At 60.9% G+C, this 113550-nt stretch carries 108 protein-coding genes, 1 tRNA gene and 5 pseudogenes (1 of these 114 only partly in view); 35 read left to right on the top strand and 79 right to left on the bottom strand.

The genetic code is table 11. From position 1 onward, the window contains the following. The 4 genes from uvrC to G7020_RS09340 form a co-directional block, all read left to right on the top strand. On the top strand, positions 1-366 hold the 3' end of the coding sequence (uvrC, locus tag G7020_RS09355) for an excinuclease ABC subunit UvrC (protein WP_181083942.1). 1458 nt of this gene lie to the left of the window's left edge; only the last 366 of its 1824 coding nucleotides appear in the window; its start codon lies off the left edge, out of view; the stop codon is at positions 364-366. 33 nt (positions 367-399) lie between these two features. Continuing rightward, positions 400-957, top strand: coding sequence for a CDP-diacylglycerol--glycerol-3-phosphate 3-phosphatidyltransferase (gene pgsA / locus G7020_RS09350; RefSeq protein ID WP_181083908.1), 558 nt, complete (start codon positions 400-402; stop codon positions 955-957). Between the two features lie 69 nt (positions 958-1026). Then, positions 1027-1102 (top strand) — tRNA-Gly (locus G7020_RS09345). A 225-nt stretch (positions 1103-1327) separates the two neighbouring features. Then, the gene (locus tag G7020_RS09340) at positions 1328-3259 is read left to right on the top strand and encodes a tyrosine-type recombinase/integrase (RefSeq protein ID WP_181083906.1); all 1932 of its coding nucleotides are present in this window, start codon (positions 1328-1330) and stop codon (positions 3257-3259) included. A 57-nt stretch (positions 3260-3316) separates the two neighbouring features. On the opposite strand, the gene G7020_RS09335 is transcribed toward G7020_RS09340, so the two are convergent. Beyond that, positions 3317-3958 (bottom strand): substrate-binding domain-containing protein, encoded by a 642-nt coding sequence (locus tag G7020_RS09335; RefSeq protein ID WP_181083905.1) that lies wholly within the window; start codon positions 3956-3958, stop codon positions 3317-3319. A 106-nt stretch (positions 3959-4064) separates the two neighbouring features. On the opposite strand from G7020_RS09335, the gene G7020_RS09330 reads away from it, so the two are divergent. Continuing rightward, on the top strand, positions 4065-4358 hold the full coding sequence (locus G7020_RS09330; RefSeq protein WP_181083903.1) for a helix-turn-helix domain-containing protein: 294 nt from the start codon (positions 4065-4067) through the stop codon (positions 4356-4358). Between the two features lie 25 nt (positions 4359-4383). On the opposite strand, the gene G7020_RS09325 is transcribed toward G7020_RS09330, so the two are convergent. The 9 genes from G7020_RS09325 to G7020_RS09285 form a co-directional block, all read right to left on the bottom strand. After that, positions 4384-5274 carry a LysR family transcriptional regulator gene (locus G7020_RS09325; RefSeq protein WP_181083901.1) on the bottom strand — a complete coding sequence of 297 codons (891 nt, stop codon included), beginning with the start codon at positions 5272-5274 and terminating at the stop codon, positions 4384-4386. 15 nt (positions 5275-5289) lie between these two features. Continuing rightward, entirely contained in the window at positions 5290-6561 is a 1272-nt protein-coding gene (gene glyA, locus G7020_RS09320) for a serine hydroxymethyltransferase (protein WP_033947507.1), read from the bottom strand. Further along, entirely contained in the window at positions 6527-7429 is a 903-nt protein-coding gene (gene trpA, locus G7020_RS09315) for a tryptophan synthase subunit alpha (RefSeq protein WP_079384570.1), read from the bottom strand. The genes glyA and trpA overlap by 35 nt, the downstream gene beginning before the upstream one ends. Further along, positions 7426-8655, bottom strand: coding sequence for a tryptophan synthase subunit beta (gene trpB / locus G7020_RS09310; protein WP_181083899.1), 1230 nt, complete (start codon positions 8653-8655; stop codon positions 7426-7428). Before trpB ends, trpA begins: the two co-directional genes overlap by 4 nt. Then, complete coding sequence (locus G7020_RS09305; protein ID WP_181083897.1) at positions 8652-9884, bottom strand: aspartate aminotransferase family protein; 1233 nt, start codon at positions 9882-9884, stop codon at positions 8652-8654. The genes trpB and G7020_RS09305 overlap by 4 nt, the downstream gene beginning before the upstream one ends. Further along, positions 9860-10639: a PfkB family carbohydrate kinase gene (locus G7020_RS09300; protein WP_219852635.1), complete on the bottom strand. Its 780-nt coding sequence runs from the start codon at positions 10637-10639 to the stop codon at positions 9860-9862. The genes G7020_RS09305 and G7020_RS09300 overlap by 25 nt, the downstream gene beginning before the upstream one ends. A gap of 148 nt (positions 10640-10787) precedes the next feature. After that, positions 10788-11537 (bottom strand): GNAT family N-acetyltransferase, encoded by a 750-nt coding sequence (locus G7020_RS09295; RefSeq protein ID WP_181083895.1) that lies wholly within the window; start codon positions 11535-11537, stop codon positions 10788-10790. Then, on the bottom strand, positions 11534-12349 hold the full coding sequence (locus G7020_RS09290; RefSeq protein ID WP_181083893.1) for a YggS family pyridoxal phosphate-dependent enzyme: 816 nt from the start codon (positions 12347-12349) through the stop codon (positions 11534-11536). Before G7020_RS09290 ends, G7020_RS09295 begins: the two co-directional genes overlap by 4 nt. Then, entirely contained in the window at positions 12349-13581 is a 1233-nt protein-coding gene (locus G7020_RS09285; RefSeq protein ID WP_181083891.1) for a benzoate/H(+) symporter BenE family transporter, read from the bottom strand. Before G7020_RS09285 ends, G7020_RS09290 begins: the two co-directional genes overlap by 1 nt. Positions 13582-13691: 110 nt before the next feature. Here G7020_RS09285 and G7020_RS09280 point away from each other — a divergent pair, with 110 nt between their 5' ends. Together G7020_RS09280 and G7020_RS09275 are read left to right on the top strand one after the other, a co-directional pair. After that, complete coding sequence (locus tag G7020_RS09280) at positions 13692-15188, top strand: PLP-dependent aminotransferase family protein (protein ID WP_181083890.1); 1497 nt, start codon at positions 13692-13694, stop codon at positions 15186-15188. A gap of 31 nt (positions 15189-15219) precedes the next feature. Continuing rightward, positions 15220-15357 (top strand): hypothetical protein, encoded by a 138-nt coding sequence (locus tag G7020_RS09275; protein ID WP_181083888.1) that lies wholly within the window; start codon positions 15220-15222, stop codon positions 15355-15357. A 50-nt stretch (positions 15358-15407) separates the two neighbouring features. On the opposite strand, the gene G7020_RS09270 is transcribed toward G7020_RS09275, so the two are convergent. Next, positions 15408-15899 (bottom strand): hypothetical protein, encoded by a 492-nt coding sequence (locus G7020_RS09270; protein WP_181083886.1) that lies wholly within the window; start codon positions 15897-15899, stop codon positions 15408-15410. 702 nt (positions 15900-16601) lie between these two features. On the opposite strand from G7020_RS09270, the gene G7020_RS09265 reads away from it, so the two are divergent. Both G7020_RS09265 and G7020_RS09260 read left to right on the top strand, forming a co-directional pair. Continuing rightward, entirely contained in the window at positions 16602-17426 is an 825-nt protein-coding gene (locus G7020_RS09265; RefSeq protein WP_023112229.1) for a DUF932 domain-containing protein, read from the top strand. Between the two features lie 80 nt (positions 17427-17506). After that, positions 17507-19536, top strand: a pseudogene (locus G7020_RS09260) (ParB N-terminal domain-containing protein). 39 nt (positions 19537-19575) lie between these two features. Here the strand turns inward: G7020_RS09260 and G7020_RS09255 are convergent. Continuing rightward, positions 19576-20085 (bottom strand): annotated as a pseudogene (locus G7020_RS09255) (GNAT family N-acetyltransferase); the annotation flags it as partial. An 808-nt stretch (positions 20086-20893) separates the two neighbouring features. Here G7020_RS09255 and G7020_RS09250 point away from each other — a divergent pair. The 3 genes from G7020_RS09250 to G7020_RS09240 all read left to right on the top strand — a co-directional run bounded on the left by G7020_RS09250 (position 20894) and on the right by G7020_RS09240 (position 23668). Then, a complete protein-coding gene (locus tag G7020_RS09250; RefSeq protein ID WP_181083884.1) occupies positions 20894-21208 on the top strand; it encodes a DUF736 domain-containing protein in 315 nt (104 codons plus the stop codon). 526 nt (positions 21209-21734) lie between these two features. After that, on the top strand, positions 21735-22457 hold the full coding sequence (locus G7020_RS09245; protein ID WP_376779329.1) for an ABC transporter ATP-binding protein: 723 nt from the start codon (positions 21735-21737) through the stop codon (positions 22455-22457). Continuing rightward, a complete protein-coding gene (locus tag G7020_RS09240) occupies positions 22457-23668 on the top strand; it encodes an ABC transporter permease (RefSeq protein WP_181083882.1) in 1212 nt (403 codons plus the stop codon). Before G7020_RS09245 ends, G7020_RS09240 begins: the two co-directional genes overlap by 1 nt. Positions 23669-23703: 35 nt before the next feature. On the opposite strand, the gene G7020_RS09235 is transcribed toward G7020_RS09240, so the two are convergent. Together G7020_RS09235 and G7020_RS24340 are read right to left on the bottom strand one after the other, a co-directional pair. Then, on the bottom strand, positions 23704-24654 hold the full coding sequence (locus G7020_RS09235; protein WP_181083880.1) for a hypothetical protein: 951 nt from the start codon (positions 24652-24654) through the stop codon (positions 23704-23706). 117 nt (positions 24655-24771) lie between these two features. Next, positions 24772-25074 carry a flagellar protein FlhE gene (locus G7020_RS24340; protein ID WP_423835641.1) on the bottom strand — a complete coding sequence of 101 codons (303 nt, stop codon included), beginning with the start codon at positions 25072-25074 and terminating at the stop codon, positions 24772-24774. Between the two features lie 406 nt (positions 25075-25480). On the opposite strand from G7020_RS24340, the gene G7020_RS24335 reads away from it, so the two are divergent. Genes G7020_RS24335 through G7020_RS09210 form a run of 4 tightly spaced genes read left to right on the top strand, consistent with a single transcriptional unit; the run spans position 25481 to position 29800 of the window. Further along, entirely contained in the window at positions 25481-25867 is a 387-nt protein-coding gene (locus tag G7020_RS24335) for a hypothetical protein (protein WP_181083876.1), read from the top strand. After that, positions 25860-27071: an ABC transporter permease gene (locus G7020_RS09220; protein WP_181083938.1), complete on the top strand. Its 1212-nt coding sequence runs from the start codon at positions 25860-25862 to the stop codon at positions 27069-27071. Before G7020_RS24335 ends, G7020_RS09220 begins: the two co-directional genes overlap by 8 nt. Beyond that, entirely contained in the window at positions 27064-28536 is a 1473-nt protein-coding gene (locus G7020_RS09215) for a TolC family protein (protein WP_181083874.1), read from the top strand. Before G7020_RS09220 ends, G7020_RS09215 begins: the two co-directional genes overlap by 8 nt. Beyond that, on the top strand, positions 28520-29800 hold the full coding sequence (locus G7020_RS09210; protein ID WP_181083872.1) for an HlyD family secretion protein: 1281 nt from the start codon (positions 28520-28522) through the stop codon (positions 29798-29800). Before G7020_RS09215 ends, G7020_RS09210 begins: the two co-directional genes overlap by 17 nt. 518 nt (positions 29801-30318) lie before the next feature. Here G7020_RS09210 and G7020_RS09205 read toward each other — a convergent pair. The 3 genes and pseudogenes from G7020_RS09205 to G7020_RS09195 form a co-directional block, all read right to left on the bottom strand. Further along, positions 30319-30789, bottom strand: a pseudogene (locus tag G7020_RS09205) (IS5 family transposase); the annotation flags it as partial. A 59-nt stretch (positions 30790-30848) separates the two neighbouring features. Further along, the gene (ltrA, locus tag G7020_RS09200; protein ID WP_020308494.1) at positions 30849-32117 is read right to left on the bottom strand and encodes a group II intron reverse transcriptase/maturase; all 1269 of its coding nucleotides are present in this window, start codon (positions 32115-32117) and stop codon (positions 30849-30851) included. A 519-nt stretch (positions 32118-32636) separates the two neighbouring features. Beyond that, positions 32637-33149 (bottom strand): annotated as a pseudogene (locus G7020_RS09195) (IS5 family transposase); the annotation flags it as partial. Between the two features lie 411 nt (positions 33150-33560). On the opposite strand from G7020_RS09195, the gene G7020_RS09190 reads away from it, so the two are divergent. From G7020_RS09190 to G7020_RS24015, 6 genes are all read left to right on the top strand, one after another. Then, positions 33561-33986, top strand: a complete 426-nt coding sequence (locus G7020_RS09190; RefSeq protein WP_181083870.1) for a flagellar protein FlhE — start codon at positions 33561-33563, stop codon at positions 33984-33986. A 76-nt stretch (positions 33987-34062) separates the two neighbouring features. Next, positions 34063-34614, top strand: a complete 552-nt coding sequence (locus G7020_RS09185; RefSeq protein WP_181083868.1) for a hypothetical protein — start codon at positions 34063-34065, stop codon at positions 34612-34614. A 19-nt stretch (positions 34615-34633) separates the two neighbouring features. Next, on the top strand, positions 34634-35185 hold the full coding sequence (locus tag G7020_RS09180; RefSeq protein WP_181083866.1) for a hypothetical protein: 552 nt from the start codon (positions 34634-34636) through the stop codon (positions 35183-35185). Positions 35186-35634: 449 nt separating this feature from the next. Next, the gene (locus G7020_RS09175; RefSeq protein ID WP_042919384.1) at positions 35635-36093 is read left to right on the top strand and encodes a hypothetical protein; all 459 of its coding nucleotides are present in this window, start codon (positions 35635-35637) and stop codon (positions 36091-36093) included. A 377-nt stretch (positions 36094-36470) separates the two neighbouring features. Continuing rightward, the gene (locus G7020_RS09170; protein WP_033947703.1) at positions 36471-37262 is read left to right on the top strand and encodes a hypothetical protein; all 792 of its coding nucleotides are present in this window, start codon (positions 36471-36473) and stop codon (positions 37260-37262) included. A 15-nt stretch (positions 37263-37277) separates the two neighbouring features. Then, positions 37278-39695, top strand: a complete 2418-nt coding sequence (locus tag G7020_RS24015) for a hypothetical protein (RefSeq protein WP_237756061.1) — start codon at positions 37278-37280, stop codon at positions 39693-39695. Between the two features lie 144 nt (positions 39696-39839). On the opposite strand, the gene mobH is transcribed toward G7020_RS24015, so the two are convergent. Next, positions 39840-41729 carry a MobH family relaxase gene (mobH, locus tag G7020_RS09160; RefSeq protein WP_033947706.1) on the bottom strand — a complete coding sequence of 630 codons (1890 nt, stop codon included), beginning with the start codon at positions 41727-41729 and terminating at the stop codon, positions 39840-39842. Positions 41730-42035: 306 nt separating this feature from the next. On the opposite strand from mobH, the gene G7020_RS09155 reads away from it, so the two are divergent. Genes G7020_RS09155 through G7020_RS09145 form a run of 3 tightly spaced genes read left to right on the top strand, consistent with a single transcriptional unit; the run spans position 42036 to position 43210 of the window. Further along, complete coding sequence (locus tag G7020_RS09155) at positions 42036-42353, top strand: type II toxin-antitoxin system PrlF family antitoxin (protein ID WP_033947861.1); 318 nt, start codon at positions 42036-42038, stop codon at positions 42351-42353. Continuing rightward, entirely contained in the window at positions 42353-42811 is a 459-nt protein-coding gene (locus G7020_RS09150; protein WP_033947708.1) for a type II toxin-antitoxin system YhaV family toxin, read from the top strand. The genes G7020_RS09155 and G7020_RS09150 overlap by 1 nt, the downstream gene beginning before the upstream one ends. Before the next feature lie 27 nt (positions 42812-42838). Next, the gene (locus G7020_RS09145; protein ID WP_024161569.1) at positions 42839-43210 is read left to right on the top strand and encodes a DUF3742 family protein; all 372 of its coding nucleotides are present in this window, start codon (positions 42839-42841) and stop codon (positions 43208-43210) included. A 26-nt stretch (positions 43211-43236) separates the two neighbouring features. Here G7020_RS09145 and G7020_RS09140 read toward each other — a convergent pair whose 3' ends face one another. The 16 genes from G7020_RS09140 to G7020_RS09065 all read right to left on the bottom strand — a co-directional run bounded on the left by G7020_RS09140 (position 43237) and on the right by G7020_RS09065 (position 57164). Beyond that, positions 43237-44745, bottom strand: a complete 1509-nt coding sequence (locus tag G7020_RS09140; protein WP_181083864.1) for a conjugal transfer protein TraG N-terminal domain-containing protein — start codon at positions 44743-44745, stop codon at positions 43237-43239. A gap of 13 nt (positions 44746-44758) precedes the next feature. Next, a complete protein-coding gene (locus G7020_RS09135) occupies positions 44759-45109 on the bottom strand; it encodes a hypothetical protein (protein ID WP_181083862.1) in 351 nt (116 codons plus the stop codon). Continuing rightward, positions 45106-46503: an integrating conjugative element protein gene (locus G7020_RS09130; RefSeq protein WP_024161568.1), complete on the bottom strand. Its 1398-nt coding sequence runs from the start codon at positions 46501-46503 to the stop codon at positions 45106-45108. Before G7020_RS09130 ends, G7020_RS09135 begins: the two co-directional genes overlap by 4 nt. Before the next feature lie 10 nt (positions 46504-46513). Beyond that, a complete protein-coding gene (locus G7020_RS09125) occupies positions 46514-47446 on the bottom strand; it encodes a TIGR03756 family integrating conjugative element protein (RefSeq protein WP_181083860.1) in 933 nt (310 codons plus the stop codon). After that, a complete protein-coding gene (locus G7020_RS09120; protein WP_033947725.1) occupies positions 47443-47868 on the bottom strand; it encodes a TIGR03757 family integrating conjugative element protein in 426 nt (141 codons plus the stop codon). Before G7020_RS09120 ends, G7020_RS09125 begins: the two co-directional genes overlap by 4 nt. A gap of 182 nt (positions 47869-48050) precedes the next feature. Beyond that, entirely contained in the window at positions 48051-48557 is a 507-nt protein-coding gene (gene radC, locus G7020_RS09115; protein WP_181083858.1) for a RadC family protein, read from the bottom strand. A gap of 171 nt (positions 48558-48728) precedes the next feature. Further along, positions 48729-49487, bottom strand: a complete 759-nt coding sequence (locus tag G7020_RS09110; RefSeq protein ID WP_015879496.1) for a DsbA family protein — start codon at positions 49485-49487, stop codon at positions 48729-48731. Between the two features lie 15 nt (positions 49488-49502). Further along, entirely contained in the window at positions 49503-52379 is a 2877-nt protein-coding gene (locus tag G7020_RS09105) for a conjugative transfer ATPase (RefSeq protein ID WP_181083856.1), read from the bottom strand. Next, complete coding sequence (locus G7020_RS09100; protein WP_015879494.1) at positions 52379-52813, bottom strand: TIGR03751 family conjugal transfer lipoprotein; 435 nt, start codon at positions 52811-52813, stop codon at positions 52379-52381. The genes G7020_RS09105 and G7020_RS09100 overlap by 1 nt, the downstream gene beginning before the upstream one ends. Then, positions 52794-54203 (bottom strand): TIGR03752 family integrating conjugative element protein, encoded by a 1410-nt coding sequence (locus tag G7020_RS09095; RefSeq protein WP_015879493.1) that lies wholly within the window; start codon positions 54201-54203, stop codon positions 52794-52796. Before G7020_RS09095 ends, G7020_RS09100 begins: the two co-directional genes overlap by 20 nt. After that, positions 54193-55095 carry a TIGR03749 family integrating conjugative element protein gene (locus tag G7020_RS09090; protein WP_003296493.1) on the bottom strand — a complete coding sequence of 301 codons (903 nt, stop codon included), beginning with the start codon at positions 55093-55095 and terminating at the stop codon, positions 54193-54195. Before G7020_RS09090 ends, G7020_RS09095 begins: the two co-directional genes overlap by 11 nt. After that, positions 55092-55772 carry a PFL_4703 family integrating conjugative element protein gene (locus tag G7020_RS09085; protein WP_015879492.1) on the bottom strand — a complete coding sequence of 227 codons (681 nt, stop codon included), beginning with the start codon at positions 55770-55772 and terminating at the stop codon, positions 55092-55094. Before G7020_RS09085 ends, G7020_RS09090 begins: the two co-directional genes overlap by 4 nt. After that, a complete protein-coding gene (locus G7020_RS09080) occupies positions 55769-56167 on the bottom strand; it encodes a TIGR03750 family conjugal transfer protein (protein WP_015879491.1) in 399 nt (132 codons plus the stop codon). Before G7020_RS09080 ends, G7020_RS09085 begins: the two co-directional genes overlap by 4 nt. Before the next feature lie 10 nt (positions 56168-56177). Beyond that, positions 56178-56540: a TIGR03745 family integrating conjugative element membrane protein gene (locus tag G7020_RS09075; RefSeq protein ID WP_015879490.1), complete on the bottom strand. Its 363-nt coding sequence runs from the start codon at positions 56538-56540 to the stop codon at positions 56178-56180. Between the two features lie 16 nt (positions 56541-56556). Beyond that, positions 56557-56790, bottom strand: coding sequence for a TIGR03758 family integrating conjugative element protein (locus tag G7020_RS09070; RefSeq protein WP_003296490.1), 234 nt, complete (start codon positions 56788-56790; stop codon positions 56557-56559). Then, positions 56787-57164, bottom strand: coding sequence for an RAQPRD family integrative conjugative element protein (locus tag G7020_RS09065; RefSeq protein ID WP_015879489.1), 378 nt, complete (start codon positions 57162-57164; stop codon positions 56787-56789). The genes G7020_RS09070 and G7020_RS09065 overlap by 4 nt, the downstream gene beginning before the upstream one ends. Positions 57165-57327: 163 nt before the next feature. On the opposite strand from G7020_RS09065, the gene G7020_RS09060 reads away from it, so the two are divergent. Then, positions 57328-58698 carry a HEPN domain-containing protein gene (locus G7020_RS09060; protein WP_015879488.1) on the top strand — a complete coding sequence of 457 codons (1371 nt, stop codon included), beginning with the start codon at positions 57328-57330 and terminating at the stop codon, positions 58696-58698. Here the strand turns inward: G7020_RS09060 and G7020_RS09055 are convergent, their stop codons facing one another. From G7020_RS09055 to G7020_RS09025, 7 genes are read right to left on the bottom strand one after another with little or no spacing between them, the layout of a single operon-like run. Beyond that, a complete protein-coding gene (locus G7020_RS09055) occupies positions 58699-59448 on the bottom strand; it encodes a TIGR03747 family integrating conjugative element membrane protein (protein WP_015879487.1) in 750 nt (249 codons plus the stop codon). It lies immediately after the preceding gene. Next, complete coding sequence (gene traD, locus G7020_RS09050) at positions 59445-61634, bottom strand: type IV conjugative transfer system coupling protein TraD (RefSeq protein WP_181083854.1); 2190 nt, start codon at positions 61632-61634, stop codon at positions 59445-59447. Before traD ends, G7020_RS09055 begins: the two co-directional genes overlap by 4 nt. A 4-nt stretch (positions 61635-61638) precedes the next feature. Continuing rightward, positions 61639-62184, bottom strand: a complete 546-nt coding sequence (locus G7020_RS09045; RefSeq protein ID WP_015879485.1) for an integrating conjugative element protein — start codon at positions 62182-62184, stop codon at positions 61639-61641. Then, positions 62181-62771, bottom strand: coding sequence for a transglycosylase SLT domain-containing protein (locus G7020_RS09040; protein ID WP_015879484.1), 591 nt, complete (start codon positions 62769-62771; stop codon positions 62181-62183). The genes G7020_RS09045 and G7020_RS09040 overlap by 4 nt, the downstream gene beginning before the upstream one ends. Beyond that, on the bottom strand, positions 62753-63481 hold the full coding sequence (locus tag G7020_RS09035) for a TIGR03759 family integrating conjugative element protein (protein ID WP_015879483.1): 729 nt from the start codon (positions 63479-63481) through the stop codon (positions 62753-62755). Before G7020_RS09035 ends, G7020_RS09040 begins: the two co-directional genes overlap by 19 nt. A gap of 12 nt (positions 63482-63493) precedes the next feature. Next, positions 63494-64153, bottom strand: a complete 660-nt coding sequence (locus G7020_RS09030; protein ID WP_015879482.1) for a hypothetical protein — start codon at positions 64151-64153, stop codon at positions 63494-63496. Beyond that, positions 64150-64713 carry a PilL N-terminal domain-containing protein gene (locus G7020_RS09025; protein ID WP_015879481.1) on the bottom strand — a complete coding sequence of 188 codons (564 nt, stop codon included), beginning with the start codon at positions 64711-64713 and terminating at the stop codon, positions 64150-64152. Before G7020_RS09025 ends, G7020_RS09030 begins: the two co-directional genes overlap by 4 nt. Positions 64714-64938: 225 nt before the next feature. Between G7020_RS09025 and G7020_RS09020 the strand changes: the two genes are divergently transcribed. Together G7020_RS09020 and G7020_RS09015 are read left to right on the top strand one after the other, a co-directional pair. Next, on the top strand, positions 64939-66726 hold the full coding sequence (locus G7020_RS09020; protein WP_015879480.1) for an ATP-dependent nuclease: 1788 nt from the start codon (positions 64939-64941) through the stop codon (positions 66724-66726). Further along, positions 66713-68527: an ATP-dependent helicase gene (locus G7020_RS09015; RefSeq protein ID WP_015879479.1), complete on the top strand. Its 1815-nt coding sequence runs from the start codon at positions 66713-66715 to the stop codon at positions 68525-68527. Before G7020_RS09020 ends, G7020_RS09015 begins: the two co-directional genes overlap by 14 nt. 69 nt (positions 68528-68596) lie before the next feature. Here the strand turns inward: G7020_RS09015 and G7020_RS09010 are convergent, their stop codons facing one another. The 30 genes from G7020_RS09010 to G7020_RS08865 form a co-directional block, all read right to left on the bottom strand. Then, positions 68597-69376, bottom strand: coding sequence for a competence protein CoiA (locus G7020_RS09010; RefSeq protein ID WP_232068225.1), 780 nt, complete (start codon positions 69374-69376; stop codon positions 68597-68599). 130 nt (positions 69377-69506) lie between these two features. Next, a complete protein-coding gene (locus G7020_RS09005; protein ID WP_181083852.1) occupies positions 69507-71792 on the bottom strand; it encodes a helicase-related protein in 2286 nt (761 codons plus the stop codon). A gap of 96 nt (positions 71793-71888) precedes the next feature. Continuing rightward, complete coding sequence (locus G7020_RS09000; RefSeq protein ID WP_106763505.1) at positions 71889-72197, bottom strand: hypothetical protein; 309 nt, start codon at positions 72195-72197, stop codon at positions 71889-71891. An 86-nt stretch (positions 72198-72283) separates the two neighbouring features. After that, positions 72284-72604, bottom strand: coding sequence for a hypothetical protein (locus tag G7020_RS08995; protein ID WP_015879475.1), 321 nt, complete (start codon positions 72602-72604; stop codon positions 72284-72286). A gap of 55 nt (positions 72605-72659) precedes the next feature. Further along, positions 72660-73769: a DUF6094 domain-containing protein gene (locus G7020_RS08990; protein WP_181083850.1), complete on the bottom strand. Its 1110-nt coding sequence runs from the start codon at positions 73767-73769 to the stop codon at positions 72660-72662. Between the two features lie 66 nt (positions 73770-73835). Further along, positions 73836-74492 (bottom strand): hypothetical protein, encoded by a 657-nt coding sequence (locus G7020_RS08985; protein WP_181083848.1) that lies wholly within the window; start codon positions 74490-74492, stop codon positions 73836-73838. Between the two features lie 83 nt (positions 74493-74575). Beyond that, positions 74576-74917 carry a hypothetical protein gene (locus G7020_RS08980; protein WP_003296476.1) on the bottom strand — a complete coding sequence of 114 codons (342 nt, stop codon included), beginning with the start codon at positions 74915-74917 and terminating at the stop codon, positions 74576-74578. 89 nt (positions 74918-75006) lie between these two features. Next, positions 75007-75699: a DUF3275 family protein gene (locus G7020_RS08975; protein WP_003296475.1), complete on the bottom strand. Its 693-nt coding sequence runs from the start codon at positions 75697-75699 to the stop codon at positions 75007-75009. Between the two features lie 98 nt (positions 75700-75797). Then, a complete protein-coding gene (locus G7020_RS08970; protein ID WP_003296474.1) occupies positions 75798-76625 on the bottom strand; it encodes a DUF932 domain-containing protein in 828 nt (275 codons plus the stop codon). Positions 76626-76778: 153 nt separating this feature from the next. After that, positions 76779-77693 (bottom strand): DUF3577 domain-containing protein, encoded by a 915-nt coding sequence (locus tag G7020_RS08965; RefSeq protein ID WP_181083846.1) that lies wholly within the window; start codon positions 77691-77693, stop codon positions 76779-76781. Between the two features lie 592 nt (positions 77694-78285). Beyond that, entirely contained in the window at positions 78286-79098 is an 813-nt protein-coding gene (locus G7020_RS08960) for a GTPase (RefSeq protein WP_181083844.1), read from the bottom strand. Positions 79099-79389: 291 nt separating this feature from the next. Then, on the bottom strand, positions 79390-80133 hold the full coding sequence (locus G7020_RS08955; RefSeq protein ID WP_181083842.1) for an ABC transporter substrate-binding protein: 744 nt from the start codon (positions 80131-80133) through the stop codon (positions 79390-79392). A gap of 121 nt (positions 80134-80254) precedes the next feature. Continuing rightward, on the bottom strand, positions 80255-80917 hold the full coding sequence (locus G7020_RS08950) for a hypothetical protein (RefSeq protein WP_181083840.1): 663 nt from the start codon (positions 80915-80917) through the stop codon (positions 80255-80257). A gap of 101 nt (positions 80918-81018) precedes the next feature. After that, positions 81019-81480: a hypothetical protein gene (locus tag G7020_RS08945; RefSeq protein ID WP_058167139.1), complete on the bottom strand. Its 462-nt coding sequence runs from the start codon at positions 81478-81480 to the stop codon at positions 81019-81021. Between the two features lie 97 nt (positions 81481-81577). After that, on the bottom strand, positions 81578-81970 hold the full coding sequence (locus tag G7020_RS08940) for a hypothetical protein (protein ID WP_003296459.1): 393 nt from the start codon (positions 81968-81970) through the stop codon (positions 81578-81580). Between the two features lie 23 nt (positions 81971-81993). After that, positions 81994-82206 carry a hypothetical protein gene (locus G7020_RS08935; protein WP_106763498.1) on the bottom strand — a complete coding sequence of 71 codons (213 nt, stop codon included), beginning with the start codon at positions 82204-82206 and terminating at the stop codon, positions 81994-81996. A gap of 332 nt (positions 82207-82538) precedes the next feature. Next, positions 82539-83102: a hypothetical protein gene (locus tag G7020_RS08930; protein WP_106763496.1), complete on the bottom strand. Its 564-nt coding sequence runs from the start codon at positions 83100-83102 to the stop codon at positions 82539-82541. A 361-nt stretch (positions 83103-83463) separates the two neighbouring features. After that, complete coding sequence (locus G7020_RS08925; RefSeq protein WP_181083838.1) at positions 83464-85056, bottom strand: ATP-binding protein; 1593 nt, start codon at positions 85054-85056, stop codon at positions 83464-83466. Positions 85057-85346: 290 nt separating this feature from the next. Beyond that, on the bottom strand, positions 85347-85658 hold the full coding sequence (locus tag G7020_RS23885) for a hypothetical protein (RefSeq protein ID WP_218916159.1): 312 nt from the start codon (positions 85656-85658) through the stop codon (positions 85347-85349). A 351-nt stretch (positions 85659-86009) separates the two neighbouring features. Continuing rightward, positions 86010-88016 (bottom strand): DNA topoisomerase III, encoded by a 2007-nt coding sequence (locus tag G7020_RS08915; RefSeq protein ID WP_181083836.1) that lies wholly within the window; start codon positions 88014-88016, stop codon positions 86010-86012. A gap of 274 nt (positions 88017-88290) precedes the next feature. Then, positions 88291-88692: a single-stranded DNA-binding protein gene (locus G7020_RS08910; protein WP_015879465.1), complete on the bottom strand. Its 402-nt coding sequence runs from the start codon at positions 88690-88692 to the stop codon at positions 88291-88293. A gap of 73 nt (positions 88693-88765) precedes the next feature. Next, on the bottom strand, positions 88766-89290 hold the full coding sequence (locus G7020_RS08905; RefSeq protein WP_181083936.1) for a DUF3158 family protein: 525 nt from the start codon (positions 89288-89290) through the stop codon (positions 88766-88768). 2 nt (positions 89291-89292) lie between these two features. Then, entirely contained in the window at positions 89293-90081 is a 789-nt protein-coding gene (locus tag G7020_RS08900) for a PFL_4669 family integrating conjugative element protein (RefSeq protein ID WP_181083834.1), read from the bottom strand. A 358-nt stretch (positions 90082-90439) separates the two neighbouring features. Then, entirely contained in the window at positions 90440-91645 is a 1206-nt protein-coding gene (locus G7020_RS08895) for an STY4528 family pathogenicity island replication protein (protein ID WP_106763487.1), read from the bottom strand. Further along, positions 91645-92205: a DUF2857 domain-containing protein gene (locus tag G7020_RS08890; protein WP_003296448.1), complete on the bottom strand. Its 561-nt coding sequence runs from the start codon at positions 92203-92205 to the stop codon at positions 91645-91647. Before G7020_RS08890 ends, G7020_RS08895 begins: the two co-directional genes overlap by 1 nt. 11 nt (positions 92206-92216) lie before the next feature. After that, positions 92217-93911, bottom strand: a complete 1695-nt coding sequence (locus G7020_RS08885) for a ParB family protein (RefSeq protein ID WP_106763754.1) — start codon at positions 93909-93911, stop codon at positions 92217-92219. Then, positions 93904-94164: a type II toxin-antitoxin system HicA family toxin gene (locus G7020_RS08880; protein WP_172515618.1), complete on the bottom strand. Its 261-nt coding sequence runs from the start codon at positions 94162-94164 to the stop codon at positions 93904-93906. Before G7020_RS08880 ends, G7020_RS08885 begins: the two co-directional genes overlap by 8 nt. Next, positions 94148-95011, bottom strand: coding sequence for a ParA family protein (locus G7020_RS08875; protein ID WP_003296445.1), 864 nt, complete (start codon positions 95009-95011; stop codon positions 94148-94150). Before G7020_RS08875 ends, G7020_RS08880 begins: the two co-directional genes overlap by 17 nt. A gap of 10 nt (positions 95012-95021) precedes the next feature. Beyond that, entirely contained in the window at positions 95022-95261 is a 240-nt protein-coding gene (locus tag G7020_RS08870; RefSeq protein ID WP_003296444.1) for an AlpA family transcriptional regulator, read from the bottom strand. 118 nt (positions 95262-95379) lie between these two features. Next, positions 95380-96132, bottom strand: a complete 753-nt coding sequence (locus G7020_RS08865) for a hypothetical protein (protein WP_003296443.1) — start codon at positions 96130-96132, stop codon at positions 95380-95382. Positions 96133-97039: 907 nt separating this feature from the next. Here G7020_RS08865 and G7020_RS08860 point away from each other — a divergent pair. Then, positions 97040-98315: pseudogene (locus G7020_RS08860) on the top strand (tyrosine-type recombinase/integrase); the annotation flags it as partial. Between the two features lie 283 nt (positions 98316-98598). Here the strand turns inward: G7020_RS08860 and G7020_RS08855 are convergent. The 4 genes from G7020_RS08855 to G7020_RS08840 all read right to left on the bottom strand — a co-directional run bounded on the left by G7020_RS08855 (position 98599) and on the right by G7020_RS08840 (position 103602). Beyond that, on the bottom strand, positions 98599-100365 hold the full coding sequence (locus G7020_RS08855; protein ID WP_181083832.1) for a protein-disulfide reductase DsbD: 1767 nt from the start codon (positions 100363-100365) through the stop codon (positions 98599-98601). A 150-nt stretch (positions 100366-100515) separates the two neighbouring features. Then, positions 100516-100974 carry a DUF411 domain-containing protein gene (locus G7020_RS08850; protein WP_003280447.1) on the bottom strand — a complete coding sequence of 153 codons (459 nt, stop codon included), beginning with the start codon at positions 100972-100974 and terminating at the stop codon, positions 100516-100518. 25 nt (positions 100975-100999) lie between these two features. Beyond that, on the bottom strand, positions 101000-101272 hold the full coding sequence (locus G7020_RS08845) for a heavy-metal-associated domain-containing protein (RefSeq protein ID WP_003280450.1): 273 nt from the start codon (positions 101270-101272) through the stop codon (positions 101000-101002). 74 nt (positions 101273-101346) lie between these two features. Beyond that, positions 101347-103602 carry a heavy metal translocating P-type ATPase gene (locus tag G7020_RS08840; RefSeq protein ID WP_376749776.1) on the bottom strand — a complete coding sequence of 752 codons (2256 nt, stop codon included), beginning with the start codon at positions 103600-103602 and terminating at the stop codon, positions 101347-101349. 324 nt (positions 103603-103926) lie between these two features. Between G7020_RS08840 and G7020_RS08835 the strand changes: the two genes are divergently transcribed. Then, positions 103927-104229 (top strand): hypothetical protein, encoded by a 303-nt coding sequence (locus G7020_RS08835; RefSeq protein ID WP_181083828.1) that lies wholly within the window; start codon positions 103927-103929, stop codon positions 104227-104229. A gap of 67 nt (positions 104230-104296) precedes the next feature. On the opposite strand, the gene G7020_RS08830 is transcribed toward G7020_RS08835, so the two are convergent. From G7020_RS08830 to G7020_RS08820, 3 genes are all read right to left on the bottom strand, one after another. After that, the gene (locus tag G7020_RS08830; RefSeq protein WP_181083826.1) at positions 104297-104626 is read right to left on the bottom strand and encodes a four-helix bundle copper-binding protein; all 330 of its coding nucleotides are present in this window, start codon (positions 104624-104626) and stop codon (positions 104297-104299) included. A gap of 154 nt (positions 104627-104780) precedes the next feature. Next, a complete protein-coding gene (locus G7020_RS08825) occupies positions 104781-106187 on the bottom strand; it encodes a heavy metal sensor histidine kinase (RefSeq protein WP_219852633.1) in 1407 nt (468 codons plus the stop codon). Next, the gene (locus G7020_RS08820; RefSeq protein WP_003287667.1) at positions 106184-106861 is read right to left on the bottom strand and encodes a heavy metal response regulator transcription factor; all 678 of its coding nucleotides are present in this window, start codon (positions 106859-106861) and stop codon (positions 106184-106186) included. Before G7020_RS08820 ends, G7020_RS08825 begins: the two co-directional genes overlap by 4 nt. Positions 106862-107225: 364 nt before the next feature. Between G7020_RS08820 and G7020_RS08815 the strand changes: the two genes are divergently transcribed. The 5 genes from G7020_RS08815 to G7020_RS08795 all read left to right on the top strand — a co-directional run bounded on the left by G7020_RS08815 (position 107226) and on the right by G7020_RS08795 (position 112704). Next, positions 107226-107750: a cupredoxin domain-containing protein gene (locus G7020_RS08815; RefSeq protein ID WP_003287669.1), complete on the top strand. Its 525-nt coding sequence runs from the start codon at positions 107226-107228 to the stop codon at positions 107748-107750. Positions 107751-107934: 184 nt separating this feature from the next. Then, the gene (locus G7020_RS08810) at positions 107935-109752 is read left to right on the top strand and encodes a copper resistance system multicopper oxidase (protein ID WP_181083824.1); all 1818 of its coding nucleotides are present in this window, start codon (positions 107935-107937) and stop codon (positions 109750-109752) included. A gap of 12 nt (positions 109753-109764) precedes the next feature. Then, a complete protein-coding gene (locus tag G7020_RS08805) occupies positions 109765-110073 on the top strand; it encodes a hypothetical protein (RefSeq protein ID WP_181083822.1) in 309 nt (102 codons plus the stop codon). Continuing rightward, on the top strand, positions 110063-111118 hold the full coding sequence (locus tag G7020_RS08800) for a copper resistance protein B (RefSeq protein WP_181083820.1): 1056 nt from the start codon (positions 110063-110065) through the stop codon (positions 111116-111118). Before G7020_RS08805 ends, G7020_RS08800 begins: the two co-directional genes overlap by 11 nt. 335 nt (positions 111119-111453) lie before the next feature. Continuing rightward, positions 111454-112704 carry an ISL3 family transposase gene (locus G7020_RS08795; RefSeq protein WP_312904835.1) on the top strand — a complete coding sequence of 417 codons (1251 nt, stop codon included), beginning with the start codon at positions 111454-111456 and terminating at the stop codon, positions 112702-112704. A 95-nt stretch (positions 112705-112799) separates the two neighbouring features. On the opposite strand, the gene G7020_RS08790 is transcribed toward G7020_RS08795, so the two are convergent. Further along, positions 112800-113550: IS3 family transposase (locus tag G7020_RS08790; protein ID WP_258189286.1), on the bottom strand; the 751-nt coding region annotated here is incomplete at its 5' end.

The raw sequence follows: 113550 nt of genomic DNA, 5'->3' as shown, positions 1-113550 counted from the left end.
CTGATCCTGCTGGGCGTGGCCAAGGGCGTCACCCGCAAGCCGGGGCTGGAAACGCTCTACCTCAATGATGCCGAACACGAATTCACTCTGCCGGGAGATTCGCCGGCGCTGCATCTGATCCAGCAGGTGCGCGATGAGGCGCATCGCTTCGCCATTACCGGCCACCGTGCGCGACGCGGCAAGGCACGCACCACGTCAACGCTGGAAGAGGTTCCGGGTATCGGGCCGAAACGGCGTCGCGAGCTGCTCAAGCATTTCGGCGGTCTGCAGGAATTGAACCGCGCCAGCCTTCCGGAAATCGCCAAGGCGCCCGGTATCAGTAAAAAGCTTGCCGAGTTGATTTATGCCACCCTGCACAGTGAGTAGAATCCCCTTCAAATTCGCGGATCGCTGGTATCAATGAACATTCCAAACATTCTCACCGTGTTGCGTGTGCTGCTGATACCAATCATCGTCCTGCTGTTCTATCTCCCCTTCAAATGGAGCTATCTGGCAGCCAGCGCAGTGTTTGCAATTGCCGCCGTGACGGACTGGCTGGATGGCTATCTGGCGCGACGGCTGAAGCAGAGCACCCCCTTTGGCGCCTTTCTCGATCCGGTTGCCGACAAGCTGATGGTGGCGGTGGCTCTGGTGTTGCTGGTCGAGGAGCATGCGAACCTCTGGCTGACCTTGCCGGCGGCGATCATCATCGGTCGCGAGATCGTCGTCTCGGCCCTGCGCGAGTGGATGGCCGAACTGGGCGCGCGAGCGCAGGTGGCGGTGTCCAGCCTGGGTAAATGGAAAACCGCCGCACAGATGGTGGCGCTCATCATCCTGCTGGCAAATCCGCCGCTGATGACGATCTGGGTGGGTGCCGGCTATGCCTTGCTGATCATTGCGGCGGGGCTGACGCTGTGGTCGATGGTCAACTACCTGATGGCGGCATGGCCTCATCTGAGCCCGACAGAAAAGAAATAAAGACTTTTTTAATCAAGGGCTTGACGGCTGGCGCCGAAGATATAAAATGGCGCCCGTCACCAAGACGATGCGGGAATAGCTCAGTTGGTAGAGCACGACCTTGCCAAGGTCGGGGTCGCGAGTTCGAGTCTCGTTTCCCGCTCCAATTTATGATCTACAGACTTCCACTGACGTCTGTAAGTCTTTGAAAAGAGGGCCGAAAGGCCCTTTTTTCGTTCCAGCAAAAGCCACTGAAATCCACCTACAGCCAGCGTTTTTAAGGCCAAAATTGAGGCCAAAGAATGCGGGGGGTGCCGGTTCCGGGTTGTTGCTGGGGTTGGATGGGAACAGTGACGAGCATTGAGCCTAAGTCGCGACTTAGGAGCTCAAAATGGCACTCTCTGATCTGACTGTGCGGCAAGCCAAGGCCGCTGAAAAAGCTTACAGCCTACCCGACACCGATGGCCTCGGCCTGGTGGTGGCCCCCACTGGCGGCAAGTCGTGGCACCTTCGCTACTATTGGCTCGGTAAGCAGAAACGCATCTCCCTGGGCAACTATCCCGAGGTCGGCTTGCGTGAGGCACGTTCTCTGCGCGACGAGGCCCGGGCACTGCTGGCCAAGGGCATCAACCCCCACACCGATCGCAAGCAGAAACGGCATGCGGTCAAGCTGGCTTCCGATTACACCTTCAAGGCGGTTTTCGATACCTGGGTCGAGCATCGCCGCAAGGAACTCAAGGAAGGCCGTCAGAGCACGCTCTCGCAGATCCTCCGTATCTTCGACAAGGATGTGTTGCCCAGCCTTGGGAAGATGTCGATCTACGACATTCGCCGGCCCCAGCTTCTGGGCGTCCTGGCGAGGATCGAACAGCGCAGGGCCTTTACTACCGCGGAAAAGGTTCGTACCTGGCTGGGACAGTTATTCCGCTATGCCCTGGTCATTGTCGAAGGCATGGAAACCAATCCAGCCACGGACTTGGATGTGGTGGCTGAGCCCAAACCTCCGGTGAACCACAATCCTTACCTGCATCTGCCTGAGCTTCCCGCATTTCTCCAGAAGCTTAGGCTATACAACCCTCGCGGCTGGCAAACTCAGCTCGGCATCCGGCTATTGCTTCTGACCGGTGTGCGCACCGGCGAACTGCGCCTGGCGACCCCGGATCAGTTCGATCTCAATCGCAGGCTATGGATCATCCCACCACAGATCGTCAAGCAGCTTCAGGACGAGATGCGCAAAGCCGGCAAGCGCCCGCAGGATGTGCCGCCCTACATCGTCCCGCTGTCCCTGCAGGCCACCGAGATCGTTCGCTACCTCCTGGGCGTGATGCGGCCGGCCCAGCAATACTTGCTGGCGCATCGCAGCGAACTCAAGAAGCGCATCAGCGAGAACACCCTCAACGCCGCCTTGAAACGGATGGGCTACGAGGATCAACTGACCGGCCACGGCATCCGCGGAACCATCTCTACGGCGCTCAACGAGATCGGCTACCCCAAGATTTGGGTGGACGCGCAGCTTTCGCACTCCGATCCGAACAAGGTGAGTTCGGCCTACAACCACGCCAAATACGTGGAGCCGCGCCGCCGGATGATGCAGGACTGGGCCGACCGCCTAGATCTGCTCGAACAGGGCCAGGTGGAAGCGGCAAGCGCGCATCTCACCATCCGTATCGATGGGGTGCCGGCGATGGCAGAAGCGGAAGGTGCTGCCACCATTGTGGAGGATTCCTCTGCCGTTCCCGTTCCGCCCGTAGCGGCTATGCCCATCGTGGTGACGCCGAACACTGCCGGGGCCACGTTCCAGAGGCTCTCGCAAGTGCCTCCGCCCCCTAGTCGGGCGCCGGAGCCGGAAGTGTCTGCAATCCAGCGTGAGCGCGAAGAAATGCTCGCCATCTACGAATCGCCGAACAATCTGCCGGTTCCACTGTTCGGCAAGCTGGCCGGGAAGTCCAAGGATCAGATCAACCGCGAACTGAAGGCTGGCAAACTGCTGTCCATTAGCCTGGGCAACCGGGGGCAGCGCGTTCCCGATTGGCAACTGGTGCCGCTCAAGCACAAGCTGGCCCTGGCGCTCATGAAACAGTGTCCGGAAGCAGACTCGTGGGAGCTTTACCGTATGCTGACCCGGCCGCACCCGGAGTTGGGTGATCGTGCAGCCATCGACGTGGTGACGCCGGCCAATCTGACCGTAGTTGTCCATACCATTGCGAACGATGAGCAACCTGCCGATATTCCCGAGGCTGTCTTGCCAGGGTCTATCCCCGAGCAGGTACGGCAGAGCGTTCGCCGACTGGTAGATAGCACGTTGGTGCTTGAAGACGCTTGAAGGCCAATGGAGTGACCGGCGATCGGGGCGAGCCTGCTTCGGTCGCCAGGTTCTCGGTCAGGCGGTGCCTGCCTTGGCAATCTGCAGCGCTCTGCGCTCGAATCGATCTGAAACGGAGTTGAGTACCCCTTGGGGACGGTGCAAATGCGTCACGATCTCGTACGGGCCATCCGAGAGTGGCCGCATCGTGATTCCCCAACCATCGGCGCGCTCGATGCGCGATTGAGCGGAGACACCAACACCATGGCCCGCTGCAACCCACAGTGCCAACAACTCGAACGAAGTCACGTGCTGAATGTGCTGCTGGTCCGCCGGCGCTAAAGAAGATAGATGCCGATCCAGCAAGGGGCAGGCCTCTGCTTGCCAGCGAAACAGGGGGTAGTTACGCAACTCGGCGATCGACAGCTTCGCTTGGTTCGGCAAGTGGAATTGCGATGGCACGGCAACAGCCATATTTTCGCTCCACAGTGGCTGGCTGCTCAGGGACGGGTCGCTCACATCCTGAAACGACATCCCCGCATCGTAGCGGCCTTCACGCAGCCCTGCGGCCAAATTGTCATCCGTGACCTCGAAAAACGCCATGGTGACTTCCGGCTCCTCCGCTCGCTGCATGGCAAACAGCATAGAAAGACATGACGACGGCACGCCTGGTGCTATCGCGAGCTTGAAATGGGAAGCCGTGTCAGTGGCGTCGTACATGAAAGCCTCCCATGTAATCCATCGGATCAAAAAAGCAACCCGATATCATAACAATGAGTTAAATTTAACGTGGTTAAATTCTCTCGTCTGATCGACGCTTCTGTCAATGCAGAAGCGTACAGTTCAACGAGGCCGTCCCCCAGGCACCACCACATTTGAAGCCGAGCCAGCGCTGGCCTTCGGGAACGCTGTGCGCGCCGCGCGCATGGAAAAAGGAATCGCTCAGGAAGAGCTGGCAAGCCTGGCTGGAGTCGAGCGCTCTCACATGGGCAAGATTGAGCGTGGAGGACATATGCCTACACTGGCGCTGATATTGAAAATCGCCGCCGCGCTCGGGCTAAGTGCCGCCGAACTGATGGCGGTAACGGAGCGCAATCTTGGCTCCGGCACCAATTCTTGAGGCTGACTGTCTGCGGAGGGCTCCGTTAGTCGCTCAAACGGTCGCGTAGGCGAGCGATGAACCGCTCCAACGAAACCGACAAACGGCTGTTTTCGGACCAAAGCAAGTAGGTAGTGATGACTGCAGATTCCACCGCCAAGGGACGGATCACGACATCCGGCCGCTGGTAGCCTGCGATCCTGGTCGTCGTTGTGAAGCCCACGCCGTAGCCTGCACCAACCAGGGTAAGCATCATGTCCAGCGAGGACGCGTGCTCGACAACATTCGGCTTGTGCTTCAGAGGCTGCAGGAGCTTCGACAGTTGAAGGCAGTAACCTTCGCATACCTGTGGGTCGCACAAGACGAGCGGATGGCTCCCAAGCTCATGAAGCGGAACCTCCTTGTGGGCGAGCAGTTCGTGCCGGGCTGGCACGGCGACCACCAGCGGGTCTCGCCAGATCGGTTCCGCAACAAGGCCGTCACCGACGTCGGCAGTATGTGCGAAGCCAATCGTGAAGTCGCCTGATCGCAAGCCGCGCAATTGTTCCGCTAGAGGCACTTCGGCCAGACGTATCTCGACTTCCGGCTCCTCTACGCGGCAACGGGCCAGAAACGCCGAGAGCCGAGGATCGGTCGCACCATCGGAAACGGCAATGCGCAGGCTCCCTCGCAGGCCTGCCGCGACCGCCCGGACGTTCTCCCGTGCATGCTCCAGGACAGTGAACAGCCTGCGGACATCCTGCAAGAACGCGGCGCCAGCGGGGGTCAGTGCAGTGCCTCGACGGTTTCGGTCAAAAAGTATTACCCCTAACTCATCCTCAAGCTCTTTGATCGTTCGAGACAGGGGGGATTGTTCGATATGCAAGCGCTCCGCAGCACGTGTGAAATGCAACTCCTCAGCCAAGACGACAAAACAACGAAGGTGCCGCAATTCCATGTAATAGCCATCCGTCTATCGGTATACGGGGTGGCGGCGACAAAGATCTACCACCTGTTCGCGTACCCGGTCACGTACTGTCGTCGGGGCATCACCACCAGCCTCCTGTGTATCCAGCACGTCGCACAGCCAGCCCGCGAGCTGTTCGCACTCGGCCACGCCGAAGCCGCGCGTGGTCACGGCGGGCGTGCCAATGCGAAGGCCTGACGTGACGAACGGCGAGCGCGGGTCGTTGGGTACCGAATTCTTGTTCGCAGTGATGTAGGCATCAGCCAGCGCTGCGTCCGCGTCCTTGCCGGTGTAGGGCTTGGCGGACAGGTCGATCAGCATCAAATGGTTGTCGGTGCCACCGGAAACAATCTTGTAGCCACGCTCCTGGAGCACAGCGGCCATCGCGCGGGCATTGGTCACCACCTGGCGCTGGTAGGACTTGAATTCCGGGCGCAGCGCCTCCTTGAAGGCCACCGCCTTGGCCGCGATGACGTGCATCAGCGGGCCGCCCTGGATACCTGGGAATACGGCGGAATTAAGCTTCTTGTAGAGGTCTTCGTCCTGCCCCTTGGCGAGGATGATGCCGCCGCGCGGGCCGCGCAGGGTCTTGTGGGTGGTGCTGGTGACGACATGGGCGTGGGGCAACGGATTCGGGTACTCGCCTGCCGCCACCAGGCCGGCGACGTGCGCCATGTCTACCCAAAAGATCGCGCCCACCTTGTCGGCGATGGCGCGCATACGCGCCCAATCCTTGTGACGCGAATATGCGGAGAAGCCGCCGATCAGCATCTTCGGCCGCGTTTCCAGCGCGATGCGCTCCATCTCGTCGTAGTCGATCAACCCTGTCTCGGGGTCGAGACCATAGGGCACGATCTTGTAGTGCCGGCCGGAGAAATTGGACGGGTTGCCGTGGGTCAGGTGGCCGCCCTGGGCGAGATTCATGCCCATCACGGTGTCGCCGGGGTTGGCCAGTGCCAGGAACACCGCCGCGTTGGCCTGCGCGCCGGCATGGGGTTGGACATTGGCATAGTCGCAATCGAACAGCTCCTTGATGCGCTCGATGGCGAGGCGTTCAGCCACGTCCACGTACTCGCAGCCGCTGTAGTAGCGTTTGCCGGGGTAGCCCTCGGCATACTTGTTGGTGAATACCGAGTTCTGGATGCGCATCACCAGCGGGCTGGCATAGTTCTCGGAGGCAATCAGCTCGACGTGATCCTCCTGCCGGCGTTCTTCGTGCCGCACGGCCTGAGCCAATTCAGGGTCAAAGTCGATGAGAGTAAGGGCATTGTCGTACATGGAGGTTCGTCCTATTTTCGGGAGTTTTGGATTTCAGGGTTTGATTCTGTTCGGGCGCATCACTGTCCAGCTCCCGGCGCACTTCGCGAATCAGGTCGCTGGCCGCGGCCAGGGCATCGGCCGCCGACTTGCCGTCCAGGCTTTCGATAAGCCACGAGCCGATCACGACGGCATCGGCCACCCGGGCGATCTCGCGCGCCGTATCGGCATCCCGGATGCCGAACCCGACGCCGACTGGAATGCGCACATGAAGGCGGATGCGCGCCAACATCTCTCGCACCTGCTCCACATTCAACGTCTTGGCACCGGTGACACCCTTGACTGAGATACAGTAGATGTAGCCATCGGCGCGTTCGGCAACTTGCTGAATGCGTCGCTCTGTAGAAGTTGGCGCCAGTAGGAAAATGAGGTCGATGCTGTGGCGGCGAAGCTGCGCAGCAAGGTCGCCGGAAACTTCCGGCGGGTAATCGACTACGAGCACGCCATCTACACCCGCGGCCGCTGCGTCCGTAGCGAAGGCGCCTGGCTGGCGTAGATAGTCATGGCGTTCAATTGGATTGGCATAACCCATCAGCACCACCGGCGTGTCGGCGTCGGATTCGCGGAAGCGTCGCACATGGTCAAGCACCTGCGGCAGGCCGATACCTTGTCGCAGGGCGCGTTCGGTGGATGCCTGGATCGTTGGGCCGTCTGCCGAGGGGTCGGAGAACGGTACGCCCAGTTCGATGATGTCGGCACCGGCCTCGACCAGAACGTGCATCAGCGCGGGGGTAATGTCTGCGTAGGGATAACCGGCAGTGACATAGGGAATCAATGCTTTTCGCCCCTGCTGTCGTAAACGATCGAAGGTGCTATGAAGCCGGCTCATGGCTGGCCTCCGGTGGATTGGGCCATCACCGTCTCCATGTCCTTGTCGCCCCGCCCGGACAGATTTACGAGAATGGCCTGCTCCTGGTTCAGCGTTGCAGCTAACTTGATGGCGTGGGCGACGGCATGGCTGGCTTCCAGCGCGGGAATGATGCCCTCCACACGGCTCAACAAATGAAAGGCGTGCAATGCCTCGTCGTCGATGGCACCGACGTACTCGGCACGGCCGATCTCGTGCAGCCAGGCATGTTCCGGCCCGACACCGGGATAGTCCAGCCCGGCGCTGATACTGTGGGTATCCAGCACCTGGCCTTGGTCGTCCTGTAGAACGAGTGAGCGGCTGCCGTGCAGAACGCCCGGGCTGCCTCGCTGTATCGAGGCAGCGTGCCTGCCGGTGTCCAACCCGAAGCCTGCTGCCTCGACGCCGACCAACCGGACTTCTTCGTGCTTGATGTACGGATGGAAGATGCCGATAGCGTTACTGCCGCCGCCGACGCAGGCGATCACCACGTCGGGGTGCTGCTTCGCCATACCGAGGCGCCGGAACAGCACTGGCATCTGCGTCAGGCATTCCTTACCAATCACGGTCTGGAAGTCCCGCACCATTGCCGGGTACGGGTGCATGCCGGCTACCGAGCCGATCAGGTAGAACGTGTCATCGACGTTGGTGACCCAATCACGGATCGCATCGTTCATGGCGTCCTTCAGGGTACGGCTACCGGTCTCCACTGGCACCACCGTCGCCCCGAGCAGCTTCATGCGCTGGACATTGGGGCTCTGCCGCCGGATGTCCTCGCTGCCCATGTAGATCACACATTCCAGTCCGTAGCGCGCACAAATCGTCGCAGTGGCGACCCCATGCTGGCCAGCACCGGTTTCGGCGATGATGCGCCGTTTGTCCATGCGCCGGGCCAGCATGGCTTGGCCGATCACGTTGTTGATCTTGTGAGCGCCAGTGTGGTTGAGATCTTCGCGCTTGAGGAAGATGCGCGCACCGCCTGTTTCCTCGCTGAGGCGTCGGGCGTAGTACATCGGTGAAGGACGGCCGACGTAATCTGCCAATTCCTCTTGAAACTCAGTGATGAAGGCGGGATCATCGCGGCAACGTAGCCACGACTGCTGCAGTTCCTCGACGGCTTGCGCCAGCGTCTCACTGATGAAGCTCCCACCAAAGCGGCCGAAGAATCCAGCGGCATCTGGCTGATCGTAAATAGATGCAGGGCTCATGCCGTCGGCTCCGTCTGTCCGGCCGCGGTGGTTGTTTCCCGACGATCAGTCGTATCCGAAGACAGCAGACTGGCAACCCGTGCCACGATGTCGTTGATCTGCGCCTCGCTGCAGATCAGGGGAGGGAGCAGTCGGATAGTGGAGCCACGGGTCACGGTGATGAGCAGGCGCTGTTCTGTCAGTGCTCGGCCGACCAGTTCCTGACAGTTCCGGTTCAGCTCGATTCCCGCCATCATGCCCAGGCCCCGAATGGCGACGACGTTCGGGTGTCCGTCGAGCGCCTCGCGCAGCCCCGCGAGTAGTTGCTCACCCAGCGTAGCTGCCCGTTTCGGTAGGTCGTCGCGCGCCATGATGTCGAGCACGGTGCAGGCCACTCGGCAGGCGAGTGGATTGCCGCCGAAGGTCGTGCCGTGCTGGCCGGGCGACAACAAGTCAGCCACATCCCCACGCGCCAGGCAGCCGCCGATGGGAAAGCCGTTGCCCAGCGACTTGGCCACTGTCATGACATCGGGAACGATCCCCGCGTGCTGGTGCGCAAACCAGGCGCCGGTGCGGCCCATGCCGCACTGGATTTCGTCGAGCATCAGCAACCAGCCGTGCCGGTCGCACAACGTGCGCAGCTCCCGCAGATAATCGGCGCTCGCCGCACGGATGCCGCCTTCGCCCTGTACCAGCTCGATCAACACCGCTACGATGTCCGGCGACCGCTCGGCGACCCGGCGCACCGCCTCGATGTCGTCGTAAGGCACACGCAGGAATCCGGGCAACAGTGGCTCAAAGCCCTGCTGCTTGGCGGGGTTGTCGGTTGCGGTGAGCGTTGCGATGGTGCGGCCATGGAAGGCGTTCTCCATCACCAGGATCTGCGGTTGTGCTACTTGCCTGTGATGGCCGTACAGCCGGGCCAGTTTCAGCGCGGCCTCGTTGGCCTCTGCGCCGGAGTTGCAGAAGAAGGCCCTCTCCATGTCCGCCAGAGCGCACAGGCGCTCGCCCAGCCGCTCCTGCCAGTCGATACGGAACACATTGGAGGTGTGCAGCAGCAGACCGGCCTGCTCGGCGATGACGCTGGCAATCTCCGGGTGGGCATGCCCCAGGCTGGTGACGGCGATGCCGGCGATGGCATCCAGGTACTCGATGCCGTGTTCATCCCAGAGGCGCGCACCGTTGCCGCGCACGAAGGAAACGGGTTGGCGGGCATAGGCCCGCATCAGATGGGAAGCGGCTGCTTGCATGGGAAAATCCTGTAAGTAAATTTGCTGACGCACTCGCGTGCCGTTGCTTTGTTGTCGTTGTGGCTATTTGCCATCGGTAGCAGCAGTTCGGCGCATTGCATCTCTCGGGTATGACGCAGTGCGTGAACGACGTGACGGCACGCCTGGATGGCGGCTTCCGACAGATCAGCGCCATTGAGCCAATGTCCGGTCAGGGTGGCGCAGAATAGGTCGCCTGTGCCCTTGGGGGTCGCGTCGATGCGTGGATGGACAATGACTTCGGCTTGCGTGCGAGTGACGAGCACCACCTGCATCTCGTCCCGTGTCCAGGTGCTGGGCGCGGCACTGGTCACTGCGACCCATTGGGTGCGTCCAGTCAGCAAGGTACGGGCGGCGGCGACCACGCTTTCGACATCGCTCACGGGCAGGCCTGTCAGGTGCGCCAGTTCAAAATCGTTCGGTGTCAGCCCATCGGCCAATGGCAATAAGTCCCGGTGATAGACATCGACCAGAGAGGGATCAACATAGATGCCATGGTCGTGATCGCCCATTACCGGGTCAATCACGATACTCAGGTCTGCCCGCTCTTTCAGCAGCGCCTGAGCCCAACGCACCAAGATGTCAGCCTGTCGCGGGTTTCCCAGGTAGCCGACCAGAATGGTGCGCAAGGCATGCAGCGCTCCTCGTGCGGCCAAATCCTGCAGATAGCCATCGAACCATTCGATCGGAAGTGCCCCGCCGTGCATCGTTGGGTAGTGCGGGGTGTTGCTGAACACCACGGTAGGACGGCAGCTGTCGAAAGCCCCAGCGCCTCCAAGGTCGGTACTGCGACGTTATTGCCCACCCGGCCATAGACCACCTGTGACTGCACCGAAACGACATCGGCCTTCAGCGCCTGCCTTTGATCGGAAAGTGATGCTGCACTCATGGCCGACCCCGCTGCATATTGACACCTGCGTTTGAAGCAGCGAGATGAGAGCGGATCAATTGCAAGCGCTTGATCTGATGCCCACGTTCATCGAAGTTCTCCGGGGCCAGCCACTGCTGGAAGGCAGCTTTCACCATCGGCCACTCTTTGTCGATGATGGAGAACCAGGCGGTATCGCGATTTCGTCCCTTGTAGATCAAGGCTTGACGGAAAGTACCTTCGTACTGGAAACCCAGACGCTCGGCCGCGTTGCGGGATCGCTGATTGAGGCTGTCGCATTTCCATTCGTACCGGCGGTAACCCAGCTCGTCAAAGACATAAGACATCAACAGGAACTGGGCCTCGGTCGCGATACGTGAGCGCTGCAGGATTGGGGAAAACGTCACGACCCCGACTTCCACGACCCCGTGTTGGGGTTGTTGGCGCATCAATGCCAAAGTGCCTACGGGTAAGCCAGTGCGCAGATCAACGACCGCGAAGTGCAAAGGGTCGGTTTCCCGGGCCATCTGCTCCGTGTAGGCTCGATAGGCTTGTGCATCGGGGAACGGGCCGGCCGACAAATACAGCCAGTCCCGGCCGTTACTCGCCTGGCTGTATGCCTCGAACAGCGCATCGGCATGGCACGCCGGATCTACGGGCTCCAGGCGACACTCATTCCCTGTCAGGACGACGCCGGCAGGTTGAGGGCGACCGTGCCAATCAGGCACGGGCTCGCCCACGGGGAACGACAAGGTCTGGGCTTTCATTCTGAATGCTCCTTGGGATTGCCTGCGTCCGGCCAGTAATAGGCATCCGGCAAAGGACGAGCGCCAAAAATGGCTTGCCCGACACGCACGACGGTGGCGCCTTCTTCGATGGCAATCTCGAAGTCACCGGACATGCCCATGGAGAGTTCGTCCAGGCCAATGCCAGCGGGTGCGCTGTCGCGCAGTCGGTCGCGCAGGGTTCTCAGCAAAATAAAACACTGGCGCACCCGTTCAGCCTCGCTGGAGAACAGCGCCAGCGTCATCAGCCCACGCACGCGCAGCGCGGAGAACGTCGGCAGCGCTTGGATGAACGCCGGCACGTCTCCTGGGGCCAGGCCGTACTTGCTGGCTTCGCCAGAGGTGTTGACCTGTACGAACACATCCAGCGAGCGCCCCTCGGCTTGCAGGCGCCGTTCCAGCGCATCGGCCACGCGCAGGCTGTCCAGCGCCTGGAACTCGGTGGCGAAGCGTGCCACCAGCTTGGCCTTGTTGGTCTGCAAGTGACCGATGACCGACCATTGCAGGTCGGTCAAGTCCTGCATGGCCTCCCATTTGCGGTAGGCCTCCTGCGGTTTGTTCTCACCCAGCATCCGGCAGCCGGCCGCATGGGCAAGGCGCAGGCTCGCCTCGGGCTTGGTCTTGCTAACGGGCAGCAGGCGCACACCGGCCGGGTCGCGGACGGCGCGGCGGCAGGCCGCGGCGATGCGCTCCTGCACGCTCGCCAGATTGCGCCGGAAGTCCTCGACGGTGACGGCTTCAGGGTAGAGGCCGTGACGGTCATGGCTGGTTTGTGTGCTGACAAGGGTTTGCATCAGTTCGTCATTCCTTTGTTTGCCACTGTGGGTTGCGGTGCGGGACGGAACCACCGGCCGTTGAGCGCTGCATAGGCCATTAAACCAATCAGCAAGCCCCAGAACGCGCCGCCGATACCGAGCATGCTGATGTTGGCCGCAGCGGCAAGGAAGGTGATCAGCGAAGCTTCGCGGGCCTTGGCATCGGCCATTGCACTGGCGAGGCTGCCGCCGATGGTGCCCAGCAGCGCCAGGCCAGCCAGCGTGGTGATGAAGGTGGCCGGAAAGGCCATGAAAACGGCGGCAAGTGTCACCCCGAACACACCGACCAGGATGTAAAACACGCCCGCGGCAATACCAGCGATCCAACGCTTGTCCGGGTTTTCGTGCGCCTCCCGGCCAGTACAGATAGCCGCCGTGATCGCGGCGATGTTGAAGGCATGCGAACCAAACGGCGCCATCAACAAGGAACCGAGCCCGGTAATGGTCACGATGGGGTTGGCACTGGTTTTGAAGCCGTCATTGCGCAGCACCAGCATGCCGGGCATGTACTGTCCGGTCAGGGTAATCAGGAACAGCGGCAGCGCTACGCTCAACAGCGCATTGAGCGAGAACGCCGGCATGGTGAAGACTGGCGCGGCGAGTTTTAGTGTCAGCCCGGATAGATCGACTCGATCCTGAATCAGTAGGAAAGCCAGCCCCAGCACCAGAATGCCCACCACGGCATAGCGTGCGGTGAATCGCTTGAGCACGATGTAGGCGACGATCAACAGCCCCGCCAACAGGGGGTCAACGCTCATGCCACCAAACGCACCGATGCCGAACTGCAGCAGAATGCCAGCCAGCAGCCCGGCGGCCACGCCCGGCGGGATCAAACGGATGACCCGCTCGAAGTAGCCTGACAAGCCGAGCAGCACGAAGGCCGCGGCAGAGATCAGATATGCGCCGACAGCTTCCGCGTAGGGCGTGGTCGCCAGCGCCGTGACGAGGAACGCGGCTGCTGGTGTAGACCAAGCCGTGATGATCGGCTCGCGGGAAATCCAGCTCAGGATGATCCCCGTTACCCCAACGCCGATGGAAATCGACCACACCCACGAGGCTGTCAGCTCCGGGCTGAGACCCGCCACCTTGGCAGCCTGGAACACGAGAATGAACGTGCCACCGTAGTTGACGATGACCGAAATCAGGCCAGCCACGACGGGATGGGTAAGATCACTCCAACGGATGGGTGAAGATGAGGGGACGGATGACATGGCTTGACAGTGACTCCTGAAACAATCTGAAGGGCAGAGTTGATAAACAAAGTTATAGCCGTAAAATGGATGGATATTCCCCACCATTTTTCTAAAGTGATACCGGCCAATTGTTCAAGCACGCCCAACTAGAATCCGTCAAAGCCTGGATTGGTGACCCCGCGCATAGCGCTTTGCCGCTGTATGCGCGCATCCAGCGCGGCATCCGGCAACTCATCCTCGACGGCGCGCTGGACGTCGGCAAGCCGCTGCCCGCCTCGCGTGCGCTTGCAAAGTCGCTGGACGTTTCGCGCGATACCGTTGAGTCGGCGTACAGCCAATTGCATGCGGAAGGCTTCATCGAGCGGCGTGTTGGCCGTGGCAGCTTTGTATCGGAGCGGGCAAAGCGTCTCCCCGGGCGTGGCACAGCGCGACGCAATGAAGCTTGCCATGAAGCGTTGCGCCTCAGTCAACGCGGCCACACTATGTTCCAGAGTGGCGGTCTACGCGATTTTCTGGCTCCACGTCCATTCGCCCCAGGGGTGCCAGAGACGCGTAATTTCCCCCTCCAGACTTGGGAACGGCTGGAGCGGCAGGTGTTCAAGGAATATGGCACTCGGGCTTTGACGCACAGCGATCCACAAGGGCTGGAGCCATTGCGACGCGCCATTGCGGATTACGTCAATCTCGAACGTGGGGCGCATGCCACGCCCGAGCGCGTACTGGTGCTGACCAGTTCGCAGCAGGCCATGACACTGTGCGCCAACGTACTGCTCGATTCCGGCGATCAAATTTTTATCGAAGACCCGGTCTATCAAGGGGCGCGCAAAGCGTTCGACGCTGCGGGTCTGGAGTGCGTACCCGTGCCACTCGATGCCAATGGCATGCTGGTGGAATATCTGAATCAGGCTGCGAAGACCTCCAGAGATTCGGCCAAGGCGGTGTTTCTGACGCCATCGCACCAGTTTCCGACCGGAGCAACACTCGCGCTGGATCGGCGGCTGGCCGTCATTGAATGGGCCAGACAACACCGGAGCTGGATCATCGAAGACGATTACGACAGCGAGTTCCATTACGCAGGTAAACCCACCGCCTGTGTCCAAGGTCTCGACCCGCATGAGCGGACGATCTACATCGGCACCTTCACCAAATCACTTTTCCCCGGCTTGCGTATCGGCTATATGGTGCTGCCGCCATCGTTGGTGGCCCCGATGACCGTGGCCCGCACCTTGCTGGATGGACATAGCGCACCGATTCCGCAGCTCACACTGGCGCGCTTCATCGAAGGTGGCCATTTCGGTGCCCACGTGCGCACCATGCGTGCTACCTATGCGGAACGGCGGGACGCTCTGGCGCGGCTGGTACGTAAGCATCTGGCCGACTTCGTGGAACCCAGGGTGCCCGCAGGAGGAATGCAGATGCCTTGCTTGTTCATCCGCGACATCCCCGAAAACGAGGCTGTGGATTCTGCGCGTCGGGCTGGAGTCGACCTGTTGGGACTGACGGCGCTCCATGCGTCGAGTCGGCACAAGTCTGGCTTCCTCATGGGATTCGCCGCCCACGCTCCCCATGAAATGGGAACCTCCGTCAAGAAACTGGCGAACGTTCTGCGTGCACTGTGTCGCTGATCGCCATGAATCGGACTAACTGAGGTCACGCGTGAGGTCGTCGTCCAACGGGTTGCTGGCCCAAGTATCCATTGCCCATATGGCCAGCCACCTGCACATCGCGACAGCTACCCACGACGCTGAGGTACCCAATACGGGCGACCTTGAGCTGCTGGCCCGCGCTTTCTGAGCTCCCTTATTCAGTTGCGTGCCACGCATCGTACCCCATCCTGGCATCTATCATCGATCCCCTGCGAGCCGTTCCAGTATCTCATCGACAACCCTGGAAGTGATGCCACCTTCCCCTTGGCTTCTTTCAGCCAAACCGACCATATTCAGTTCAGGATTGCCTACCAAGTAGTCTCTGGTGATCGGCCCCTGCAGGCTGCCATCTTTGCGATCTAGGGCAATGTAAATGGCAGCCCAGTTTGGCTGGGCATCTGGCCATCCGGTCAGGCGCTTATCTTCATCAGTGAGTAGATTTTCCAGATCAATCTTCTCAAGCGCGATAGCCGAGTTTCCGCTGGTCGCTGTAACAGCGCCTGTTGCATTAACGGCTTTGGTGGCGATGTTATCTGTCCCCATCTGGGCAGCCATCAGTGCGGCGAAAGACGAAGTCTGTGAGTCAAGATTCGGCGATGTGCCCTGTGCCGCAGCGCTTGAGTTATCAGTCGTCTGAGTATTCTTGTTCAAGGCGGAGTAAAGCCCAGAATAGGAGTTGTCGATTTGCATGTGTCATGTCCTCGTAGACGGCATGTTCCCGGCAGTGTCCGTCAAGTCGGTGAAATTCCCTGTATTTAATGCAAGTTTCACTCCAAGTTGTTCTGATGAAAGAAACTGGACTTAACTCGTTGGGTTTTAACGGTTTTTTAATCGATGCTGCGATGCGGGAGGCAAAAATCGAGTTACCAGGCGGCAAAGAATTGCCGGAAGATAGGTAGGCAGTTCCAACGCAAATTATAGGGCGTTCCCCGGGCAGGCCGGGGCGCGCTGTCGTGCATGGCATCGAGCCGCTACGCGTCTCGCCCCTTCGGGCTTCCATCGCTAACGCCTACGGCCCGGCTTCCAGCTTCGGGCCTGCGCGCTTCGCTTGCGTGCGGTCGGCACATGCCTGGTGGTTGTTGCCTGTCCAGCCATCTTTCCTGACCTCATCACCTTGTCCGCGACTGTAGCCCGTGGCCGCGTGCCGTCAAGGCGCGCCAGGCCGTGTCCTCGGCTGCGCCTGCGGGCCGCACCAACCTGGCGCTTCCTCCTTGACGGCCCACGTCCGTGGGCTCCTGACCGTCGCGGGCGATGAACTCAGGAAAGACGGTGGCAACAAGACCAACCGGGTTCTTCGTGCCAACCGCACCGAACAGCCGAAAGGCTGGGCTCCGAATCTAGGAATCCGGTGTGCGGTTTGAACAGCAAACCTTTTTTGTCAGGAGAAAGACCATGCTTGCATCCCGTTTCGCTTCCCGTTCCCCGGTGCTTCGCAGCGACTTCCCGCTGTCCGATGACCAGATCAGAGCCGTGGTGCCGTCCATCTATGCCGACACACCACACCAGAGCCGTTCAGAACGCTACAGCTATATCCCCACAGCTGCCGTGCTGACGGAACTGCGGAAAGAGGGATTTCAGCCCTTCATGGTGACGCAAACCCGCGTCCGTAACGAGGACCGCCGCGACTTCACCAAGCACATGATCCGCCTGCGCCATGCCAATCAAGTCAATGACAGCATCGCCAACGAAATTATTTTGCTGAACTCGCACGATGGCACCAGCAGCTATCAGATGCTGGCGGGAGCGTTCAGGTTTGTCTGCGCTAATGGTCTGGTATGCGGCGACACCGTGGCCGATGTGCGCATTCCGCATAAAGGTGATGTTACCGGGCAGGTCATTGAAGGCGCTTACGAGGTGTTGAGCGGCTTTGAACGGGCGCAGGAGTCCCGCGAAGCCATGCAGGCCATCACCTTGGATGCAGGCGAAGCAGAAATATTCGCACGCGCCGCGTTGGCCTTGAAGTACGACGACCCGGACAAGCCCGCGCCCATCACGGAAAGTCAGATTCTGATGCCGCGCCGGTATGACGATCGCCGCCCCGATCTGTGGATGGCCTTCAACCGCATACAGGAAAACCTGATCAAAGGCGGTTTGCGTGGCCGCAGCGCCAACGGTCGCCGCCAAAGCACCCGAGCGGTACAAGGCATTGACTCCGACATTCGCCTGAATCGCGCCCTGTGGCTGCTGGCTGAGGGTATGCGCCAGTTGAAAGCCTGACCCCTGCGCGGCAAGGGGCAGGCAGCACCCCTTGCCGCTTCTTTCGCTGCTGCATTCCAGAACCGAAAGGAGTTTTCATCATGCACGCCATTACTCAAACCGAATCCAAAACCATCACCACACACGAAACTACAGCCCCAGCACAAAGCCTGATTCTGGTGCCGTTGTCACAGCTGCGCCGCTCGCGCCGTAACGTGCGCAAAACCGCAGGCCAGTCCATTGAGGCGCTGGCGTCGAGCATTGAGCGTGTTGGCTTGCTGCAAAATCTGACCGTGATTCTTGCTGTCGATGGCAAGCATTACGAAGTAGTAGCCGGTGGCCGCAGGCTCGCCGCATTGAAGCTGCTGGCAAAAAAACGTCGTTTGCCCAAGGATTGGGAGGTGCCTTGCCTAATCGTGGCCGATGGCAGCGCCCGCACAGCCAGCCTCACCGAGAACGTGCAGCGCGAAGCCATGCATCCGGCAGACCAGTTTGAAGCCTTCGCGGCGCTGGTGGTCGAAGGCCGCCCCGTTGAGGATATTGCGGCTGACTTCTCCGTTACGCCGCTTGTGGTGCAGCGCCGCTTGAAGCTGGCGAACGTCTCGCCGCGCCTGATGGCCGACTATCGGGCCGATGCCGTCACGCTCGATCAGTTGATGGCGCTTGCCATCACCGACGATCACACGGCACAGGAAGCCGCGTTCTACGATGCGCCAACGTGGCAGCGCAGTCCGCACAGCCTGCGCGAACGCCTGACCGAGCGCGAAATCGACGCTTATCGCCATCCGCTGGTGCGCTTCGTCGGGCTGGACAACTACGAAGCCGCAGGCGGCGGCATCCGCCGCGACTTGTTCGCGGAAGGCGATGCGGGCGTGTATCTGACCGATGCTGCGCTGCTGGAAAGGCTGGCGCAAGACAAACTGACAGATATTGCCGCCGCTGTCCGCGCCGAGGGTTGGGCGTGGGTGGATGCCACGCCGGGTGTGACCCATGCCGACCTGCACGCTTTCCAACGCGCCCCGAGGGAGCGCCGCGAACCGAACAAGCGCGAAGTCGCACGCATCGAGAAGTTGCAAGCCAAGATGCACGAACTGGCCGAGGCCGTGGATGGCGCGCTGGACGCTGACGACGAGGAAAAGGCCGATGCCTTGCAAGAGGAAGGCAAAGCCGTGGGCGAGCAGTTGCAGGCGCTGCAAGATGGCTTGCAGGGCTACAGCCCGAATGTGAAGGCCGCAGCCGGTGCCATCGTCACTATCGACCGCAACGGCGAGGCCGTTATTCATCGCGGCCTGATGCGCGAAGCTGAGGCCAAGGCGCTGCGCACGCCGGAACGGCTGCGACAGGGGCTCAGCGGTGAGGATGCCGAGAACGACGAAGGCGAGAGCGCAGACGAGACGCAAGCCCCCGCCATGTCTGACCGACTGGCGCAACGCTTGAGCGTGCATCGTACCGCCGCGCTGCAAATCGAAGTAGCCCGGCATCCGCAAGCTGCGCTGGCCGCCGTGGTGCATGGCATGGCGCAAACCATTTTGCAGCAACGTCAATACAGTCACGATCTGCCGCTGGGCGTACGCTGACCGTGCAAGACCGGCTGGAGGGCATGGCCCCTGACTGGCCCGAGTCGCCCGCCGCCGTGGCCCTGCGCAAGTTGCAGCAGGTCGCGGGCGAAGTGCTGCCGCAGGACAGCGCCGAACTGTTCGCCGCGCTGCTGGCGATGGAGCAAGGCGAGCTGGTACGGCTACTGGCAGTTTGCGTGGCGGCTACTGTGGACGTGGTGACACCACGCGCTACGGCGCAGCAGCCGGGCGCGGAGCTGGCGCAGGCAGTGAGTCTCGACATGGCCGTATGGTGGCAGCCGACCGCAGAAGGTTACTTCATGCACGTTCCGAAGGCCGCGATCCTGCAAGCTGTGGGCGAGTATGCGCCGGAGTACGTCAACCGGCTGGCGAAATTGAAGAAGGCCGACATCGCGCGCGAGGCCGAGCGGCTGGCCGATGGCACCGGCTGGATGCCTGCCGTCTTCAAGGCCGAAGGTCCGCAGGAGGACATACAGGAAGAAGGCCCGGAGCAGGGTGCCCCGGACGGTACCGAATGCGTGGCGGATGAACCCGGCGAGGCGCTGGTCGCCTGAACCGCACCAAAGGTAAGCGCCCCGGCTACCGGGGCGCTTCGCTTGGAAGGAGAAGTTCCATGCCCCGCCCCCTATTCGGAACGGCCCATGCAGGGCCAGCGCCATGAAGTAGTCGGGCGGTACGCCCGGCAGTTGCAGGCCCGCATGGGCCTGAAAGCCAAAGCGCCCGTAGTACGCGGGATCTCCCAACAGCACGCAACCTGCGGCCCGCATGGTCCGCAGTTCGGACAGCGCCTGTTCCATCAGGCGTGAACCGATGCCTTGCCCCTGCCGTTGCGGCAGGACGGAGATCGGCCCCAGTCCATACCAGCCCTCGGCCTGCTGGTGGTGGCCATCGGTGATTGTGACGGGGGACAGCGCAACGTGGCCGACGATCTGTCCGTGTTCTTCGGCCACGATGGAAAGCGTCAGTTCGTTGGCTGCGCGCAAGGCACGCACGATGAATTGCTCGGTATGGCTGGTGTGCGGTGCATCGGCGAAAGCCGCAACCGTGACGGCTTCGATGGCGGCAATGTCGTCCGGGGTTTCGTGTCGGAGCTGGAGGGTCATGGGCTTGTCTTCAATGGCTTCCTGAAAATATAGAACGGCCTGGGAGTGTCGGCGCATAGCGCCGCCGGGCTTTCGGGCTGCGCCCCGTGCCGACTTCGCTGTCACGGCCATTCGGCTTCAATCCCTCACGCCTTCGCGCCTGCGGCGCTGCGCGCTGCGTTTGCCTCCAGGGGAAAGCCCTGCGGCTATCCCCGCCGCGCACAGCTTGGCGCCCCTGAATGCTGCCGAACCGGCTACGCCGGATCGGCCCGAGCGACGCCCCGTCGCGATGGGCGGGGCGCGGGGCTACGCCCCGGCTTGCTGCGGCAGGTTGCACGCTCGCGTGCCGTCCTCGACGCTGGCGGTTCTTGCCCATCACGTCACGAAGGACGGTTCATGGACAACCCGCCCGGCATCGCTATGGCATTTCCACGCCTCAAGACCGGCACCGCGAGGTGCGGCTGGGGCGTTTCCGCCTGTCGTCGGGTGGTTGACCTAGCCCGCGTCAGCGGGCGAGCCGGAGCAGCCTTCGTGCGGGGATGCCGAGTCGACCCTGTCTCCTTTCGGAGCGGTTCGGCCCAAGGCGTCCTTGGTTCGTTGTGAATCCTGGCGGTGGCACGGCTGCGCCTCGGGCTTCATGGCTGCAACCGTCCGGCGAAAACAATTTCCCCGCCGCTGCGCGGCTTCCTCGCGCAGCAAATTCTTTTCGCCTCCCGGTTCTCCACTGCGTTGCAACCGCAGGCGGTGCAGCCAGCCCGTCCCCCGCTGGCCGGATCACAACAAGGACGCGATGGGCGCGAACCTTGTTCAACCGACAGGAGTAAACATCATGGCCAACATCGGCACCTTCACCGCAGACAAAGACGGCTTCACCGGCTCGCTTCGCACCCTGACGCTCAACGTCAAGGTCAAGCTGGTTCCCAACGACAAGGGCAGCAGCGAGAACGCCCCCGACTTCCGCCTCCAGGCGGCCGGCCACGACATCGGCGCGGCATGGAAGAAGACCAGCGAGGCCGGGCGGGAATACCTGTCCGTGACCCTCGACGATCCTTCGTTCCCGGCGACGGTCTATGCCCGCCTCATCGAAGGCGAAGACGGCACGCGCGACCTGATCTGGTCGCGCAGCAAACCCCAAGCGGTCTGATGACCGCTTCCGCGCCCCGCCTATGGTGGCGGGGTGCGGTACCCGCAGGAAAATCAATACCATCGCCAAGGCGTTTTGCTGATGGGTATCCGCCACCAGCAACGAGACTACAGCTTATCTAAAGGACGACCTTTGAAATGCTTGAATCGGCTATTAACTTAATGCAGCAACATCAAAGTAATAGTTACATTGATGTTCGCGTTTGAGAAAAAGAAGGCTAGTTGCTCGGCAACGAATATAAATAAAAGCTTCTGCAGCTTTCCCATGAATGCCAGCTTGGATAGCGATGGCATGTCGTCACAGCGAAAGCTGCGGGTCTGAGCAAAAGAAAATGGAGGGGCCTCCATCTGGGATGCACCATGTGAGCCGGTCTGGCGCGGTCAAACTGCCAACCACGAACCACTAAATATCCTGGCCTTCGCTACGTCGATCATGATAGATACATATATTCGATAGCCCCCTCGGTTCGACTCGACCGCAATCCGGCTGGACATCGATCTGTATGTCGGCGCTCATGAGAGAAAATATGCCAGGCTCGGGAATACAACCGGGACAGAGCCTGATCGCCATGGAAGACATCTGCCAGTCTTACCGTATGGGCGAACAGCGTCTGTCCGTACTTGAAAACATCACGCTAACGATCAAACGTGGAGAAAGCTGCGCCATCGTTGGCACGTCCGGCTCGGGCAAGAGTACGCTGCTTAACATTCTCGGTTTGCTCGACCAGCCCGCATCTGGACGCTTCGTGCTTGACGGTTACGATATGGCCAGCGCAACGCAGGATGAGCGCGCAGGCCTGCGCAATCGACTGATTGGCTTCGTGTTCCAGAGCTTCAATTTATTGCCACGGCTCAGTGCACTGGACAACGTAGCGCTACCGTTGTTGTACCGCGGTTACTCTCGCCATCAGGCTCGGCAACACGCTCAGAGCCAAATCGAGCGGGTCGGTTTGGCCGACCGTATTACCCACCGCCCCGCAGACCTGTCTGGCGGTCAGCGTCAGCGTGTCGCCATCGCGAGGGCCTTGGTCGGCGAGCCGGCACTGATCCTTGCGGACGAACCCACCGGCAATCTCGACAGCGAAACCGCGCAGGACATTATGGATCTGCTGCTGGAACTCAACCGCGCACAGTCCGTAACCCTGATCATGGTGACCCATGATTCTGACCTCGCAAAGCGACTAGACCGCCGCCTGCACGTCCAGGGAGGGCGGATTACGGAGATGTGCCCGCGGTGGAACGGCCTTTGATGATTGACCGGCAAACAGATCGACGCATTCCGTTTCTCGTCCAGACCTTGATTGAATCACTGGACAGCCTGCGCCTGCTGGGGCGCCGCTCACTATTAGCGCTGCTCGGCATTGCGGTCGGCTGCGCCGCCGTCATCGCGCTGCTCAATATCGGCCACAACGCCGCCAACGAATCCATCAGTACATTCAAGGGGCTAGGCACCAATACCATGATCGCCTCCTTTCCAACCCAGCCTGGAAGCAACCATCCAGCCCCCGCGACTTTAGACATACAAGCGCTGAGCGTCGCCCTGCCGATGATCGAACACATTGCTCCACTTACTCTGCAGTCAACCCGTATAACCTACAAAGGTCGAACCACGGACGCCACCATTGCCGGTACCAGTGTCGGTCTAGCTGCAGCGTTGGGATTGCGATTGGAACAGGGTCGCTTCCTATCCGATTTCGATCGCCATACCACATATGCCGTAGTGGGTGCACGCGTGGCCCGCGACCTAGGACGGAGCGACGCTCCTCTACGGCTCGGCGATCATCTGCCGATCGAGGGCTATCTATTCGAAGTGATAGGTATCGCGGCAAGCCTGGCGCCCACCCCCTTCATTCCCGTTGCAGCGGACGAGTCGATATTCGTACCTATCGAGGGCATGCGTCGATTACAACCCGCGCCGGAGATCGGAAGCATCATCGTACGAACCTGGGACACGCCCGACCTGAACGCCGCCGCCGATGCACTGAAGCTCTATCTGGATAGCCGCTCCCATCGGCGCAAGGCTGAGGTACAGGTGCCCCAGCACCTGCTCGACGGTCTGGCACGTCAAGCCAATACCTTCGCCTACCTGATCGCCGGTCTTGGCGGCATCTCCCTGCTGGTCGGTGGCGTGGGTGTCATGAACGTCATGCTCATGAATGTCGCCGAGCGCCGCCGTGAAATCGGCATACGCATGGCGCTCGGCGCCAAGGCCAGCGATATCCGCAACCTGTTCTTGCTGGAGGCGGCCACGCTTTCCATTGCCGGTGCCTTGGTTGGGGCCATTGTCGGCCTGGCGGCTGCTTACGCTTTTGTCCGCATCTCCGGTTGGTCTTTCAGTCTGGCACCGCTCTCGCTGCCGCTGGGCGTTTGCAGCTCCTTGATGGTGGGCCTGTTTTTCGGCCTGCATCCCGCCCTGGCAGCCGCACGGCTGCAACCGGTACAGGCCTTGCGTGATGATTAGACTGCAGCCAACCTGTCGTCTATCCCTTGCCGTGCTTATGAAACTTGATCAATCCTTCGATAGCTTCCAAGCATAAGCGCCATATTATCGAACTTCGAAAGGTCTTCATTTCTGCTCTGCGCGATAGCATAAAGTCTACTGAGCATGTCCTTGTCATTGTCACTTAATAAGTCTAGGAGCTTGGTTATATTTTCATTAGGGGATAAAGTTCCCAAGGCGCCAACACTACCCGCCAGTTCTTTTCCCGATAGTCTGGAACGCATCGTTTTGCTGCCTAACTCTACGGCCTGATCATCCAACTTTAGCGGTGGGAAGTCCTCGGCTTTGTATCGAACAACCGGTTTGGCGTTGGGATCTGTAGCGCCATCAGAGCCAGTTGCCGAGAAGGCGTAGACGACGTCTTCCAGAAACGAGAAATCTGACGCATGCACAGACCTCTTGGTTGGAGTGAATATGGCCTCCAGAAAGCCGTGATCAATCAAGGTATCGCCCATTGCCTTGCTGGTCAGTACCCTCTGCGCAACTGCCTCATCCTCTGCATTAAATTCAGGAATACGGGGGTTTCCCTGAAGATCATACATCTTCCCCGCAGTGTCCGGCGGCCCTCCGGGACCAGACATTCGGTAGCCTCCCAGATCAAAAGCCAGGCCATCAACCTTGAGCGGATCTATTCCGTTAGCACTTGCATATTCATAAACGGTTGCCAGCATTTCCCTATCGCTTTTCGTGAGAAAGTTGTAAACGCTGCCAGATGTATTGCTTGTAGTCGTCGAGGTTTCAATTTTTGGCTCGACAGAGCCATCCGAATTAAATAAACGAGAAAGCATGATGGCTCTCCCGCTGATGCTAATTGTGACTGACTCCTGTTTTTTTACCGTAGCCGCTTCTTGGGAAGAAGCGCCAGCAGCCGAAGACTTATTTGGCTTGAATTCAACCGAGCCGGATGGGCTGGTGGCTGAACCAGAAACAGAGTTTATCGATACCATGACACCGCTCCTTGCTAGCTATGTGGTGTGACCAACACTTCGATCCGTCCAGAAATTCCGTGGCCATCAGCTTGCGAGAATGGCCACGAAAATAGCCTACTGAAAAATACTCCAGATTCAGAACGAATAGTTAACTGTTATAAGGTCGGACGAGGTGGATATGGCCGGATAGCTCCCTCCCGAGATAGTATGGCGAATCCAGAATTGGCCTCTGGCGTTATACCCTGCATGAGCAGTACTGGTGCCACTTTGTGCAGCAGATATATCGACACAGTTACTAATGCTGCTCGAATACTGAGGGCTGTAACAAAGCTCCACAATCTCCGAAGTATTCCCGTTATTGTAAGAGCTCCATGTGTAGTTGACTGAAGTGACGGAGGCTCCATTTCTGGGTACTGTTGTGGGTACGGTAAATGGCATAGTGGCGTAACTGCCAGAGCCATATATCGTATAGTGCATCCTGGAGGCAGTGTAACTGTCTGTGGCCGCATGAGCGACGAAGGGCAATCCAATTGCAGCAGCCAATACCAGAGCTGATAGGTTTCTCATTTCTTCCTCTCCTTGATCCTATGTGCTTCAATGCACGGCATTGAGTCTATACCCCCCACCAAAGTTTGCAAAACCTCGCTGGTCAGTCTCGGAATACTTCCAACAGATTCCATTTCCGGTTACCAGCGCCACTTTCACTCAAAGCCGCCACTGGCTTGGGCATGCAGACCACTTGCATAAACATTTGCCTTTGGAATAATGCATAGTCGGATTGACAGTTGAGTGTATTTCTTACATGTTCAGCTGTTTACACATCTAGCGTCAGCAGGGAGTGAACATGCCAGGCTCGGGAATGCAACCGGGACAGAGCCTGATCGCCATGGAAGACATTTGCCAGTCTTACCGCATGGGCGAACAGCACCTGCCCATGCTCGACAACACCACCCTGACGATCAGGCATGGAGAAAGCTGTGCATTCTCCCCCAGCGGGCAGCGCCAGCGTGTCGCTATCACCCATGCCCTAGTCGGCGAGTCAGTACCGATTCTAGCCGGCGAGTCCACTAGCAACCTCGACGGCGACACCGCGCAGGACATCATGGACCCGCTGTTGGAACTCAACCGCACACAGGCCGTGACTCTGGTCATGGTGACCCATGACATCGATCTCGCCCTACGGCTGGATCGCCGCCAGCACCATCAACAGCGGAGCGGCTTCGATGGTTGAGCAGCAGGCGGGCAGGCACGGCCCGTTTCTGCTCCAGACCCTGATTGAGTCGCTGGACAATCTGCGCCTCCTGGGCCGGCGCTCACTGCTGGCGTTGCTTGGTATCGCGGTCGGCTGCGCCGCTGTCATCGCGCTGCTCAACATTGGCCACAACGCCGCCAACGAATCTATCCGTACCTTCAAAGGGCTGGGTGCTGATACTCTGGTCGCAACCTTCCCCCACAGTCCAGGCGACGACCGACCAGGCCCGACCCAACTGGACATTCAGGCCCTCCGCGCGGCTTTGCCGATGATTGAGCAAACCGCTCCGCTCATCCTACATTCAGCTCATATTCAGCATCGAGGACAAACAACAAATGCCATCGTCGCGGGTACTGGAAGCGGCTTAGTCAACGTGTTGGAGTTACGGTTGGAGCGGGGTCGCTTCCTATCCGACTTTGATCACCATTCCACTTATGCCATCGTTGGCGCTCGTGTAACACGTGATCTGGGGCACCCAGGCTCACCTTTGCAATTGGGTGACCGCTTGCCGATTAACGGATACTTGTTCGAGGTGATTGGCATCCTGGCCAGTAAGGCGCCCAACCCTCTAGCCTCTGTTGCGGCGGATGACTCCGTCTTCATTCCCATTGAAGGCATGCGTCGGCTGCAGCCGGCGCCAGAGATAAGCAGCATCGTCGCTCGTACGCAGAACGCTTCCCAAGTGAATGCTGCAGCCGGCGCTTTGAAAGCCTACCTGGGGACGCTCCCCAAAAGCAGGGAGGCTGACGTACTGATTCCTCAGCAGCTACTCGATGGCCTCACTCGCCAAGCCAATACCTTCGCCTATTTGCTCGCCGGGCTGGGCGGTATTTCCCTGCTAGTCGGTGGTGTGGGGGTCATGAACGTCATGCTCATGAATGTCGCCGAGCGCCGTCGCGAGATCGGCATACGCATGGCGCTCGGCGCCAAGGCCAGCGATATCCGCAACCTGTTCTTGCTGGAGGCGGCCACGCTTTCCATTGCTGGTGCCTTGGTTGGGGCCATTGTCGGCCTGGCGGCTGCTTACGCTTTCGTCCGCATCTCCGGCTGGTCTTTCAGTCTGGCGCCGCTCTCGCTGCCGCTGGGCGTTTGCAGCTCCTTGATGGTGGGCCTGTTTTTCGGCCTTCACCCCGCCTTGGCAGCCGCACGGCTGCAGCCGGTACAGGCCTTGCGTGATGATTAAACCTGCTTGCCAACTCGCCGTTCTTTGCTTCGCCATGTTGGTACAGCCAACCCTGGCCGGGTTCCTTGCTCCTGCTCAGGCGACCATGCCAGGCGAGGCCGTCTCGTTGAACGCGCAGACCATCGACCTGACCCTGAGCGACGCCGTGTTCTTGGGGCTGCGCGATAACCGCTCCATTCGCAGCGCCTATCTTGAGCGTATCGCGCAAAAATTCGACTTGCGGGTCGAGGAAGACCGTTTCACGCCTAAGCTGGTGCTCAGTGGTCGTCACCTGGCGACCCGCAACCAGGACGACCGCTACCGTCAAAGCGAAGTCATCCCGCAGACCACCTTGCTGGGCGAGTACGGCACACGGTTCAGCCTGGCGTGGAGCAACCAGCTCACCCAGGCTAACCGTGCAGGGCGCACCCGTAATGACGGTGCCACTTTCACTGTCATACAACCATTGCTGCGTGGCGCCGGTCGCGATGTAGCTACCGCTCCCATGCGCTTGGCCCGGCTCTCCGAGCAGGTCAACCGCCTGACCCTCAAGACTACCGTCTCGGATACCATCACTCAGATCATCACCGCCTACCGCGAACTGCTGCGCGCCCAGGAACAGTTGCAAATCGCCCGCGATGCACTGGAGCGCTCGCGTCAATTGCTGGTGGCGAACCAAGCCATGATTGATGCAGGCCGTATGGCCGAGTTCGAGATCGTACAGACCGAGGCCGATGTCGCCACTCAGGAGCTGGCGGTCGAGGAAGCTGCCAACCAGCTTGATGCCAGCCGCCTGGAGCTGTTGCGTCTGCTCGCCCTGGACCTGCACACGAAGATCCGCGCGGCTGACACTCTCGACGCCACTCCTGTCGAGATCGGCCTGGCTCAGGCCCTCACAGCTGCGCAGGAACAGCAACCTGCCTATCTCTCCCAACTGATCGCCACCGAACAGGCCGCTATTAACCACACCGTAGCCCGTAACGAAAAGCTGTGGGACGTCTCGTTGGTTGGCGGCGCGACCCAAGTCCGCGACCGTTACCCAGGCGACAGTGGTCATGAGACCAGCCGCACCTGGGACGGCTATGCCGGCGTTCAGGTGGACATTCCCATCGGAGACCTCAGCCGGCGTCAAGCTGAGGTGCGCGCTCGGGTGAATGTCGAGAATCAGGACATTAGGCTTGCAGAGGCACGGCAGTCATTGGAGCGCGACGTCGGCGATGCCGTGCGTGACCTCGGCACCCGCTGGCGCCAATATGAAATAGCCCAGCGGGCTCGCGACCTCTCGCGTCGCAAGCTGGAGATAGAGCGCGAAAAATTGCAGGCTGGTCGCTCCAGCAACTTCCAGGTACTGAGCTTCGAATCGGACTTGCGCAATGCCGAGAGCGCCAGACTCAATGCATTGATCGCCTACCTCAACGCTCAAGCCCGCCTGGACCAGACGCTGGGCACAACTTTGGAGAGTTGGGACATTGACCTCAACGATTAAACATCTCGTATTTCCCCTTCGGCGGCGCCTATGGCTCGCCGGCGGAGCTTTCCTGCTCGTTACTATTGCCGTTCTGTTCACCTACAGGGCCCAATCCTCACCTGAGCCGATCGAGGCCCGCTGGTTGCATGTGCAACCGCAGGTACTGGAGAACCAGCTAGGTTTGGTCGGGCGTGTCGAAGCGGCGACACACACGATTCTCGCTGCCCCCTTCGAAGGGCTCGTGCAATATCTCGCCATTACCGACGGCCAGCGGGTCGAGCGCGGCCAGCGCCTGCTGACACTCGATACAACACAGTTGGACATTCAGATACGCGAAGCCCTGGCCGTGGAGTTGAAAGCCCGGCGCACCGTGCAGGATATGCAGAACTGGGAGCAAAGCGAAGAGGTATCCCGTGCGCGCCGTGCCCTTACCAATGCCCGATTGAACCTGGAAGACACCGAAGCCAAGCTCGCAGACACACGTCGCCTATTCGAGCGCGGTATCGTTGCACGCATGGAAGTTGACTCCCTGGAGCAGCAGGCCAAGACTCAGCGCCTGGATCTCGTCGCTTCACAGGCTGAACTGCGCGCAGCGCAGGGCAGAGGCCAAGGCGAAAGCCGCCAGATCGCAGAAATGGAACTGGCTAATGCGCAGTCACGCCATCAGGCACTGCTGGCACTGCACGGGCAGCGCGAACTTACCGCACCTTTCGCCGGCATCATCTTGCCCCCCCAGAAGTCGAAAGACAGAAACGATACACCTCCGATTCAACCGGGCGTGCGTGTATCCCAGGGTGCTCCGTTGTTCGAGCTGGCCAGCGTCGAACGGATCAAAGCAGTCGCCCATATCGAAGAAGCCGACCTGCATCAATTGGAAGAAGGTATGCCTGTGCAGATTACCGGCGATGGTTTCGACGGCATCACCCTGCGCGGCCATATCGCTAGCATCGGGGTGCAGGGCATTCCCAGCACGTATGGTGGCGGCATTACCTACGAGGTGGTTGTCTCCATCGATCCTCTCACGCCGGAGCAGCGACAGCGTGTTCGTCTAGGCATGAGCACAAAGCTATCAATCACGACCTATCGTGCCGAAAACGGGCTGGCAATCCCTGCCGAAGCGCTGCATCGTGATGCTGACGGAAACACAACTGTCAGATATCGTGAAGGGATGAGCGAAGCCCCGCGAATACTTATTGTGACTACCGGGCGAGCCGTTCCGCAGGGGGTTGAGGTTTTTGGTATGGATTCTGGTTACGTAGAGCTACCGCTCCCCCTCCGCTAAGGATCAAGGGCACTCCAAGAGCATTCGGTCCACGTGATAACTTTTTCAGTCAGTTCTAGGGTGGCAGGGCGGAGCGAAATACTCATTCCCTCTCCTCAATGGGCCGGTTGATGTCCAAAACACCAGTCTGCTGAATTGCGTAAATAAATTAATTTCCCAAGAAAGATCAGGTTTTATTGCGAGTCGCTGTAAATTCCAGGAAAGCACCTTGTCAGGATGGCGGGAAGGCTTCTTTTTTAAATAAATATTTCTGGATTTCTAGAGAGTGTCTGATACTTTGGTCGTGCTTGTGCGTTCGTTTGTTATGGAAGTAACATGAGAAAAGCCAATGGATGCACGGAGCGACTGGACTTGATGAAAATAATACCTATGGAAGGTCTGAAGTAGCCGGGTATTTCGCGTCAACTTCAGCCCTTGCCGATTTTGAAAGCGGGCAATCGATCAAAAACCGGACAGATAGCCCACTCATTTCTCCTTTTTTGGCCGTCGCGATAACCTCGCAACGGCCATTTCCCACATTACAGGCGCACCTCTCCTGCGGTGGCAATCAAATGTCGACGTGCCATCCACAGGTTCGACAGCGCGAACAGTGTCATCAGCTGCGCGGTGTTCTTGGCCAGGCCGCGGAAGCGTACCTTCACGTAACCGAACTGGCGCTTGATCACCCGGAATGGGTGCTCGACCTTGGCCCGCACCTGCGCCTTGGCCTTTTCGATCTTGCGCTTGGCTTTGTAGAGCGGGCTGTTCTTGCCGAGTTTTCTGTAAGTGCTGCGACGCGCCGCGACCTGCCAGATCACCTCACGGCCTTCATGTTCCGGGCGCTTCTCTACGCCGGTGTAGCCCGCGTCGGCACCGACCATGTTTTCCTCACCGTGCAGCAGTTTGTCGACCTGGGTAACGTCTGCAACGTTGGCTGCCGTCCCCACCACGCTGTGCACCAGGCCGGACTCGTCATCAACGCCGATATGCGCCTTCATGCCGAAGTGGTGAGTCGGCCGCGGGAACTGCCCCCGCAGCCGCTCGCAGAACCGTACGTGACACTCTCGCGTCATACGGCTCCCGTTATCCAACCTTGCTGCCCGGTCACTCGCCAGTGATGAAACAGCCGGGGTACCACAGTCCGCATCTTGTCCAGCCATTGGCTAATGCGCCGCTTGCGCCTATGAAGGGCCTTGTATTTTCGTCGGGCCCAGCGTTCAAGCGCGCGGTCAATGTGCTGGAAGATGCCAAGCATGGCTGTCCGATAGAACGAGCCATAGTATTGCCACCACCCCTGTATCACTGGATTGTAGAGCCGAGCCACGTCGACCAGCGTCACGTGGGTTTGGCGATTGAGTCGCCACCTGCGTACCGCTTGCCGCATCCGCTTTAAGGCATCCGCACTCGCTCCCGGAAGGAAGCTCGTGAAGAGCTGGTCTTGTTTGCTGAGCGCCTTCCTCGGCCTAAAGGTGAAGCCGAGGAAGGTAAAGCTCACATGCGGATAACCTGCGCGACGGTTACTGTCCTTGCAGTACACGACCTTTGATTTCTCGGGGTGCATCGTCAAGCCACAGGCAGCCAGCCGTGAAGCAATGGAGCGCATCACGTACTCCGCTTGCTTTCGACTGCGGCAGTGCACCACCGCATCATCGGCGTAGCGGGCAAACGGGCAGTTGGGGCTGGTACGTTGCATCCAGGTGTCGAAGGCATAGTGCATGAACAGATTCATCAGGAGGGGACTGATCACTCCACCTTGCGGGGTGCCGCGTTCGCGTGGGACGCGCATGCCGTGATCCGTTTCGAACGGCGCAACCAGCCACCGCTCGATGTACAGAAGTATCCAGTCCTCCTTGATGTGCAGGCGCACCGCCTTCATCAGCAACCCATGATTGATCTGATCGAAGGCTGCCTTGATATCAAACTCCACCACCCAGTCGTATCGCCAGCAGCGCTCACGCGTGATCGCCACCGCCTGCTTCGCTGATCGTCCCGGCCGGTACCCATAGGAGTCCGAGTGGAAGATCGAGTCCAGCTCCGGCTCGATGAGAAGCTTGACCACGGTTTGCGCGACACGATCACCAACCGTGGGCACTCCCAGCTTGCGCGTGCCTCCCGATGCCTTGGGAATTTCTACTTGCTTGACCGGAGGCGGGAAGTACGACCCCGACGACATCCGATTCCACAGCTTGTAGAGATTCTTAGACAGATCCCGCTCGAAATCGGCGATGGTTTCATCGTCGATGCCGGCAGCACCGCGGTTGGCCCTGACCTGCTGGTAGGCGTCCCATACCGTGCGTTTCGCTATGTCATAAGGTTTCGCCGAGCTCACGCCACTCATCCCCGGAGGTTGGCAACGCTCGTCGGCCGGATAACGCCGCCCCTTCGCTCCACCTCCATTACAGAGGCTTCATCGCTACTACGGGAGGCTCCGCCCCTCGTTCCAGCATCGGTATTCTTCCTCATGGTGTTGGCCATTTGTCATTTTCCTTCGCATCTGGAACAAGGTTCTCACGTTCCGTACCAAAGCCTGTATGAAGATCATGCCGCCTATACACCGGCTGCCATCGGGTCCGTAAGCAGGTAACGCCCCGACTTGTCCTGAAGCCAGTACTCCACCTCAGTTTCGGCAGCACCTTGGGCATAACGATGCGTCATCGGACGGTTTGCTTTCGCTCATCTTCTCCATACTCACCTGCCATCCTCAGGGATGACTTTTCCTCGGTCGCTCACCACCACACCTTTTGGATGCAGCAGCACCGGGTGGTTTGAAGTCCGCTCCTGCAAGCCGACTTCGGAAGGCCTACTTCCATCTTCGGCACAGCAGCACAGGTCATCTGACCTGTGTTCGTGACACACAATACTGGTTTCCCTTCTTGGTCTGGTGCATTTCCGGGTCACGCTTGCCGTCCTTGTTCTTGGTCGAACTTGGCGCATTGATCAGCGTTGCATCGACGATAGTGCCTTGGCGCAACGACAAACCTCGGTCACCTAGGTAGCCATTGATCACAGCCAGGATGCCGGCAGCCAGTTCGTGTTTCTCCAGCAGGCGGCGGAAGTTGAGGATGGTGGTTTCATCCGGAATGCGCTCCAGCCTCAACCCTGCGAACTGGCGCAGGATGGTCGTCTCGTACAGCGCTTCCTCCATCGCCGGATCGCTGTAGCCAAACCAGTTCTGCATCAGGTGAATACGCAGCATGGCCAGCAGAGGATAGGCGGGCCGACCACCTTCGCCCTTGGGGTAATGCGGCTCGATCAAGGCAATCAAGCCCTTCCACGGCACCACCTGATCCATCTCGATCAGGAACAACTCTTTGCGGGTCTGCTTGCGCTTGCCGGCGTACTCGGCGTCGGCGAAGGTCATCTGCTTCATCGGGAAACTCGGGCAACGGGGTCAGCGTATTTCACCAGATTTGGGAAGTCTTTTTCAGACCATCCCTATGTATTGTTTTCGGCCAGTGACTATTACGGGATGTGAGTTGCGCTTGTCTCTTTTTTTTCGCAACGGTTACCGCTACCGGCAATTATTCCGCCGGCAGGCGGCAATTTCTTGCCGCATCGTTCGATGTATTTCGCCCAAATCTAACCCTCGGATCGCTCAAAGCGAGGCCAGGGCTGCAGGAAAGCAAGGCAAGGGCAGTTGGCATGAGATGTGCTTGATTGGCATGTGTCATGAATCGACGTGTGCTCTTGCCTGGTTCAGGTCAGGCCTATCCGTTTATGGAGCTTCGTTCATCCGGGCCTGAGGTAGTAAGGATGAACATGCAAAGATGGAGTTGTTGAAATGAAAAAACTGAACTGGAAGCAGAGCATCGCAGTGGTAGCACTTTGTGCTGCAGGCACCGTCGCACAGGCAGCAGGCGCTTATGTAAGTAATGCGGTTGGAGCGAATATAACCACTCCAAATACCTGGTTCCGTACGAACTTCCCGATTGTTGGTTCTCCACCTCCTGCCGGGTCAACCGTTAGCTCGGTGAGCTGGAATTACGGTATCGGGACCATTCCTTCGGGCGGCACTTTTGTCGCTCAGCTTTGCCACGGTACTACTTCGTTTTGCATTGATGTTACGAATGTGAAAAGTGGGTCGTCCTCGGCTTTTGCCGGGCGCCCGGCAACATCGGCTTTTTTCCTGCAGTACAGGATTAACCGGACCGCGGCGTTCCCAACGGTATATGGGCAGTCTGCTCAGCTTATCGTGAACTGGAACTGAGCTAGCTAAAAAGTTCTATCGAGCAGGCGGGTAGAATTGCTTGCTCGATAGGATTTATCTGATACATGAGGCATACATGAACATATCTTCTATCCCGAACTTGCTCAAACTGGCTTCTTATAATCAAGTCAATTCAGCGGCTAATGGACGATCTGTTCCCGAGATTGGCACCTCGGTGAGCGCGGGCTGGGGGGCGGAGAAGCCCGGCATCCAGGTAACGCTTTCGGAGGGTGCCAGGCGGCCCGCCTCGGGAGAGCTGCCCGGCTGGGTCAAGGAGAAATCCGAGGACCTACGCAATAACCCTGACCAAGCTGAAGCAATGAATTTTGTACAGTCCATGGCTACGATTCCGGGAGGGGCGTTACTATCCTACGGCCCTAATTCGGACGGCTTCAGCGATGTGTATTATGCTGCCACAGGCTTGCCTGTGACGCCGGAAAACAAAGCCCGGCATGAGGCACTGAGCCAGTCCATTACGGCCAACACCACCGCCATATTTGAGGCGGAGAGAGCGAAAGGGGCTTCAGCTGCAGATATTTTTGAAAAAATGCATGCGTATATGGCGACACAGCCAAGTGATTACCTGGAAGCCATTGAGTGGTATCGCTCCAGTTACGCACGCGGGTAGTTGATCGGGCGAGGCAATTATGAACATATCTTCTGTCCCAAGCTTGCTCAAGCTGGCTGCTTATAATCAAGTCAATTCAGCGGCTAATGGTCGATCTGTCTCCGAGCCTGGTACCTCGATGGGGGCGGGTTGGGGGGCGGAGAAACCCGGCATTCAGGTGACGCTTTCGGAGGGTGCCCGGCGGGCTGTCTCGGGAGAGCTACCCGGCTGGGTCAAGGAGAAAGCCGAAGACCTGCGCAATAACCCTGACCAAACCGAGGCGATGAATTTCGTTGAGTCCATGGCTACGATTGCAGGGGGACCGCTGATTTCAAACGGCCCTAATTCGGATGGCATAAATGATGTTTATTATGCTGCCACAGGGCTGCCTGTGACGCCGGCAAGCAAAGCCCGATATGAAGCGTTGAGCCAGTCCATTACGGCCAACACCACCGCCATATTTGAGGCGGAGCGGGCGAAAGGGGCATCAGCCGCAGATATTTTTGAAAAAATGCATGCATATATGGCGACCCAGCCAACTGACTATCTGGAAGCCGCAGAATGGTATCGCTCCAGTTACGCACGTGGTTAGCTGATTGATCAAAAGGGCGCCTAGGGCGCGCGTAGTTCTTGTCTTCCCTATGCCTTGTTGATCTGGGTCAATATTTTACTGCTCGTTGTAACGTATTGATATCTCTCAATAGGGTGGCCAAATATTCATCCCGATTACTCATTGTTGAGTATGGGCATGCAGGGAGCGGCAGCGATGGATCGCATCGAACAACCTATCCAGGTAGGCCTGGCACGCAAGGTATGCCTGTCGCCGTTACAGCCCCGTCGTCACCCCACTGAAATTTCCCAAATACTCCCAGCCGCCTCGCGCGCCGGCGACTCACTGCGTGTCGCGCACGCCGTATTCCTTTCTTCTCGCAGCATCGGCTCGGCACGTTTAGGGCCGACCGTGCGCCCCATGCAACACCCACCCAGACACGCCCGTGTCGTAATGCAATACCTGCATCCATTCATATGGAGATGTACAACATGAAAACACGTAAATCACTGCTCGCTCTGCTTACTACCGCTGCACTGTCCGCTGCTGGCGCCGCCCACGCCGGCCCGCCAGTCACGATTACCTTCAAGCATGTCGGGGCCACCGGTACGCCTGCCGCTGTCTATACGATTATCACGGCCAATGAGACGAGCACTTATGCCAATGCCTCACCGAAACCGGATAGCAGTGTGTCAGCGGGAGGCAGTGACAGCTATCAAGTCCAGAGTTTGATTTCTCCCGATGCGAACTTCGCTAACGTCCGCTACAAGATTGGCAGCAAGGAGTGCGTCTTTACTACTACCTACGTCAACATGCTGGGCAGTGGTGGTGTCAAGATTCCTACGTGGAACAAGACGGCCACTCCCAGCGGGGGGGCAATTTGTACGGCGAATATTACCTCCACCAATATCGCGACCCATGCATGGTCGGTTGAATTCACGATGAGATAAACAGCAAAGCCGCGCGCGTTCCCGGTAATGTTCCGCATCACTGGGAACGTTTGCAGCGGCATCGAGAGCTTTGACAAAACAGGGAAAAGTCATGCCAAACTCCTCCGCCACACCGGACACCTACAATGGCCAGCATTTCGGCAATACTGCCAGGGCTATCGTTGCCGACAGCGTATAGTTACTGACGAGAGACCCGGGCGCCTTTTTTGTTCTATTTGACCTGGCGGCGTCCAACGATACCATGGGTGCATAAGTATTCCTTGCGCTTTGTTTGCAGAGCATGCGGAGGCTAAAGCTTTCCGCTATGCAGCCGTTAATGCTGTGAACTATAAGTTTGTATGAAGCCAAGCCGCAGCTGAGGCGATGGAGAAACAGTCATGGCCGGTATTACTACCTACACATCCCTATCCGGTAGCCGCTTGGCTGGCAGCGCTACTACTGCTACGGGCCAAACCCAGGACGTTTCCACTGCCGGCAAGACCAGTGCCACGATCCCAGCAGGAGGCACCGGCCCCACCATCACCGTTTCCAACCTGGCCCGCCAGTTGGGCGAAGCAGCGGTACGCGCTGAAACCCGCGATGCCAGCCTCAGTCGCAAGGAACTGGGCCAAAAGGCCACGGCACAGCTTGATCAGATAATTGGTGACCAGTACTACATAAACAAAGCTAAACACGACGCTGAGGTACCCAATACGGACGATCCCGAACTGCTGGCTCGCGCCAAGCAAGCTACCAGCTTCGTCAACGGTCAGGGTAAGAACCCCTTTGCCGGCTTATCACCGGATCAATTGACCTTAGTCATTTATGACGACAGCGGTACCTTCACGGTTAACGAGCGGCAGGCCGCATGGCAGGAGTCTTATGACCAACGACAAGCATGGAAGCAGCAAGTCATCGCCAAAGCCAATGATGAGTACAACCGCACCGGCAAGATGTCCAATTTCTTCAAAGAAGTGCTTGCCTACTACAACGAGCTGCCCGCCATCGAGCAGGCGCAGTACCCAGAAAGCTATGCTTCCCGTCTACAAGAGCTGATCGACCTCGACTTCAACTACATGACTCATCAGGTCGGGGGCAAGGGCAGCGCGGCTAGCCTGATCGAACAGCTGCTGGGCGAAGGTCCCTATAGGGACAAGGATTTTGCCGCCAAGGCGGCGGATACGGACTGAGCAGAAAGGCTCGCCATGATCGGCATCACCACCTACACCTCTCTAATCAGTCGCCTGACAGGCAATGCCACTGGTGCTGCGGGCCAAACCCAGGACGTTTCCGCCGACGGCAAGACCAGTACCACGCCCCCCGCAGGCAGCACCAGCACGGTCTCTAACCTGGCTCGCCAATTGGGTGAGGCGGCTGCGCATGCTGAGGCTCGTGATGCCAGCCTCAGCCGTAAGGAGCTGGGCCAGAAGGCTACGGCACAGCTTGATCAGATCACTGGCTACGATTACTACCTGAATCAGGAGCGGCACGATGCTGAGGTGCCCAATACCGACGACCCTGAGCTGCTGGCCCGTGCCAAACAAGCTACCAGCTTCGTCAACGGTTCAGGTAGCAATCCCTTCAAGGGGATGTCCCGCGATCAATTGGCACTGATTGCCTATGATGACAGCGGCAGCTTCACTGTTAACGAGCGGCGGGCCGCATGGTCAGAGGCATACAGCCAAGAGGAAGCATGGCGTCAGAAGGTTGTAGCCCAGGCGATGGACGAGTACAACCGAACCGGCAAGATGACCAATTTCTTCAAAGAAGTGCTTGCCTACTACAATGAGCTGCCCGCCATCGAGCAGGCGCAGTACCCGGACGACTATGCTTCTCGTCTGCAAGAGCTGATCGACCTCGACTTCAACTACATGACTCATCGGGCCGAGGGCAAGGGCAGTAGTCCTGCCAATCTGATCGACCAGTTGTTCGCGTCAGCGCCTCACGCTGGCAAAGAGGAGGTTAGCGCCTCTTCATCCACGGCATCGCAATCCATCTCCGCTGCGCAGTCCGCCAGCGCGGCCAACACCACGGCATCGACAGCCGGCCCCGCCAGTAATGGCTACGATCTCATGGTTTCCCGCCTGTTCGGCGGGAAAGAGCCTGCGGTAGCCAACGGCGCCCAAGGCATGAGTGCCAACAACATCGGTCGCAGCGCTTACGACTTCCTCACCTACGAAGATCGTGCCTTGCTGTCGGACATGTACGCTTATGCGCAGGACGAAGGCGCCGATCTGACCTATGTGGATCGCCTGGCCGAAGAGCTTGGCGACTACCGTCAGCACGACAATGGGCGGTTGCGCTCGAACTTCAATAACGGTCACAACTACGACGCCCAAGGGCACCAACTCACGGTCAGCTTCAACGATAAGGACACTGCCACCGCTTCAAGCATCCTGAATGGATCGGCGATCGGCAGTACTCGTATTGATCAGGGCTTCTTGCGCCATATCCTCGATCCGGGCTATGGCGCGTTGAGCAATACCAGCGACCTGGGTTTCCTCGAACAGATGGTGACGAAGTTTTCCGCCGAAGGCGCGACACACTCTTCGCTCGGTAGCCAATACGCTACCTATACCCCGGTCATCAGCATCAAGGACAACATCGTCCTGAACGCCTCCGAGGACGTGAAGCTCAAGCCCTTCGAGCCGGATATTACCAATGTCAACGGCGTCTGGACGGTAACCGAGAAGGGGGCTGCGGCGGGTATCACACTGGACGACGTGATCGGCAAGTCTGGGCGCATGGCTACTGCTTCAACTGGCCAGGAGCAGAATCGCTACGTCCTGGATGCTTTTTTCAAGAAAGATAATGTAAGTGGGACGGCAATACTGCTTTCTCGCCTTTTTAATTCGGATGGCTCTGTGGAGCCAAGAGTTGAAACCACGACGACCACAAGCAACACTTCAGCCAGTGTCTATAGCTTTCTTACGAAAAGCGATAGAGAAATGTTGGCAACCGTTTATGAATATGCAAGTGCTAACGGACTAGATCCGCTCAAGGTCGATGGCTTAGCTTTTGACTTGGGGGTCTACCGAAGGGCTGGCCCTGGAGGGCCGCTGGACAATGTGGGAAAGGCATATGATCTTCAGGGCAACCCCTTCATTGCTGAGTTCAATGCAGAGGATGAGGCCGTTGCGCAGAGAGTACTGACCAGCAAGGCAATGGGCGATACCTTGATTGACCGTGGCTTTTTGGAAGCTGTATTCACGCCAACCCGGATGTCTGTACACGCATCGGATTTCTCGTTTCTGGAAGACGTCGTCTACGCCTTCTCGGCATCAGGCTCTGATGGCGCTACGAACCCTGATGCCAAACCGGTAGTCCGATACAGAGCAGAGGATTTTCCACCTCTCAACCTGGATGATCAGACTGTAGACTCAGGCAGCAAGATAATGCTGTCCCGGCTATTGGAGAAAGACCTTGCAGGCACTATTGATGCTCTGGGCATGTTATCCGGCAATGAGCATATAACCAGGCTTCTGGACTTGCTAAGCGATAATGATAAAGACATGCTTAGTAAATTTTATGCGAGCGCGCAGATTAGGAATGAAGATCTCTCGAAGATCGATGATATGGCGATTATGCTTGGAAGCTATCGAATTATTGGTCAGCGTATATAAGCACGATGAGGCAAAGGCATAGGGCCTCGTGTTGGCGGGCGGATTTGGCATCGCGCAAGAAACCTGTACCGGTTGCAGCCGCGTGGTCGCCAAGGCAGGAAGCAGGCCAAAAAAAAACAGGCGCTCCGCTCTTATTGTCGTGGGTTATTCGCTGCGAGTGGCATCGTCCGATAATGGCGAGAGATAAGGGTTGTTCGGAGGCATTTCCGAAAACAACAGGCGAGCGTCATCGAGAAGGTAGCCATGCAGGCGTCGCGATTTGCGCGGCCCGGTGACTTCGCAGGTCCAGATGTTCAGACCGCTGGCCTGCTTGCGATGCAGTTGCAGCTTCTCGAAGCGCTTCTGTATCCACTGCCAGTCCTGCACCTTGTCCTGCTTGGCGAGCGCCGAGATACCGGGGTATTCCTGGGCGTAGCGCTGGAACAAACCAGGGCTGACCAGATAAACCGTGTCCGCCACGGTATGCACGAGCGCCTTGGCATCGTTGATGATGAGGCGACGGGACTGGATGCCGTCGCGAAGCCAGGCGATGAAATGCTCGCTGGACGGTTCCGCACAGTCAGGGATTTCGGCTACCTTCTTCAGCGAGCTGACGGCGGCATTCATGGGTGGCTCGGTGAAAGACGTCGATCCGCCGCTGCCGTCCTGAACAGGCTGCTCTCGCTCCCCACTGCTTTCCTGCGCAGTCTCCTCGAACAGGGACAGCAGCTCGTCCATCGCATTTGCGGTGGTTTCTCCCGTGGGCTGGTGTAAAGCACTGTCGGTTGATACGAGCTTGGACGGTAGCTGTCCGGCGACATCGGAAGCGTTGCCGGCGTTAGTTGTAATGCTGTCTGCGACTTCATCCGTGCTGGTTGCTGGCTGTTCCGTGGCGTCGGTCTCGGAGGCCATCTCCACCGTCACAGTTCCGGCGAAGGGCTCGGGGCGCTCGTCCGGCTGCCAGATCAGTGCAGGCGACATCCGCAGCAGCGTAAAGCTGTGCGACCAGCCGCCCTCACTGCTGACCGTTGCGCGCCAGATGGCCTTGCCGTCCGGCGTCGGCTGCAGCATGCCGTGATCCTGCAACACGTTGAAGACGGCCGTGTTGTTCGAGGGGATGCCGTCGATACCCTGCGACAGAAGGTGTGCGCGCAGCTTGTCCGAGACGGTCTTGCTCACCAGCCACAAGGCATCCTGTGTCAGCCAGCCATCCGATGCCTGGGGCTGGTTCAGCTTCAACTCTTCCTTCAGAAGATAGCGAAGGCCATTGATGAGCTTGCGTTGCAGAGCATGCTTGGGCGCAGCCATGGCGCGGCTAGGATCGCCCCCCAGCTCCTGGGCCACCGATGCGCGGTCGGCCTGGACGACGAGTTCGCCCAGCACGCCGGCGTGCTCGTACTGGCCAGCCAGTACATAGAGCAGTGCTGCCCAAAGCGCGGGGTAGCCACTGAGCCAGTCGAGGATGCCGGCATCGAGCAACCGATGGTAGAGCAAGCCGGTGGCTGCGCCATGCAGGCGATACTCGCGATCATCGCGGTAGCGGAAGCGATAGGGATGCCTCAGCGGGCCGTGCCAGGGGTGCCAGACGCTGCCATCCTCATGCTCGACATGCAGGTCGACGGCGATCTTGCCAATGTCATGCAGCAATGCGGCATAGGCCGTCGCGGCCGTCCAGGCCTCTGCCTGCGCGGCCTGGTCTTCCGGTGTTGCGCCGGCCGGCAGCAGATGCGACTGCCGCAATTTGAGCGCGAAGGCGACGATCTCCAGCCCATGGTCGAGCATGCCACCGAGGTAAGCGTGGTGGTGGCTTTCCGATGCCGGGAACTGCTGTACCAGCTCGGCATAACGCTCCAGCGGCGCGCGGTACAACGCCGCGAACTGCTTGCGCGAGAGTGAGGTGCGCTGCCAGATGTGTTCCAGTAGTTTCTGCCGACGGGGCGTGGCAAGCAAGGACGCGGCCGGTTCCGGCCGCGTCAGCCCTTTGGAAAGACCGGCAGATACTGGTGACGGCGCAGCAGGAACCAAGATCCGTTTTCGCTGGAATAAAGAAAGCATGCGAGTGTCCTGGTGATGAGATGGTCAGGGCCTTTTCGCCTTTTCAGGTAGGGCCTTTCCCCTTGCACCCCATTCCCTTCCCGCCTTTCAGCCCTTCGGCCTTTAACAGCCTTTTGGTATAGAGCGGCGGATATTGATCGTCCATCGTCAATGCGGGGTGTGGCGAAGCCGGTTTGATACGAGAAGGCTGGCTGTTCTCGCTCTACGATGGGCCACCATTGGATTCGGAGGGACACCATGAACCCTTACATTGACAACGTAAGGATAATTCCTTACAATGACGGCATCTCTATTGGGAGAGTTGCCATGCCTGCCATACATGAAGTCGCCACACTAACCTCCAAAGGCCAGATCACGCTGCCTAAGTCCATCCGGCAAGCCCTCGGCGTGGACACCGGCGGCAAGGTTGCGTTTGACCTGCGTGATGGCGAAGTCGTCGTGACCCGCGCCGACGCCGAACACGAAGACCCAGCCATTGCAGCGTTCTTGAGCCTGCTGGCCCGCGATATTGAAGCTGGCCGGAATGTTCGTGGGCTGCCGGAGGATCTGGCTCGCACGATGCTGGAGCATGCGGGCCACAACGTGGTCTTGGGCGATGATTTCGATGAAGACGTGGAAATCTGATGCAACAGCATGGCTGGACGCTGCTGTTTCATGACAACCTGATCGAACAGTTGATGAAGCTGCGAGCGGCTGTACTGCGCGCGCAAGAGAACGACCCGGAGGGTTTCGCGTCCAATGCCAACGTCAAGTTCTTCCGGGCTTTGATTCATTTGATGCAAGACGTGGTGCCGGGTGATCCAGCGCGAGACGAGTACCGCCAGGGCAACACCATGGGGCCGGCTTATCGCCACTGGCGACGGGCCAAGCTCGGAAGGCGGTACCGGCTGTTCTTCCGCTACGACTCGAAGGCGAAGGTCATCGTGTACGCCTGGGTCAACGACGAACAGACCCTGCGGTCATCGGGGAGCAAGTCAGACCCCTATGCGGTGTTCGAGAAGATGCTCGGACGCGGAAACCCGCCAGACGAATGGAACGCATTGGTAAGGGCAAGCAAGCCGGATTGGAGCAAACGGGAATAGCCATCTCACATGCAGCAGGTGACGACCATGAACACGACAACCCGTAGCAGTACCGCAGAACGCCTTGGCCGCTGGCTTGGCCGTGGATGGCGGGGCTACGTGCGTCGTGAGCGGCGGGTGGCCGCGTGGCTGGTGTCGGCTGGTGCGCCGAACGGTGTTGCGACCGCGCTGGTGTGGATCGTCAAGCTCGCTGTGCTGGGAGTGCTGCTCTATACCGCCTTCTGGTTGGCGCTGCTGCTGGTGTGCCTGCTGCTCGTGGCTCGTAGTTTTGGCAAGGGTAGCGACGACCTCTCGCAACCGAGCACGGAGTTGCGCCACGGCGAGGCGGGGTTCGGCCTGTATTCGTCGGATGGGCACCGTCTCGATCCGCACGACCCCAACAATCCATACGACGATTAAACCTGTCAGACACTGGCAGCGCCGGATCAGCGCGTCGCCCTGTTCACGCCTGATGCGGTGCTGTCCTTCGCGTCCTTGGAACCCGTCGCGAGATTCTGCGCGACCACACCGGCCTTCACGCCGGCCCACCCCAACGCGGCGACCCAGAACGTCGGCAGCACCAGAAACATGGTGCCCATGACGAGCATCAGCAGCATGTCGCCAAAGGTATTGTTCAATCCGATCAACGGATCGAAATTGCTGTGTGGCCGATTCCAGCCCCAGCCCCACCCGTAGAGCGCGTCAAGGATCGTGCTGTCGATCCAGCGGGCCAGTTGAAACCAGAAGTCCACAAAGAACAACGCGAACTGGACCGTGCTGATGGTGATGACGGTCTTCAGATCGTAGGTGCCCACCACGAGCACAATCGGAATGCAGATCACCAGAGACATCTTCAGCAGAGAGAGCACCATGGGCAGTGCCTGGCGCATCACATCGAGGGCTGGAAAGGCGGCGATTGCGCCCAAGGTCATGCCGACGTCGCTGGTGGCACGATTGACGATGTTGGGTAGCGTCTTGTCGATCTGCCCGCCGTAGTCGGTATAGACGCTGCCCTGATTGAGCTTCTGCTGACGCGGCGAGGCAATGGTGCGGATTACCGAGTCATCCACTTCGGTGCGGCTCAGGAAGCCGGCCCAGCCGGCCAGACGGTTGAGCAGGCTGGGATCGACTTGATCCAGCAGGCGTGCGCGCAAGCCGTTGCCACTGTCGTTCCACCACTGGCGGCAGGTCGGATAGCCGGCGCCGCTCGGCACCTGTGCCAGGCCGGCATCCCGGTTGCTGTCGTAGGCCCAGCCATCGCGCGGTGTTCTGGCGCGGTAGGTGTCGTAGTAGCCGGGGTTGTTGAGGAAGAACCGCGAGCCGATCCAGGTGACGTCGTGCATCTGGGCTTCGTCGAGATTCGGGCGATTCATGAACAGCTTGGCGCGCGAGGGGCCGTAGCAGTCGTGGGTGAAGTCGGCGACTTCCTGTGCCAAGACCGGGTCGTCGATGCGTGTGGCATTGACCTCCATGCGGATCTGCCGCAGGTCGGTTCCGCACGGAATGGCGGCGACCGAGGCGCCGGTGATCGCGCGCGACAGCGCGTGCATGAAGGCCCACCACACCGGTACGCGCGCGCTCTGGTTGTTGAGTGTGCTGAACGACTGCGACCAGCCGGTTTCGGTGGGCTGAGGAACGTTCACCTGGCACTGCGCCGAGCGCGCCTGGTCATAGTGAATGGTGTTGAGGTCGACGTCGATGAAGGGGATGCCAGCGAACATCACCACGACGATCGCTACCCAGACGCGGTTCTCGATGCGCACCGAAGACAGTGCGCCCTTGTTGCCTTCGTCCGCACCCTCGGCACGCGCCTTGAGCCATTCCTGGATGATGATCGCCACGAAGGGAATGGCGAACACGCCGCTGGAAACGAGAACCGCCCAGATGCCGTTATGGATGATCCAGCCCAGCAGGGTCAGGTAGTACTCAAGGTAGTCCGTGGTGAACAACGTCATGTCCGGCCTCCCACTACGCCGCTTGCATCAGCAGGCTGGCTTCGAGCGCGACGATCCCCGCCACGCCGGCGACTTCCGCGCGCAGGAGGCGGCGCTTGGCTTCCGTGCCGGTTTCGCGCGCCAGCAGGCGCCGGCGCATCCATACCCACCCGTAGCCCGTCGCGCCGTATAGGCACAGCCGCCACAGCAGGAAGTAGCCGGATGCCTCCGCCAGCCAGCGTTCCCAGCCGACGACGCTGCCGAGGTAGTGGATACCCGCGATGTTGGCTGCCACCGCCGCCGCAAGCAGCAGCATCGTCCACAGCAGCGTCTTCGCCACGCGCCGGTTGAACAGCCAGCGCGGGCGCAGCCAGGTCGGACTCATGGCGTACCTCCTGGGTTGGGCCGCTGCAGCTGGTCGAGGCGGTCGGGCACGGGGTCGCCCTCGTAGATGCCTCGCGAACCGGCGGCCCGGGTGCTATGGCGCTGGATGATCGCCATCGGCGAGTTGTTGGCGAGCGTACGGCGCAACTCCAATTCGGTCTTGAGGTTTGAAATTTCCCGGTCGAGCGCGCCGCTCTCCTGATCGACGGCAGCCACCGCCAACTGGTTGGCGGCGACGTTGGGTTCCTTCCTGCCGGTCAGCAAGGTGCGTTGCAGCAGCAAGGCTTTCTCCAGCACCGATGCCAGTGCCACTTCCGAGGCCAAGCGCTGTGCCAGGATGTGCTGATCCGGCTCGTCGCGCAGGGCTTCGATGACGCCACGGGTGATCGGCAGTGACACGCTGCCGGCGTCGCGCAGGTTCTCGAAGGTGGTGTTGCGTGTGCCGTCGATCAGCTCCTGCAGCGTCTGCAGCTTGGTGTCGTACTCTTCCTGGATGAGGGGTGTCAGGCCCACACCCGGAACGGTTTCGGTTTTGGTGCAGGCGTCGCAGGTGCGCTGCTCCTGTTCGCCGAGCACGCGGGTGGCCCAGTCGATCGCTTCTTGCGGGGAGGTCCAGGTCTGGCAGGCCAGGCTGTTGCAGCTCGCCGCATCGATGGCCGAGGCGTCGGTCACGCTGCGGCCATTGACGAGGTTGTAGCCGGCCCTGGTAACGTCGCTCACCACCCTGATCGCCGGCTGACCGGCGCCGCCGGCGTTGTTGCCCCCGACCCACGGCACGCCGTCGTTGCCCCGGCGCGTCTCAGCCTGCTCAATGGCCGACACCGCATCCGTGCTCGACACGGCATCGCGCAGCGCCATGCCTTCCGCCATCTGGCTCCAGCCAAGCTGGCCGCCGGCCATGTCGGCCATGCGTTCAGCCATCGACCTGCAGGTCAACTTGGAGCGATCGAAATCCAGCCTTGCCTGGAGGACGCCATTGGTCAGCAGGTTATACAAACCTGGGTCGGCCCTCTGGATGATCAGAGCCGGAAGCGACGCAACGGCGCTGGTAGCGCTCTGGATCACGTTGCTCATGATGTTTTGAAATCCGTTGGTCAGCCCGTTGAGCTGGTTCTGGATCGTGGTGCTGATGCTCATGTCGCCGCAGATCAGGTTGCTGTTCCAGCCGGCCCCGACCCCGATCGAGCGCATGCCCGCAGCGCCGCTCATGGAAACCGCGTTACCGCCACCGATCGAGTACATGACTTCGTCGCCGATCACGCTGCCGCTGGTCTGGAAGCCGCCGCTCTGAGCCCATGCCCAGCCACTGGCCAACGCGAGCGCGCCGGCCAGTATGGCCGGCCGCCACAAGTGATCTGCAAGCATGGAATGACGGCGACGGTCAGGGCGCTTCATCGTGGTGTCCTCAGTTGAAAGCCACACTGCCAAGGAAGGTCTGCCCGCGGCGCTGGCAGCAGCTGTACGGGCGCCACAGCGCCCAGGCGTAGTCGCCCCGTTGTGCCTGGGGCAGCGACCCGGCATGGGGAAACACGGTGCAGCTGTTGGAAAGGCGTGGGGTCAGTTGCTGCCACTTGCCGGTGCTGGCGTCGCTTTCGATCAACGCGCCGGCCGGCCAGTAGCCGTCGCGCGCGTTCGCCAGCAGCGGCTGGTACACATGCAGTTGGCCGCGGCGGGTCACGATGTCGCCAGCACGCTGGGCGACGACCGCCCCGGCCTTGTAGTCGTCGGTCTGGTGCAAGAACCCGCCACGCGGGTACACGGCGCCCCAAAGATTCAGTCCGCTGCGTGTGCCGATCTCGCGCATACCGGGGATCAGCGCCTCGGGGTACACCGCCTCCGGGACGTTGTAGCGCCAGGCCAGCGTGTCGAAGGTGCTGAGCAAGTACGGCATGAAGGCAGTGCCGGCGCCCTGGCAGATGTAGCCGGAGGCCGAGGCGAACTGGCTGAACACCTGGCCGCCCGGATGGCCGATAACGTCGGCGTTCTTGAACTTCGCCAGATTGTTTTCGTGATCCTCGTTGGTCGTGCCATCGCCGCCTGCCTGGGCTGTGGGATTGGGCTGGCTCATCGCGCGCACCTCGACCCACGGGTTCTCGCCGGTATTCGAGTAGCTCGACACCACGGCGTCGGGAACGTAATGCCTGACCTTGATGGAAGTGCGCACCGAGCAGCCCGACAGGGAGCAGTACAGCCAGTAGCAGATCCCGGTGACCCGGTATTCGAGGCAGTCCGGCGACAGGGTCGAGGAGATGATGGTGGCGGTGTTGAGGGCGAAGCTCGAAGTGGCGCTGCACAGCAGCGCGGCGGCGGCACCGAGCCGCAGGCGACGGGAAATCATGGTTGCTCCTCCCGGTAACGCTCGATGCGGGCCAGCGCCTGGTCGAGGTCGTCTTCCCCGTACACGACGTAACGCTGATCGACGATCACCGCCGGAATGCTGGTGATGCCCAGGCTCCAGGCATCGGTCACGCCCTGGTAAGCCTCCCGCATGCGCTGTTGCAATGCGTGGCCACCGTCGTTCAGGCGTCGCTGGACGAGCGCCGCGGCCTGTTGCGGATCGTTCGGCAACCGGGCCGACAGTTCCGCCTCGATGGCCTGCGCCGCGTCGAGCTGGATGATGCGATCCGCCGCCTGGGCGCCGGCCACCGGGTGGCGGGTATCCGTCACGATCCAGATCTCCGCTGCGGCCACGTTGCCGGTGACCAGCAGCAGCGCCGAAAGGGCCAGTGTCTGGCCGAGGTGTGCAAGAAAGGCGTGCATGGGGCTCGTGTCTCGGAGTGAATCGACCCCGGTAGTCGAACCCATGGTGCAGATGCGCACCACGAACAATGCGCACTGTGGCAAGCCCTGTTTTCTGGTGAGGCAAAGGAAGTAAAAAGGCGCATGGACCTGGGGACAGGTCCATGCGTGGGATGGGGCTTGGCAAACCCGCTCAGGTGCGGCTACAGCAAGCCGTTCTCGGCAAAGGAGTACGGTCGGCCCTCGCCGATGATGAAATGATCCAGCACCCGGATGTCGATCAGATCCAGAGCATCCTTGAGTCGGCGGGTAATCGCGCGATCGGCAGCACTGGGCTCTGAGTTCCCCGAGGGGTGCTGGTGCGCGAAGATGACGGCGGCGGCATTGGCTGCCAGCGCACGCTGGACGACCACCCGGGGATAGACTGATGCGCCATCGATCGTGCCGCGGAACAACGGCTCGTAGGCCAGCACCTGGTGGCGCGTGTCGAGGAACAGTGCGGCGAAGATTTCATTGGGTTCGCCGACGAGCATCAGACGCAGAAAGTCACACGCGTCGTTCGGCTTCTTCAAGGCGTTGCCGGCTCTGAAGATGCGTTGCTCCAGCAGCGCGATGGCCTGTTGAATGATCCGGTCTTCGTGCTCGTCGACGGCGACGGGATCGTGGTTCAACTCGATACAGGAGTCGTCGGGGGAAAGTACAGCAGTCATGGAAACCTCCAATGGATGAGCGGAGGTACCCCATGGAGGCAGAACCTCCAGGGGAATGACGGAAGGAAGAACACACATCCACCAGCGTGGGAACGCTGGCCGTTCGCCTCGGGATGCGTTGCGAACGAAGGTCAGCGCAGCAGCGCTGCGCCGTAGCCTTGAAGACCCCGGCTACCTGGGCATGTCGCCATCGTCGATGGCGGACAAACCTGCGGCGCGAGCCGGAGCGGCATCCGGCACGTCACCCATCAGAAGATCCATGGCGGACAGCAGCGCATCGCCTTCGACCGGCCCTTGCAGGAGTAGCGATCGCTCGGTCTGGCGGTCCTCCAGGCGCAGGCTGGGAGTGGCGGTGATGCCGCCGTGCGCGCCTTGCTCGGCCTGATCGCGCACGATGAGCTGGGGACGCTCGCTATCCAGGCAGCGCTGGAGCACCGGTGTCAGCCCTGGGTAGCGAAGCCCCCCGGGCAGCCCCTGGCCGCCGCCGCGCGTGTGCTGGTACAGCCAGCCGACGGCATCGAAGAAGGCCCCGTGCCCGCCGGTCTCGCCCGCACACTCGGCCACACGTGCCAGTTCCGAGGCGGCCGGCTCGTGTATCGCCAGCGGCAGGTGATGCCATTGCAGACTGACGTCGGCATGCTGGTCGATCCAGCTCTTCAGGCTCGGGTAGTAGGCCTTGCAGAATGGGCATTCCAGGTCTGCAAACAACGTCAGCACGAAACGGGCGTCGGCCTGGCCGTGGCGCCACGGCGGACCGCCCGGGTGGTGCTGAGTGGTCGGGGTCGGTGCGGCATCGGGACTGTCGCGCAGCACCACGGCGAGCAGCGCGAACAGCAGCACCGCAAGCAGGCCGACGGCACATAGCAACAGGTGCAGACAACGCCGACGACGTACAGCCGGTGGCGGGTTCGTTGAGCGATGGAGAGGCATGGCGTGCTCCGGCCGTCAGGAGAGCAGATCGGCGTATGGCAACGGCTCGATGCCGCGCGCGCGGTCGATGTTCTCGGATACCTTGAGCGCGGCTTCCAGCTCGTTGATGCCGAACTGTTGCATGAGCCGGTATCGTTCGGCTTTCTCTTCGGGTTCGGTCTGGGCCAGTGCGAGATACAAGCTCGGTGGTACGGCCCTGAACAGCACCTCCATGCTCTTGGAGAGAATGACGCCCTCGCTGAACTTCCCGGATTCCTTCCTGGCCGAGAGCATCAGTGCCTTCTGCGCTGGCGACAACTCGCGGAACCTGGCAATTTTTTCGACTTCGTCCGGTGGCATCGACAAGCACAACCACCACTCGATCATATTGAGCATCGGCTCCGCCGCCCTGGGCAGATCGTCGATGTTCTGCGTTGCCAACCAATACCAGGCGCCCAATTTTCTCCACATCTTGGTGATCTTCACCACGTACGGAGACAACAAGGGATTGCGCGTGATGATGTGGCCTTCATCGGTCACGTTGAGGATTGGCCGACCGAGAAACTGGTCGCGTTCCGCAATGTTGTTGACGGTATTGATCAGGGAGATGTAGGCGATCGAGAGCTGGGCGTTGTAGCCCTCCCTGGCATAGGTGGCGAGATCGACGACCGTGATGTCGGCTTCTGGCCAGGGCGTGCCGGGGCGGTCGAACATTTCGCCGTCTGAGCCTTGCGTGAAGATGTCCATAGCGTCAGCCATCTCCAACAACCGCGTGCGACGGGTTTCGGGCAGGGTCGAATCGCGGCCGCGCTCGCGTAGGGCGTCGCGCACGTCGCGCGTGAGCACATCCCGGTCTTGCGCGACGCAGTGGCGGGCGGCGTTCAGGATGCACTGGCGGATCAAGGAGCGGTCGGCCCGCGTCATGCGGGATTCCTCTTTATCTTCGCCGCCCGTGATCATCAAGCGTGCGGTGATCTCAAGCTCGCCGAGCACATCGCGCTGCTCGTCCGTATCGACGGCGGCCGGGTCGACAGGCTGTTCCTCATCCAGCGCATCGGCGTCCAGCGTCTGCACATCACTGGGGGATTCGATCAACCGGCGGGCATCGGCGAACGGCGCGAGGCTCACGCCCGAACCGGGCGCGAGCTTGACCCGGTTCACCGACAGGCCCAGCCGTGCGGCGAAATCAGCCAGCAAGCCAAAGGAATTACCGGCCTCCACGATGAACATGCGCGGGCGGTAGATCGCGGCGACCTGGTTGAGGATGTTGTTAAGCGTGGCCGACTTGCCCGAACCCGTTGGCCCAAACAAAAACAAATGGGCATTCATTTGCCGATCCAATCTGCTGAACGGGTCGAACGTCAGTACTCCGCCACCGCGATTGAACAGCGTGATGCCGGGCCTGCCCGTACCCTGGCTGCGTCCCCATGCCGGCGACAGATTGGCGGCATGCTGAGCGAACATCAGTTGCGTGTACCACTGCTTGCGGTCCGCGCCGGGGTTGTAGACGCAAGGCAGCCAGCGCAGATAGCTGTTGAGCGGCGCGACTTCGTCTTCTTCGCGGACTGGCTGCAGCCCGGCGTTGAGCATCACGTTGGCGAGCTGCAGGCCGCGCCGGTCCAGTTCGTCTTCGTCGTCGCCGGAGAGGTAGAACGCCAGCGAGCCGCGATACAGCTTGTGAGAGCTGCCGATCAGCGAACGCGCCTCCTGCACGTCCTGGAGCGCCTGCTCGGACGCCAGGGTTTCTCCGACTGACTTCTTCGCCAGTTGGTTGAGGTGCGCTTCCAGGATGTCCTGCGGCGTCGCAACCAGCGTCAGGCACATCACGGTGCCTTCGGGCAGCTGGTCGAACAGCGTGTTGATCGCGTCGCCCTTACGCGTTTCGCCGGTGAGATGGCCGGTGGCCGGCGGCATGCGCAGGCGGTCGGTGACCATGACCCGGTGCGGCAGGCTATCGAAGTACCACAACCCCAGCTCGGCGTCGGAGCGCGGCTGGCCGAAGAACAACCTCTGCGAGAAATCCTTGCCGCTGGCGAGTTCGATCTCATCAGATTCCGGTGCCTCCGGATAGGCCGCCAGCCGGTAGAAGCGTTCGCGATCCTGCGCCGTCGGCCCGAGCATGGTGGGCCGGGGATTGAACCAACGCAGCAGCCAGTCATGGATCTGCGGCGCATCCAGCCGGCGCGTCTGGATACCCGCGTTGGACAGGCCGCCAATCAGGCGGTCGCACACGACGTTCAGCGCCTGCTCGGGTGTCTGGCCGCGGCGGCCGGTCTGGCCCGCAGCGCGGCGATAGACCACCATCCGCACGCGCCGGCTCTGACCGCGCCACGGCAGGCGTGTGACAGCCGTGTCCTCGAACAGCCCGCCGGATTTGGCAACGGCGCGGAGATGGTGGGCGAACGAGGTCAGGTAGAACTCCGTGAAGCGGCTACCCTCGGCACGCGGCTGAACGTAGCCGCGCAGCGTGTCCAGGTACTGGTCAAAGTTGGCCTCGTCCTGGGCGTAGAGCTGGAGCACCCATGGATTCGCATCGAGCTCGTCGAAGCTGTCCTGCAAGGCGTTTTCCAACGCATCGCGTGCCCGTGCCAGCCAGGCGGCCTCGCGACCTTCAGTGCCCAGCGGCGTCAGCTCGAAAAAGGCGGCAACCGAGACGCCATCCTCAAGCAGCATGCACTGCGAATCCGGCAGGTACTCAACCCACGGCAGCAGCGCGACGAATGACGGTGCCGCATCGTACAGTGCCTGCTCATCGGCCACCGTGGCCGGGCGGCTGGGCGCGACCGCCTCGCCGGGTTCGGGAATGCCGGCCTCGCGCAGCGCGCGTACATGGCGCGTCCAGCCATCCTGCCGGTCATCGATCTGCGCCGCATCGTTAGGTGCCCGCCGGCGCCAGGGCAACGACCAGGCCATCAGTACGCCTCCGTGCGTTCGCCCGGCATCGCGTACTGGACGCGCTGATACAAGGGGAAAACAGTCGAATAGCCTGGCACCGGCACGGGATCGGTGCCGGCCAGATGCGGATACACATACATCACCAGGTCTGGATTCAGCAGCCTCGGGAACTGGTGATGGATTTCGTTCGCGGCCGTACGCGTGTAGCGCATCTGCTCGGCGGGCGCGGCCTGTACATCCGCATCCGTCAGCGGCCGGCGCAGGCTCTGGCGCGCGTCCAGCAGTTGGCGGCGAGCCACCTGACCGCTGCCGCCGTCGCCGGCCGCCTGGTGCCAGATGTCCTGCATCGTGCGGCCGCCATGCGGCATCAATTCTTCCTTGCTGGTGGCGCAGCCGGCCAGCGCCGCCACGGCCGCCGCCAGCAGCAGCGGTTTAATCCAGTTCGAGTGCATGAGCTTCTCCTGCGCGATGGTCGACGCGGCGGCCTTCGGGGTCGTAGTCAATCTCAAGGGGTTTTTCGAGATGAACGGCGACCTGTGCGCCGGGCTGGACATAGACCGCCGCGAAGGCTTGGCCGTAGAGCCGGTTCACCCACTGCGACATGTCCTGCACGCCGCCGGCGAGGATGCGTCCGACCGCCTCGTTGGTGCTGATGCCGACCGTGCCGATCGAGCCATCGGCACCGACATAGGACATCTGGCCGCTGTCGGAGTCGATCAGCGAAGCGACGCCCGCGCCCGCGGCGGTGATCAAGGCCTGGGTACCGAGATACTGCTGCGCATTACTGCGGCGTTCGCCACTGACACAAGGAATCCCATACGGATCGCTGATCCAGCCCAGGCCATCCTGCTGGTTGTTCTGCTGGCTGCTGCGCTCGCTGTCTTCGGGAATCGTGCGCACAGTCCCGTCATGGAACACGAACGTGATGCTACGTACCTGCCCCCTGACGCAGGACAAGGTCCAGTCGCCGCTGGCAGTGCCACTGAACACCGCGCCAGCCACATCCGGGATGTCGATGCCGTTGGCGGTCAAATTGTCCGGCCCGACGAGGACTTTGAACGGGAACGGGTCGTTGACGGTGCCATCGACCGGGACACGGCCGATCAATGCGGTCATCGCGACCGATCCCATCAGGGTGGAGTTCGTCGGTACGGTGTAGACCGCCTGGGCCGTCTTGACGCCGGCAGCCCTGGCACCGGCATCGGCAACATGCCCGACGGTGGCCTCCAGCGTTTTCTGTGCCGGTCCGAAGCTGGTCGGGAAGCTCAGGCTTGTACCCGCGCCGCCGCGTCCGTCGGTCTGCCTGGCGTCATCCGGCTCCACCCAGCGGATACCGCCTTCGCCAGCGAAACCATCGCCGTCACCTTCGCGCAAACCCAATCCGACCGGCAGATCGGCATGACCGCCGCCACCGATGTTCTCCAACCGGCGCTGCAGATCCTGCAACAGACCTTCGGTCTGCCGGCGCTCGCCGGCCAGTTGCTCCTGGTCGCGACGCAATGCGGTGCGCTCGGCTTCCAGCGCCGTGCCGATACGCTGGTCGATCGCGCTTTCGCGCTGGCGCAGGCGTTGGTTTTCCTCGCGCTGGGTGCGGTTGTCCGCCGTAGCCGTCTGCAATTCGGTGCGCAACTGCCGCACCTGCGCCACCAGGGTGGCGACCGTATCGCGGGGCGTATCGCCCTCGATGCCGAGCGCCTGCATTTCTTCGGCGGTGAGCTGCGGTTCGGCATCGACGCTGGTGGGGGGCTGGTCGCCGCCGCCGGAGAACAGGCGGATGCCAAAGAACAGCACCAGCAAGGCGACCGGAAGCACTAGCCATTTGAGCAAGCCGTTACTGCGCATCGCCGGACTCCTTGAGGTCGTGACCAGGAGCGACCTGGGGCAACAGTGCGGCCGGGTCGAAGCGGTGGATGGCCGGCAGCAGCGACTGCGGCAGGCCGCGACCGCGCGTGACCAGATACAGCACCGTGGTGTCCTCCGGCGTGCCGCGCGGACCGAGCGTCGGATGCTGGAAGGTGGCGGTGAGAAAGTCCCCTTGCAGCGCGCGCGGATCGAGATCGATCCAGCCGCCGCCGGTATGGGTCAGCCGCACGGCGGTCACCCACTGATCCTCCAGCCGCCATGCCGCCAGCGCCTCGGCGCGTACAGGCAGGGTCGGCAGCAAGGTATCGAGCGGCAGGTCGCGGCGCAGATTCACGCGCATGACGCCGGGCACGGGCTCCACGGTGCGCAGCGGGGCGTACAGGTTCTGGGCCGCATAGCGGGTCAGCACCACTGCCACCGGGGTTTCGCGCCGGGGCGGACGGGCTTGATCTGGGGATGGTGCAGCGGTGCCGGATTCCTGTGCCTGGCCGTAGCGCTGCGGCGTGGCGTTGCCCTCGACGATGCGCACTGGCTCCAACGGCGGCTCGCCGTCCTTGGCCGGCTCGGCAGCGATGTCCAGCAGGATCAGCGCGCCGCTGTCAGCATCCTGCAATTGCAGTCGCGTGGGCTCGATCGGTTCGCTGGCGCGCAGATAGACCGCGCCGCCGGCACTCTGCACGCGCAGCCGGTCGCCGACGCTGGCCGGAACGCCGACGCGTACATTGCGATCCACGAACACGATGCGTTCCTCTCCGACCTGCAGCGGCACGGCCAGAGGCAGGCGCTCCCAGCGCAGGATTTCCACGGCATGGGCCATGGGCACGAGCGCGCAGGCCAGCATGCCCAGCCAGACGAGAAGGCGGGTCTTCATGGGGAGTCTCCTTGCTGGCCCAGGCCGCCGCGAGCAGGTGGCTCCGGTTCGGGCGTAGCGATGCGCTGCGGCGCACCGTCGTAGCAGTCGAGAACCAGGCCGAAGGGGTTGCGCGCGGGATCAACGTCCGACCGCGCGACTTTGAGCGGGTAGCGCACCAGCGCGCGCTTGACCTGCTCCGGCCCGTGGTACTCGTCCGCGCTGAGATCGAGCGTCACCACCCAGTTGCGATCGGAGACCGTGCGCACGCGCGCGGTCGGGTTGTCGCCGTAGCCGCGCCCGGGGATCTCATACACGCCACGCACCCGCTGGCGCAGCTCTCCCGTAGAACGGCGGTAGTCATAGTCGGCCTGCAGAAAGGCGCGGCAGGCGGGGGTGAAGTACGGCGATAGCGCATGCAGGTTGCGCGCGTAGTCCTCTTCGCCATTCGTGGGCCAGCGGTGCAGTTGCTGCCACACATAAAAAGTGAATGAATAGACGCTCTCCGGCGGCACGTCCCACCAGGGCCGGGTGCTGCCCGAGCGCAGATCGGGCGGAACGTGAATGGTCAGGTCGCGGGGCGCGCTCCACCAGCCGCCGCCCATCACCAGCGCGATCAGCAGCAGCGCAACAGCGCCCAGGCGCAGGGTTTTGATGTGCGCTTGCAGGTGCGCGACTTCGTTCCGGAAGCGGCTCATCGCGCTACCCTCCGGTTCGACCAGCGGCCCGAACGCGTGATCAGTGCATGCCCGCCGATCCAGCCGGCCATCAACGGATAGCGGGTCGCGATGCGCCATTGCAGTTGGCGGTACAACCAGGTGTCGGGTCTGCCGCGTTTCTGACGGCGCAGGATGCCTCCGCCGATGAACACGCCGAAGGCGATACCCAGCACGATGAAGGTGGGCGCGATCGCGATGGTCGAGAACAGCCAGGACAGGGGCGCGCCGACCAGCAATCCGGCTGCGCCGGACAGGCCGCAGCAGATCCACAGCTCGTCCGCCGTCAGGCCGCGCACCACCACGGGATGCCGGTTGAGCCGGTGCGGAAGGAACATCACGGTGCCGTCCGCACGGATGTGCTGATGCTCGGACATGGGCGCGGCCTCAGAGAATCCCGGTCGCTTCGGTGAGCAGCCAGATACCGATGACCAACAGCACCGCGCCGATGGCTACCGTGAGTCCGAACTGGCCCCAGGTCTTCCTGCCCGTGTGGATTTCCGCGTAGGTGCCGTAGGCGTGGTAGCACACGCCAATGAACATCGACGCCACGACCAGCAGTGCGACCAGGAGCACGATGTCGTAGCCGTAGTTGCGAATGGTCTCCATGATCCCGCCGCCGGTGCCGCGCGACGGATTCTCCAGTTGCGGCAGGCCCTGTGCGAACGACAGCGCGGGCAGCGTGGTGAGGCTCAGTGCCAGCGCGGCGCGCCGGGCGAGACAGATGCGGGGGAAATGAGCGGTTTTCATGGTCTGACCCTTGTGGTTAGGAGAGGAGGAAAAAAGTCAGCACCAGGTACATCGCGAGAAAACGCACGACGACGCCGAGGAACTGACGCTGGTTGAGCTGGTTTTCCGCCCAGCCGACGTAGGCGGTGCGAATGGCCCAGGCCCCCCACAGCAGCAGCACCGCGAACACGAGGCCGACGATCACCGTCGCCATCGCGGCGGGTGCGATGCTGCTGTTGGCCTGGAAGGCGCTGATCTGCGCGGAGGTCATGGCTGGGCCTCCGGTGCCGAGAAAACGTCGGGGGCGGACTCGTTGCGGTAATCGCCGCTCAGTACGGCGGGGTCGCGTGGCTGGGCGCGAGACGGCGCGAGGTGGAACTGGATGCCGGCGCGCACGCGCGCGAGGTCATCGAGTAGACGTGGGTAGTCGAAGTGGTAGCGCTCGCCCGCTGTGATCGGGGTATTCGCCGCACTCTGTGCGACGAAGCGTTCCAGCGCGTCGAGCTGGCGCAGGGCCGCAGCCAGCTCCTGGCGTTGGGCTGGCGTGCCGGCATGGGCCGCCAGCGGCGGGCTCGCCGTCAGCGCCATCAGCAGCAGGGCGGCCACGCCGCGATGCGCGGCGTGGCGTGGAAACGAAAACACCATCGCGCCATTCCTCGGTTCGATCAGCAATGGCTCGATCGTGGCGAGGCAGGCGCTTCAAGACCGCAAACAATGGGTACTGCGAACTGACCGGATTGATGGATGCCAATACCGTTGGTGCCAGCTTGCGATATCCTGCGATCAGCATTAGATCAAGGGAAAATGTATGGGGTTAAAGGCCGAGCTGAAAGCTCTCGTAGATGAGTTAGATCAAATACACAAGGGGGCCACGCCATGGTCCGAAGAACCTGGAATTCCTGATTTCGTCACTGCCGAGAATGGTATGCAGCGGTTCTTCACAAGGAAGGCAAGAGAGGCACTTGGGCAATTCTCCAGCACCCTCCATCAGAATCGGCCCCAGAAGTCAGTGAAGATTGAGTCTGAGGCCTATCAAAAGGTAGTCCGTCAGACCGTTGCCGACTTGCATGCTGCGGGTGAGCTCTTAGGATTTGATGAATGCGATCAGGGCGGGCTTCTTCCAAAACTGAAGTTACTCATTGAGGAACGACTCGCAAGCATCGCCAACGAGCACACGCACTATTTTCCTGCCTGGACCCTGGGCATGGAGAGGGTTTCTCCTTTCTCCCTCGGCCCGGTGACATTCTTGAATAGATCCGACTGGATAGATTCGGTCGACTTCCCTCAGTACGGAAAGGATCACTATCTGAACCAACCAGAGGCGAACCACCGCTGGAAGGAAATTCTCAAGGATGCCTTGCAGAATCCCAATGATGGCTCCTCCATCGAAGGGCTGGCCAACGCCGTCTACAGTGCGATCGTCGGATGTCCGGCCTTGGTCAAGGTAACAGTCCGTGGCTATGAGCGTGAATTCTCACGCAAGTTGGCGAGGTTGGTTGCCAAGACAGCGCTTGACGCTATCTCTCTTGGCTTTGGGGCCCCCGAGTGCTTCTTGCAACAGGCGCTTCAAGACGAGCGTCTACCGCCTGCCGGTAGCGATCGCCTGGTCGAAACCAAAGGATTTCTGTGGTTGCCCGGAAGCTCGCTTGGGAAGCGTATTACTTCGCAACCTCCCGAGCGAGTAAGGCAAGCGTTGGATGACATGACGTCTATTATTCCGGCATTCGCGGCGATCCTTGATGGGTTGCTTGATCCATCGAGTCACCCGCATCCCAAGCTTGCCAATCGATGGGCTACTGCGCTGGATTGGTTCGGCGAAGGCAATCGTGAATCAAGTGATGCCATAGCGCTGGCGAAGCTCGGAACCTGCCTAGATGTACTGTGCTGCGGTGGCAAGAACGATGGTATCCGTGAAATGGTCATCCATTTAACTGGTACGAGTAGCGAAACTCAGGTAGTACGGGGCAACCGTCCTCGCACACTGAAGCAGTTGGTCAAGGACATCTATGACCACGGTCGATCGCAGATACTGCATGGCACACACTACGACAGGCTGGAATCATTCGCCGCAGAGCGCCAGTATGCCACCTACCTCGCACGGATCGTGTTGATTGAGTGCGCAGTGCGGTTACAGCACTATGGTGGTTCAGATGAAGACAAGGCGTTCAGAACAATATAGCTACAGGTACTTTTTGAAGCTCCCCGCAGTCAGAGATACAGCCAGTCCCAGTAAGGCGGCGCTGGGTAACAGAATCAGCAGTGGATGCACCGAGACCGGCATCGCCAAGTAGATCACCCAGGGCAGTATCGCCAGTGGCAGTAGCGAGGCTTTCGCGCGATGGTAGACGAAGCCCGATTCCCGGCCGGCGCCGAACTTGCGCACGTCGCGGCGCACCAGTCCATCGACCAGACCGACGAACACTGCCGTGAGCACCAGCGGCAGTGTCAATACCAGAACCAGCAGGCGCACCATAAAGGTCAAGGTGATGAAAGCGGCGGCAATCAGATAGCGCTCGGCCCAGACATAGACTTGGCTGATGAAGTAGCGGAAATCACGGGATTGTCCTTGGCCCGGCGCGCGGGCGCGTTCTGCGGTATCGTTCATCTTGTCGAGCAGCCCGGTCTTGACGAACACCCACTCGTAACCCGTCTCCACCAGGCGGTGCGCGGTGCGCCCTGGCTCCTGCACGATGGCGCTGCGCGTGAAGTGATTCGACAGATGCCCCAGCTCGTACTGCAGCATCGATTGCGCATGGCGCCAGCCCTGGTCCTTCCAGAACAGGTGCATGCCCACGCACTCGATCAGGATCGACAGCATCAGCGAGGCGATCAGTACCCCGAACAGGCGCAGCGGCAAGGAGATCGCAGTGGCGATCAGGCCCTGCCGGCGCTGTTGCTGCCGCTGCGCAGTGGATGCCGGGTCGCTCATGGCGTGTGCTCATCCAGGCCCGTGTCGCCCGTGACGTTCGCGGGAGGGTCGCTCGCAATGGGCGCTTCGTCGAGCAAGTCGTCGGGCAAGGGGCCATCCTGCAGCATCGGCGACCCCAGGTTCTCCCACCAGTGCGCAGCCTCGGTGTAGTGCTGGCGCATGTACCCCGCGAGCTGCTGCAGATCCTCCGGCATGGCCTCATCAGGGTCGGCCGCCGGCAGCGGCATCCTGACCTTCCACAGCTGTCCGCCCTGCATCAGGGCGAAGCATTGACCCTTCGGCAACGCTACGACATGAGAGGGCTCGATCATCGGCACGCTGGACATGCTGATGCGGTCTTGCGTGTTGCTGGTGAAATCGGTTGAACCGCGGATCTCCGAACTATCGGTCGCACCGCTGACGATGGTCGTGGTGTAGACCTCCACCTTCGGCAACTGCCTGGTCAGCAGTTCGGCGGTGGCGGTTTCGCGCACCCTCAACATGAACACATTGTTGAAATTCCCGACGACCTGACCGGCTTTGGCCCTATTGCCGATGCGCGCCTCGATGTCGCTCAGGGTCTGCGTGTAAGCGGTGATCTGGAGCCCGGCGCCGCCCCCCTTGTTGATCATCGGAATGAACTCGTCGCCCATCAACTCATTGAATTCATCCGCGTGAACATTGATCGGCACCTTGGTGTTCGCGGAGGCCCACGGCAGACCATCGTCGATACCGTGTTTATAAATGTGGCCTGCGACGGAAACCAAGTCACTGAACATCGAATTGCCGACCGCCGCAGCGACTTCGGCATCAGAAAGCGCATCCAGGCCGACATAGACAATGGCGCGCTTCCGGATCACCTGCATCCAATCGAAAATAGGACGGGGATCACCGAGGTCCGAGTAGTTCGGGGCCAGCAACTGGGCGACCTTGCCGCTGGTGAGCTTTTCCAACAGAGGCAGCAGCGAGGCGACGATCTTGTCGAAATACGTCTTGTCGTACCGGACCGCCGAGCGCAGGCCGTCGAGCACCGGATCGTAGTTGCGCGCCTGGCTGAGGTACTGCTCCAGGGCCACGACACGCTTCTCGCGTCCGATCATGTTCCTGGGGATGTTCTTCTCGTTGAGCTTGGCCTCGATCTGGACGATGACTTCCCAGGCCTTCGGCTCGGTGCGGGCGAAGAAATGCGCGGCGTACTCGATGAACAGCGCATCGATGTTGATCACATGACGCTGGATCAACAGATAGTCCGGACGTTGCCCCAGCTCGATCAGCGCCCTGGCAATGACATTGACGAATCTCCAGGCAAATTCGCGAAAGGCCGCGCTGTTGCCTTCGCCAGAAAGCTGGCCGGCGATGCGCGTTGCGACCTCGCTGATGCGGCCGAACCGTCCCACGGCGTTATAGCGCGCGCTGATATCGGGCCAGCCGAGATGAAAGATATACAGCTCGTTCTCGCGGCCGGCGCGCTTGGCCTCGACGTACACCCGCTTCAGGAGATCGGCATCACCCTTGGGGTCGATGACGATGACGACTTCATGCTCGCCCGCAGCGTTTTGCCGCCGGATGTCCTGGGTCACGAACAGCTCGGCGAGCCGCGTCTTGCCCACGCGTGTCGTGCCCAGCACCAGAGAGTGTCCGACGCGTTCGCCCAGCGGCAGGCTGACGTCGACTTCCTCGGGTTCGATGCCGTGCAGGCGCGGCAGGCCGCCTACTGGCGGCAAGGGGCGCACGGGGTTGAGCGGCATGTCCCAGCTGGTGAGGCTCGACAGGCGCGAAAGTGGAAACGGCGCGAACTCCAACCGTTCCTCCAGGCGCCGCGCCAACTGGTAGGCCGGTGTCGGTTCAACGTAGCGCCTGAACTCGGGCCGGTACGTCTGCATCAGCCTGTGCGTGTGCTTCTGTTCCCAGCGAAAGCCTTTGCCGATGAATAACCGCTGCTGGCTGACCGGCACGTCGCGGCTTGTCATGACGTAGCGCGGCAACCTGCGGATGTTGCGGCGATAACGCAGAATCACCTGCGCGTCGCGCCAGCGGATCGCACCGAAGGTGGCGAACGCCAGCGCACTGCCGATACCCATGGCCGGGCTCAGCGCGAGCGACCACGGTGCCACCAAGCACAGAAACGCGGCGCCGGCGCAGACCGCCACGGTGTACAGCTCCACCGTGGGGCGCAGCAGAACTTCGACGGGCTGCGTCTGCGACATGGCGTCATTGCTCGATGCCGGTGGCCGTGACCAGCACCGGGTAATGCCGCAGGCCCAGGCGTTCGGCCAGATCGTCGGCGGACATCGGCGACAGATTCAGGCCGGGCGCGATTGCACGCAGTTGCGCCAGCGCCTGGGCCGTCTCGACATTGACCACCAGGCCCCAGGCGTTGCGTTGGCGCAGCGTGTCGGCGTGCTGACGCAACCAGGCTTGAGAGGTCGCATCGTCACCGACCAGGAAGAATGGTTGCAGTCCGGGGGCCTCGATGACGCGGCGGGCAACCGTTCCCGGCGTGAGCCTGGCACTGCGCACCGGCAGCATGGCCGTCTCATCGACAGCGGCGGTCGGTGCCTCGGGAATGACGATGGAGGGGAGTGGCTGACTCGTGGCGCGCGGCTGCAGGTCGAGCGCTTCGTAGTACGGCAGCGCGGAAGCGCCGCCCCGGTCTTCCACCACGATCAGGGGCGGCGTGGCACGCACCGCGCTCATCGGCACGGTGGCGAGCATTACGACAAGAAGGCCGTGCGTGGCCCGGATGGATGAGGTCATCGGCTGTTCTCCTGGCGGGGCGCGTGTGCGGCGGTCTGTTGCGGGCCGAGCACGCGCTGGAGGTATTGTGAAACGCTGCGCCGGTAACGCGCCGCGGGCGCGCCGCCAGCCGGTCGGTGGTAACGCCCGACCGCCAGCAGCCAGTCTTCGCCGGGGGTGTGCTGCTCTTTCAGGATGTCGGCGGCGATGCGCAGGTTGTCGTAGGGGTCGAGCAGATCGCAGGGCTGGCGGTAGCGGTGCTGCTGGTAGCCGAGGTTGATCTGGCCCAAGCCCACGTCGATGCGCGTGGGGGGCACCTCGCGCAGCGCCTGGCGCACGCCCGCACAAGCCTGCGCGCGCGTGGCGTAGCGGCGCGACTGGCCGGCGACATTGAGCGACCAGGGCCACGGCACGATGCGATCGTCCCGGCGCACGCCGCTTTCCTGCAGCGCCACGGCATAGAGCACCGTCGAAGGAATGCCGGCGCGCTGGGCCGCCAACTGGTAGGCGGGCGGCGGAATTTCCTGGGCCTGGACTGGCCCGGTCGCCAGCGCGGCGGCCAGCAGCACGCGCAGCGGCCACGTCGGCATCAGGGCTGGCGCTGCCATTGGCCGTTCACCTGACGCACCACCGCGGGCAGTTCACCGGGCAAACCCAGCGCCAGCCAGCGGCCACCGTCGTGGTTGAGCGTGATCGAGCCGCTGCGCACGCGCGCCGGATCGATCTGCGCGCGCTGGGCCCACTCGCGGATGCGCGCGTCGTCCTGGCGGCTGCCGACCATGTACAGGTCGAACTCGGCGTTCGCCGTCTGCAGACGCTGCACGACCTGGGCACACGGCGCGCAGCCGTCCCGGACGAACACGGCGGTACGACCGCTGCCGGTCATCGCACTGCCGCCCGGCAGCGCATCGGGCAGATTCACCCGCTGGGCGTCGGGATGCAGGCGTTGCCAGGCTTCGTCGTAGGCTCGTTGATACGCCAGCAACTTTTCCACGCGGCGCGCTTCGACCTGCACTTGCAGTTCGGCATAGCGCCGTCGCTCCTCGTCGGAGCGGGCTTCGATGCCGAGTGCGGTCAGCGGGTCGAGGTTGGGTGAATGGATGCCCAGCGGCCCTTCCATCAGTTCGCGGTAGCGTCCCCATTCGTCGCCGCGCAGCCCCCAGTCCCGCGCCAGGCGTTCATCGCGTGCCTGATCGATCTGGCTCGGCGTGACACGGGAAGACTGTGCGGGTGTGCTCTGGGTGGCGGGCTGCTGCGCGAAGGCCGGTGCGTTCAGCGCGGCCAACAGGAACAGCATGGAAAGTGCGCGACGTTGCATGGCGCCTCCCGATCAAGGAATCGCCAGCCGGCGCGTCTGGTCACCGGCCTGGAACACGGCGGTGTTGCCGTCGATGGTCTGCAACTGCCAGCGCCCGGCATGCTCGCCGGGAAGCAGCACCTGGATCTGCCCGGCCGAGAGCGGGTCGGTGGCGGGGGCGATGGAAACGGCGCGCTGCCCGGCGCGCAGTTCCGCACCGATCAAGCGGAAGGGAAACGGCACCTGTGCCGGTGCCGTCGTCGTCGCCCTGGCGGGACGCGGCGCTGCGGGCGTGCGCGCGGCGGTCTGGCGCTGTGCCTTGAGCTGCTCGACCTCGCTGTGCAGTGTCTGCAGGGCCGCCTCGGTGGCGTAGCCGGCCAGCGACTGTTCGAGACGGGCGATGTCGGCTTCGAGGCGCTGGCGGGTGTCCTGCAAAGCTTCCTGCAAAGCTGCCGTGGTCGCCGCTTCGGGGCGGGCTTGCAGCGTCTGTACGTCGTCGGCGAATTCGGCGAGCCGGCCTTCGAGCACCTGCAGTTGGCGTAAGGCCGAATCAACTTGACTCTGACCGGCCAGGTCGCCCGCAACGCGGAAGTTGACGAGCACCAGTGCGCTGAGTCCGACCATCCAGGCCCACAGCAGCAGGTACAGCACGAAGGCCGCGCGCGAACGCGACGCATGGGCCACTGCGCTCATGGCTGGCCTCCGTCGACGATGGGAAAGGTCTGCACCGGCGCGGCCAGTGGCGTGTCGGTCTCGGGATCTGCGGAGGGCTCGCCGGCAGGAACGAAGCAGATCTGGCGCGCCCTGTCATCGACCTGTACATCCCAGGCCGGCCCGGCGAGCGTGAGCAGTGCGTCGCGCAGCGTCATCGGCCCCAGATACAGGTGCGCCGCCGGCAGCGGCAGCGAATACAGCTCGATCACCGCATGGGCGTTCTCGCAAAGCTGGTAGCCGCTGCGCTGGAGTGCGTGGCGCAGGCCGTCGCCCACCGTCGCTCTGGCATCCGCTGGCATCGCCACGTCGATGACCTGCAGCAGCAGGTCACGCTGGGCCGCGGTGGGAACAAGCTCCACGAGCGTGTAGCGGCCATAGCGCACCACCGGAATCAGTTCAGGTGACTGCGGCGCTGTGTCGGCTTCCTCGACAAGAGGATCAACGGGCGGTGCGGCGGTGGTGGCGCAGCCGCCGCTCAACACAGCGGTGATCAGCAGGCCGCTGCCGGTCAGGCGCCGTAGAAGTTGGGTTGCTGGCATGGTTCGGCTCTCGATGGCGATGAGCCGATACCTTCGCCGGGCAGACCGAATCGTTCAGCAAAGAATACGAAAGAGTCTTGGATCGCTTTGTTCGCGGGTGTAGGTTGGAAGTATGAGTCTTCGGAGGTTGAGTCAGCGCAGGCTTGTAGGGAAGGCGGTGAATAACTAACGGTGTTGCCGACGATGGGCTGATATTATTCGTAAGACATATTGCAGGGGGTGTGCATGCGGATCTCACGCGTTAGGCTGATCAATTTCGCCAATTTTTCGGATGTTGATATAAAGACTGGCGATAGCATCGTTATCGTTGGTGAGAATAAAGTCGGAAAAAGTAACTTCATTCGTGGATTACAGCTGATTCTCGACCCAGGATTGTCCGAGCGTGACCGGCAATTGAGCATAGAGCACTTCTGGGATGGCCTGGTTGAAGACAAGATCGGTAAAATCATCGAAGTCTCGGTGGACTTGACCGACTTCACTGATAACCCGCGGTTGATGGCTCATCTCAACGATTGTGTGATTGATCCAGGCCCACCCATGACGGCCCGTCTCACCTATCGCTTCCAGCCCAAAGCCGGACTGGGACGCGCTCCGGAATCGTTGAAAGACTATGAGTATGTGATCTTTGGTGGTAACGACCCCGAAATGCACGTCGGTAGTGCGTTTCGCCGCATGTTGCCAATAGACGTCCAGGTGGCACTGCGTGATGCTGAGAAGGATCTCGCGAGTTGGCGCAATTCACCATTGAGACCCCTCATCGAAGATCTTGCCGAGTCGTTGGACGAAGACGCCCGTGAGGAGATTCAAAATCAGGTTGACGACGCACAGCGGGAACTAGCTGGCCACGCCCAAGTGGTTGCGACGGCGAACCGGATCAGCGAGCGGTTGATCTCCATTGCTGGTGAGCAGCATGCTGTGCCTGTGTCGCTTGGACTCGCTCCAACTCGGGTGGATGCGCTGCTTCGCAGCTTGCGATTGTTAATTGACAATGGAATTCGCGGCGTCGGTGACGCTAGTCTGGGAACCGCGAACCTGATCTTCCTGGCATTGAAGAGCCTCGAACTCGACCGCCTCGTGTCTGACGGAGAACGTGACCATACATTCTTTGTGGTTGAGGAGCCCGAAGCGCACCTGCACCCGCACGTTCAGCGCCTTGTCTATCGTTATTTCCTTGGCACCGGAGGGGATGAAAACGAGGAAGATGCTCCGCTAACAACGATCCTTACAACTCACTCCCCACACATTGCAAGCGTTACGCCGATTAGATCCATCGTTCTGCTACGTCATGACGTGGGGGCAGGCAAGACTGTCGCCGTTTCAACTGCGAATGCGCCGTTCACACAGAGGGATGAAGAAGATCTACAGCGCTACATTGATGTCACGCGTGGCGAGATTTTCTTTTCTCGGGGGGTCATTCTGGTCGAAGGCGACGCAGAGCGTTTCCTGGTCCCCGCGTTCGCTGAGGCGCTTGATATCCACCTCGATATGCTTGGGATTACCGTGTGCTCGGTTGGCGGAACTAACTTCACGCCGTATGTGAAGCTCCTAGGCCCTGAAGGACTGGATATTCCTCATGTCATCCTGACGGACTATGATCCGGTCAATGGCAAGGCTCCGCTGGTTCGCCGGCGACTGATCAATCTTCTTGACGTGGTTGAAGACGAGTACGACCACTCGGAGATGGAGACAGATGACGTAATTGAGCTTGCCGAGGAGTTCGGATACTTCGTGAACGAGAACACACTGGAAACGGAGTTGTTCGCCGGTGGGTTGGCTGAGTCGATGCGGGATGTAATTCAGCAGGAATTGCCGCAACTGAGGCAAGCAACCCGAGAAGCATTGCAGCAGTGGGTGGATGACTTAGACCAGGTCGATGAAGAACGGCTGCTGAAGCTTATCGAAAGAATCGGAAAGGGACGATTCGCTCAGGCCCTTGCACGCTCAGTGTCCGAGGATACTTGCCCGCACTACATCCGTTCCGCGCTGGAGCATATCCGCAATGCCGTCGCGTAGTTTCAGCACAGCCTACCTGGCCCAGGCTGCCGAGCTGGCCGGAAATCCTGGTCAGTTGGCGGCGTACAACTCCCAGGGACATTGCGTGGTGCTCGCCGGCCCTGGAAGCGGAAAAACCAAGACGCTTGTGCTGAAGCTGGCTCGCATCTTGGCCGAAGACGTGCAGGCACCGCGTGGTGCTGCGTGCATCACCTACAGTCAAGAGTGCGCACGCGAATTAACCCGTCGGCTTGAAATGTTGGGGCTGCGGGAGGCGCCAAACCTGTTCATCGGCACCGTCCACGGATTCTGCCTACGCCATCTGTTGATGCCATATGGACGCTTAGCTGATCTACCGATTCAGTTTCCCCTCTCAGTGGCATCCCAGCGAGTGAGTGATCGTTTGATCAGGCAGTCCGGAGACGAGCTCTTTGGGGCCAACCATCCTTACAAAGCTATCGATCTTGGACGGCATCGCCGATCCGTACTGAACCGAAACAGCGTTGCCTGGCGTAGCGAGGAAGAACTTGCCGCCTGGGCCGAAGCCTACGAGGCGGCACTGCGCCAAGGGGGGCTGATCGACTACGACGACATGGTGGTCTATGGCCAGCGCCTGATCGCTGAGCATGATTGGGTACTGCCTCTGGTGCAGGCGAAATTTCCGGTGCTGGCGGTAGATGAATATCAGGATTTGGGGGTTGCACTCCATCGCATCGTCAAGCGCCTGGCTTTTGATGGTGGCGTGCGCTTGTTCGCAGTCGGTGATGCAGACCAGTCGATCTACGGTTTCACAGGGGCCGATGGCGCGTTGCTCATGGAGCTAGCTGAGCGTGAAGACATCGAGCCGGTCAGACTTCAATTGAATTATCGCTCAGGGGCAGGCATTGTCAGCGCTTCAGAAATGGCGTTGGGTGAGGATCGTGGCTATCGGGCGAACGACCCGACCCGTCAGGCGACTATCGAGTTTGTGCTGTGCCCTGATGGGCTCGCAGATCAGGCCGCACACGCCGTCGCGCAGATCATTCCGGTGGCCTTGGACTCCAAGCCAGGACGAACGCTGGGCGATATCGCAATCTTGTATACGGACTATCGCGCAGGCGATATTGTGGCCAAGGCCGTGGCAGCCGGCGGTTTCGATTATATCCGCGTGGACACCGCCGCGCCTTACCGTAAAGTTGCCTTGACGAGTTGGGTAGAAGACTGCGCCGCATGGTGTGCGGGTGGCTGGCGTATCGCGCGTCCGCAACTGCGTGGATTGATCGACCGTTATCTCGCATTTCATCGAGCGAACTTGGACGATGCGCAGGCTCGACGCGAGGGGCAGGAGCTAACCGCTCTGTTGTGGGCGTTGCGCGCCGATCAGCAGTCCGCACGTGATTTTGTCGCATCACTGCGCAACGGCATCTTGGATCGTCTGTTGGTTGCTGAATCGTCGCTTGCCGATCAGAAGGAACAACTGGATCGCATGACGGCGGCGCTTGCCGAAGGTGGCGCGCTGGCTACGCTGGACATTGCGAGTCTGGGCGGACGTGATGGTTCGCCGGATCACCTGAACCTGCTGACACTTCATTCCGCTAAGGGATGCGAGTACGACGTGGTCATTATGGTCGGTCTCGACTATGGGAGTTTGCCATGGCGAAAACTGAGTCCAGAGAAGTTGCGCGAGAGTCGCCGGCTGTTCTATGTGGGACTCACACGCGCCCGCGACGAGGTTCACATGCTGTACTCGGGATTCGTTGAAGGGCGCTATGGTCCGATGCGCCATGGGCGCTCACCATTCCTGGATGAATTAGAGGCACGAATGCGTGCTGCGAACCTCTGAGCGACTATATAAGGGTTGGGGCTGTATCCGAATCGCATGGGCTCCGGATGAGTTAATACCGGTTCTTAACTAAATATCTGCCGCGCGCTGGGCTGCGGCACGTTCGCGCGCAAGTTGGGCGGCACGAGACATCGCATCTAGGTTGTCGATGCACCAAAGACCATCTACGCAAAGAAAGCGATCACTAAGCACTGCTTCGAGTAAATCCGGAAGACTGGCGGTGAAAAATCCAGCACCTGTGATCGTGGTGGTCGGCTCCAACTCGAGCATTGCTATAGGCACATCTGCGAGACATGGGCCGAAGTGCCCGGCTGGAGGGAATTTTCCTCCGAACTCGGTCCGCAGTCGCTCCTTGCTCATGCTCCTCGTGAGAGTGCTGTATCTCTCTTGTCTTAGCAACCAAAGCGCCTTGATGCCCTCGGCCCGATATTTCTTTTGCCGGGTACGGTAGTCACGCAGCGACTGATATGACCTTTGGATCTCGATAGCCAACTTGGCCTCGCCACGCTCGCCCCAGACATCGGCTTTCCAGCGGCTGGTTTCGCTGCTCCCTGGAACCTCAACCGAGGCTCGGCAACCAAGATCCTCCAAAACGCTGCGCACCAGTATCTTGGCCGCGAGGTGCCACTGGCTTTCTTCGGAAGTGCTGCAGGCACCGCTTAGATGCGCGAAGAAAGGATGGCCATTGGCACTGATCTTGGGGACGGCTGGAGCATTGCAGCATGGCATTAGCAGATCGCCGACGTGATAGTTCCGTTGCAGCCCCAGCCACTGGGCCTGCGACATGCGCAGTGCATTCGCGACGCCAGTGCCATTCGCGTAGGCTGCTTCGATCACCATGACCATCATGCCCCTCGAGATCTGCGTATGTCCGCCCAGTTTAACGACCCCGACGCTGGGCGTCATGGCGACGATTGAAGGTACTGTGCAGGAATAAAAAAAGCCGGCGCCCAGAGGGACGCCGGCATGAACGAGAGTATCAGGCCGCGACGAGTTGCCGGGCCAGGGCGACCTCGATCGAATCGCCGTCCTGGTTGAGCACATCCAGCCCCGATTCCGGGACGTCGCCGGAGGTGCTCTGCGATACCAGGATCTTCTTCGCCATCAGGGCCAAGCACGTCATCTGCGACGTGGCCGCATACCCCAGGTAGATCACCTTCACATGCTGCTTCTGGCCGATCCGCCATGACCGGCGCGCGGCTTGTTGCAACGTGTAGATGTTCCACCCCGACTGCATGAACACAATCGTGGGGAACTCCAGCAAATCCAGGCCGGTTTTCACCAGTTCCGGATTCGTGATGAGGACGTCGATCCCGCGATCGAGCTGCTCGGCAATCCAGTCTTCGCGGCGAGAGGCATCCACGCTTGCGCGCAGTACCGCCACCCGAAAACCCTCTTGCTCCAGCAACATCTTCAAACGGCTGGTGGTATCGCGCGTGCCGGTGTAGACGGAGTACACCAGGGTCTTACGACCCGCGGCTTTCTCCTCGCGGCAGATGTCGATCAGCTCACGCTCTTTCGGCATGATCTCCAGCTCGTTGAACTGGGCCGGTGTGAAGGCCAGGACCTGGCGCGTACGCGGGTGGCGCACGGTTTCTGCCCGGAAGCAGCAGTCGGACCACGCCAACAGCACATTGAGGACTACGCCCAGCAAGGTGGTATCCCGCTTGCGCAGGGCCTCCTTGAGTTCCGCCGTCAGGCTGGCGGCCAGATTGCGGTAGGCGTCGGCCTGCCCGGCATCCATGGCGACCTCCCGGAACTCTTCGTCATACGGCGGCAGCACGCCGCCGATGTCTCTGAGCTTGAGGAAGATCGTGTACGGCAGCACGCAGCGCAGTACGCCTTTCGGCCCGAACCCGGGTGCCTTGACCGTTCTGACGGTGATCTTCGAGCCTTTGGCGGTCTTGTGGGCCGGCCCGTTGCTCTCGGAATAGATGTCCTTGAGGACACCATGGTCCCTCATAAACGCCATGGCAGCGGCATTCATGCTGCCGCTGGCGCTCGGGCGGTAACCATCTTCGATCATCCTCGCGGGCAAGGCCCGGAACAGCAAATGAAAGAGATCGTCTGCATAGCCCCCCATGAGGGTACCGGTTAGCAGTACGGTCTTGCGTGCCTTGGCTGCGATGACGCCCATCGCCTGGCCCTGCGCCGATCCACCCGTTTTGTATTCATGGGCTTCATCTGCGATGAGCAAGTCGAAGGTGCTTTGCGGCAGATACCGCTTCACATATTCCGAGGGCTGATAGCCGCCTTCTCCGAAGCCGAACTCCATTGAGGACATGGCGCGTTCCATGCGCTGCGCCTGCCGGTCGGAAAACACCAACTCCCCGCGCTCGTCCATCAGGTTGATGAAGTTGTGCAGGTTGTCGCCGAGCATCGACGCCAGGAACGAATCGCCGAAGGTCTTCATCAGCTTGTTGGCCGTGGCCTCGCCGATGGTCGGGATTCTCTTCAGCGCACGCAGCACCGCCGAGGACTGATCACTGCCCGACAGGCTGCGCGGCCGCATCAGCGTCCAGAGTGCGCCGTCGCAGACATTGCACTTGCGGCGGATTTCTTCCGCCTCCAGCTCCAGAACATTGACCGGCTCGCCGTCGAGATCAGTGACCACCGTCCCGCAGTGCGGGCAGGCGCCGACCATGCCGTAACGGGTGTGTTTGCGGACGAAGGCGGGCTTCCAGTGGAATCCCATCCGCATTCTGACCCTGCCGATGATGAAGAACTCCTGCCCTTCGGCCGGCACGTTCAACTGCTCGCGCAGCTTGATCAACTTGAGCAATGTGTCCGGGCCGTTGAGCACCCAGACTTTCGCACCGGCGACGGTTTCGAGGATCTCGCGCCGCCATTTGTAGACAAGATGGGGCGGGCTGAGGACGAGCGTGCGGCGATAGCCTTCCGCGTTGAGCACCGCCCCTAGCGCGATGCCGACGGTGGTTTTCCCCGTCCCCATCTCGCCATTGACGATGGCCGCGCGCTCGCCCTGATTGACGAGCAGTTCGGCGGCCGCATGGACGACCTCGGCCTGGGCGGGGAACAACTGCCGCTTGAGACTGGCGAGGACGAGCTGGCGGTTGGCGCGCGGCACACCGTTGTAAACGGGCGGATTGGCCCGGTTGAGGGAGTCGAGTAACTCATCCCCAAACTCGGTGACGAAATCCTGCAGGCTGAAAGACAGATCGCTTTCGCTGTCCGCAGGGTTGAACAGATCGCCCGTGGCGGGCATGGAAGGTGCGGCGGGGGCCGCTTCGAGTTGCATGGTCATGGTGATGCTCCAAAAAAATGGGGCATGCACCGCCCCCAGGGGCGATGGATGCCCCTGGGGGTGAAGGTGGGTGGACGGCGCGCAGCCGCCCGGAAATCAATACTCGCTGGGTAACAACAGCGTCGTGACGCTGCGGTCCCACTCAGTGATGATCCAGAGTTTCAGATCGGGATCGACCTGGTACGAAGAGAGCAACCGGGCCTCGCCCGATGCCAGCGCGGCATCGTTCGATCGCCGATCGTCTTCGTCGAGGTCGCCCCAGTCGCCGCTGAGGTGGCGGCGAAGGTACGGGCTCGGGTTGAGCCGTCCCTGTTCGACCAGATTGGCCACGCCGACGGTCATGACCGTCGCGCCCGGCGAGAAGCGCAGATTGGGGGCCGCGCTGATGGACATTACAGTTGCCATGGTGATAGCTCCTTCGATGAAAGAAAGGGCCATGGCGTCCCCATCGGGGCGACATGACCCCGGTGGGTGGATGAAATGGGCTGGTGCTAGATCGAGGACTGCTCTTCGGGCAGTTGGACCACGGTGGTGCGGTGATCCTCGCTGGTCATCACGATCAGCAGCAGCTGCGGCGTGATCCTGTAGCGAGAGATCATGGGATTGTCCTGGTCGAGTGCCACATCATTGACCTGGCGGGTGGTCTCGTCGACATCGCCCCAATCGCCGCGCACATGGCGCTGCACATAAGGCAAGGGATCGATGAGGCCTTTGCTGGCCAACCAGTGCACCTTCTCGCTCAACCTCAGCGAACCGAGGGCGAACAACGGACGGGCTTGCGGCTCGCGCCGCGCGAACAAACGCGAAAGCATGGGAGTTCTCCTTCTGGTGGATGAATGAAGCAAGGCGGCGAGCCGCCCGATGCGATCAGTGGATGGTGAGAATCCGGCCGAGGGTGGCCGAGTCCGGGGACAAGTCCCAGGCACGAATCACGGGGACAAACTTGTCGGTGAGGATGCGTGTCTCTGCGATTGAACCGTCATCGCGTTCGCGATATTCGGTGGTCGTCGCCTTCTGCTTGTAGGTGTCGCCTTTCACGGCCAGGGTGCGGCCGTTCTTCGACTGCACGACACCGGAGATCGCGCCGGCCGCGAGGGCCAGTGCCAGGTGCCACTGGGACAATGCGCGCGCCGGGCGGCGCAAGGACTGCTGGGCGGCACCCAGATGCGTCTCGAACGACGGCCACAGACCATGCAGGCGCTGCACTTCGTCGGCGAACTGCGCCGGCTCCATGCTCAGACGGTAGAAATGCTCCGGCTCGTGCTGGGCGACAGGGACGACATACGGAAGCGATGGCCATACGGGTGGCAGTTCCTCCGCTTCCAGGTCGCCTTGCCCGATCTGCAACAGGCGAGCACGGACGTTCTTGACCTCATCGCCCACCAGCTCGCGCTGGCGGACCCGGCGACCGAACACGACCACCTGCTTGAACTGCGTATCCACCGCTCGGTAGATGCGCAGATCGGCAAAGTGCCGCGTGAGCCAACCGACCAGTTCCTGGTCAAGCACGTAGTGCGGGACGATGAAAACCAGGATGCCGTCGTACTGCAGCAGTTGCAGCGTGCGCTGATAGAACAGCTTTTCCAGCCGTGCGCGGCCCTTGCCGTCGTAGCCGATGTTGCCGTTCGCATCCTTGGACAGATCCCCGTATGGCGGGTTGAGCCACAGCAAACCGAAGCTCTGGCGTGCGATCAGGGTGTCCATGAGGTCGCCCTGGATGCAGTGATCGACGAGCAGACGCGCATGGTTGGCGCGCTCCGGGTCGAACTCCACCGCATAGGCGGTGACTTGGTCACGCCCGAGGGCATGCGCAGCCTCCGCGATGGCGACGCCTTCGCCTGCACAAGGATCGAGAATGCACATCGGCCCGTCGCCGGGCGCCAGTGCGCTGAGCGCTCTTTCGAGCGTGGGCTCGTCGGTCGGAAAATATCCAGCCTTGATGAAGTTGCGGGCGAGCCGCGGGAACATGAGTGCCATAAGAAATCTCCTGGAGCGGGGATGAAGGAAAGCGGGTGCGTGTCGGTCACACGCACCTGCCGTGGGTCAGGCCACCGCTTCCAGCGACCGTTGGGTGGTCGCCGGCTGCGGGAGCGGATGGGCGGTCAGTACGCCCTGGCGGATCAGGCTGCCCAGCGCTTCGGTGAGCGCTGGCACGTCCAGCCCCAGACGAAATCCACGCAGCGGCCCGAGGGCCGTCGGCAGGTCGCGGAGCATGTCGCGGTCTCGCAGCAGTGCCAGCACCGTCCCTTGCCAGTGATCCAGCAAGGGCAGCGGGCACGTCTCCTTGACGAGCAGCCAGAGGCGCGACGTAGGATCGGCCGCCGCGTGCGGCAACAGTGCGAGCGCGCTGGTGGTGGCCTTGTCCGGCCGGATGCAGCGCCGATCGAACAGCCAGAGATTGACGAGCGACCCGAACAGGGTGCGGCGATAGCTGCGGGTCAAGCGCTTCTCCAGACGCTCGACCGAGGGAACGAACACGGGCACGGAGCCGCCCTGGTCGGTGACGAGATGGAACTGGTCCAGTCCATCCTCGTCGCGGCCCAAGGTGAGCCGGGCGAGAAACTGCTGGATCGCGGTGTCCCGCGCCCAGACCGATAGAAAGACCAGATCGCCGTCTTCGCCGCAGACGCAAGCATCGGCCATCACGTCGCCGCATTCGTCGATGCGGTACAGCAACTGTGGGGATGAAGGTGCAGACATGGTGGAGTCCTCAATGAAGTCAGGGGCACCACCACCCGCAGGGGCAGTGAATGCCCCGTTAGGGATGAAAGAACGCGGACTACTCAGAGTTCACGTTCGGTGAACGAACCGTCGGCCTGATGCTTGACTACGCGGTTGCCGACATTTCTCTCAGCGTCGTGCTGGACCTCGATGAACAGGCTTTCCGGCACAAGGATCTGAAAATGACGTAAGACCTCACGGTAGTAGTCCAGGTCATGGTTGAACGGATCGCTCTCGTGCAGATTGCTGTACAAGAAGTCGTCGCTCTCGACCTTCATGGTGTCGTCGATCAACTCGGTTGGCTTCTCGATGACCAAGAAGAAGTAGTTCATCGGCCGATCCCAGCCGAGTAGTACGGTGACGGGAAATCCTTTGTGGAATGTGTCGAAGTAGTGCCGACTCATGGTGAAGCTCCTCGATTGAAATAGCCGGGAACCTCCCCATCGGGGTCGCCCCGGCGGGTGGATGAAATGCCGCGGATGCGGCAGGACGATCAGGCAGCCTGCGGTTCGGGTGCGAGTTGCAGGTTCCATTGCTGGGCCGTGGCGTCGAAGGCATAGCCCAACTGGTTGAGCCGCGCGATCTGCAGACGTAGGGTGCGGCGATCGATGGTCGAGTCGAGTTTCACCGACTCTTCCAACGGCCAGAGAATGCCGAACAGCGCCGCGTCGTCGCTCTCGGGACCACCCGAAGCGGCCACGGTGGCGGACGGCGTATCGACGCCGAATGGCGTGGTATCGACCAGCGGGTCTTTCGATGCCTGCACGGGCGCGGGCTCCGGCTTGGACCGGGACTTGGATTTCTCGGCTGCTGCCGGCGTTGTCGCCGGTGGCGTGCCCAGCTCTTCATCGAGCGGATCGACGTCCTGTGCGGCGAAGGCGCGAGCCTCGGCCTTGCTCAGCTTGTCGATGCCCGACAGGGTCATGCCGTCCAGGTTGGCGCGGATTTCAAAGCGCATGCCATCGCCAACCGGATAGGCCTTCGGATAGATGTAGCGGATGACGAACTCACCCTCGTACTTCCCTTCGGGGTACTGCTCCAGTTCCGGGTCTTTCACATGGAACAGTCCAAGGCGGGTCGTGAGGCGACCGACCGTGAACCGTCCGTTGCGGCCCGGGATGGTGCGGATGGCGAGTTGGCCGCGGACGATGAGGGGCGGATCGGATTGAACGGCTGCTGTAGCCATGGCGTATCTCCTTGTGATGAATGGAACCGTCTTGCGCGGCGCGCAACGGGTCAGGAAGAAAATGGACCCGCCCTGACGGGCGAGGTCCGAGTAGTGGCTCAGGACTTCAACTGGCGCATGCCTTCGGCGAGCATCCAGAGGGCGCGGTTCAGGCGCAGGTTCTGATCGATACCCTGTACAGGGCGGGTACGCTGGCGGCGGCCGTTCGCAGTGCGTCCGGTCAGCCCTCCCTTGACGAGGTTTTCCTGGACGCGGTTGAAGATCGACCAGAGGTCGCTCTTGCGATCGTCCCAGCGTCTGGGGACCAACAACTGACTCTCCGTGACAGGCGCGGGCTTGTCCGGATCGTCGTACTTGAGCGCCAGGGCCGAACGGGCGAAAACGTCGTCCTCCCCGGCCTCCAGCGTGATCGCGCGCATGCTCTCGCGCGCTTCCTGCACCCGCTCGAAGCCTTTCAGGACTTCGTAGGCACCTTCGATGACCTGGCCCGCGACATCGCCCTTGTGAGGCACGCGGATGTCCGCGAACGTGTCGCCGCAGACCAGCCCGTTCTGGCAGACGAATCGAAACTGACCTGCCAGCATCTGATAGCTGCTGGTGCCATCGTGCGAGTTCAACAAGATGATCTCGTTGGCTTCGTCGCCATTGATCTGGCTGGCGTGGCGAAGGCGGATCAGGTGTTTGGTGTACTCGCGGCGGTCCTCGTTGCGGACACGTGTCTGGCACACCATGAAGGGCAGGAACCCCTCCTGACGAAGTTCCGACAGCACGGTGGCCGTCGGGATGTAGCTGTACCGCTGGGAACGGCTTTCGTGTGGTGTTTCCGCAAAGATCGACGGCACCACGGCGCGAATCTGGTCGTCCAACAGAGGACGGTCCGAGCGCAGTACCGGTGAGCGCGGTGCGAAACGGGATGCGAGAGACATGGCATTCTCCTGGGATTGTTATGCAGCCGAATCCGCACGGTGCGGAACGGACTGCGGGGATGAAAAGACGAACGCCCACGCGCCACGTCAGTGGCCTGCAGGCAGGTTGGGGATAAGAAGCAAGACCCCGGAATGGGGCCTTGCGGGGGTGGATCAGAAGGAAGCCGCGAGTGCGGGTTCCTCGGCCTCGGGTGCCGGCACGGGTTCGTCCTGAACGGACTCGGCGGTCGGCGCCTCGACGGTGCCATCGGCGGTATCCGCATCCTCGGTCGCCGCAGCGCCCTCGGAAACGGGCGCCGGTGCGGCGGCCGGAAAGACCTGCTGGCCATCGATCTTGATCAGGCCGATGTGGATCAGCTTGGATTCCAGGCTCGCCGCCGGTTCGCCGGCACGCTCGCCCTTGGTGCGGAGGTACGCATCGGCCTTCATGTCGTTGAGACGGAAGGCGATCAGCACCTTGCGCTCGGCCTCGATGGCCTGTACGCAGCGGCGCACCAGATGCTGGGCGTCCGCAGTGGCGACGATGGTGTTGATGTACCGGTAATCCGGCTCATCGACCGGGCCGGCCAGCGCCCCGATGGTGCACGACAGGAACGGATCGCCATCCTTCGGCGTAACCTCGCGCGGACGGTTGAGATAACCGATACCCCGGGTGATCAGCTCGTACTGCTTGATCTGCGCCAGTTCGGCACGATCGATCAGTTCGGCTTTCAACAGTCGGCCCTTGAGACTGGCTGCCGGATCGCCCTTGCGGTCACCACTGGTACGGATGAAAGCATCGGCCCAGAGATCGCCGAGCCGGAACTTGACCAGCGGACGCTGCCTCGGGTCATCGACGCCGATGTAACCCTCGACCAATTTCTTGGCGTCGGCACCGGAGACTTTGACGTCGAAGTAGCGGGTGACGGGGTCTTTGGCGGATCCGACGAGTGCGGCGACAGTGCAAGCCAGGAACGGCTGCGCACGGCGGCCACCACGGACAGGAACCTCCCGGACACGCTGCAAGCGGGCGTAGCCCTCGGTGTGAAGATCGAAGTAGCTCTTCGCGTTGGAAGTCGTATTGGTCATGGTGAATCTCCAATGGGAATGAAGCGGAGACACACCGGACCCGACTGCGCGGGGGGTGCGTAACCCCGCGGTGGGTTGATAAGGCGAATGGACTAGGAAGGTGCATCCACCACCGGCAAGCCGATGGTCGTTCGCACGGAGGGATGCGTTGCGAACTGGCTCGGTCACGCGGCGGGTGCCGCGCCGCAACCTCGAAGACCGATGGTTGCCTGGCATGTCGCTGACAACGTCAGCAAGCATGGGGCAAGCCTCACACCGCGCGGCTTCGCACACCATCGGGAATGGGTACTGTCGCCTGACCGCATTCAATCGCCGCAATAGCAGCCGATGGTCTCTTCGGCAGGGTCGGACAGGTCGCCCTGGCGTTCGGTAAAACAGGCCAGCTAGGTGCGCACCCGCGGCGGAACCGGGGGGCTGAGGCAGGTTCAGTGTTCTGCCGACACGGTCATGAGATATCTCTCAGCAGATAGGCACAGCCCCGGAAGCTGGCGCGAGGCCAGTTTCCGGGGTAAGTGCCGTGGTGGATGAATGCACCGACAAGGCGGTGCGGAAAGGACGAAATGCCGCCGACGGACTCAGCCGCTTCGCGCAGTCATGCGGATACCGCCCGCGGCTTGCGCCGTGCGGGCTTCTGCACGGTGCTGACGCGAATCTGGCGCCAACTGCCATCGTCGATCAGGCGTTCCAGCGTATTACCGAGGTCATCGAAGAACACCTCGTCCACGCGCTCGACCAGCTCACCGTCGCGGTGCAATTCCACCGCATAGAGGTCGTCGCCTCGTTCGTACAGCACGGTGACGCGCCCCTGGAACTTCGCCGTGGCCACGTTGAAACTGATGGCCGGCGGCGTGGCGATGATGTCCTTGGGCAGTGGATCGACCCAAGTGAAGTCGCACGCGCCGGCATCGACCAGCAGGTGCGTGATGCGCCGGTAGCCGTCGGGCGCCGGCAGCGTTTCCAACTGCTCGATGAGTTGCTGCAGTTCCAGGCAGCGCGGCTGCGGGACCGGCAGTTTCGCCGGAGCCGAACCGAGCACGAACGTCTGCAGCTTGTAGGGCTGGCCGTCGTGGGTGTACTCGGTGCGTTCCTCGGGGGTATCCGCCCGCAAGCCGTCGAAGCGGCGTCTGGCATAAGGCTCGACCTGTACCTTGGCACCTTCGTCGGGTTCCTCGGTCACGCGCGACCGGTCGAGCACCATGAACTGGGTGCGTCCGGTCTTGACGACAATGGCCTCGTCCGTGCTCGCGATGACCTTGCCTTCAAAAGGCTTGGGATCGATATGGAAGCCCATCGTCGATATCTTGGGCTCGCCGTCGAAGATGGCGAACTTGAAGCCGCGGGCATTGGACGGCACATGGCCGGAGACCAGCGTCGGGAGTTGTTGACGAATGAGTTGATGGTCCATGGGAAATCTCCAGAAAAAAGGGACTTCCCGGCCACAGGGGACGGGTTGTCCCAAGTGGGTGGATTGGATGGACGCCGTGCGTCCGGAAGAGGATGAAAGCCAGCACGCGATCGGCATGCCGCGGTCTCGATGGCCTTGACCGCCTGGGATGTTGCCGGCTGCGCCAGCGAACATGGCAGCAGGATGGCAGAGCCTGGCCGGCTCGGCCTGCGATTAACCGAACCGGCCTGCACCGCATTCCCGAGGCAGAAAAAAGCCCCTCATCGGAGGGGCTCGGGGGGACATGACTGGTCAGGTGTCCACAGAGGGGGGGTCGTCCTCTTCCTCGAAGACGGTCAGACCATCGAGTTCGTTGGCATCAGCATCGAATACCAGCACCCTGACGTCAGCCTGTCCGGCCAGCGCCAGTACGTCGGTCAGATCCTCGGGCATGCCCTTGGACAGGTGCTCCCGGCGCAGTTGCTCGGCGGTGATGCCTTCGACGTGCATCAGGTTCTCATCCGTCCAGGGTGTGGCGATCAGCTTGACGCCGATGGCTGGGCTGTACGGGATGCGAAAGGCGACGAACAGGAACCCGCTCGGTGTGGCGATATCCGCCAGTTCGCACAGGTAGCGGCCCGATGCTTCGGTGATGTGGGCCGTGCTGATCTCCCAGGCACGGCTGTAGAAGCCCGTCTCGAACTGCAGATTGCGCACCACCGCTTGGGCATATTCCAGTGTGTAGCTGTCGCCCACATGGATGAAGCCTCTATCGAGGGTTCGGCCATAGATGCTGTGGTACACGGCCTGCACGGCGCCGCTGCCGCAGCACAAGGCATCGAGTTCGGCGGGCACCGTTTGGCCTTCGGTGATCAGCACGAAATCATCGTTGAAGATGCACGCTTGGTACGCCACCTTGTCATCGGGTAGATGAGCCTGCGATGGATGCAGCGGCAGAAAGGTTTGCGGGTGGCGCTCGTCGTAGCTGATGACGGCAAGGCGCCGAATCTCGAAACCGTAGTAGCCGCGGGCGAAAGGATTGGATGAGTGGTCCATGGTTTGATTCTCCGGTGAGGGGTGACGCAGGGCCAACCCCCACCGGGGATCGACCCCAGTGGGAAAGGAAGTGGTGCCGGCAGGCGGCACCGGTATGGATCAAGCGGCGTATCGCGGCCTGTCAGCTCAACAGCTCGGACAGGCGGTGTTGCAATTGCCGGCGCTGCGTTTCGTCGGTGATGCCGGCGAGCAGGCGTTGTGTTTCCCGGGCGAACAGATTGGCAGCAGCCTCCAGGTTCTGAATCAGAAGGGCTTGCCGGATACGGTTGCCGAGATCGAGCACCTGACCGGAGGCACCGAAGATCGAGAACTCGCGGCTGATGAAAGAACCGTCACCGCCGAAGTTGAAGAGGCGTGGTTTGCTGCAATACCAGCAACCCTCGAAGCGAATCTCCTTGAGGCCGTGACCATCGTCGAGTCGCGTGGCGATCAGGAACAGCGCGTCGAGATCCGAGTCGTCCTCGAAACGATGGTGTTCGATCAGGTGCTGCAGATCTTCGTCCTGGTCGGTGCCGAAATGCCTGGAAAGCACGGCCAGAACGTCGTCCATCGTGGGAGGGCCCTCGCTGGGCACGGACAGCCCCAGCGACTGGGCCAGTGCAACGAGGTCTTCGCAGACATCGTCCCAATGCGCGCCGCTGTCTTCGGCAATCTGGGCGATGTAGACCTCGCCGTTGCCGGGGTATGAGGCATCCAGCTTCAAACCGCCGAACAGCGCGGTAATCACCGGGGTGACTTGGTCGAGAACGAGGACGCCGGTGGCGTCGTAGTAGTTGTTTGCCATGGGGGTGGCTCCTGGTTGGTGATGCGGAGCCAGCCCCTGCGGACATGGCATCCGCGGGGATGAACCCGAAACCGTGGCTTCGGGCAATGGTGGGAAAAGCGCTATTCGCCGAAGTCGGTGGGGTCGCCCAGAGACTTCAGCAGTTCGATCAGGCCGCAGTTGGCCAGGACGTAGAGCGCGTTGTAGTCGTCGCCCGTCGGTGCCTGCTCGCTGGTGTTGATCCGGGCATCCAGATCGAGGACGTTCTGCCGCACCCGGCGGGCGATCGCCAGCGGTTCGGGTGCGTCATCCAGGACGGGCTCGCCCAGTGCGGCAAGCACAACCCGTGGTGACAGCGCGTCCGGCAAGGACTCGAACACCGTGGGGGTGTTGCTGCGGCACAGGGCTTCGGCTTCGGAGTTGCCGATGTCGAAGCAGACGATTTCGTCGTCGGCCGCGCCTTCGGTGTCGTAGTCCACTACCGCGAATGGCGGCAGCGGGAGATGATCGGGCCAGTCCTGCACGACGATGGCCTGCACCAGGCCTCCTTCGAGGACGACGGCAAAGGATGGATTTCGGGACATGGGTCGCTCCTGTGGGAAGAATGGAGGGACACCGCCCCGAAGGGACGGATGTCCCTCGCTGGGGGTTGAGAAAATGGCGGTGGTCGGTCGTTCGGACCTACCAGCCGCTGTAGTTGAGTACCAGATCGGCGATCACCTGACGCCGCTCCAGATCCAGGCCACCGAGGTCGGAAAGCCCCTCGAAGCCGCAGCGCTTGAGCATCGCGGCGCCCTCGCGCGAGTTGTAGAAGCTCACCATCGCGGACAGGAACATGCGCTGTCCGCCGCTCAAAACGCCCAGGGCGTCGTTGAGTTCCAGCAGGTTCGGACGCAAGTCCCACTTGCTGGCGGCACGGCGCAGGCCTTCGCGGGTGCCATCGCCAAACCACTCGGGCCCGGCGATTTCCGCACCGCGTTTCCAAGCCTCGAAAAAGGCCTCGGGCGCACGCTCGAAATGGCGCGTTTCACGCATGATCTGATCGACGACGTCGGTTGGTAGAAGCTGATTCATGACGGTCTCCTCATGGATGGGGATCAAGGGGTGGGCAGCTGGGTCCAGCCGCCTCGGTCGAGGGCTCGCTGGGCTGCCGCCGAACTGCGGAAGTACTCGGCCGACTCGCGGGAGACGGGGCCTTCGATGTCGCGCGTACCGATGTAGTGGCCGGCGGCGCTGTGAAGCACTTCGAGGGGTAGGTGTTTGCCTGCGTAGATCAGGGCCAAGTGGCCGAACGAGCTTTGCTGGAACATGGACGGACTCCTTTAAGAAGCGAGGCGGCCCTGCCCCTGACGGGATGGCAGCTCCCGCTGGCGGTGGATGAATCGGCATCGGCACCATGAAGGCGCGCGTCCGCGGACTCGATGCGATGGCGGACTGGTGTGGGTCGCACGGGAGGGAAATCCCGCGGCAGCCTGAAACCCTGGCTGCTGGCATGGTGCTGACGAGGTCAGCGACACATGCAGGCAGATTCAGCCAGCGCCGCGCCGGCGTCATGCGCAAATGGGAATCCGAGGCGTCCCGATTGATGGACGAAAAAAACCCCGCAATCGCGGGGCTGTGGAGGCTCGGGAAGCCTTGGGGATCAGGACGATTCGCCGCCCAGGACATGCTGCTTCCACAAGGCGAAAGCCTCGTCTGGTGGCAGCTCGGCCAGAATGACGATGGGTGTTTCCTGCCGTGCGCGCAGCGCCGCGAAGTACCCGGCGCGGTCGGCGATGGCCTTGAGCTTGATGCCTTTCAGGAACAGCAGCTTGCCGTCCCTGATGAACAGCACCTTGTTGGCGATGTCGCGGGTGTAGGCGGTGCGCAGCTTGCGCTCGGCATGCTGTGCTTCAGCCAGATGATCGACCAGGTAGTCGAGCGTGATGTCGATGACCAGCGGGTCGTCGTCCTCGCCGGAGATGCCACCTTTCAGCATGTCGGGGGGCAGGCTCCTGGCGAAGGCTTCGGCCTCGGCCAGCCGTGCAGCCTGACCGCCGAGTGCGCGGATGAAGGTGGAACCGCCGTGCCCGTCGTTGCGGGCATCGGCAATGGCAACGCCATCGAACAGGACGGTGGCAGTGAAGCACAGCGTCTCTTCGCTGGCGAAATCCGCGACCTTGAGGTGTTTCAGGGTGATGCGGTCTTGCGTGATGATGGTTTCCATGGACATTCCTTGAGATCAGTCGGGAAACGCCACGCCCCTGCGGGACGAAGCGCTCATCCCGTAGGTTGGAGAAAGAGGCATCGATGCCCGCATGGGCAGCGTTCGCCCGAGCGATGCGACGGCGAACTGGCGGGTGGCATGGAGCAAGCTCCACGGCAGCCTGAAACCCTGGCTGCTGGCGAAGCCGACAATGTCGGCAACAGCGGATGCCAGCATCGGTTCTGGTACTGTCCGCGTCATCCGGAAACGGGAAATCAGCACAGCCGGATTCGCCCGCACCCGGTAGCGCGAACCGGTTCTGCGTCGGCCCGCAAGAAGAAAAAACGCCCCCGAAATCGGAGGCGTGGAGGGATGGCACCGATCAGGCAGTGACCGCCTGCAATTTGCCGGTGTCATCGAAGACCAGGCGCACGGTGGCGCCGGCCAGCTTGGGTTGCACGCCATAGCGCAGCGCGTACGGCAGCAGCGCCTGGACCACGCGATCGGCTGATGACGAGCAGCCTACGGCGATGAAGGTTTCGATCAGGAGTGCGTCCTCATCTTCACGATCCTCACCGTAGCGATCGTCGAACACATAGTCGCAGACCAACCCGGTTCTGGCCCCCGCCGAGGGGGTCAGGTAGAGCGTGTATCCCTTGCGCACGGCCTCCACTGCGTACTCCACCGTCCCGGGATGGCCCTCCAGCCCGACATGCAGGGTATCGACCAATTCCAACTCCACCTCGTAGTCGGCAAGTCCGGGATTAACCTCTCGATGCAAGGTGGTGCCGGTTCTGATGCGCACCTGCTCAGGGCTGACGACCTTGATCAGACGCTTGAGCCAGTGGCCTTCATCCAGACCGGGCTCGTCGAGTACATACGCTTTGGCCGCTTCCAGGTAGATCTCGGCGGTCGGCGCGGTTTCGTCGTCGGGCTCGATCTGCCAGACACCAAGCACTTCCAGGGCCTGTTGGGCGATCACGCCATTTCCGCCCAGATAACGCCGCCAGTATTGACGATAGCCGGCCGGCTCTTCGTCCCAGTCCCGGAACCAGGACAGAGGAACGAAGGGCACGTCGTTGAGCAGATCGGCGTTCGACGAGTTGAGGCAGACATGCGCGTAGTGCGTGACGAAGTCGCTGGCGGCAAGCGCCTGCTTCTTCTCGATCAGTGCCTCGCGGTAGGCCTGATCGACCGCAGCCTGGATACGTGGATGATCTTCCGTCTCGTTCAGCAGGTGCTGCCGATCCGGGAGCTTCGCCAGCGTGTTGTCAGGCAGCAGGACGACCTGGCGTTCCTGGCTCGTGGGCAGCCTGTCGATAGGTCGTCCGCCGATGGGCAAGCCCTGAAGAAAGCAGCGCCACTGCGTGCGCGTACCGGACAGATTGATCAAGACCTTGCCCATGGACGTCTCGCGCCAGGGCAGATCGGGCTTCGCCAACGGGCGTAGCACTTCAGCGTCGTTGAGCCAGACCGGCACCGGAAAGGCTTCGCACAGACGCTGGAGCTCGTGCTCCACCCAGGTGGGCAGATCCTGCCCGGCCTGCACCGGCTTGACGCCTTCGAGGTGGATGGCGGTGCCCTCCAGATGGAAGCCTGCGATGTCTTCCTCGATCGGCTCGCCGGCAATGATCTCGGCGGTTCGCGCGCTGAACAGTTTGTCGCGCGAATGCACCGTCAGGGTATCGGCAAAGTACAAGGTCGAGAGCACGCCGAGGCCGAAGGCGTTCTCGCGCGCCTTGAGTCGCTTGTCCCAGCCGGATTCGGCGATGAAGATCAAGGTCTGCAGGTCGGTAATGCCGATGCCATCGTCGGTGATGGTCAGGCTGTCCTGGCTCACCGTGATGTGGATCGCGCTGGCCTGGGCGCGGCGGGCGTTCTGTAACAGTTCGCCCAGCATCGAGCCCTGGTTGAACGCATGGCGCAGATTGGCGATGAGGCTGTGCTGGTTGGTCTTGAGACGAAGGGTTCTCATGAGATGACTCCTTGGATAATGGTTTGCACCGGACAGGCACAGCGCTGCCCGGTGCGACGGGGCACTGAACAGGCGGATGCCGGTGGGAAGGGGAATGGGCCGGTCGGCCCGAGGGAGAAGCAGCATCGACGCCCGGGATGGGCGCGTGTCCGCGGCACGATGCGATGCGGACAAGGACGGTCGGCGCGGAGGGTCCGCGACGCAGCCTGCACGACCTTGGCTGCTGGCAACGGCTGACGAATCAGCGATGCAGGCCCGACAATGCGCCTGCCGTTGCATGGTGTCGCTGATCAATGCGCAGTCGTGCGCCCCGCGTTGTCCAGGGTTTGCAGCAGGCGCCGGCCCAGCCAGGCCATGCACGGCACCGCCATCGAATTGCCAATCGCCTTGTAGCGCGGCGCATCGGCGGCCGGCTTGTGGTTGAGGATTCGTTCGGGTGTCTCCTGTTCGTGTGACCGAGGCGGAATTGCCGGGTCGTCATGGCGGATGCGCAGGAGAAAACACGCCGAAGGCTGGGCGCCTTCGGCTTGGAGGAGGAAACCACCCGTGTACTGGTTCAGGTTGCGGTCGTCGGTGGAACCGTTCGCTGTCTCAGCATTCACCCGGCCCTTGTCGTGGTTGGGGCCGGCATCGTCTGGCGCACATCCGCGCACAAAGGGAGCCCGTTCTTTTCACCGGTGGGCGCCGGTGTCGAATACCGCCAACCCTGAAGGGTCTCCTGATGCCTCGACCCCCATGGCAGGCAAGGCATCAGGAGACCCTTCGCAGCGGGCGGGACTGTTACTGATCGAGGGAATACGCGGTGCGTGATTCGAGGAAAAAAGGCCTTCTCGCCCCTCGCAAGGGGCGCGCACACCGCAACAGAAGGTATCGCGTGCTGGGAGCCTCGCAGGGCTGCGGGGCGGTGGTCACGTTGCCGGGGGTGGTCAACGTGACGACGGGTTCGCTGTCTTTCAGGAGGCCTTCGGGCCACCGCGGCGCTTGCGCGGCGCGGCACGCTTGCCCGATTCGATGGGCAGCGTTCCCTTGCAGTCGGGGTATTTCGCGCAGGACCAGAATGGACCGCTCTTGCCGCTGCGCTGGCGCGTGGCACCGCCACACTGCGGGCATGCTGGCCCCTGGGGAATCTTGATGGACAGCGAGGTGCCACGGTACTGCGCAATCAACTGCGTGACCCAGGCCGCCTGCTTGTCGATGAAGGTATCGAGCGCGAGCTGTCCGGTTTCGATCATGTCGAGCGCCTGTTCCCACACCGCGGTTGTGCCGGGATCTGCGATCGCGGCGGGCACGGTGTCGATGAGCGTGAAGGCGGCATCCGAGGCGCGGATGGCCCGTCCTTTCTTGATCAGGTAGCCACGGCTCAACAGGCCGCCGATGATATTGGCGCGGGTCGCTTCGGTGCCGATGCCCACGGTGTCTTTCAATTTCTGTTTCAGGCGTGGGTCTGACACCAGTTTGGCGACGCTTTTCATCGCTTTGACCAACTCACCTTGGGTGTACGGGCGCGGCGGCAGCGTCTTGAGCGCCTTTAGATCGACCCCGGCCACCTGGGCCAGCCCTTGGTGTAGCGCTGGCAGCACCTGGCTGCGGGGTGCTGTGTCATCGCCGGCATCGTCTGGCTGCGGTTCGGCCAGCACCAGGCGCCAACCCGGCACGACCACCTGCTTGCCCACGGCCTGCAGTGCCTGGTCGCCACAGGAGAGTCTTGCCGTCGTGCGGTCGAACTCATGCGGCGGCAGAAATTGCGCCAGGTAGTGGGCGCGGATCAGGCGGTAGACGGCCAGTTCTCTTTCGCTCATCGCCGACAGATTCACCGGTTCGAGCGTGGGGATGATGCCGTGGTGGGCCGACACCTTGGCGTCGTTCCAGGCGCGCGAGTGCTGGGTGCGGTCGAGCTGGTCGATGATCGGGCGCAGGCTCGGATCGGTCTTGAGCAGACTGTCGAGCACCGTGGGCGCTTCGGCGTGCATGCTTTCGGGAAGATAGCCGGAGTCGCTGCGTGGATAGGTGGTGGCCTTGTGCGTCTCGTACAGGGATTGGGCGATCTCTAGCGTCTCCTGGACATCGAGGCCGAACTGCTTGGAACACACTTCCTGCAAGGTGCCGAGATCAAACGGCAATGGCGCGCCTTCGCGCATGCGTTCGGTCTCGACCGATACCATCTGAGCAGCGCCAGCGGCGCGGATGCGCTGCGCCGCCTGCTGCGCAACAGGCTCCTGCAGGCAACGGCCTGCATCGTCGGTACTGGCCGATGGCGGCAGCCACTGCGCGGTGAATGTCTGGCCTGTGCAGGACAGCGCCACTTCGATGGACCAGAACGGGACGGAGACGAAGGCCGCGATTTCACGATCGCGATCGACCACCAGTCTGAGCGTGGGGGTCTGCACGCGTCCGACCGACAGCACGCCGTCATAGCCGGCCCGGCGCCCCAGGAGGGTGAACAGGCGGCTCAGGTTCATCCCCACCAGCCAGTCCGCTCTGGAGCGCGCCAGCGCCGAGTGATACATGGGCAGCGTGTCGCCCGAAGGCTTCAGCTTGCCGAGCGCGGCATGGATCGAGGCGTCGTTCAGTGCTGACAACCACAGCCGTTGAATGGGGCCGCGATAGCCACAGAGATCGATGATCTCGCGCGCAATCAGTTCGCCTTCGCGATCGGCGTCGGTGGCGATGACCAGTTCGGTCGCCTTGCTCAGAAGGTCTTTGACGACCTTGAATTGCGCTGCGGTCTTGGGTTTGACCTCAACCCGCCAGTGCTGGGGAATAATGGGAAGTTGCTCGATCGTCCAGCGCTTGAGCTGTTCGTCATAGGCTTCCGGCGGCGCGGCTTCGACAAGGTGGCCAATGCACCACGTCACGACGACGCCGGGGCCGTTGAGGCAACCATTGCCGCGCTGCCTTGCGCCCAACAGGCGCCCGATGTCCTTGCCTTGCGAAGGTTTTTCGCAGAGAAATAGCCGCATGCCTGTCCATCCAAATCACATTGCCGATGTATCTGGGCAGCAGCATGTCTGGATGTTGCGAACCTCACCGCAAACAAGAGGAATGTGCAGGCACCCGCTTTGATCACGGAAACGGCGGCATATCCGACCGGGGGCGTTGGGCGTGCGAAGCGTTGATGTGTACTGGAGCTTCTTGCGCTGGGCGCGCGAAAACGCGGTGGATGTTGGTGGAACCTCGCTTCCCGAAGACAGGAAGACGGAGCGAGCCTCGGTAGGCTCGCCCCTGGAGATGCGCCTACTCCGACGGTGGCGGCTGCTCCGCTGATGCCGGCTTCGGGCTGAGCGTGACCGACTCGATCCGGTACGGCAGGATGCCGACGCTGCGCGCATTGATCTGCCAGGTCTCGCGCGGCTTCTCATCCTTGTCCTCCCAGGGTTCGCGCTCCATGCGGCCGATGACCAGAACGCGCATGCCTTTCTGGTACAGATCCTTCCAGTGCTCGGCATCGCGGTGCCAGATTTCGACCGGCGCCCAGAAACCACCACGGTCCTCGAAGGTGCCGTCCTTCTTGGGCACCGGGTTGTCGAAATAGACGTTCAGGCGCAGCAGGCGACTGGGTTCGTCGTTGCCATTCGGGAACTCGCGGTACTCGGGCGGCGAGCCGATGTTGCCTTCTCCAGAAAAATGCGTGCTCATGTTGTGATCTCCGTGGTGGTTGAAATACCCGTGCCAAGTCGGCCCCGGGCGCGTGCTGGGATGCTTGGCGCAATCACCGATCGTGCATTGCGGCGGGAATGGATTTGAGCCGGCGCAGATAAGCGTCCTCGGCCTGGGCCATCTTGCCGGCGCAGTCCTGGGCCTGCCGGCCGAGGGTGTGCAGCAGACTGATCTGCATGTTCAGCGCGATGCGCTGCTGTTCCAGCGCGAGCAGATCCCCCAGCAGATTCACCGGCGTGGCCGTGGAGGCCATGACCTCCTGCCAGAGGGCGACGCCCATCGCCGAGCGGTCTTGCTTGCGCCAGCGCAGAAAGGTCGTGCCTGCGCCAGTACGCTGCTGGGCCAGTTCAATGGACAGCAGACGGAAGGGATAGCCTCGCGCCTGCGCCAGCACGCGCCGCTGCGCCAGGTCGATCAGCTCATCCCTGAGCGCGTGACACCGGTTGGCCCAGTCTTCGAGATCCCCTTTACCTTTAAAAGCCCTTAAAAGGCCTTTTAGATAGCCCGCCTGTTCCAACTGAATGAAGTCCGCCTGTTCCAGGGGCTGGAAGTGCCGGTTCTGGTTCGGATCGCGCATCGTCATGTCGGCTCACCCTCGTCGGATGAGGCCGCTTCGGCAGGGTCTGCCGCAGCATCCGGCTCGCTGGCTGGTTCGGTTTCGGGGGCGGTGCGCTGCTGCAGGCCACGGCGTGCGATCGGCGGCGCGAAGCGGCTGCGCCGGGTGCCTTCGAGCACGTCCTGGGGCAATTCACCATACTTCTCCAGCGCCGCCCGTGCTGCGGCATTCTTCGCGGCAAAGTCGTCGCGGGAGGTGCCGGAGTACCGGTACTGCTGCGCCAGCGAGAACAGGCTGCGCAATGAGTGCGCGCCGTCGTTGAGCCAGCGTTCGAGTGTCGAGCGATCGATCAGCGCGGTGTGGTGGGCCAGGATCAGACGTCGGGCAAGATCGTCGTAGTCCGCCAGCAGATACACCGCCATGAAGCCCAACTGCGAGGACACGAACAGCGGCAGCTTGACCGGCTGGACGTTGAGGTTCTCGCCCAGGCTCAACGCAGGCGGCACGCCGGCCAGTGCCTGGTCTACTTGCTGACGCAGGGTCTGGAGCTGTTCCTTGGTGGTGGATAGCTTGTCCTCGATGCGCAGCATCCACCAGTCCGAATAGGGGTCGTCCTGTTCGGCACCGCGCTTGAGCTTGTTCATGATGGAGACAAAGCCGTTGAGGCCGATGATGCCGGGCCTGCCTTCGGCCGGGGCGCGGCCATGCCAGATGCGGGACGCATGGTGGGTGTGCAGGGTCAGGGACATCGCGCTGCGCAGCGATCCCAGGTTCAACTGAAGGGATTCGGTGGCATTGTTCTCTTGGGCCATGGTGACGACTCTCGGTGATGAATGAGTCGTCAGCATCCGGGTTGGCCGGAAGGCCGTCAGTCATCAAACCGAACCCGCCGCTTGCCTGATTTGTCGGAGCGGCCAGCCGCGCGCATCGTTCGGAAGCACCGTTGCGATGCCGCACCGGAAGGCTGCGTGTTGCGCTATACCCGGGGTATAGGCGTCCATGGCGCTCAGTGGATGCTGCCGGGGGAGCACGGTGTGGATCAGGGCCGCTGCGGGCGGAAGGCGGTGTGTTCCGCTATACCCGGGGTATAGGCGACGGTGGAACACCTTGGACATTGCAGAGCAGCTTCCGGGCTGATGACTCTCGACGCCGTGCCGGCTCGCGGGCGTGTCAGGTCGAGCGCAACAGTTCCTGCAGGCGCGCCAGATGAGCTTTCGCGACTTCCGCATCAGCAGGTGTGGCGGGCGGCGGATCGGGCTCTGGTGTCCTGTTGACTGGCGCCGCAGGCGCCTTCTGTGCAGCCCAGGTGCGAAATTCTCCTCGTAAGGCTTTCTGAATGATGCCGAACAGGTAGCCGGTGGGATTGCGGATCGTCGTGGAGGCGCAACGTGCATCCCATTCGTCCAGCAGGGCTTGCCGCAGATCGTGATCCACTGACTGCATCGCGGCCAGCGCGCCGTTCTGCTGCTCCGCCTTCAGCGCCAGGAAGCGCCTGGGCAACTGCAGTTGCTGACGTTCTTCTTGCGCGCGCGGTACTGTACGTACTTCTTTAATACTTTCTTTTATACGTACTGTACGGTCCGACTTCGGATTCCGAAGTGCGCCGTTTTCCGGGCTTTTCCGGCCTGCTTCGGAATCCGAAGAGAGGTTCGCCAGATTCCGAAGACGGTCGTCGGAGCCGTCTTCGGAATCGTGTTCGCCGCCGCCCTGTGGATAACTCGATGTGCCGTTCCAGCCCTGCGCTGACAGCCGCTGTGACAGAATCTCCAGGCGACTCGGCAGCACTCGGCCGCTGAGCATGGGGTCTTGCGTCAACTCCTGCAGGGTGGTCGCGCCCACGCGCTGGACGGATTTGCTGGCATGCGTCAGTGCCTGGCTGACCAACTCCAGATAATCGGCATCGAGCTGGATGGCTTCGTAAGGGGTGAGCGGTTCGTCGTGCAGGACGTAGAGGTTGCCCTGAATGCGCCCGCTTCTGGGATCACGCCGGCGCCGCACCAGGCTGATCCAGCGCGTCAGTCGCAGCACGGTCAGCGCTCGGGCCACCGTCTCGTGCGATGCCCTCTCGGCACAAGGCATGGAGGCCAGCCAAGGCGCAAGCTGGTCGTAGGTGGGCATGGCGGTGATGCCGTCGTCCGCCAGCATCAGGCGGAACACCTGCCAGCCGTTGCGTTCAAGCGGTGTCAGGCGCCGGTCCAGCAGCAATGCACGCGGCACGCTGTCGTGTCGATTGCCACTATAGAGAAAGCCGTCGGTCGGTGGTGAGACTGCAGATGGGGCCGGCGGCGGCTGTTGAGGTGCCAGTTGGCCGAGCGCCTGCTCGAACAGCTCGCCCAGCCGGACGGGGCCGCGCGTAGGGTGTGGCCCATCCGTCATCAGGTCAGCCCTTCATCGATCCATCCGCGCAAGGCATTCCAGATCACGGACAGAGGCAGCCCAGTGGCCTCGGCGAGATCCGCCGCGACGCCCAGCATTCCCATGTCGTCGTTGCTGTCGACTTCCTGCTCCTTCACTGTCGAGGACCAGCGCTTCCACAGGTCGGTGTCCTGTTCCTCGGTCAATACCGGATGCCGCCCCTTGCGTTTCGGCAGGCCGATGACACTGCGACGCAAGGCGATCTCCTGGTGGGTCAAGCCGAAGAATTTGCTGATCAGCTCCGTGCTGGCGCCCAGGCGCAGTAGCCGATCGATCTTCACCACCTCCTCGGTGACGTCTTCTACCTGGTGCAGCAGACGACGCAGCACATCGCGGTTGACGACTACCGAGCACCACGACACGTTGGCGTTGGCCAGCACGCTGGCCATCGCGGGATGCTTGAGGGCATCCAGATCCTTGTCGTCGAACCCCATCGACTTGGCCCGGCGCAACTGGCCGTTGCGTAGATCATGAAGTGCCTGGGCGATCACTGCCTGGTTAAGTGGGTGAGGTCCGGACATGGCTACGCCTCTCATGATCCGGTGATGGCATGGTCGCCATCGGCGATGCCGGACTCGATGTCCCTCAAGCGACGGGCAAGCCGCAGCAGGCGGAACAGTTTCACCAGGGCGTTGTCGCTGAGCCTGTGTGGCAAGCCTTGCTGCGCTCCGGTGACTGCCGGGGTACCTTGTAGAAGCGCTCCCAGCATTTCGGTGAGAATCGAAAGATCGATGCTCGTGACCGACTGATCGGTCGCCAAGTAAGGCGTGCTCAGGGCATGCAGCAGTGCCAGCGTCGCCTGGGCGTGCCGATCGGGTGTTGGCTCGGCCTCGGGCTGCCGGCATCGAAAACCGATGCCTTCCTGGCACGCCTCGACCAGGTCTTGCAGAGCGGCTTCGCCGGCAATCTCGCGGGCGAACTGCGCGATATGCGTGCGCAGGCGATCGGGGTCGTCCAGCGCGGGTTCGATGTACCAGACGTCGGTAATCGGATAGAGACTTCCTGCCTGAATCGGGATCGACTGCAAGACGTTGCGCTCGAAATCCGGCAACGTCTCGCCGGTGTGATCCGCGACCAGGCGCTGGATGGATTGCAGCCGCTCGGTTGTGCCGGCTGGCGATACGATGTGCTCCTGCAACAGGGTGGCACGCTGCGCATCGTCGGATTCCTCCGGACCCGGTGCGGGCGGCGCGGCTGTCGGCGCCGAAGGCGTCGTCGATGTCTGCTCCGGTGGCGGGGGCGAGGATGGCTGCCCGGTCGACGCTGTCGATGGCGACGACAGGGATGGTGCTGGCGCGGGAGGTGATTCGGGTTCGCCGGCAGGCTCGCTGCTGAGGACCTGCCAGCGCCGATCCGAGTCGGTAATCTCGAAGAGCAGCGTGTCGTATTCCATGTCGAGCAGATCGGCCATCTGGCCGACCAGTTCGTCCTGGACGCGCTGAACGCTGAAGCCGCCCGCCGCACTGTCGAACAGTGCCAACACGTCCTGGAACAACGTGGGGAAATCGAGGTGGGAGTGGGCCTGGCGATTGCGGGCCGACCAGACTCTGTCGGCGGCGCGCCGCAGGCTGGTCAGTTGCTCGACCTGGTGCCGCCCCAGGCCGGCGTAAAGCACGGTCGGGATGGCGGGCAGCAGATATTGGATGGCCTCTTGCATCCGGCTGATGTGGGGTTGCGGCACGGGATAGCCGTCCGCCTTGAGGCGGCGTGCCAGCTCGGATTGGGACAAGGGTTTGCCGGTTTCCTCTTCATACAGTTCCCGGGCTTTCTGCACGCCCAATGCGCGCTCGATGAACGACAGGCCGCCGTGCAGCTCGTTTTCCGCGAGATGGCCCGTCAAGGAAACTATTTCTCCGCGTTCTGGCCATGGCCGGAACTGGCAGGCAATGCGGAAGAAGCGCTCGTCCCGTGTCTCGCTCCAGAGTTCGCGCAGGATCGCCAGACGCGTATTGCCGCCGTTGCGGATGATGTAGTGATCCGCGCCTGGACGCCGCGTGATGGGCGGGGGAGCGTCGAGTCCGCGTTCGCGAATCGACGCCTTGATGTCGTCGTAAAGCGGGTTGCGGGTGAGGCGCGGATCAAGCTCATACGGCCGCAGTTCATCGAGCGTCACGACCATCGGCGTATCCTCAATCGGATCGCTCAAGCTGCTCGCGACGGGGCCGCTGCGCGTGAAGCCATCGCTCAGGAGCTTGTTTGCAACGTCCTGGGGGGAGATGTCAGGCATGGCCATCTCCTTCCTGCGTAGGAAGCTCCGAGCGTTCGAGCCCACGCTGGGCTCGCCGCAGCATGGCGCGGGCGTTGAGCCCCGCTCGGTGGTCGCTGGCGGTGGCGCTGGTGAAGATCGGTGGCAGGCCCGGCCGGGTGAACTTGAGATGTCCACCTGGGGTACGAACGACCTCCCATCCTTCGCTCAGGGCATACTCGATCAGCGGCAGCAACCGCTTGTGGCCGCGGGCCAGTTCATGGGCGTTCGACATGGGCGAACCTCCCTCCGGCCTTGCCGGTGACCGCTGCGAACCGTTCCTGCCACTGAGGGCATAGCTCATTTGCCAGGCCGCGCACGATCTCCAACGCGGCCAATGCCTGACGGCCCGAAGGCCGTCGATGCTCGACGCGATGAACAGGCAGGCCTCGGGTGGCTGCGCGCGGAAAAGCTTCGATCGCAGGAATTTCAGTGGCCAGTACCTGGATGCTGGCCTGCTCCTGGAAGATCAGGCGTAGCGTCTGCTGGATCAGGCGCGCGTTGGACGAGACGGCGGGGACGCGGTTTATCAGCAACTGCAGTGCGGGCGGTTCAATGCCCAGCTTTCGGTACGGCGTGATGTCCTCGACCAATTGCAGGGTTCCACGCCGCAGTTCGCGTGCAGCCAGGATTTCCGGTGTGACGGGCGACACGGCCTGCTGGGATGCCAGCAGTGCCATTTCCAGCAATACGCTGCGCGCGCCCTGGGTGTCTATGACCACCAGATCGTAGTGCGGCTGGAAGGTTGGCATCAGGTTGCGCAACCGCAGGCGTCCATCTGGGGCGTGCAGCAGCAAGGTATTGAGCTGCCGGTGCTCGTCGTTGGACAGCACCAGATCCAGGTTGTCGATGACTGTGCGCGACACCAGGTTCGCCAGGTCGCGTTCGTTGAAAGCCAGAAGCTCGTAGATGCCGCCCGGTGCGCGATGCTTCAGCTCGTAGTAGGACGACAGGGTTGGCTGCATGTCCAGGTCGAGCAGCAGCACCCGCAGACCTGCGTCGGCGATGAATGCGCCGAGGTTGGCCGCGACGGTGGTCTTGCCCACGCCGCCTTTGGTCGAAATGATGGATACGACCTGCATAGGGCTCTCCTCAGACATCGCTCGGGAGAGCTGGCTGCTGCGCACGGTTCTTGAGACGTTCGGTGATCCACAGATCGATCTCGGTGGAATCCCATCCGACAGCACGAACGCCGAGGCGTAGCGATTGGGGAAACTCACCCTTTTTCATGAGCGAGTAGATATGCGCGCGTTTGAATCCGGATTTGGCCTCGACTTCGTCCAGCCGCAGGATGCGGCGCTCGCCGGGCAGCAGTGCAGTGGGCTGCGACATAGTGGTCACTCCTTAACGCTCAGTGGCGTTTGTTGGGGTGACCTCTATTCAATAGACATGGATGCGGAAAGACATTGCAAATGCAATTTCCGGGGCTGCAGATACAAGCTGGAAAACCTCAAGCAACTACGCTAGCGCTGCCCAGCTTCCTCCGTGCGCTGGCGAACTTGCCGTTCAGCGTGCGCTCGGTGATGCCCATGGTGCCGCCACGATGAGCGATCAACGCGCTGACGATGGCCTCCTGGGTGCTGAAGCAAGAGTGCGGCTTGCCCGAAGGAGATCTGCTCAGCATCAGCTCCAACATGCTGCCAATGATGTGCAGGTAGGTGGCCTCCGCACGATCACTGAGAGAACACTGGCCGCAGGCTGGGATTGCCCCAGATTGCTTGAGCAGTTCTTCGTGACGCTCCTTGAGGTTCCGCAGTTCGCGACGACAAAGCTCAAGCTCCGCCTTCATGGCTTGGCGTTCCACCAACATGGCCTGTCCGGCTTCCAGCGTGATGACGGGGTGCGCGATGCGCTCGATGCGACTGAAAAGAAAAGCAGGTCGATGCCCTGGGTAGTGGGTTTGCATCCAGTGTTTGAGATCGAGGTGGCGCACGGTCAACTCATGGGAATCAAGCAGGGATTCATCGTTCAACGTGATGCCGTTTCGACCATAGGGAAGCTCACCGTTGACGATGGCATCGTAGATGCGTTCCGTGCAGAGTCGCAGTTCATCCCATCGGGGGCAATTGAGCGTTCTCGGCAGATTTCTAGGCGACGAGATGGAGGACAGGATTTCTTGCGAGTAACGCCATAATCCTGCCCAGCGTATGGCGGCCTCAATCGGACGATAGAACACCTTTGAAGCTGGCAGCTCTTCATGCATGTCTCCATCTCCTTGCGGGAGCGCTACATCGCCGACTCCTCTGCTGCCGATCGACGTATGGTCACGGCATTTGTTGTTTGGCTTCTTGGGCGCACGTTGGCGGGGTATGCCGAAGCATGTTGGGTCCACATGCTCAAGGCCAGTGGCCATTGCCCGCTCGATATGTGAAAATCGCGATGCTTCGACCATCGAGCGATTAGTGACCGCACCTGGTTGCGCTTGTACACGCTTGTCAGCGTCGTCGGCCTTGATTTTTTCATCAAGACTCATTTCGTATCGCGTGTTCTATAAGGGGTCTAACCGACTTGCCTCGGCGCTGCGTCTATGCGGTTTGATTGGTGCTGGCCAGGGGGGAGGCGATGCCGGTGAGACTTCCACGGCATCCTGATAGATCGACATAGCAACTGACTGCCTCGCTCCGCCTTGCGCATGATCAGCTGTGCAAGGCTGAGAGATGCGCACTCAGTTCGCGCACACGTACGCGATGCAGCGGACTGCCTCGGCACGGGGTAGCACGCAGGTGAGCGGATGGTGTTGGCGGCGAGTGGAAATTGGTGGACGGTCTTCGTTGACGACGCCCGAAAACGAGGCTAAAATTGAGGCCTTCGTTGAGACCCTCAGCGAAGAAAAGAGTTGGAAAACATACGCTTAGCGCGTCAGTGCTAGTCCCGTTTCCCGCTCCAAATTATGATCTATAGACGTCCACTGAAGCCTATAAGTCATTGAAGTAAGGGCCGTAAGGCCCTTTTTTCGTTCCAGTGAAATCCACTGTAAACCACCCCCAGCCAGGACGTTTGAGTCCAGTTTTAAGTCCATCTTACGGGGTGCGTGGTTTCCGGATTGTTGCTGGAGGAGCGTGGTCTGCGAGACAAGCATCTAGCCCTGACCTATGTTCAGGAGCTATACCATGGCGCTCACAGACGTCACTGTCCGGCAGGCTCGGACGACTGGTAAAGACTATACCCTCACAGACTTCGACGGCCTTTCTCTGGCGGTATCTGCCGCTGGCGGTAAGTCTTGGCACTTCAGATATTACTGGGCTACCAAACAGAAACGAATGTCGCTGGGCACCTATCCGAAGGTTAGCCTTCGGGAAGCGCGTGCGTTACGCGATGAGGCCCGCGCCCTAGTAGCGAAAGGCGTCAATCCCAAGATTGATCGTAAGCAAAAACTTCGAGCTGTCCGTTTCGCGACGGAGAACAGCTTCAAGGTTGTGTATCTGCAGTGGCTTGCCCACCGCAAGCTGGAACTAAAGGAGGGCAGGCAGAGTACCCTCTCGCAGATACAGCGTATCTTTGATAAAGACGTGCTTCCTGCCTTGGGCAGCGTCTCCGTCTATGACGTCCGTCGTCCCGACCTGCTGGCCGTGCTTGCTTTCATCGAGCAGCGTAGGGCATTCACGACTGCGGAGAAGGTGCGTACCTGGTTCAGGCAGTTGTTCCGCTTTGCCATGGTGAAAGTCGAAGGGTTGGATGGAAACCCGGCATCGGACCTGGACGTCGTGGCCGTCCCCAAACCGCCTGTGGCCCACAATCCCTTCCTGCGGCTACCTGAGCTGCCCAATCTGCTGAACAAGCTGCGCCGTTATAGGGGCAGGATCACTACGCAACTCGGTATTCGTTTGCTGTTGCTGACGGGTGTGCGTACTGGGGAGCTCCGCCTGGCGACTCCGGATCAGTTCGATCTTGAGCGCGGCTTGTGGATCATTCCCCCTGAGGTGGTCAAGCAGCTGCAGGATGGTATGCGCAAGCGTGGACAGAGGCCGCAGGATATTCCGCCCTATGTCGTGCCGTTATCGGTCCAAGCCATCGAGATCGTTCGCTATCTGCTGGAGCAGCTCAAGCCAGCCCAGCGCTATCTATTTGCGCATCGAAGCGAGCTGAGAATGCGCATTAGCGAGAACACACTGAACGGTGCGATCACGCGCATGGGCTATAAGGATTTGCTTACAGGTCACGGCATCCGTGCCACTCTCTCCACGGCGCTCAACGAGTTTGGTTACCCCAAGAACTGGGTGGATGCCCAGCTCTCGCACACGGACCCCAACAAGGTCAGCGCCACTTACAACCACGCGTTGTATGTGGAGCCCCGCCGGAAAATGATGCAAGACTGGGCCGATCGGCTCGATTTGTTAGAGCAGAACAAGGTAGAAGCGGCCAGTACGTACCTTACTATCCGCTTCGATGGTATGCGGCTGCTGGACCAAGGTGCGGAAATGTCCGTCGAGCCTGTTGATGATGGTAAGTCGCTAGTTCTGGTCTCGTCAGTTGGTGGGCCTATTGAGCGCCTGTCGATGGTGGCTAGAGCTTAAATTTCAGTTGTTGCGGTGTGCTTGGCCTGAAAGGAATGTTGGGCCGGCACCGCCGGCTGCTCTGATGACAGTAGGCTGTAGCGGCGATTGCATTTCCGTTAGCTTGCTGGCTAGCCAGGGGTAGAACACGCCCCTCCAGAAGTGAAGGGGCTAATCTAGATTCGGCCGTTGGCTTGGCGCAGGCGTTTGACGAAACTCTCAGCGTCGGTTTCGCCAACAGTGCGGAGATCTTGCCATTCTTCGCCATTGGGAGCGAATAACTGCAGTGCCGGTGGGCCGAACAGCTGGTAGCGGTCGAGCAGGGCGCGTTGCTCGGCATCGCTACGCGTTATGTCGAAGCGCACCAGTCGGTAACCGGTCAGTTGCTCACGCACGGCGGGTGCTGCCAGCACTTCTCGTTCAATTACTTTGCAACTGATGCACCAGTCGGCGTACCAATCCAATAGCAGTGGTTGGTCGGCATTTTTTGCTGACAGCAGAGCGGCATCCAGAGCAGCTGGTGTATCCACGGTCTGCCAGCCGGCGTTAGCGCCGGTCGGAAGTACTGCATTGGCGTCCAGCTGACCCAGCGGTCGCAGCGGATCGGATTGACCTTGCAAAGCGCCGAGCCAGGCGCTGACACCGTAGACCAGTAGTGCCACACCGAGTAGTTGGGCGAGCCTTTGCCGGCCGGACTTGAGGGTGAACTCCAATGCACCGAGCCAAATCGCGCTGCCAACTGCCAAAAGGCCCCACAAGGCCAAAGTCACTGGAGCGGGTAGCACGCGTTCTAGCAGCCATACAGAGACAGCCAGCAGCATCACGCCGAAAGCTTTGCGCACACCGACCATCCAGGTGCCAGACTTGGGTAGCAATGCTCCGCCGCCGATGGCGAACAATACCAACGGCGCGCCCATGCCCAACCCGAGGGCAAACAGCTTAAGGCCGCCACCCAGTGCGTCGCCGGTGGTGCTTATGTAGAGCAGTGCGCCGACCAGAGGGGCAGTCACACAGGGCGAAACCAGCAGGCTCGACAGTACGCCGAGCGTGGCGGCGCCCAACATTGAACCCCCGCGGGCCTGGCCGGCTAGGAGATCTAGTCGTTCGGTGATAAAGCGCGGCATGCGCAACTCGAATACGCCGAACATGGCCAGAGCGAAAACAGTGAAGAACATCGCAAAGGGCACCAACAGCCACGGTGACTGCAGGCGCGCTTGTAGGTTGAGGCCAGCGCCGAACATGCCCATTAGCGCACCAAGCAGGGCGAAGCTGGCAGCCATGGGGAGTACGTAGGCAAGCGATAGGCGTAATCCACGCGTTCCGCCGAGTTGTCCGCGTAATACCACGCCAGACAGAATTGGCAGCATCGGTAGCACGCAGGGTGTGAAAGTCAGGCCCAAGCCCGCCAGGAAGAACAGCGCCAGACTACGCCAGTCAATGGCGACCCCTTGTTGCAGGGCTGCAATGAGGGGGGGATCACCTACCTCGAAGCTGCGAATCTCTGGCGGATAGCACAGCCCCAGATCAGCGCAGCCCTGATAGCTCACCTGTAAGGTGAACGGTGTGTTCTGAGGGTTATTAACGGGTAGCAGCAAGTCGGTAACGCCGTAGAACACCTCGACATCGCCAAAAAATTCATCGGTTTTCGGTTCGGCCGCGGGCCATTGCGGGGTGCCGATTGACACTTGCGGGTGGTCGCTGGTGAATGCGAAGCGATGTTTATAGAGGTAATAACCCTCGGCATTTATGAAGCGCAGGCGGACGCTGTCCTTACCGGCTTCCAACAGGTCGAGGCGGAAGGCCCTGTCTACCGGAAGGAAATCCTGGCTGTTATTCAGCGGAGTGCCGAACAGAGCCGACTGAGGACGCGAAGAATCAAATATCTCGGCGTTGGCTGGCAAGGTAAGCAGTAGCAGCAGCAGACACAGCAGGAGGCGGGACATGACCATCTCGCGGGCTAATAACGAAAAGGAGGTGAATTTCAGCTTGTTAACGGAGCCGGGCTTTTTGAAGTGCGGGCTGGGGATGGTCTCCGCTGCGATTCAGTGCATCGCAGGATGCCAGCCAGTACCAGCCCGCCCGGCGAGCTGCTATTAATTCGGGGCTTGTTCCAGCGGATAATTGGCAATGACCTTTTCTCGGCCAGTGCGAGTTATCCCGATCACCTGGTAGGGATGTTTGACGTCGCCATACTCCATGCCTGGTGAGCCAGCCGGCATGCCTGGCACGGCGATGCCCAGCAGGTCAGGGCGCTTGCGAAGCTCCAAAATCTGCGCAACGGGCACGTGGCCTTCAACGAACTTTCCATCGATCACGCCTGTATGGCAGGAAGCCAGACGCGGTTTCACGCCGAGGTCTTGCTTGACCGTGTTCATGTTGCGTTCGACGTGATCGCGGACTTCGAAGCCGTTGTTCTCCAGGTAGGTAATCCAGTCCTTGCAGCACCCACAGTTGGCGTCGCGGTGCACATCAATGATCAGGGGTTGCGCGGCCTGGGCGGCGCCACTTAGCAGCAGGGCGGCGAGCGCCGCGGTAGTCAGTGTTCTGGACATAAAAAACCTGTTTCCAATGGTTTGCTCACTTGCAACAGCAGCCACCGCTGCCACCGCATCCGGTTTTCCTGGCGGGGCTCGATGAGGCCGCCGGACTGCTCAGTTGGGCGGGGTATCCAGCATCACCCAGGGCGGCGACAAGCACATCGCTGTCGCACTCAGCGCTGACCCGCACACTGGCCGCTTGCAGATCGACGTCGACCTCGGTGACGCCTTCAACTGCGTTGAGCGCCTCGGTGACATGCAGGACGCATGAGCCGCAGCTCATGCCTTTGACACTCAATTCAACGGTGCTCATGACAATCTCCTTGCGAGGTTGCTGCTGGGGTTGAGGCAATTCTCAACCTTGCCAAGGTGGCAAGGTCAAGAGTTTCAGTCGATTGATACCTTGCGCAGTCTCAAGGCGTTGAACACCACCGAAGCGGAGCTCATGCTCATCGCCAGCGCTGCGATTATTGGTGACAGCAGGAGGCCGGTCAGCGGGTAGAGCAGGCCGGCTGCCAAAGGAATGCCCAGAGCGTTGTAAAGAAAGGCGAAGGTCAGGTTCTGGTGCATGTTGCGCACGGTGGCCACCGACAGGCTGCGCGCGCGCAGGATGCCGAGCAGGTCGCCCTTGACCAGCGTGACCTGGGCGCTGTTCATCGCCACATCGGTGCCGGTGCCCATGGCAATGCCGATATCGGCGCGCGCCAGGGCCGGGGCGTCGTTGATGCCGTCGCCGGCCATGGCCACGCGGTGCCCTTGCTGTTGCAGCGAGGCGGTCAGGCGTTCCTTGTCCTGCGGCTTGACCTCGCCGTGCACCTCCTCGATACCCAGTTCGCGGGCTACGGCACGGGCAGTCGTCAGGCCATCGCCGGTGGCCATGATCACCCGTATGCCGTCTGCCTGCAGGCGCTGGATCGCCAGTTTTGAGGTCGGTTTGATCGGGTCGGAAACCGCCAGCAGACCGGCCAGTACGTTGTCCACGGCCAGGAACATGATGCTCACGCCTTCGCCGCGCAGCTGTTCGGCATGCCCCTTGAGCGGGCTGGCATCCACGCCGGCATCATTCATCAGCGCGGTGTTGCCCAACTGCAAGTCGCGGCCGTCAACCTTGCCACGCACGCCGATGCCGGAGGCCGATTCGAAGGTTTCAGGCGTGCTCAGCGCAAGGCCCTGGGCACGGGCATGATCGACGATGGCGTGTGCCAGGGGATGTTCGCTGCCCTGATCCAGGCTGGCGGCCAGTCGCAGCACCTCGTCCCGCGTGAAGCCGGGCGCCGCCTCGACGCTGTGGAAAGCAGGGCGGCCTTCGGTGAGGGTGCCGGTCTTATCGACGATCAGAGTGTCGATCTTGCGCAGGTTTTCTATCGCGGCAGCATCGCGGAACAGCACGCCGCTGCCGGCCGCTTTGCCGGTGGCGACCATCACCGACATCGGCGTGGCCAGGCCCAGGGCGCAGGGGCAGGCAATGATCAGTACCGCGACTGCGTTGATCAGACCGAACACCCAGCTCGGCTCCGGACCCCACAGGCCCCATACCACGAAGGTCAGGATAGCAATGGCGATGACCGCCAGCACGAAACGCCCGGCAATGACGTCGGCCAGCCGCTGCATTGGCGCCTTGGAGCGCTGCGCCTGGGCCACCATCTGGACGATCTGCGCAAGCATGGTCGAGCTGCCGACTTTTTGTGCCTGCATCACCAGGCTGCCGTGGCTGTTGAGGGTCGCGCCGATCAGGCTGTCACCGGCGCGTTTCATGATCGGCACCGGCTCGCCGGTCAACATCGACTCGTCCACCGCGCTTTCGCCTTCCACCACCAAGCCATCAACCGGCACTTTTTCGCCTGGGCGCACCCGAAGCTTGTCGCCGCTGTGCACATGGGTGAGGGGAATGTCCTCTTCGCTGCCATCGGCATTGATCCGTCGCGCGGTCTTGGGCGCCAGGCCGAGCAGCGACCTGATCGCCGCCGAGGTCTGCGAGCGCGCCTTGAGTTCGAGGATCTGGCCGAGCAGGGTCAGCGAGATGATCACCGCTGCCGCCTCGAAGTACACGCCGATGCGTTCACCCTGCATGAAGTGGTCGGGGAATACGCCGGGCGCCAGGGTGGCGATCAGGCTGTACAGGTAGGCGGCGGAGGTTCCGAGGCCGATCAGCGTCCACATGTTCGGGCTACGGTTGATGAACGATTGCACGCAGCGCACGTAGAAGGGCCAGCCAGCCCAGAGCGCCACCGGGGTGGCTAGCGCCAGTTCGACCCAGTTCTGCGTGGCGCCGTGGAACGGACTGAGGGCATGCCCGCCCATGGCCAGCACGGTGACAATCACGGTGAACGGCAACGTCCACCAGAAGCGTCGAGAAAAGTCCCTGAGCTCCGGGTTGTCCTCTTCTTCCAGTTCGGGCATGACCGGCTCTAGGGCCATGCCGCATTTGGGGCACGTGCCTGGGCCGATCTGCAGTATTTCGGGGTGCATCGGGCAGGTGTATTCGGCGCCGTGATCGACGGTCGGCGTCTCGCCATGAGCATGCCCGGCATCCAGATATCTGCTGGGCTCGGCAGTGAATTTTTCCAGACAGCGCTGGCTGCAGAAAAGCAGTTGTTGGCCGGCGTGGCTGGTCTGATGCGGGCTGTCGGGTTTGACCGTCATGCCACAAACAGGGTCACGATCCGATGGGGTCTGAAGTGTGGGGTGTGGCTGATTGGCCTGAGACATTACCGCTCCTGTTAAACCCTGCGCGCACTCGGAGATATTTTATATAGAGTACCCGCGAACGGCTGACATTGGCCTGACCCAAGCATTACATTTCTGTAAGCCTGTGGCGGGTTTTCGCTCTCGGGTATCCGTGCATGCCGCCAGCATATGGCCCTATATAAATAATTAGTTAACTTACTAAGTTGTAATAATCGAATCAGCATGCCGTAAGGGTGATGCCTTTAAGCTATAGGCATCAACTACCCGGAGGTATTAATCATGAAAGGCCTGCAAAAAACGCTCACTGTTCTCGCTCTAACTATGGCTGCCTCTTTGGCGATGGCGACTGAAGGTGGCCATGAATCGCAGATGCGACATGATTATTCGGCGGCTGATGGCAAGCAGGTTCTAAATAAACTTCTTAAGGATGGTAAGGTTTTAAGCGTGGATTATAAGGGCAAGAGAGTTATGGGTCGCTCTGATGGTCGTGTACGGCCATATGAAATAAAGATTCGCACCCCCGATGGCGTCATTCATACTGTAGAATACCGAGGCGTGCCGGTTGGCATCAATAACGGCTGATTTTTTAAGGGCTAATTGCTGTCTTTGCCAAGGCTTGAGATTGCCCTGGCAAAGGCAGCAAGTTCGACTACGCAGCCATGCGTTCACATTCTTCAGCACACTTCATGCAAGCCTTTGCGCATTCCTGGCAATGATCCATCTGATGCTTGGCGCACTCTTCGCCGCAGGCCCGGCAGATCTTTGCACACAGTGCGCATAATTCTTTGGATAGCTGGCTCTGGCGACTCATAAGTCTGGCTGCCAGAGCGCACACGTCAGCGCAATCTCTGTCGAGTTCAATGCAGCGTGCCATGGCTCGGACGTTCTCTTCGCGTAGGCAAGCAGATGCGCAGCTTTCACACACAAGGGCGCAGTTAGAGCAAGCTTGGATGCAGTTATAAAACATTTTGTTGTCCATATATCCTCCAGAACTTCATGATTAGTTTTGAGCCTTAAGCGGGCAGAGGCTTTCATCAGCCAAGCCCACTCGATAGACCGGTCTGGAGTCCGTCTGTTTCGATGAGTTACATTACAATGTTGTAAGGTTGTTCGTGCGCTGCAGCTATCTGATATTAAATATGTTTTTCTTTGCTGCTATACGGTTTAGCCGGGAATTGCATATGGAAGCCAGTCACGTCATCTTTCGAGGTACACCAGATTGTGCCTTTATGGGCCTCAACGATGGATTTTGTGATTGCCAAGCCGAGGCCGGCATTGCTTGGGCTGCCCTCGCGCCGCGCTGGATCGACCCGATAGAATCGATGGAAAAGTTTGTCCAGGTGTTCTGGCTTGATCGTCCCACCAGGATTTTCGACGCTGAGGGTGACCGTCTCTTCCGTCCCGCTAATCGTTACCGAGATGCTTTCCCCGGTCGGGGTATAACGCAGTGCGTTGGATAGCAAGTTGGAGAGGGCTCTATTGAGCATCAACTTGTCTCCCAGTATCTCGCCTCTGCCTGAAGCTGAGAGGCGTATGCCGCGCTCTTCGGCCAGCAGGTAGTAATACTCAAGAAGCTTTGAAGTCAGATTGGAAAGTTCGACTGAGCCCTGTTCGGGGACTATCAATCCGTTGTCGGATTTTGCCAGGAAGAGCATGTCGTCAATCATGCGTGACATCCGCTTCAGCTCTTCCAGATTGGAGTAGAGGTTCTCCTCGTAAGCATCAAGGTCCCGCTTTCGGGTGAGCACTACCTCGGTGTGGGTCATGAGATTGCTGACAGGGGTTCGCAGTTCATGCGCGATGTCAGCCGAGAAATTGGACAGCCGGACGAAGGCATCTTCCAGGCGGCCCAGCATCGCATTGAAGGATAGAACGAGCTGCTGCAGCTCCAGCGGAACCGGCTCCAGCGGGATTCGCTCCTGTAACGACCGGGCTGACATTGATGTTGCGAGGTGGGTCACTTGCCGAAGAGGCCTCAACCCGCTTCGAACAACCACCCAGCCTAGAGCCGCACTGATCAGGGCGCTGATGACTAGCCCGGCAATGAACCATCGCTGCAAGGTCTCGAAGAAGTGCGCATGGCTCGTGACATCGAGAATCAACAGCGCTGTGAGGGGTTCGGACTTGTCAGCCACGGAAATTTGCGCGGTCATCCCTCGATACAGGTGCCCTGCATTCTGCCATTCCCACATGCTTTGCTCTTGCGCATGCCTGAAGCTTTCCGGGACATCGGCAGCCTTGGGGTCGGAAAAAAGTACCCTGCCATCACCGCTCAGGATGGTCGCCGCCAGATCATGATGGGCACCGAGCAGCGCTCGTAACTGCGGCAGTTCCTCGGTGAGGCTTGCGTCGCTGCGTGCGTTATTAAGGATGTGTCGGGTCGATTCGAGCTTCTCGACCAGGGCCTGTCGATCCAGCACTTCGAAGTGGTGCTGGCTGAGCACGTTGAAACTCAGGCCGGCCATCGTCAGAACCACCACCACTACTGACATGAACATCAGGCTCATGCGGGCGGTCAGCGAAAGGTGGCGCACGCTCATTCCGGCGCATCCATCATATAGCCCATGCCGCGCACGGTCTGAATCAGCTTGGGCTCGAAGTCGTCGTCTATTTTTGCGCGCACACGGCGCACCGCGACCTCGATGACATTGGTGTCGCTGTCGAAGTTCATATCCCATACCTGAGAGGCAATCAGGGATTTCGGCAGCACCTCGCCGCGCCGGCGCATCAGCAATTCCAGCAGTGCAAATTCCTTGGCGGTCAGGTCGATCCGCTTGCCGGCACGGATGGCGCGGCGTTTCAGCAGGTCCACTTCGAGATCAGCAATTTTCAGGGTGGTCTGGGTAGGGGAGCCATTGCCCCTGCGAAGCAAGGTCCTGACCCTTGCCAGAAGCTCGGAGAAAGCGAACGGCTTGATCAGGTAGTCGTCCGCGCCCAGCTCAAGGCCTTTGACGCGGTCTTCCACGCCATCACGGGCGGTCAGGAACAACACCGGCATGTCTTTCCCGGCTGCCCTGACCATGCGCAGCACCTCCCACCCATCCAGCCCGGGCATCATCACGTCCAGAATCAGCAGGTCATAGGTTTCACTCAACGCGTACTGAAGCGCATCTGTCCCGGTCATGACCCGGTCAACAGTGAATCCGGCTTCAGTCAGGCCTTGTTGCAGATACGCCCCGGTTTTGGGTTCGTCTTCAGCTACCAGTAATTTCATGCGTACAGACTCCGAAACTCGACAGCCTGAGTGTGCAGGCAATTAGTGCCCTCAACCAGAAGCTTACAAAAATGTAACGCCCGCTTCAGGTTGCCGACAGAACAGGGCGTTTAGAGTTTGCAGGGTATCGGTTGTGCTCACGATCCGGTGTGGCTCCGCACGGCGTTATGGCGAGTAGATTTTTTAGGCCCTCCTCATTGCTCCTTGGCCTTCACGGCGCCTTCGGGCGCCTTTTTTTCTGCTTGCGCCTTTTGCTAAAGAGGCGGGCCGAACGTTACACAAATGTAATTTCAGGGTAAGCCAGCCGGCAGGTCAGCCGTCCTACTCTTGGGTACTCCTCAATCACTTGAATGAGCTCCAGCCAATGAAAATTTATTCTCTTTCCCTTTTTTCCGCACTGGGTTTGGTTTTCAGCACGACTGCTGCAATGGCCGCCCCTGGCCATAGTCATGCGCTCGACTTTGGACAGCCGGGCGACGCGCAGGCGGTGGATCGCACCATTGAGGTACGAATGAGCGATAACGTCTTTGCGCTTGAGACGATTGAAGTCAAGGCGGGTGAGACGGTCCGTTTCGTGTTGCATAACGACGGAGCCCTGCTGCATGAATTCAACCTCGGCTACTCGGACACCCATGCCGCGCACGAGCAGGAAATGATTGCGATGTTTCGCAGCGGCATGCTTACCCCGACAGGTGCTCATGACATGAGTCATATGGCGGGTGAAATGGATGGCGGGATGACACACGACGATCCGAACAGTGTTCTGATCGAACCCGGCGCCCGCGAAGAGTTGATCTGGACGTTCTCGAAAACAAAGAATCTGGAGTTTGCTTGCAATATTCCGGGACACTATCAAGCGGGAATGGTCGGCAAGGTAGAGATACGTTAAGCGCCTAACGTAAAAGTACTGCCCCGCTTAATGAGTGGGGCATGGTTGTTATCTTGTAAGTTCGCTTATCAGGACTGATCAGCAAGTTTTTTGAGTTACTGCGTGCTTTAAATATTCATCAGGGCGCCACAAGCCCGAAGCTGGATTAAAACTACCAGCTCATCTAATAATTGGATGAAGAAATATGCATAGAAAACCCACAAGGCGGACCTTCATCAAAGGGTTAGCCGCAACTGGAATACTTGGTGGCTTGGGCATGTGGCGCGTGCCGGTTTGGGCGGTCACTAGCCCAGGACAAGCTAACGTGCTGACCGGTAACGACTTTGATCTGTTCATTGGTGAGGTTCCAGTAAACATAACGGGTGCGGCCCGCACCGCAATGACTATCAATGGTTCACTTCCAGGGCCGATCCTGCGCTGGCGGGAAGGAGATACAGTCACTCTTCGGGTTCGCAATCGTTTGCAGGAGGATACGTCCATTCACTGGCACGGCATTATCCTGCCGGCCAACATGGACGGTGTGCCTGGCTTGAGCTTCCATGGCATCGCTCCGGACGGCATGTACGAGTACAAATTTGATGTCAACCAGAATGGTACCTATTGGTACCACAGCCATTCGGGCCTCCAAGAACAGGCCGGAGTTTATGGTGCCTTGGTGATCGATGCGAAAGATCCCGAACCTTTCAGCTACGATCGTGACTACGTGGTGCTGTTGAGCGACTGGACCGACGAGAATCCGGATCGGGTCCTGGCAAAGTTGAAGAAGCAATCGGACTATTACAACTATCACAAACGCACCGTCGGTGACTTCATTGATGACGTGAGCGAGATGGGATGGTCCGCTGCTATTGCCGACCGCAAGATGTGGGCCGAGATGAAGATGAGCCCTACGGATCTTGCCGACGTCAGTGGCTACACATACACCTACCTCATGAACGGCCAGGCGCCGGACGGCAACTGGACGGGCATCTTCAAGCCGGGCGAAAAAATTCGACTGCGTTTCATTAATGCTGCAGCCATGACCTACTTCGATGTCCGTATTCCTGGTCTGAAGATGACGGTGGTTGCGGCTGATGGGCAGTACGTCAAACCGGTCAGTGTCGATGAGTTCCGTATCGCCGTGGCCGAAACCTACGACGTCATCGTCGAACCCGAAGACGAGCAGGCTTACACCATCTTCGCCCAATCCATGGATCGTACCGGCTATTCCAGAGGCACCTTGGCGGTTCGCGAAGGGCTGAGCGCGCCTGTCCCAGAGGTCGACCCTCGTCCGCTGATCTCAATGGCCGACATGGGCATGGATCACGGCAGCATGGATGGCATGGAGCATGGCTCTATGCAGAGCGGGATGGCCTCTATGGCCGGTATGGATCACAGCAAGATGGCAGGCATGGACCACAGCCAAATGGCAGGCATGAGCCATGGCAGCATGTCCGGTATGGATCACAGCCAAATGGCGGGGATGGACCATGGCACGATGCAGTCGCACCCTGCTTCCGAAACCAATAACCCTTTAGTTGACATGCAGACCATGACGCCGGCGCCAAATCTGAGCGACCCGGGAATCGGCCTGCGTGACAACGGGCGTCAAGTCCTCACTTACTCTGATCTTCGCAGCACCTTCCTCGATCCGGACGGCCGCGATCCGAGCCGCACCATTGAACTGCATCTCACCGGGCACATGGAGAAGTTTTCTTGGTCGTTCGACGGTATCAAGTTCTCTGATGCCGAACCGCTGCGACTCAAGTATGGCGAGCGTGTTCGTATCACTTTGGTCAACGACACGATGATGACCCACCCAATTCACCTGCATGGCATGTGGAGCGATCTTGAAGACGAGAACGGCAACTTTCTGGTGCGCAAACACACCATCGACATCCCGCCGGGTTCGAAACGTAGTTATCGCGTGACGGCCGATGCATTGGGGCGTTGGGCTTACCACTGCCACCTGTTGCTTCACATGGAAATGGGCATGTTCCGTGAAGTTCGTGTGGACGAGTAGAGGAGAGATTCAATGAGCAATTTGCTGAAACGAAAAGCGCTGTTTGGTGGTATCGCCGTGCTGAGCCTGGTAACCACCTTGTACGTCCCTGCCTCGATGGCAAATCAAGATCACAACGAGCATGCCCAGCACTCGGCTGAAACGCACAAGGGTGCTGGTGGCAAAGCGGCTCCTGCGTCGCAAGAAAAGACTTCCCAGATGAAGCAAATGGACCATGGCGCTATGGATCACGGTTCGATGAATCATGATGGGATGGATCATAAAAAAATGATGGGTGGGCATGGCGGCAAAGCCGAGGCAGGTTTGAACCATGATCACTAGGATCACGCGTCCTTCGTTCATAGCGCTGGCTGTATCGCTGAGCGCCCTCAGCGGTGGTTTCACCGCAGCTGCCGAAATGGACCATTCCGCGATGGGCCACGGCTCCATGCCCATGGACCATAGCCAGATGAATCATGGCTCTGTACCGAGCGCAATGGGAGGCATGGATCATAGCCAGCCAACCAGGGAGCGAACGTCGCAGAACCAGACTCCTGCGGCTGATCACAGCAAGATGGATCACGGCGCCATGCAAGGGCACATGGGTGAGATGGATCACAGCGCCATGGATCATTCCAAGATGAACCATGGCTCCGCTGACGCTGCGAGAGCGACCAGTCGTACGCCCATTCCGGTTCTTACGGACGCCGACCGGAAGGCGGCGTTTCCGCCGCTGCCCGGCCATCAGGTGCATGACAGCGCCATCAACAGCTTCTTTCTGCTTGATCGATTCGAATATCAGGATGCCGATGAAGGCAGCACCTTGGCTTGGGACGCCTCCGGCTGGCTGGGCGGTGATATCAATCGGGTCTGGTTTCGCTCGGAGGGGGAGCGCACCAACGGCGTTACCGAGGATGCTGAACTGCAGCTGCTTTATGGGCGCTCAATCGGACCCTGGTGGGATGTGGTTGCCGGCGTCCGCCAGGATTTTAAGCCGGAGTCACCTCAAACGTGGGCGGCGTTTGGCATTCAGGGGCTGGCGCTCTATGACTTCGAAGCAGAGGCTACCGCATTTATTGGTGAGAATGGCCAGACCGCAGCCCGCTTCGAGGGTGAGTACGACATTTTGCTTACCAACCGCCTGATTCTCCAGCCGACAGCCGAGGTGAACTTCTACGGTAAGAACGACCCAGAACGAGGCGTAGGGTCGGGGCTGGCCAATACCGAACTTGGTTTGCGTCTGCGCTATGAAATCGTCCGGCAGTTCGCGCCCTATATCGGTGTTTCCTGGAGCCGCTCCTATGGCAACACTGCAGACCTGGTGCGTGAGGAGGACGGGGATGTTTCAGAGGCGCGCTTTGTCGCTGGCATCCGGGTATGGTTTTGAGGGGGGGCGAGAGGGAGCAGCAGTTATAACTGCTGATGGCGGCGGGCGCGATTGATAGCGCTGAAGTGTTAGCCGGAGGCGACGTTGGCGTGGCCAGCGTCGGCGCTGATGATTTCTCATCATCTCTGAACTGGATGCTTCGCTCGCGATGGCACAAGATTGTTCTACTGATGACCTTCCAAGGAACATTCACGTGCCAGAGTTGGGTGATAAAGCGTTTGAGCTTGCTACGTTGAACGCGATAGATAAAGTCGCCTGAGCGCTCGGAGATGGGAGGGTTATCTCTCTGGCAAATAGCGTGCTCATAGGCGAGCGGTGTTCCAGTCGCTCGGCAGGTGAGCGTTATTCTTGGTTACCGGCCGTTTTACGAAATGCACTTCCAGGTGGACGTGCCCGATCCCATCGCCTGCGAGGAATGCGGCGTGCAGGGTGAGTTCGTACGGTTCGGCAAGCGTGACGTTCCCTATCGTGATCTGCCCATCCACGGCAAGCGGGTCACTCTCTGGGTGGTCCGCCGCCGATACACCTGCCGGGCCTGCAAGACAACATTCAGGCCCCAGCTACCGGAGATGGTGGACGGATTCCGTATGACACTGCGGCTGCATGAGTACGTGGAGAAGGAATCCTTCAACCACCCCTACACCTTTGTGGCGGCACAGACCGGCCTGGACGAGAAGACGGTGCGCGACATCTTCAACGCCCGCGCCGAGTTCCTGGGGCGCTGGCACCGCTTCGAGACGCCCCGCATCCTGGGCATTGACGAGCTATACCTGAACAAGCGCTACCGCTGCATTCTGACCAACATTGAGGAGCGAACCCTGCTCGACCTGCTGGCCACCCGCCGCCAGGACGTGGTGACCAACTACCTGATGAAGCTGAAAGACCGGCAGAAGGTCGAGATCGTCAGCATGGACATGTGGAACCCCTACCGGGCAGCGGTCAAGGCTGTGCTGCCCCAGGCCCGTATCGTGGTCGATAAGTTCCATGTGGTGCGCATGGCCAACGATGCCCTAGAGAGAGTGCGCAAGGGCCTCAGAAAGGAGCTGAAACCGTCCCAGAGCCGGACTCTCAAGGGAGACCGGAAAATCCTGCTGAAACGCGCTCACGAAGTCTCAGACCGGGAGCGCCTCATCATGGAGACCTGGACAGGCGCGTTCCCGCAACTGCTGGCCGCCTACGAGCACAAGGAGCGCTTCTACGGCATCTGGGACGCCACCACACGGCTCCAGGCAGAAGCCGCCCTGGACGAGTGGATAGCCACCATCCCGAAGGGCCAAAAGGAAGTCTGGAGCGATCTGGTCAGGGCAGTGGGAAACTGGCGCGAAGAGACCATGACCTACTTCGAGACGGACATGCCCGTCACCAACGCTTACACGGAGTCCATCAACCGACTGGCCAAGGACAAGAACCGTGAAGGGCGCGGTTACTCCTTCGAGGTGATGCGGGCACGAATGCTCTACACCACGAAGCACAAGAAGAAGGCACCGACTGCGAAGGTCTCTCCTTTCTACAAGAAAACCATCGGTTACGGACTGCCGGACTTCGCAGAGGAACTCAACTACGGAGTCGATCTATCAACCATCTGAGGGTGGTATCAGATTGATGGGGTGAAGGTGCCCCATCAACCATTAAATCCGTATACTGAATCGCCCCGGCTTTTGTGGAGGCCATTTCGTTTAAGTCAGGCCGCCATGGCCTGACCTGCTTGTTGCTGGTGGAAGTTTGCCTCAGCCTCCGCAGGCGGGATATAGCCGATTGAACTCAACAGGCGCTGGTGGTTGTACCAGTGCACCCATTTCAAGGTCGCCATCTCAACAGCTTCGCGGCTCTTCCACGACTGGCGGTAAATCAGTTCGGCCTTGTACAGACCGTTGATGGTTTCGGCCAATGCGTTGTCGTAGCTGTCGCCCTTGCTGCCAACCGAAGGCTCAATGCCGGCCTCTGCCAGCCGCTCGGTATAGCGAATCGAGACGTACTGGCTGCCGCGGTCGCTGTGATGGATCAGACCACCCGTACGATGTGGCTGACGGGCATACAGCGCCTGCTCCAGGGCGTCCAGCACGAAGTCGGTCTTCATGCTGGTACTGACTCGCCAGCCGACGATGCGCCGCGCAAACACGTCGATCACGAACGCTACATACAGCCAGCCCTGCCAGGTCGACACGTAGGTGAAGTCCGATACCCACAGCTGGTTCGGGCGGTCGGCATGGAACTGGCGCTGGACACGATCCAGCGGGCAGAGCGCCTTGTCGCCGGCCACCGTTGTTCGCACGACCTGGCCGCGCCTTATGCCCTGCAATCCAGCTAGCCCGGATTTCTCATGACCGCATAAACAAAAACGGCTGAAAGCCTTATGATTCTTGTCGCCAAACAAAGCCCCATAAGTCTTCAGCCGCGCACAAAATGCTACCAGAAAAACTCCACTTTTCACC

Origin of the sequence: Stutzerimonas stutzeri (genome assembly GCF_013522825.1) — a bacterium.
GTDB classification, from domain to species: Bacteria; Pseudomonadota; Gammaproteobacteria; order Pseudomonadales; family Pseudomonadaceae; genus Stutzerimonas; species Stutzerimonas stutzeri_AK.
The sequence above is the reverse complement of the archived record's forward strand: the minus strand, read 5'-3'. Positions and strand labels throughout refer to the sequence as shown.

Bases quoted from the DNA above. Each gene is read 5' to 3' on its own strand.
- pgsA (WP_181083908.1), top strand. From the start codon at position 400: ATGAACATTCCAAACATTCTCACCGTGTTGCGTGTGCTGCTGATACCA.
- G7020_RS09340 (WP_181083906.1), top strand. From the start codon at position 1,328: ATGGCACTCTCTGATCTGACTGTGCGGCAAGCCAAGGCCGCTGAAAAA.
- G7020_RS09335 (WP_181083905.1), bottom strand. From the start codon at position 3,958: ATGTACGACGCCACTGACACGGCTTCCCATTTCAAGCTCGCGATAGCA.
- G7020_RS09330 (WP_181083903.1), top strand. From the start codon at position 4,065: ATGCAGAAGCGTACAGTTCAACGAGGCCGTCCCCCAGGCACCACCACA.
- G7020_RS09325 (WP_181083901.1), bottom strand. From the start codon at position 5,274: ATGGAATTGCGGCACCTTCGTTGTTTTGTCGTCTTGGCTGAGGAGTTG.
- glyA (WP_033947507.1), bottom strand. From the start codon at position 6,561: ATGTACGACAATGCCCTTACTCTCATCGACTTTGACCCTGAATTGGCT.
- trpA (WP_079384570.1), bottom strand. From the start codon at position 7,429: ATGAGCCGGCTTCATAGCACCTTCGATCGTTTACGACAGCAGGGGCGA.
- trpB (WP_181083899.1), bottom strand. From the start codon at position 8,655: ATGAGCCCTGCATCTATTTACGATCAGCCAGATGCCGCTGGATTCTTC.
- G7020_RS09305 (WP_181083897.1), bottom strand. From the start codon at position 9,884: ATGCAAGCAGCCGCTTCCCATCTGATGCGGGCCTATGCCCGCCAACCC.
- G7020_RS09295 (WP_181083895.1), bottom strand. From the start codon at position 11,537: ATGAAAGCCCAGACCTTGTCGTTCCCCGTGGGCGAGCCCGTGCCTGAT.
- G7020_RS09290 (WP_181083893.1), bottom strand. From the start codon at position 12,349: ATGCAAACCCTTGTCAGCACACAAACCAGCCATGACCGTCACGGCCTC.
- G7020_RS09285 (WP_181083891.1), bottom strand. From the start codon at position 13,581: ATGTCATCCGTCCCCTCATCTTCACCCATCCGTTGGAGTGATCTTACC.
- G7020_RS09270 (WP_181083886.1), bottom strand. From the start codon at position 15,899: ATGCAAATCGACAACTCCTATTCTGGGCTTTACTCCGCCTTGAACAAG.
- G7020_RS09265 (WP_023112229.1), top strand. From the start codon at position 16,602: ATGCTTGCATCCCGTTTCGCTTCCCGTTCCCCGGTGCTTCGCAGCGAC.
- G7020_RS09250 (WP_181083884.1), top strand. From the start codon at position 20,894: ATGGCCAACATCGGCACCTTCACCGCAGACAAAGACGGCTTCACCGGC.
- G7020_RS09245 (WP_376779329.1), top strand. From the start codon at position 21,735: ATGCCAGGCTCGGGAATACAACCGGGACAGAGCCTGATCGCCATGGAA.
- G7020_RS09240 (WP_181083882.1), top strand. From the start codon at position 22,457: ATGATTGACCGGCAAACAGATCGACGCATTCCGTTTCTCGTCCAGACC.
- G7020_RS09235 (WP_181083880.1), bottom strand. From the start codon at position 24,654: ATGGTATCGATAAACTCTGTTTCTGGTTCAGCCACCAGCCCATCCGGC.
- G7020_RS24340 (WP_423835641.1), bottom strand. From the start codon at position 25,074: ATGCCATTTACCGTACCCACAACAGTACCCAGAAATGGAGCCTCCGTC.
- G7020_RS24335 (WP_181083876.1), top strand. From the start codon at position 25,481: ATGCCAGGCTCGGGAATGCAACCGGGACAGAGCCTGATCGCCATGGAA.
- G7020_RS09220 (WP_181083938.1), top strand. From the start codon at position 25,860: ATGGTTGAGCAGCAGGCGGGCAGGCACGGCCCGTTTCTGCTCCAGACC.
- G7020_RS09215 (WP_181083874.1), top strand. From the start codon at position 27,064: ATGATTAAACCTGCTTGCCAACTCGCCGTTCTTTGCTTCGCCATGTTG.
- ltrA (WP_020308494.1), bottom strand. From the start codon at position 32,117: ATGAGTGGCGTGAGCTCGGCGAAACCTTATGACATAGCGAAACGCACG.
- G7020_RS09190 (WP_181083870.1), top strand. From the start codon at position 33,561: ATGAAAAAACTGAACTGGAAGCAGAGCATCGCAGTGGTAGCACTTTGT.
- G7020_RS09185 (WP_181083868.1), top strand. From the start codon at position 34,063: ATGAACATATCTTCTATCCCGAACTTGCTCAAACTGGCTTCTTATAAT.
- G7020_RS09180 (WP_181083866.1), top strand. From the start codon at position 34,634: ATGAACATATCTTCTGTCCCAAGCTTGCTCAAGCTGGCTGCTTATAAT.
- G7020_RS09175 (WP_042919384.1), top strand. From the start codon at position 35,635: ATGAAAACACGTAAATCACTGCTCGCTCTGCTTACTACCGCTGCACTG.
- G7020_RS09170 (WP_033947703.1), top strand. From the start codon at position 36,471: ATGGCCGGTATTACTACCTACACATCCCTATCCGGTAGCCGCTTGGCT.
- G7020_RS24015 (WP_237756061.1), top strand. From the start codon at position 37,278: ATGATCGGCATCACCACCTACACCTCTCTAATCAGTCGCCTGACAGGC.
- mobH (WP_033947706.1), bottom strand. From the start codon at position 41,729: ATGCTTTCTTTATTCCAGCGAAAACGGATCTTGGTTCCTGCTGCGCCG.
- G7020_RS09155 (WP_033947861.1), top strand. From the start codon at position 42,036: ATGCCTGCCATACATGAAGTCGCCACACTAACCTCCAAAGGCCAGATC.
- G7020_RS09150 (WP_033947708.1), top strand. From the start codon at position 42,353: ATGCAACAGCATGGCTGGACGCTGCTGTTTCATGACAACCTGATCGAA.
- G7020_RS09145 (WP_024161569.1), top strand. From the start codon at position 42,839: ATGAACACGACAACCCGTAGCAGTACCGCAGAACGCCTTGGCCGCTGG.
- G7020_RS09140 (WP_181083864.1), bottom strand. From the start codon at position 44,745: ATGACGTTGTTCACCACGGACTACCTTGAGTACTACCTGACCCTGCTG.
- G7020_RS09135 (WP_181083862.1), bottom strand. From the start codon at position 45,109: ATGAGTCCGACCTGGCTGCGCCCGCGCTGGCTGTTCAACCGGCGCGTG.
- G7020_RS09130 (WP_024161568.1), bottom strand. From the start codon at position 46,503: ATGAAGCGCCCTGACCGTCGCCGTCATTCCATGCTTGCAGATCACTTG.
- G7020_RS09125 (WP_181083860.1), bottom strand. From the start codon at position 47,446: ATGATTTCCCGTCGCCTGCGGCTCGGTGCCGCCGCCGCGCTGCTGTGC.
- G7020_RS09120 (WP_033947725.1), bottom strand. From the start codon at position 47,868: ATGCACGCCTTTCTTGCACACCTCGGCCAGACACTGGCCCTTTCGGCG.
- radC (WP_181083858.1), bottom strand. From the start codon at position 48,557: ATGACTGCTGTACTTTCCCCCGACGACTCCTGTATCGAGTTGAACCAC.
- G7020_RS09110 (WP_015879496.1), bottom strand. From the start codon at position 49,487: ATGCCTCTCCATCGCTCAACGAACCCGCCACCGGCTGTACGTCGTCGG.
- G7020_RS09105 (WP_181083856.1), bottom strand. From the start codon at position 52,379: ATGGCCTGGTCGTTGCCCTGGCGCCGGCGGGCACCTAACGATGCGGCG.
- G7020_RS09100 (WP_015879494.1), bottom strand. From the start codon at position 52,813: ATGCACTCGAACTGGATTAAACCGCTGCTGCTGGCGGCGGCCGTGGCG.
- G7020_RS09095 (WP_015879493.1), bottom strand. From the start codon at position 54,203: ATGCGCAGTAACGGCTTGCTCAAATGGCTAGTGCTTCCGGTCGCCTTG.
- G7020_RS09090 (WP_003296493.1), bottom strand. From the start codon at position 55,095: ATGAAGACCCGCCTTCTCGTCTGGCTGGGCATGCTGGCCTGCGCGCTC.
- G7020_RS09085 (WP_015879492.1), bottom strand. From the start codon at position 55,772: ATGAGCCGCTTCCGGAACGAAGTCGCGCACCTGCAAGCGCACATCAAA.
- G7020_RS09080 (WP_015879491.1), bottom strand. From the start codon at position 56,167: ATGTCCGAGCATCAGCACATCCGTGCGGACGGCACCGTGATGTTCCTT.
- G7020_RS09075 (WP_015879490.1), bottom strand. From the start codon at position 56,540: ATGAAAACCGCTCATTTCCCCCGCATCTGTCTCGCCCGGCGCGCCGCG.
- G7020_RS09070 (WP_003296490.1), bottom strand. From the start codon at position 56,790: ATGACCTCCGCGCAGATCAGCGCCTTCCAGGCCAACAGCAGCATCGCA.
- G7020_RS09065 (WP_015879489.1), bottom strand. From the start codon at position 57,164: ATGGTGTTTTCGTTTCCACGCCACGCCGCGCATCGCGGCGTGGCCGCC.
- G7020_RS09060 (WP_015879488.1), top strand. From the start codon at position 57,328: ATGGGGTTAAAGGCCGAGCTGAAAGCTCTCGTAGATGAGTTAGATCAA.
- G7020_RS09055 (WP_015879487.1), bottom strand. From the start codon at position 59,448: ATGAGCGACCCGGCATCCACTGCGCAGCGGCAGCAACAGCGCCGGCAG.
- traD (WP_181083854.1), bottom strand. From the start codon at position 61,634: ATGTCGCAGACGCAGCCCGTCGAAGTTCTGCTGCGCCCCACGGTGGAG.
- G7020_RS09045 (WP_015879485.1), bottom strand. From the start codon at position 62,184: ATGACCTCATCCATCCGGGCCACGCACGGCCTTCTTGTCGTAATGCTC.
- G7020_RS09040 (WP_015879484.1), bottom strand. From the start codon at position 62,771: ATGGCAGCGCCAGCCCTGATGCCGACGTGGCCGCTGCGCGTGCTGCTG.
- G7020_RS09035 (WP_015879483.1), bottom strand. From the start codon at position 63,481: ATGCAACGTCGCGCACTTTCCATGCTGTTCCTGTTGGCCGCGCTGAAC.
- G7020_RS09030 (WP_015879482.1), bottom strand. From the start codon at position 64,153: ATGAGCGCAGTGGCCCATGCGTCGCGTTCGCGCGCGGCCTTCGTGCTG.
- G7020_RS09025 (WP_015879481.1), bottom strand. From the start codon at position 64,713: ATGCCAGCAACCCAACTTCTACGGCGCCTGACCGGCAGCGGCCTGCTG.
- G7020_RS09020 (WP_015879480.1), top strand. From the start codon at position 64,939: ATGCGGATCTCACGCGTTAGGCTGATCAATTTCGCCAATTTTTCGGAT.
- G7020_RS09015 (WP_015879479.1), top strand. From the start codon at position 66,713: ATGCCGTCGCGTAGTTTCAGCACAGCCTACCTGGCCCAGGCTGCCGAG.
- G7020_RS09010 (WP_232068225.1), bottom strand. From the start codon at position 69,376: ATGATGGTCATGGTGATCGAAGCAGCCTACGCGAATGGCACTGGCGTC.
- G7020_RS09005 (WP_181083852.1), bottom strand. From the start codon at position 71,792: ATGACCATGCAACTCGAAGCGGCCCCCGCCGCACCTTCCATGCCCGCC.
- G7020_RS09000 (WP_106763505.1), bottom strand. From the start codon at position 72,197: ATGGCAACTGTAATGTCCATCAGCGCGGCCCCCAATCTGCGCTTCTCG.
- G7020_RS08995 (WP_015879475.1), bottom strand. From the start codon at position 72,604: ATGCTTTCGCGTTTGTTCGCGCGGCGCGAGCCGCAAGCCCGTCCGTTG.
- G7020_RS08990 (WP_181083850.1), bottom strand. From the start codon at position 73,769: ATGGCACTCATGTTCCCGCGGCTCGCCCGCAACTTCATCAAGGCTGGA.
- G7020_RS08985 (WP_181083848.1), bottom strand. From the start codon at position 74,492: ATGTCTGCACCTTCATCCCCACAGTTGCTGTACCGCATCGACGAATGC.
- G7020_RS08980 (WP_003296476.1), bottom strand. From the start codon at position 74,917: ATGAGTCGGCACTACTTCGACACATTCCACAAAGGATTTCCCGTCACC.
- G7020_RS08975 (WP_003296475.1), bottom strand. From the start codon at position 75,699: ATGGCTACAGCAGCCGTTCAATCCGATCCGCCCCTCATCGTCCGCGGC.
- G7020_RS08970 (WP_003296474.1), bottom strand. From the start codon at position 76,625: ATGTCTCTCGCATCCCGTTTCGCACCGCGCTCACCGGTACTGCGCTCG.
- G7020_RS08965 (WP_181083846.1), bottom strand. From the start codon at position 77,693: ATGACCAATACGACTTCCAACGCGAAGAGCTACTTCGATCTTCACACC.
- G7020_RS08960 (WP_181083844.1), bottom strand. From the start codon at position 79,098: ATGGACCATCAACTCATTCGTCAACAACTCCCGACGCTGGTCTCCGGC.
- G7020_RS08955 (WP_181083842.1), bottom strand. From the start codon at position 80,133: ATGGACCACTCATCCAATCCTTTCGCCCGCGGCTACTACGGTTTCGAG.
- G7020_RS08950 (WP_181083840.1), bottom strand. From the start codon at position 80,917: ATGGCAAACAACTACTACGACGCCACCGGCGTCCTCGTTCTCGACCAA.
- G7020_RS08945 (WP_058167139.1), bottom strand. From the start codon at position 81,480: ATGTCCCGAAATCCATCCTTTGCCGTCGTCCTCGAAGGAGGCCTGGTG.
- G7020_RS08940 (WP_003296459.1), bottom strand. From the start codon at position 81,970: ATGAATCAGCTTCTACCAACCGACGTCGTCGATCAGATCATGCGTGAA.
- G7020_RS08935 (WP_106763498.1), bottom strand. From the start codon at position 82,206: ATGTTCCAGCAAAGCTCGTTCGGCCACTTGGCCCTGATCTACGCAGGC.
- G7020_RS08930 (WP_106763496.1), bottom strand. From the start codon at position 83,102: ATGGAAACCATCATCACGCAAGACCGCATCACCCTGAAACACCTCAAG.
- G7020_RS08925 (WP_181083838.1), bottom strand. From the start codon at position 85,056: ATGAGAACCCTTCGTCTCAAGACCAACCAGCACAGCCTCATCGCCAAT.
- G7020_RS08915 (WP_181083836.1), bottom strand. From the start codon at position 88,016: ATGCGGCTATTTCTCTGCGAAAAACCTTCGCAAGGCAAGGACATCGGG.
- G7020_RS08910 (WP_015879465.1), bottom strand. From the start codon at position 88,692: ATGAGCACGCATTTTTCTGGAGAAGGCAACATCGGCTCGCCGCCCGAG.
- G7020_RS08905 (WP_181083936.1), bottom strand. From the start codon at position 89,290: ATGCGCGATCCGAACCAGAACCGGCACTTCCAGCCCCTGGAACAGGCG.
- G7020_RS08900 (WP_181083834.1), bottom strand. From the start codon at position 90,081: ATGGCCCAAGAGAACAATGCCACCGAATCCCTTCAGTTGAACCTGGGA.
- G7020_RS08895 (WP_106763487.1), bottom strand. From the start codon at position 91,645: ATGACGGATGGGCCACACCCTACGCGCGGCCCCGTCCGGCTGGGCGAG.
- G7020_RS08890 (WP_003296448.1), bottom strand. From the start codon at position 92,205: ATGTCCGGACCTCACCCACTTAACCAGGCAGTGATCGCCCAGGCACTT.
- G7020_RS08885 (WP_106763754.1), bottom strand. From the start codon at position 93,911: ATGCCTGACATCTCCCCCCAGGACGTTGCAAACAAGCTCCTGAGCGAT.
- G7020_RS08880 (WP_172515618.1), bottom strand. From the start codon at position 94,164: ATGTCGAACGCCCATGAACTGGCCCGCGGCCACAAGCGGTTGCTGCCG.
- G7020_RS08875 (WP_003296445.1), bottom strand. From the start codon at position 95,011: ATGCAGGTCGTATCCATCATTTCGACCAAAGGCGGCGTGGGCAAGACC.
- G7020_RS08870 (WP_003296444.1), bottom strand. From the start codon at position 95,261: ATGTCGCAGCCCACTGCACTGCTGCCCGGCGAGCGCCGCATCCTGCGG.
- G7020_RS08865 (WP_003296443.1), bottom strand. From the start codon at position 96,132: ATGCATGAAGAGCTGCCAGCTTCAAAGGTGTTCTATCGTCCGATTGAG.
- G7020_RS08855 (WP_181083832.1), bottom strand. From the start codon at position 100,365: ATGTCCCGCCTCCTGCTGTGTCTGCTGCTGCTACTGCTTACCTTGCCA.
- G7020_RS08850 (WP_003280447.1), bottom strand. From the start codon at position 100,974: ATGTCCAGAACACTGACTACCGCGGCGCTCGCCGCCCTGCTGCTAAGT.
- G7020_RS08845 (WP_003280450.1), bottom strand. From the start codon at position 101,272: ATGAGCACCGTTGAATTGAGTGTCAAAGGCATGAGCTGCGGCTCATGC.
- G7020_RS08840 (WP_376749776.1), bottom strand. From the start codon at position 103,602: ATGACGGTCAAACCCGACAGCCCGCATCAGACCAGCCACGCCGGCCAA.
- G7020_RS08835 (WP_181083828.1), top strand. From the start codon at position 103,927: ATGAAAGGCCTGCAAAAAACGCTCACTGTTCTCGCTCTAACTATGGCT.
- G7020_RS08830 (WP_181083826.1), bottom strand. From the start codon at position 104,626: ATGGACAACAAAATGTTTTATAACTGCATCCAAGCTTGCTCTAACTGC.
- G7020_RS08825 (WP_219852633.1), bottom strand. From the start codon at position 106,187: ATGAGCGTGCGCCACCTTTCGCTGACCGCCCGCATGAGCCTGATGTTC.
- G7020_RS08820 (WP_003287667.1), bottom strand. From the start codon at position 106,861: ATGAAATTACTGGTAGCTGAAGACGAACCCAAAACCGGGGCGTATCTG.
- G7020_RS08815 (WP_003287669.1), top strand. From the start codon at position 107,226: ATGAAAATTTATTCTCTTTCCCTTTTTTCCGCACTGGGTTTGGTTTTC.
- G7020_RS08810 (WP_181083824.1), top strand. From the start codon at position 107,935: ATGCATAGAAAACCCACAAGGCGGACCTTCATCAAAGGGTTAGCCGCA.
- G7020_RS08805 (WP_181083822.1), top strand. From the start codon at position 109,765: ATGAGCAATTTGCTGAAACGAAAAGCGCTGTTTGGTGGTATCGCCGTG.
- G7020_RS08800 (WP_181083820.1), top strand. From the start codon at position 110,063: ATGATCACTAGGATCACGCGTCCTTCGTTCATAGCGCTGGCTGTATCG.